Annotated in this window: 83 protein-coding genes and 1 other RNA gene (1 of these 84 running past the window's edge); 32 read left to right on the top strand and 52 right to left on the bottom strand. The window is 36.9% G+C overall.

The features are described 5' to 3' along the window. From D0T08_RS23105 to D0T08_RS23055, 11 genes are all read right to left on the bottom strand, one after another. Positions 1-724, bottom strand: the start of a protein-coding gene (locus D0T08_RS23105; RefSeq protein WP_116985125.1) for a glycoside hydrolase family 44 protein. 1,157 nt of this gene lie to the left of the window's left edge; only the first 724 of its 1,881 coding nucleotides appear in the window; the start codon lies at positions 722-724; its stop codon lies beyond the left edge, outside the window. A gap of 80 nt (positions 725-804) precedes the next feature. Next, the gene (mgrA, locus tag D0T08_RS23100; RefSeq protein ID WP_116985124.1) at positions 805-1,797 is read right to left on the bottom strand and encodes an L-glyceraldehyde 3-phosphate reductase; all 993 of its coding nucleotides are present in this window, start codon (positions 1,795-1,797) and stop codon (positions 805-807) included. A gap of 17 nt (positions 1,798-1,814) precedes the next feature. Next, positions 1,815-3,773: a sialate O-acetylesterase gene (locus D0T08_RS23095; protein WP_116985123.1), complete on the bottom strand. Its 1,959-nt coding sequence runs from the start codon at positions 3,771-3,773 to the stop codon at positions 1,815-1,817. Between the two features lie 65 nt (positions 3,774-3,838). After that, positions 3,839-5,014 carry an AGE family epimerase/isomerase gene (locus D0T08_RS23090; RefSeq protein ID WP_116985122.1) on the bottom strand — a complete coding sequence of 392 codons (1,176 nt, stop codon included), beginning with the start codon at positions 5,012-5,014 and terminating at the stop codon, positions 3,839-3,841. 92 nt (positions 5,015-5,106) lie between these two features. Further along, the gene (locus D0T08_RS23085; protein ID WP_116985121.1) at positions 5,107-6,303 is read right to left on the bottom strand and encodes a glycosidase; all 1,197 of its coding nucleotides are present in this window, start codon (positions 6,301-6,303) and stop codon (positions 5,107-5,109) included. A gap of 55 nt (positions 6,304-6,358) precedes the next feature. Beyond that, complete coding sequence (locus tag D0T08_RS23080) at positions 6,359-8,185, bottom strand: sodium:solute symporter family protein (RefSeq protein WP_116985120.1); 1,827 nt, start codon at positions 8,183-8,185, stop codon at positions 6,359-6,361. Between the two features lie 43 nt (positions 8,186-8,228). After that, the gene (locus tag D0T08_RS23075; protein ID WP_116985119.1) at positions 8,229-9,347 is read right to left on the bottom strand and encodes a glycoside hydrolase family 26 protein; all 1,119 of its coding nucleotides are present in this window, start codon (positions 9,345-9,347) and stop codon (positions 8,229-8,231) included. Between the two features lie 152 nt (positions 9,348-9,499). After that, positions 9,500-10,579: an IPT/TIG domain-containing protein gene (locus D0T08_RS23070; RefSeq protein ID WP_116985118.1), complete on the bottom strand. Its 1,080-nt coding sequence runs from the start codon at positions 10,577-10,579 to the stop codon at positions 9,500-9,502. Positions 10,580-10,597: 18 nt separating this feature from the next. Next, positions 10,598-12,169 carry a RagB/SusD family nutrient uptake outer membrane protein gene (locus D0T08_RS23065; RefSeq protein ID WP_116985117.1) on the bottom strand — a complete coding sequence of 524 codons (1,572 nt, stop codon included), beginning with the start codon at positions 12,167-12,169 and terminating at the stop codon, positions 10,598-10,600. Positions 12,170-12,225: 56 nt separating this feature from the next. Next, complete coding sequence (locus D0T08_RS23060) at positions 12,226-15,360, bottom strand: TonB-dependent receptor (RefSeq protein WP_116985116.1); 3,135 nt, start codon at positions 15,358-15,360, stop codon at positions 12,226-12,228. Between the two features lie 465 nt (positions 15,361-15,825). After that, positions 15,826-16,944: a serine hydrolase gene (locus D0T08_RS23055; protein ID WP_116985115.1), complete on the bottom strand. Its 1,119-nt coding sequence runs from the start codon at positions 16,942-16,944 to the stop codon at positions 15,826-15,828. Positions 16,945-17,110: 166 nt separating this feature from the next. Here D0T08_RS23055 and D0T08_RS23050 point away from each other — a divergent pair, with 166 nt between their 5' ends. Beyond that, complete coding sequence (locus D0T08_RS23050) at positions 17,111-18,130, top strand: S1C family serine protease (RefSeq protein WP_116985114.1); 1,020 nt, start codon at positions 17,111-17,113, stop codon at positions 18,128-18,130. Between the two features lie 151 nt (positions 18,131-18,281). Beyond that, positions 18,282-18,746, top strand: a complete 465-nt coding sequence (locus D0T08_RS23045; protein WP_116985113.1) for an SRPBCC family protein — start codon at positions 18,282-18,284, stop codon at positions 18,744-18,746. Positions 18,747-18,761: 15 nt separating this feature from the next. Here D0T08_RS23045 and D0T08_RS23040 read toward each other — a convergent pair whose 3' ends face one another. From D0T08_RS23040 to D0T08_RS23010, 7 genes are all read right to left on the bottom strand, one after another. After that, positions 18,762-20,114 (bottom strand): serine hydrolase, encoded by a 1,353-nt coding sequence (locus D0T08_RS23040; protein ID WP_116985112.1) that lies wholly within the window; start codon positions 20,112-20,114, stop codon positions 18,762-18,764. Between the two features lie 54 nt (positions 20,115-20,168). Then, positions 20,169-20,876, bottom strand: a complete 708-nt coding sequence (locus D0T08_RS23035; protein ID WP_116985111.1) for a LytTR family DNA-binding domain-containing protein — start codon at positions 20,874-20,876, stop codon at positions 20,169-20,171. 1 nt (position 20,877) lies between these two features. Further along, positions 20,878-22,419, bottom strand: coding sequence for a sensor histidine kinase (locus tag D0T08_RS23030; protein ID WP_229239033.1), 1,542 nt, complete (start codon positions 22,417-22,419; stop codon positions 20,878-20,880). 154 nt (positions 22,420-22,573) lie between these two features. Continuing rightward, positions 22,574-24,556 carry a S9 family peptidase gene (locus tag D0T08_RS23025; RefSeq protein WP_116985110.1) on the bottom strand — a complete coding sequence of 661 codons (1,983 nt, stop codon included), beginning with the start codon at positions 24,554-24,556 and terminating at the stop codon, positions 22,574-22,576. 78 nt (positions 24,557-24,634) lie between these two features. Beyond that, positions 24,635-27,640 carry an ELWxxDGT repeat protein gene (locus tag D0T08_RS23020; protein ID WP_116985109.1) on the bottom strand — a complete coding sequence of 1,002 codons (3,006 nt, stop codon included), beginning with the start codon at positions 27,638-27,640 and terminating at the stop codon, positions 24,635-24,637. 41 nt (positions 27,641-27,681) lie between these two features. Continuing rightward, positions 27,682-30,681: an ELWxxDGT repeat protein gene (locus D0T08_RS23015; protein ID WP_116985108.1), complete on the bottom strand. Its 3,000-nt coding sequence runs from the start codon at positions 30,679-30,681 to the stop codon at positions 27,682-27,684. 68 nt (positions 30,682-30,749) lie between these two features. Beyond that, complete coding sequence (locus D0T08_RS23010; RefSeq protein ID WP_116985107.1) at positions 30,750-31,601, bottom strand: AraC family transcriptional regulator; 852 nt, start codon at positions 31,599-31,601, stop codon at positions 30,750-30,752. A 175-nt stretch (positions 31,602-31,776) separates the two neighbouring features. On the opposite strand from D0T08_RS23010, the gene D0T08_RS23005 reads away from it, so the two are divergent. The 3 genes from D0T08_RS23005 (at position 31,777) to D0T08_RS22995 (ending at position 34,714) form a co-directional block, all read left to right on the top strand. After that, positions 31,777-32,787 carry a phytanoyl-CoA dioxygenase family protein gene (locus tag D0T08_RS23005; protein ID WP_116985106.1) on the top strand — a complete coding sequence of 337 codons (1,011 nt, stop codon included), beginning with the start codon at positions 31,777-31,779 and terminating at the stop codon, positions 32,785-32,787. A gap of 3 nt (positions 32,788-32,790) precedes the next feature. Next, complete coding sequence (locus D0T08_RS23000) at positions 32,791-33,612, top strand: aldo/keto reductase (protein WP_116985105.1); 822 nt, start codon at positions 32,791-32,793, stop codon at positions 33,610-33,612. Positions 33,613-33,841: 229 nt separating this feature from the next. Further along, positions 33,842-34,714, top strand: a complete 873-nt coding sequence (locus D0T08_RS22995) for an AraC family transcriptional regulator (RefSeq protein WP_116985104.1) — start codon at positions 33,842-33,844, stop codon at positions 34,712-34,714. 3 nt (positions 34,715-34,717) lie between these two features. Here the strand turns inward: D0T08_RS22995 and D0T08_RS22990 are convergent, their stop codons facing one another. Then, positions 34,718-35,887, bottom strand: a complete 1,170-nt coding sequence (locus tag D0T08_RS22990; protein WP_116985103.1) for a LacI family DNA-binding transcriptional regulator — start codon at positions 35,885-35,887, stop codon at positions 34,718-34,720. A gap of 659 nt (positions 35,888-36,546) precedes the next feature. Between D0T08_RS22990 and D0T08_RS22985 the strand changes: the two genes are divergently transcribed. From D0T08_RS22985 to D0T08_RS22930, 12 genes are all read left to right on the top strand, one after another. After that, positions 36,547-38,481, top strand: coding sequence for a sialate O-acetylesterase (locus D0T08_RS22985; protein ID WP_116985102.1), 1,935 nt, complete (start codon positions 36,547-36,549; stop codon positions 38,479-38,481). Between the two features lie 31 nt (positions 38,482-38,512). Then, positions 38,513-39,715 carry a mannonate dehydratase gene (uxuA, locus tag D0T08_RS22980; protein ID WP_229239032.1) on the top strand — a complete coding sequence of 401 codons (1,203 nt, stop codon included), beginning with the start codon at positions 38,513-38,515 and terminating at the stop codon, positions 39,713-39,715. A gap of 33 nt (positions 39,716-39,748) precedes the next feature. After that, on the top strand, positions 39,749-41,308 hold the full coding sequence (locus D0T08_RS22975) for a serine hydrolase (protein ID WP_116985100.1): 1,560 nt from the start codon (positions 39,749-39,751) through the stop codon (positions 41,306-41,308). 37 nt (positions 41,309-41,345) lie between these two features. Further along, the gene (locus D0T08_RS22970; protein ID WP_116985099.1) at positions 41,346-43,454 is read left to right on the top strand and encodes an alpha-glucuronidase family glycosyl hydrolase; all 2,109 of its coding nucleotides are present in this window, start codon (positions 41,346-41,348) and stop codon (positions 43,452-43,454) included. Next, on the top strand, positions 43,451-44,254 hold the full coding sequence (locus D0T08_RS22965) for an SDR family NAD(P)-dependent oxidoreductase (RefSeq protein ID WP_199538208.1): 804 nt from the start codon (positions 43,451-43,453) through the stop codon (positions 44,252-44,254). Before D0T08_RS22970 ends, D0T08_RS22965 begins: the two co-directional genes overlap by 4 nt. Positions 44,255-44,592: 338 nt before the next feature. After that, complete coding sequence (locus D0T08_RS22960; protein WP_116985098.1) at positions 44,593-45,642, top strand: glycoside hydrolase family 43 protein; 1,050 nt, start codon at positions 44,593-44,595, stop codon at positions 45,640-45,642. Between the two features lie 9 nt (positions 45,643-45,651). After that, positions 45,652-46,716, top strand: coding sequence for an endo-1,4-beta-xylanase (locus tag D0T08_RS22955; RefSeq protein WP_116985097.1), 1,065 nt, complete (start codon positions 45,652-45,654; stop codon positions 46,714-46,716). A 109-nt stretch (positions 46,717-46,825) separates the two neighbouring features. Further along, complete coding sequence (locus D0T08_RS22950; RefSeq protein WP_116985096.1) at positions 46,826-47,263, top strand: DUF6526 family protein; 438 nt, start codon at positions 46,826-46,828, stop codon at positions 47,261-47,263. Positions 47,264-47,470: 207 nt separating this feature from the next. Then, on the top strand, positions 47,471-50,677 hold the full coding sequence (locus tag D0T08_RS22945; protein ID WP_116985095.1) for a DUF1553 domain-containing protein: 3,207 nt from the start codon (positions 47,471-47,473) through the stop codon (positions 50,675-50,677). Position 50,678: 1 nt separating this feature from the next. Continuing rightward, positions 50,679-52,193, top strand: coding sequence for a DUF1501 domain-containing protein (locus D0T08_RS22940; RefSeq protein WP_116985094.1), 1,515 nt, complete (start codon positions 50,679-50,681; stop codon positions 52,191-52,193). 26 nt (positions 52,194-52,219) lie between these two features. Continuing rightward, positions 52,220-52,639, top strand: coding sequence for a hypothetical protein (locus tag D0T08_RS22935; protein ID WP_147322836.1), 420 nt, complete (start codon positions 52,220-52,222; stop codon positions 52,637-52,639). A 111-nt stretch (positions 52,640-52,750) separates the two neighbouring features. Continuing rightward, complete coding sequence (locus D0T08_RS22930) at positions 52,751-53,614, top strand: ATP-binding protein (RefSeq protein WP_116985092.1); 864 nt, start codon at positions 52,751-52,753, stop codon at positions 53,612-53,614. Positions 53,615-53,712: 98 nt separating this feature from the next. Here the strand turns inward: D0T08_RS22930 and D0T08_RS22925 are convergent, their stop codons facing one another. From D0T08_RS22925 to D0T08_RS22885, 9 genes are all read right to left on the bottom strand, one after another. Then, on the bottom strand, positions 53,713-56,847 hold the full coding sequence (locus D0T08_RS22925; protein WP_116985091.1) for an efflux RND transporter permease subunit: 3,135 nt from the start codon (positions 56,845-56,847) through the stop codon (positions 53,713-53,715). An 8-nt stretch (positions 56,848-56,855) separates the two neighbouring features. After that, positions 56,856-57,917, bottom strand: a complete 1,062-nt coding sequence (locus D0T08_RS22920; protein ID WP_116985090.1) for an efflux RND transporter periplasmic adaptor subunit — start codon at positions 57,915-57,917, stop codon at positions 56,856-56,858. Positions 57,918-57,969: 52 nt separating this feature from the next. Beyond that, a complete protein-coding gene (locus tag D0T08_RS22915; RefSeq protein WP_116985089.1) occupies positions 57,970-59,319 on the bottom strand; it encodes a TolC family protein in 1,350 nt (449 codons plus the stop codon). Between the two features lie 74 nt (positions 59,320-59,393). Next, positions 59,394-59,861: a GbsR/MarR family transcriptional regulator gene (locus D0T08_RS22910; RefSeq protein WP_116985088.1), complete on the bottom strand. Its 468-nt coding sequence runs from the start codon at positions 59,859-59,861 to the stop codon at positions 59,394-59,396. A 296-nt stretch (positions 59,862-60,157) separates the two neighbouring features. Next, positions 60,158-61,033, bottom strand: a complete 876-nt coding sequence (locus tag D0T08_RS22905) for a helix-turn-helix transcriptional regulator (protein ID WP_116985087.1) — start codon at positions 61,031-61,033, stop codon at positions 60,158-60,160. An 11-nt stretch (positions 61,034-61,044) separates the two neighbouring features. Continuing rightward, entirely contained in the window at positions 61,045-61,434 is a 390-nt protein-coding gene (locus tag D0T08_RS22900) for a DUF983 domain-containing protein (protein ID WP_116985086.1), read from the bottom strand. Positions 61,435-62,078: 644 nt separating this feature from the next. Further along, positions 62,079-63,797 (bottom strand): GMC oxidoreductase, encoded by a 1,719-nt coding sequence (locus tag D0T08_RS22895; protein ID WP_116985085.1) that lies wholly within the window; start codon positions 63,795-63,797, stop codon positions 62,079-62,081. Positions 63,798-63,858: 61 nt separating this feature from the next. Next, positions 63,859-64,377, bottom strand: a complete 519-nt coding sequence (locus D0T08_RS22890) for a gluconate 2-dehydrogenase subunit 3 family protein (RefSeq protein WP_116985084.1) — start codon at positions 64,375-64,377, stop codon at positions 63,859-63,861. A gap of 114 nt (positions 64,378-64,491) precedes the next feature. Further along, on the bottom strand, positions 64,492-65,820 hold the full coding sequence (locus D0T08_RS22885; protein ID WP_116985083.1) for a DEAD/DEAH box helicase: 1,329 nt from the start codon (positions 65,818-65,820) through the stop codon (positions 64,492-64,494). A gap of 678 nt (positions 65,821-66,498) precedes the next feature. Between D0T08_RS22885 and D0T08_RS22880 the strand changes: the two genes are divergently transcribed. After that, entirely contained in the window at positions 66,499-66,912 is a 414-nt protein-coding gene (locus D0T08_RS22880; protein ID WP_116985082.1) for an NUDIX domain-containing protein, read from the top strand. Positions 66,913-66,963: 51 nt separating this feature from the next. On the opposite strand, the gene ssrA is transcribed toward D0T08_RS22880, so the two are convergent. Together ssrA and D0T08_RS22870 are read right to left on the bottom strand one after the other, a co-directional pair. After that, positions 66,964-67,338, bottom strand: a transfer-messenger RNA (tmRNA) gene (gene ssrA, locus D0T08_RS22875). A 125-nt stretch (positions 67,339-67,463) separates the two neighbouring features. Beyond that, positions 67,464-69,575, bottom strand: coding sequence for a Tex family protein (locus D0T08_RS22870; protein ID WP_116985081.1), 2,112 nt, complete (start codon positions 69,573-69,575; stop codon positions 67,464-67,466). Positions 69,576-69,649: 74 nt separating this feature from the next. Between D0T08_RS22870 and D0T08_RS22865 the strand changes: the two genes are divergently transcribed. Together D0T08_RS22865 and D0T08_RS22860 are read left to right on the top strand one after the other, a co-directional pair. Beyond that, positions 69,650-70,156 carry a hypothetical protein gene (locus D0T08_RS22865; protein ID WP_147322835.1) on the top strand — a complete coding sequence of 169 codons (507 nt, stop codon included), beginning with the start codon at positions 69,650-69,652 and terminating at the stop codon, positions 70,154-70,156. Between the two features lie 170 nt (positions 70,157-70,326). After that, positions 70,327-71,553, top strand: a complete 1,227-nt coding sequence (locus tag D0T08_RS22860; RefSeq protein ID WP_116985079.1) for an NAD(P)/FAD-dependent oxidoreductase — start codon at positions 70,327-70,329, stop codon at positions 71,551-71,553. On the opposite strand, the gene D0T08_RS22855 is transcribed toward D0T08_RS22860, so the two are convergent. Both D0T08_RS22855 and D0T08_RS22850 read right to left on the bottom strand, forming a co-directional pair. Then, positions 71,545-71,967, bottom strand: coding sequence for a DUF1801 domain-containing protein (locus tag D0T08_RS22855; protein ID WP_116985078.1), 423 nt, complete (start codon positions 71,965-71,967; stop codon positions 71,545-71,547). The two genes, D0T08_RS22860 and D0T08_RS22855, sit on opposite strands and share 9 nt — an antisense overlap. Beyond that, positions 71,945-73,336 (bottom strand): sodium:solute symporter family protein, encoded by a 1,392-nt coding sequence (locus D0T08_RS22850; protein WP_116985077.1) that lies wholly within the window; start codon positions 73,334-73,336, stop codon positions 71,945-71,947. The genes D0T08_RS22855 and D0T08_RS22850 overlap by 23 nt, the downstream gene beginning before the upstream one ends. A gap of 236 nt (positions 73,337-73,572) precedes the next feature. Here D0T08_RS22850 and D0T08_RS22845 point away from each other — a divergent pair, with 236 nt between their 5' ends. Then, positions 73,573-74,409 (top strand): tyrosine-type recombinase/integrase, encoded by an 837-nt coding sequence (locus D0T08_RS22845; RefSeq protein ID WP_116985076.1) that lies wholly within the window; start codon positions 73,573-73,575, stop codon positions 74,407-74,409. Positions 74,410-74,456: 47 nt separating this feature from the next. On the opposite strand, the gene pdxA is transcribed toward D0T08_RS22845, so the two are convergent. Further along, positions 74,457-75,533 carry a 4-hydroxythreonine-4-phosphate dehydrogenase PdxA gene (gene pdxA / locus D0T08_RS22840; protein WP_116985075.1) on the bottom strand — a complete coding sequence of 359 codons (1,077 nt, stop codon included), beginning with the start codon at positions 75,531-75,533 and terminating at the stop codon, positions 74,457-74,459. 168 nt (positions 75,534-75,701) lie between these two features. On the opposite strand from pdxA, the gene D0T08_RS22835 reads away from it, so the two are divergent. Next, complete coding sequence (locus tag D0T08_RS22835; protein ID WP_255413526.1) at positions 75,702-76,658, top strand: NAD(P)-dependent oxidoreductase; 957 nt, start codon at positions 75,702-75,704, stop codon at positions 76,656-76,658. A 62-nt stretch (positions 76,659-76,720) separates the two neighbouring features. Here D0T08_RS22835 and D0T08_RS22830 read toward each other — a convergent pair whose 3' ends face one another. The 4 genes from D0T08_RS22830 to meaB all read right to left on the bottom strand — a co-directional run bounded on the left by D0T08_RS22830 (position 76,721) and on the right by meaB (position 82,016). Continuing rightward, positions 76,721-78,067: a C1 family peptidase gene (locus D0T08_RS22830; RefSeq protein WP_116985074.1), complete on the bottom strand. Its 1,347-nt coding sequence runs from the start codon at positions 78,065-78,067 to the stop codon at positions 76,721-76,723. Positions 78,068-78,138: 71 nt separating this feature from the next. Beyond that, complete coding sequence (gene ybeY, locus D0T08_RS22825) at positions 78,139-78,558, bottom strand: rRNA maturation RNase YbeY (protein ID WP_116985073.1); 420 nt, start codon at positions 78,556-78,558, stop codon at positions 78,139-78,141. Between the two features lie 26 nt (positions 78,559-78,584). Further along, the gene (locus tag D0T08_RS22820; RefSeq protein WP_310586296.1) at positions 78,585-80,849 is read right to left on the bottom strand and encodes an MMPL family transporter; all 2,265 of its coding nucleotides are present in this window, start codon (positions 80,847-80,849) and stop codon (positions 78,585-78,587) included. Positions 80,850-81,026: 177 nt separating this feature from the next. Then, positions 81,027-82,016, bottom strand: a complete 990-nt coding sequence (meaB, locus tag D0T08_RS22815; RefSeq protein ID WP_116985071.1) for a methylmalonyl Co-A mutase-associated GTPase MeaB — start codon at positions 82,014-82,016, stop codon at positions 81,027-81,029. A gap of 170 nt (positions 82,017-82,186) precedes the next feature. Between meaB and gcvH the strand changes: the two genes are divergently transcribed. From gcvH to D0T08_RS22775, 8 genes are all read left to right on the top strand, one after another. Further along, entirely contained in the window at positions 82,187-82,564 is a 378-nt protein-coding gene (gene gcvH / locus D0T08_RS22810) for a glycine cleavage system protein GcvH (protein ID WP_116985070.1), read from the top strand. An 85-nt stretch (positions 82,565-82,649) separates the two neighbouring features. Further along, positions 82,650-83,930, top strand: coding sequence for a dihydroorotase family protein (locus tag D0T08_RS22805; protein WP_116985069.1), 1,281 nt, complete (start codon positions 82,650-82,652; stop codon positions 83,928-83,930). Positions 83,931-83,947: 17 nt separating this feature from the next. Beyond that, positions 83,948-84,478 (top strand): DUF4199 domain-containing protein, encoded by a 531-nt coding sequence (locus D0T08_RS22800; protein ID WP_116985068.1) that lies wholly within the window; start codon positions 83,948-83,950, stop codon positions 84,476-84,478. Positions 84,479-84,529: 51 nt separating this feature from the next. Beyond that, positions 84,530-85,045, top strand: coding sequence for a DUF4199 domain-containing protein (locus tag D0T08_RS22795; RefSeq protein WP_116985067.1), 516 nt, complete (start codon positions 84,530-84,532; stop codon positions 85,043-85,045). Positions 85,046-85,048: 3 nt separating this feature from the next. Beyond that, positions 85,049-85,771: a gliding motility-associated ABC transporter permease subunit GldF gene (gene gldF / locus D0T08_RS22790; protein WP_116985066.1), complete on the top strand. Its 723-nt coding sequence runs from the start codon at positions 85,049-85,051 to the stop codon at positions 85,769-85,771. Positions 85,772-85,795: 24 nt separating this feature from the next. Then, complete coding sequence (locus D0T08_RS22785; RefSeq protein ID WP_116985065.1) at positions 85,796-86,584, top strand: PhzF family phenazine biosynthesis protein; 789 nt, start codon at positions 85,796-85,798, stop codon at positions 86,582-86,584. Between the two features lie 193 nt (positions 86,585-86,777). Further along, entirely contained in the window at positions 86,778-87,830 is a 1,053-nt protein-coding gene (gene queA, locus D0T08_RS22780) for a tRNA preQ1(34) S-adenosylmethionine ribosyltransferase-isomerase QueA (RefSeq protein ID WP_116985064.1), read from the top strand. Positions 87,831-87,918: 88 nt separating this feature from the next. Continuing rightward, the gene (locus tag D0T08_RS22775; protein WP_116985063.1) at positions 87,919-88,614 is read left to right on the top strand and encodes a 2-C-methyl-D-erythritol 4-phosphate cytidylyltransferase; all 696 of its coding nucleotides are present in this window, start codon (positions 87,919-87,921) and stop codon (positions 88,612-88,614) included. On the opposite strand, the gene D0T08_RS22770 is transcribed toward D0T08_RS22775, so the two are convergent. The 8 genes from D0T08_RS22770 to D0T08_RS22735 all read right to left on the bottom strand — a co-directional run bounded on the left by D0T08_RS22770 (position 88,608) and on the right by D0T08_RS22735 (position 101,466). Then, a complete protein-coding gene (locus D0T08_RS22770; RefSeq protein ID WP_147322834.1) occupies positions 88,608-89,408 on the bottom strand; it encodes a hypothetical protein in 801 nt (266 codons plus the stop codon). The two genes, D0T08_RS22775 and D0T08_RS22770, sit on opposite strands and share 7 nt — an antisense overlap. Before the next feature lies 1 nt (position 89,409). Then, positions 89,410-90,042: an SDR family NAD(P)-dependent oxidoreductase gene (locus tag D0T08_RS28275; protein ID WP_147322833.1), complete on the bottom strand. Its 633-nt coding sequence runs from the start codon at positions 90,040-90,042 to the stop codon at positions 89,410-89,412. Between the two features lie 41 nt (positions 90,043-90,083). Beyond that, the gene (gene sprA, locus D0T08_RS22760; protein WP_116985060.1) at positions 90,084-97,394 is read right to left on the bottom strand and encodes a cell surface protein SprA; all 7,311 of its coding nucleotides are present in this window, start codon (positions 97,392-97,394) and stop codon (positions 90,084-90,086) included. 211 nt (positions 97,395-97,605) lie between these two features. Next, the gene (gene ruvA, locus D0T08_RS22755) at positions 97,606-98,199 is read right to left on the bottom strand and encodes a Holliday junction branch migration protein RuvA (RefSeq protein ID WP_116985059.1); all 594 of its coding nucleotides are present in this window, start codon (positions 98,197-98,199) and stop codon (positions 97,606-97,608) included. 116 nt (positions 98,200-98,315) lie between these two features. Next, entirely contained in the window at positions 98,316-98,858 is a 543-nt protein-coding gene (locus D0T08_RS22750) for a hypothetical protein (protein ID WP_116985058.1), read from the bottom strand. A 140-nt stretch (positions 98,859-98,998) separates the two neighbouring features. Further along, on the bottom strand, positions 98,999-99,451 hold the full coding sequence (locus tag D0T08_RS22745; RefSeq protein WP_116985163.1) for a DUF3299 domain-containing protein: 453 nt from the start codon (positions 99,449-99,451) through the stop codon (positions 98,999-99,001). Positions 99,452-99,554: 103 nt separating this feature from the next. Further along, positions 99,555-100,775 (bottom strand): ABC transporter permease, encoded by a 1,221-nt coding sequence (locus D0T08_RS22740; RefSeq protein WP_116985057.1) that lies wholly within the window; start codon positions 100,773-100,775, stop codon positions 99,555-99,557. A 61-nt stretch (positions 100,776-100,836) separates the two neighbouring features. Beyond that, positions 100,837-101,466 (bottom strand): ABC transporter ATP-binding protein, encoded by a 630-nt coding sequence (locus D0T08_RS22735; RefSeq protein WP_116985056.1) that lies wholly within the window; start codon positions 101,464-101,466, stop codon positions 100,837-100,839. 180 nt (positions 101,467-101,646) lie between these two features. On the opposite strand from D0T08_RS22735, the gene D0T08_RS22730 reads away from it, so the two are divergent. Next, on the top strand, positions 101,647-102,948 hold the full coding sequence (locus D0T08_RS22730) for a helix-turn-helix domain-containing protein (RefSeq protein ID WP_147322832.1): 1,302 nt from the start codon (positions 101,647-101,649) through the stop codon (positions 102,946-102,948). 106 nt (positions 102,949-103,054) lie between these two features. Here D0T08_RS22730 and D0T08_RS22725 read toward each other — a convergent pair whose 3' ends face one another. The 5 genes from D0T08_RS22725 to D0T08_RS22705 all read right to left on the bottom strand — a co-directional run bounded on the left by D0T08_RS22725 (position 103,055) and on the right by D0T08_RS22705 (position 113,301). After that, complete coding sequence (locus tag D0T08_RS22725; RefSeq protein ID WP_116985054.1) at positions 103,055-105,439, bottom strand: ABC transporter permease; 2,385 nt, start codon at positions 105,437-105,439, stop codon at positions 103,055-103,057. Positions 105,440-105,529: 90 nt separating this feature from the next. Continuing rightward, positions 105,530-107,905 carry an ABC transporter permease gene (locus tag D0T08_RS22720; RefSeq protein WP_116985053.1) on the bottom strand — a complete coding sequence of 792 codons (2,376 nt, stop codon included), beginning with the start codon at positions 107,903-107,905 and terminating at the stop codon, positions 105,530-105,532. 94 nt (positions 107,906-107,999) lie between these two features. Next, positions 108,000-110,381, bottom strand: coding sequence for an ABC transporter permease (locus tag D0T08_RS22715; protein WP_116985052.1), 2,382 nt, complete (start codon positions 110,379-110,381; stop codon positions 108,000-108,002). Between the two features lie 100 nt (positions 110,382-110,481). Next, positions 110,482-112,878 carry an ABC transporter permease gene (locus D0T08_RS22710; protein ID WP_116985051.1) on the bottom strand — a complete coding sequence of 799 codons (2,397 nt, stop codon included), beginning with the start codon at positions 112,876-112,878 and terminating at the stop codon, positions 110,482-110,484. 84 nt (positions 112,879-112,962) lie between these two features. After that, the gene (locus D0T08_RS22705) at positions 112,963-113,301 is read right to left on the bottom strand and encodes a PadR family transcriptional regulator (protein WP_116985050.1); all 339 of its coding nucleotides are present in this window, start codon (positions 113,299-113,301) and stop codon (positions 112,963-112,965) included. 313 nt (positions 113,302-113,614) lie between these two features. Here D0T08_RS22705 and D0T08_RS22700 point away from each other — a divergent pair, with 313 nt between their 5' ends. Continuing rightward, on the top strand, positions 113,615-113,980 hold the full coding sequence (locus D0T08_RS22700; protein ID WP_116985049.1) for a hypothetical protein: 366 nt from the start codon (positions 113,615-113,617) through the stop codon (positions 113,978-113,980). An 8-nt stretch (positions 113,981-113,988) separates the two neighbouring features. Here the strand turns inward: D0T08_RS22700 and D0T08_RS22695 are convergent, their stop codons facing one another. Together D0T08_RS22695 and D0T08_RS22690 are read right to left on the bottom strand one after the other, a co-directional pair. Further along, positions 113,989-114,918: an NAD-dependent epimerase/dehydratase family protein gene (locus D0T08_RS22695; RefSeq protein WP_116985048.1), complete on the bottom strand. Its 930-nt coding sequence runs from the start codon at positions 114,916-114,918 to the stop codon at positions 113,989-113,991. A 68-nt stretch (positions 114,919-114,986) separates the two neighbouring features. Then, complete coding sequence (locus tag D0T08_RS22690; RefSeq protein WP_229239031.1) at positions 114,987-115,184, bottom strand: hypothetical protein; 198 nt, start codon at positions 115,182-115,184, stop codon at positions 114,987-114,989. Between the last annotated feature and the right edge of the window lie 159 nt (positions 115,185-115,343).

Below are 115,343 nucleotides of genomic sequence, written 5' to 3'. Positions count from 1 at the left end.
TTTTTGCAACAGCAAAATATTTCTGCATAAACTCCTCAGCAGAAATAGGTTTCGGTACAACATCATCGTGCGAACCATTCCAGATTTCTGCTTCATTATCCATATTCCAGAAAATGATTTTACTTTTGTCTAAACCTATACCCTTAGACCCAAACCAATGGTCAAGAATACCTGTAGTTGAATCGGCCGTCCATTTTTCTAAGTATAGGTTTGGATCACCATCAGTTTTTGCTTTTGTTCCTGTGGTATTGAGTACCCCGCCCCCCGCTAAATTCTGATTGACTCCTTCCCACCAGTTTGAACGATTATATTCCCAATCGTTAAAATTATATTGGTTGGTTTTAGCGGCCATCCCTATCAATTGAAACGCCCACATGCCTTGTGCGTTGGGAAAATTCTTCTGTAAATTCCGGGCCACATTATCCCAATCGTTGGTATATACATTATTATACCAGTCCGGATGGCTTGATAATTTCCTACGCCAGTTGTATTTGGTGCTATTGTTGCCACCACTTTCCCGAAAGAATCTTACCCCAGCATCACGCAAACGGGTTAAGTCTTCTGCTGATAATTGTTCATTCGGATTGGTTGAAGAAAAGGAATTGTTTCGCCCGTAGAGAAAAGGTGAAATTTGTTTTACCTCTTTTGTAGGGTCTATTTTGATAGTAACCTGTGCTGCAATGTTCAGGCTTATGCATGTAAGAAGTATGGATAATTTTTTCATGACAATAAAATTTTACAATAATCAAATAAATCATGCTATACAAAACAGTATAGCATGACCGTTTACGAAATTTATTCTTATTAACCGTTTAATATACTTTCTATCTTTTGGAGTTCATTATGGGTGAAATCCAGATTGTGCAGGCATCGCAGTGAATCCTCCAGTTGAGAAACCCTACTTGCACCAATCAATACTGATGTAACTCTATAATCTTTCAATAACCATGATAAAGCCATTTGTGCTAAGGTCTGACTGCGTTCCAGAGCTAAATCATTTAACTGGTGGATTTTAGCAATTACGCTTTCACTTACCTGATTTTCCTGCAAATGTCCATGAGTTTTTGCGGCTCTCGAATCTACCGGAATACCTTTCAGATATTTATCTGTCAATAAGCCCTGTGCCAGAGGAGAGAAAGGTATACAACCCACACCATTTTCGCCCAGAACATCTAATAATCCTCCTTCAACCCAACGCTCAAACATAGAATATTTAGGTTGATGGATTAAACAAGGTGTTCCCAACTGTTTCAGAATTGCAATGGCTTTAGCAGCATCTTCTGCCTGATAATTAGAAATACCTACATATAAAGCCTTACCTTGTCGCACAATTAAATCCAGTGCTGACATAGTTTCTTCTAAAGGTGTATCGGGGTCAGGACGATGGTGATAAAATATATCTACATAATCTAAACCCATGCGTTTAAGGCTTTGGTCAAGACTTGCCACCAGATATTTTTTTGAACCCCACTCACCATAAGGTCCCGGCCACATCAGATAGCCTGCCTTTGAAGAAATAATCAGTTCATCACGATACTGAGTAAAGTCTTTTTTTAGTATCAATCCAAAGTTCTCTTCAGCCGAACCGGGAGGTGGGCCATAATTATTGGCTAAATCAAAATGGGTAATACCATTATCGAAAGCGGTGCGCAGAATAGCCCGGTAGTTTTCGAAAACATCGACACCACCGAAATTATGCCAGAGTCCTAAAGAAATGGCAGGTAACTTAATGCCACTTTTACCACAACGGCGGTATGTCATTTGTTCGTATCGGGTAGGATTTGCTTCGTAGCTCATAGAATCTTTGGTTAAAACTATTCAAACTTCTTTCCAACTGTCAAGCCTTTCCAATCATCCGTGCGAAACGGACTGGCCGGTAAACCATCAGTATTATATAGATTGGCATCATCCGGCGCATCAGCCCAGGCATATCTTACTGCTATAGGTTTTACACCTTTCGGGTGATATACCACAACTTTATCACCTATAACATCAGCTTTAGCATAATAGAAAGCCTTGTCCTCTCCGGCAATTTCAAATCCTTTCAGGTATCCGAATTTATCTTTTACCATTAAGCCTTTGCCAATATATTTGAAAGAGAGTGTCGCTTTACCATCTTCAAACTTTACAGATTCATACATCGGCCCGGATGGTAAGACATCCTGGTTATAGTCAAATTTCAAAGCATTTATAGCCAAACGATGCCCTACATCCTGCTTGTTTGTCGGGTGAATATCTTTAGGGTTACCAACATCCGTTGTTACGGCCATACCCGTTTTAGGCAGACTTAAGGTCATGGTTTGGGCTTCTCTTAACTCACCCCAATTACTCCCTTGATTACTGGTCTGATAATCGCCATAGCTTGACAACTGAACAAAATAGAAAGAGAAATCATCTTTCCATTGCTTGCGCCAATCGTTAATCATTAACGGGAAGCTTGTACGATATTGATAGGCTCTTCCGGCATTACTTTCTCCCTGATACCATAGGGCACCTCTGATGGCAAAAGGCACTAAAGGCGCAATCATTGAATTATAGATAGTTGTTCCCAGATTATTACTTGAATGTACATATTCATGCTTGTCAGCAAATGAGGGCATAATTTTCCAACCATTCGCGAGACTGATTTTGTCCGTACCTGCACTTACATATAAATCGTCAGCACTTCCCATTAAGCCCAGTCCATACCAGGATGGGTTCACCATTCCACCGAATTTTATCATTAACTGATTATTACCTGCTTTCCAGGTATTGGCAGGAATACTGATTTTGCGAATACCTTTTTCAGCACCCTCATATACCAATTTCCCGTTGATAAAAATCTGATTCTGCGCATCCTGAATACCCAAGCCTAAAGTTGTTTCTTTAGAAGCCATATCGGCAGGCATGTCAATAGTGCGAGCCATGAATCCATTTCCGCGGAACATCCAGACTCCTTTCCAATCCCATTGTCCCAACGGATTGCCAGCACTTAGCCATTTTGAGAAATCATAATTGGCCTCAAAGTACTTTTTCTCATCTTCTGCAGATGGATCGATGCTTTCACTACCCAATAAATTCTTTCTCGTTTTTGCGTCATGAATTTTATCTGCATCCGCCCAGTTATCAGGTAAGCTTTGTGCGTAAGATTTTAATTCACTATCTGTCAGCATAGCTTCTTTGCTAATCCAGCCCTCAATCTGCGAGCCTCCCCATGAAGAATGAAGTAAACCCACCGGAATATTCAATTTCTGATATAATTCACGGGCGAAGAAGAAGCCAACGGCCGTAAAATTACCAACCGTTTCAGAGGAACAGACTTTCCATTCTCCTGATTTTAAATCGGCTTGTGGGGTCATCATTACTTCATGATCCACAAAAAAATGTCTGATTTTAGGATAATCTGCGTTTTGCTTTTCCTGAATATAATTATTCGCCTGCGCAACCCGCCACTCCATATTAGACTGACCGGAACATAGCCAGACTTCGCCAACGAGAATATCATTCACAGTCAGATTACCCGACTTTGCAGTGGCATTCAACTGGTAGGGGCCACCAGCTTCCATCGGAGTGAACTTCACCATCCACTTGCCAGATGCATCAGCTTTAGCAGATTGAGATTGGTTGCTTAAGGACACTTTTACATTTTCATTGGGAGCAGCCCAACCCCAGACAGGAATGGGCTTTTGTCGTTGAAGCACGACGTGGTCTGAAAACAGTCGGGCTAATTTTAGTTGTGCGAATGCTGCTGAATGTAAAGCCAATAGCAGCAGAACCGATACGCATCGTTTCATAAAAAGGTCGTTTAAGGGAGGTTGAATAATTTTAGGCTCTAAAATTATTATTTTTTGCGCAAAACTTACGATAATCTTCTGATAACTTCCATACACGCACGCGCATTGTGATAAGGGCATTTCCAGAAACCAGCTTTATCTTGACGTTTCATGGGTTGATTATTGCCATCCAAGCCCCAATACCATTCTCCACTTGGGGTAATCAATGATTTTTTGATAAAATCCCAACTTGCCACAGAATGATCCAAAAATTCTTTTTGTTTAGATATTTCATAGGCATTCAGAAAACCTACCATGGCTTCTGCTTGTACCCACCAGTGTTTCTCTTTATTCAGATGATGAGCATCCTGCTCGTTGAACATTCCACCATCAGTATCCAGACCCTTTTCTGATGCTTTAGCCATTTGTACGGCCAACTTTCTGATTGGCTCTATTAGCTTTTTATCTCCTAAAACTTCTGCCGCTTCAACCAATAACCATGAAGACTCAATATCGTGCCCAAATGAAACAATATCAGACTTTACTGTCCAGTCATCGGCAAAGAATAGGTGTTGTGTATGTGTTTGTTTATCAACAATATGTTCGGTAAAATCTTTGAGCAGGCTTTTGATTTGCTTGGCCAGATGGTCATTTTTCCATGCTCTGTATAAATTAGTGAATGGTTCAATGATATGCAGATGCGTATTCATTGATTTCTTCTGGTCTTCTTTACCTTGGGTTATTACCTTGTCCTGAATGATTTTCCAGTCAGCAGAAGTTACCTCGTAGTAACCACCATGTTTCGGGTCATAGGCCACGTGCTCCAGAATCTGAAAAAGTTCAATAGCTTTGTCCAACGCATGTTTATCATGAAAAGCTCTGTAGTATTCTGAGAAACCATAGAGCATAAATCCCTGTCCGTAAATTTGCTTATGGGTTTCTTTAGGATTGCCCAGATAATCAACCGACCAATAACCGCCACTGTTTTTCTTATCCCAGAAATGTTCCAGAAGATAATCATACGCACACTTTGCCATTTCTTTATAGACAGGCTTGGGTTGATGAATATAAGCAGCTGAAAAAGTCCAGAGAATACGACTATTCAGAACCAGACCTTTATCAGCATCTTTAATAATCTGGTCGCCGGCGGTAATTTTGCCGTAAAATCCACCATGTTCTTTGTCTACCGAATATTTTATCCAGTAGTTCAGAATATTATCTAATTCTTTTTCAACTTCGCTACGAAAGGTTTTCAAATCCATTTCTGAAAAGAGATTTAATAGGTATAGAGCCTGGTAAATGTACAATTGAATGATTGTGTGGGTGAAGAATAAAATCCATTCAGACCCAAAATTTAGGCATTAATCAGTCTTTTTGTGTCTTTATAGCTTAAATTTTTTTCTATAATCGTATTCAGGCTTTCTACTGAAGCGGCCGAGCGGAAACCATCTTCTGGGGTATTGATACAATAGTCGATTAATTTATCAATCGTACTGGTAGCTACATGCATACGGGTATCAGATGAAGCATAATAAATAAATACAGTACCATCATCATCAAGAATCCACCCATTAGAAAAGGTCACATTTGATACATCACCCACACGTTCTGCTCCTTCCGGTGCAATAAAATATCCGGCAGGTTTATGAATCACTTTTGTCAGATCATCCAAGTCAGTTATAAATAGATAAAGGACATAGCGTAATCCGGCAGCGGTGTTGCGCACACCATGCGCTAGATGTAACCAGCCATGCGACGTTTTAAGTGGAGCAGGACCTTGACCATTCTTTACCTCATAAACCGTATGATATCGCTTTTCATCAACAATATATTCTTTCTCTACAATTGCATTCTCCATCGAATCAGTAAAACCTAAACCAATTCCACCGCCAGTTCCAGCTTCGATAAAACCGTCTTGCGGACGAGTATATAAAGCATATTTGCCATTGACAAATTCAGGATGTAATACTACATTGCGTTGCTGAGGTGATGGCGTTTTTAAATCTGGCAGACGTTCCCAATGTTTAAAATCTTTGGTACGTGCAATGCCACATTGCGCTATTGCTGAAGATTCGTCTCCTTTTTTTGCATGATGATCTTTGCGTTCGGTGCAGAATAAGCCATATATCCAACCGTCTTCATGAGCCACCAAACGAATATCATATACGTTACCATCAGGAATATCAGTTTCGGGCATGGTTATAGGGTAGTCCCAGAATTTAAAATTATCAATACCATTCGGGCTTTCGGCAATAGCAAAGAAAGATTTGCGGTCTAAACCTTCAACTCTCACAGCCAAAAGATATTTTCCTTTACATTTAATGGCTCCGGCATTGAAAGTAGCATTTATACCGAATCTTTCCATTAGATATGGATTGGTATCTTGGTTTAAGTCATAGCGCCAGAAGAGAGGTGTATGAGCAGCAGTTAATACCGGATTCTTATAACGATCATAAATTCCATTACCGAGTTCAACTTTTTCATTCGGCTGCTCAATTAATGCTTGATGCGTTTGTTGAAGTAGCGAAAGTCTATTTTCAAAAAAGGTCATTTTATAAAATTAGTTTTGTTTTTGGGTAAGTATAATTATAGGTTGGTACAAAATCTTAATCATTTGGTAGCTTCTGATACCATGTTTTACGCAGTATTAATATACACATCAACAATACTACTGCTGAAACAATGCTTTGTTGTGGTTTTAGCAATACCATAAATACAGGCAATGCTGTGATTGCTGTCTGGGCTATTGTGCCTATTACCACATTGAACATATCTTTACCGAAATCTTTATTCCGCTCAAAAGAAGGGTCTTCTTTTTTCACCTCATCCAATATCGGCTGCCAGAAACCCCATGGACGTACATTCTTGTAAAAACTTTTTAACACGCTTATATCTGTAGATGGCGTCATAAGAGAACCAGATACACAACCAATAACCGACAATAATAGAATGATAGGGAAATAATAGAGTGGGAGAGTGGCAGAGAATATCGTTGGTAATACCATAGCCGAAGCAATCCCTGCGAACATACCCCAGAAAAAGCCATTGCCATTAAATCTCCACCAATGCCATTTCAATACGTTGGCTGCTATATAACCTCCATATAGCGCTCCAACTATCCATTGTAAAATAGTATTTACGTCTTTAGCAAAAATACCAAGCACAATACTAATAGCTACCATAATTACCCCAGAGATATAATTCATCTGACTAATCTCTTTATTGCTGGCTTTGGGCTTAATTGATTTAAGATAAATATCATTTACTATATAGGCTTGTGCAGCATTGAGTGTACCTGCAAATGTGCCCATAAAAGCTGCCATTAATTCTACTAAAAACAAACCCATTAAACCAGCAGGAGCAAATTTGAGTATAGCTGCCGGAAGAATGCGCTCAAAGTCAACACCTGTAGCTGTCTGAATATTCAGGTCTTTATAGTAGAGTAATCCTAATACTGTAAATCCGATTATCATCAGGTAGCGAGTAGGAAGCAGTACAATATTTACAAACATATTCATCATGGCTGCCTCTCTTGGTGATTTGGTTGAGAGAATCTTCTGCATATCATAATTGGGAGCAGGGCCAGCCAAACTTGCCAATATTCCTTTAGCTGTCATTAAAGAGAAGAATACACCAAACGGGTCAAACTTATCTTCTTTTATTTTAGCATTGACTTCCGGTATGATATTACTCCAATCAATACCTAAATTCCATCCGAAAGACAAATCAAACCAACCATTGGGCACAGGTAAAGATTGCCCACCTAACTCTGTCATTGCAATGATAGCGATACTTATTGAACCCAAAGCCATTAAAGAATACTGTACTACGTCTGCCCATACAATGCTTGACATGCCACCCATAATGGAGTATAGTACCGCAAAAAGCGTGAATATAATACCATAGAAATGGGCTGTAAACGAAGCAGGAACGGTAAATGGCAGATAAGATTGAACAGCTTCAATAGGAATAAAGATTTCTATAAATTTCCCTAAACCAATAAATCCATATGCCATAAAACCCAGGCAGCTCAATAAAGCAAAGGCCACAATGATTTTATGCGAACGCATGGCATCCGGCCCTGTTCCAAATCGGGTAAGCATCCATTCTGCTCCCGTAGAAGCGTTCGAACGGCGTAACCAGATTGATAAATAAGCAAACATAAAAACCTGATTAAATACAGGCCATAACCAGGGCAACCAGATGCTTTTTACGCCATAAATAAACATTATAGAAACCATCCATAACGTACCTGAAATATCAAACATCCCTGAGGCATTCGAAATACCCAACATCCACCAGGGTAATTTATTACCACCCAGCATGTATTCATCCTTGTTACGTTTTGCCCGTTCCCTCATTATAAATCCGATGGAAGAAACAATAAGCAGGTAAACAAGTATAACAATGCCGTCTAAGAGGTGTATTTTCATAAAAAGGGTGGTATTCAGGTATCAGTTTGATTCAGCAAATAGATTATTTTCCTTTATATAGATTTTTTTTTGTGGCCCCTTTTTCTAATAAAACCTTACCAGATTGAATCATTTTTAAGAAATCAGGAACGCTTTTCTGTCCTTCGTAAGGGGCGTAATAGTGTCGGTCATATCCATTCCTCCAAACCAGAAAGTAAGAAAGTTTACTGTCTTGAACTACTGGTAATACAATATTTGTCCACCAATCAGCCTCGGTAACCTGTTCCAGCCCCATTTCGGTTACAGCACAAGGCTTGTTGTCTTCTGTTGCAATCTCTTCCAGTGTGCTAACCATTCGTTGAAAATCTTTCTTGAATTTTTCGTTACTGGCAGGGGCATCTCTGTGATAAATGTCAAAACCTATTATATCCACGTAATCATTGCCAGGATAGCGCTCTAAATAATGCTCTTTTGAGTTGAATCTATCAGTAGAATAGCCAATCAATATATTATGCACGTTTTTCTTTTTTACTAAATAATCAATTGTAAAACGCCACATTTTTTTGTATTCCTCGGGTGTACAATGCCCTGCTCCCCACCAGAACCATGACCCTGTATGCTCATGATACGGCCGGAAAATAACAGGTATCAATTCACCTTTCGAGCCTTTAAGACTTTTGATGAAGTTGGCTACATTATCCAGCCATCCTTCATATCTTTTCAGGTTATCTGTATTATCAAAAATATGTTTAATAGTTGAATCTGCTTTATCCCAACTGGTTTTCTTAGGGTCAGTAGGATTATTTAAATGCCAGCTTATGGTATTTACCCCTCCGCGCTCATACGTTTCTTTAATATATTGTCTCATTTTGACAAAAGGTACCTTGTCAAGATCGCGTGTACTATCAAATTCAATTTTTCCTAAATCCCAACCTAAAACAGCCGGATATTCTCCTGAGACTGTTTTAATATCAGAGCGTCCATCTTGTCCAATCCATCTGGTGCCATCAGGATTCAGACCGTAGGCAAGCCCATCCTGGTGTCCTAACATTACTCCCTGCTTCTGAGTGGCTAATAAATTACGATAAAGATTTTTAGTTTCTTTTGTGGCTTTTTTATCTACCTGTCCAAAGCTGAGGAGAGAGACAAGAAATGATAAAAGAAAAGTTGTAGCGGTTTTCATAGGTTTTTTAAAAATAGGGGTAGTGGTTAACTACCCCGGAGTGGTTAGATGTATTGGGATTGAATGATTGCGTGAATGAGTGATTATAAATTTTGATTTCAATTTATATCCGGAAATGAAAACTAATCACTCATTCACTAAATCACTAAATATTACTTCACAAGAATCACGTCATCAAAATAGAATACTTCATCTTGTTTGTCTGGTCCCTGGATTCTGAAACCTAATTGTTGTAGGCTCTTACCTGCCGACCAGAAGTCGATATCAGATAATTTCACTTTAAAGTAGTTCCAAACGCCTGCTTTCACATTCAATTTATTAGCATCTGCAAAATTTCCGAATCCGGCTTTGCTGGCATCGGTAGTGATATATAGCGAATAATCTTCGGATGCACCTTTAATCCAAACCGAAAGATATTTATAGTCGGCTGAATATGGAACAGTTGGCCACCAATTCGTAAAGTTAATCAAGTGCCAGTTACCTTTCTGATAGTTTTTACCTACAGATTTAAGTCCTGTTTTAAATTGTGCTGTTGAAATAGCACCTGCATCTCCCCATGAACCATCTGCAAAACCTTCGCCATAGCCTTCGGTAAATACTTGAAGGGCTTTGTCGAGATTTACAAATTCCTGCGTAGTTTTAAACAAACCCGTACCATTTACGATGTCAAGCGTTGCACTGTTTACGCTGGAAGCTGGCATCTTAACAACCAATTGTTTCTTGGTTTTCGAAACAATTGTGGCCTTATCAGTTGTTCCTGTCAAAGTAACAGAAATTACATCATCTAAATTATTACCGTCAATTGTGATTTCAGAATCCTTTGTAAAGTTGTAGTTTGATATACTAGCTACTGAAGGGAATGCCAATACTTTAAATGGAACACTTAGCTTAGCACCAGCACTATTTGTAAAAATAATGTTTTGCGTACCACCTGCGGCATCTTCTGGTACACGGAAAATAAGCGCTTCACTTGTATTTAAGGTTGGTTGAAAACCTGCAGGAACATTATTTTTTTCAAAAACAATTGAACGCATATCACCTAAGCCAGTACCTGTTAAGGTAAGAACTGTTCCACCTGCCGCGGAGTCCGGTTTAATTCCGGCTGACTTAGGATCGCCAGGGCCAATCTGAGGTCTGCCATCTGTATCCTCTGTACATGAACTTACTGTAAAGCCCAGTAGCAATGCTAAGGATAGAAGAGAAAGTATATTTTTAAATGGATATTTTTTCATTGATATTCTCATTAATAATTATTTGTAATAAGGTACTGCAGGCTTTGCTAATTCTGGGTCCTGGATAATTTCACCTGCCGGAATTGGTACAAACATTCTATTTTCAGTGAATGTAGTAATGTAATTAGGGCCTCCATCAAACGAACCTCTGTTTTGTTTTTCGATAATTGCCTTAGCTTTCGCATACCCTTGACGTTGAATATCATACCAGTAGTCTCCTTCAAAAGCAAATTCCACACGACGCTCATGTAAAATCTGGTCAAGTGTCAGGGAGGTTCTGGCAGGTAGTCCGGCACGTGCTCTTACTGCGTTCAATGCTTGTAAAGCAGAAGCATCAGTAGTTGAGGCATTGGCGCCTAAAGTAGCTTCTGCATAAATCAATAATATATCAGCATAGCGAAGTAATACTACATTGTTACCTGAATTTTGTCCTAAAACAGGTTCACCACCAAAGCTTTTGCCAGGCCCCGCAAAGTATTTAGCAATATTGGCTCTTACAGCATTTTTATTGCCACCATCTTCGGCAGGTTGTAAGGTATCATATTTATATCCATTAGCCATAAATGCATTGTATTTTGGCTGATTGGCACGTTGTGGTTTCCATGTCGGGTTCGTCCAGCCATGTTCCATTACTGACCATTTTCTGCGTAAATCACCAAACTCATATTCTTTCAATAAGTCTAAAGACGGCATATACATTTCCCATGCATCAGCTTCTGCGGTTCTCAGGTTACTTGGGCCACGGTCAGGATTTTTGATATTTCCGGTTCCCCAAGGATCAACCGCAAATTGATGTTGGATTGAGAAAAGACTTTCTGCATTATTATTCATGCTGGCTTTGGTAAACATACCATTGTAGTCGCTAACCAATTGATATTTACCCGAACTGATTACCTCTTGTGCTTTAGCTTTTGCATTGGTATAGTCTTTATTATATAAATACAATTTAGCCAGCATTCCCTTTGCAGAATATTTGGTTAATCTGCCAGGTTCATCAGATTCAGGGAGTTTGGCTTCTGCCATTTGTAATTCTTCCTGAGCAAAGCGAAGTACGTCTTTCTGGAAATATCTCGGAATATTGAAATTACCAGATAGTGCAGTTTCACCCGGGTCTGTAATAATCGGTGCATCTCCCCAGGTTCGGGCAATATAAAAATAGAGGGTACCTCTGATAAAATGACACTCTGCAATGGCAGGGTCAAGATATTCTGCACCACCGCCAGCGGCCTTTTTCTCTTCGAACGTCTTAATCATTACGTTAGAGTAACCGATTATCTTATAGAATGCACCCCAGGCAGCTCCTACACGCTCAGAGGCCGATGATAATGAGAAATTCAGGTATTCAATATCTGTATAAGAAAACATATTACCAGACATTACGTCGCCAATGGCATCCTGCGCTCTACTTTCGTAATTGCGCCAAGGCAAACCACTGTATAAAGTACTTGTCGCTGCACGCACTTCGGCGGCATTGTTATAATAGTTTCCGGTTGTAGTACCAGATAGTGATGGTCTGTCAATAAAATCTTTACTACACGAGGCCGATATTACCAGAGGCAAAACAAGGGCCGATATTTTTAATAGTTTCATTGTAAATTTTTTGATTTAAGAAGCAGCAGGCTTCAATGTTCATAAATGTTTCCCGCTTAGAATTCAACATTTGCACCTACTGTAAAAGTACGTGGGTTAGGGTAGTGACCCGTATCAACATTCATCAACTTAATGCTATTGTTAAAGGCACCAATTTCAGGATCATAACCAGAGTAGTTAGTGAATGTTTTCAAATTCTGGATTGAACCATAAATTCTGAAATTAGAACCTTTGATTTTGTTAAGAACCTTTCTTGGAATACGGTAGCCCAAAGTAATATTCTGGATTCTCATATAAGAAGCATCCTCAACATATCTGTCTGACATCGCAATGTTATTCTTGTTCGTATTGGTAAATCTTGGCAGCGTACCATCAGTATTAGTATCAGTATAACGATCCATTACAGTACGCATTTGGTTAGACCATGGGCTGTTCATTCCTTCTAACTGCCAACGCAAGAAGTTATATGCCTTAGCGCCCTGACTACCTTGTAAGAATAAAGTGAAATCGAAGTTTTTGTAGTTAACGTTGTTTGTTAAACCATAAGTAAAATCAGGAAGGGGACTACCCAGGAAAGTCATATCACCAGCATCAATTTTACCATCACCATTAATATCTTTGAATCTTACGTCTCCCAGATAAGTCTGAGTAGGGTCAACAATATAACCGAATTGCGGAAGACTTGCATCAAGGTCAGCTTGTGTACGGAATAAACCATCTGTTACTAATCCCCAGAATGAACCAACCGGACGGCCTGGAGTAGTGTGCGTAATCAGATAGTTATTATAGTATACTTTACCATCCAAAGCTGATGCAGCACTGGCAGCTTTATCATACGTATTTTTGAATCTGGTAAATACAAGATTGGTTTTCCAGGTTAAATCGTTGTTTTTGATATTTGTGGTTGTGATACCAATGTCAATACCTGTGTTTGTCATTTGTCCTGCATTACCTAGCGGTGCTTTCAAATCGTCCCATTGGTCGCCAACCCCGATAAGGTTTGGTCCGGTAAGGAAGATAATCATATCAGAAGTAACCTTCTTATACACATCGATTGTTGCATCGATTCTGCCATTCAGTAAGCCTAAATCAATACCTGCATTTGTTGTTTTAACTGACTCCCATTTCAGGTTAGGGTTTGGAATACCATTAATCATATTAGAAGTACCAAAACCAACAGGGCCAGAGAAGAATTGTACCGCACCTACATAAGCAGGGTTAGGTGCACCACCCGGGAAGTTCTGATTACCAACCGCACCATAACCAGCTCTCAATTTCAGGTACACGCTGCTCAACTTCTCTTTCATGAATTTTTCATTCGAAATGGTCCAGCCTGCAGATACGCCCGGGAAATAACCCCAGCGATTGTTAGGACCAAAGTTTGAAGAACCATCAGCTCTGAAACTTGCTGAAACTGAGTATTTATCATCGTAAGTATAATTTGCTCTGGCGAAATAAGATTCCATTGCCCATTGCCCTTTACCACCACTTAGTCCCCAGGTTGTCTGGTCTGAGCTACCTGTGCTTAAGTCGAAGATATTAGCTTGCAAGTCAACCTTTGTACCTGAAATGGCCTGCCAGTATGACGATTGTGCCTGGTGGCCCACAGTGGCCTGAATGCCATGCTTATTGAAATACTTATTATAATTTAGATAATTAGTGATTGAATAATAATAGCTATCAGAACGATTATCAATCAATTTGCTTCTAAAAGTATCACCACCTACATTACCTGTCTTCTGGAAGGCAATGTTGTTGTCTTGTCCTAATGAATAAGATAATTCATTTCTCAGAGACAAGTCTTTATATATCTGGAATTCAGCATATAAGCTACCAAAAACATTGTTGGTTGTTTTTGTATTCCCTCTGAACTGGCTATTACCTACTAAGTTGGCATTACTATAGCGCACACCTCCGATAGTCTGACCACCACCCCAGCTCCCGTCAAGATTTTTTACCGGAGTCAAAGGGCTGGTAACGGCACCCCACCAGATAGTACTCTCAGCTGCATCGGCCAGACTCACATTCTGAATACTTCTGGTAACGTTGGCACTAAGACCTATTTTCGCCCAGCTTTTCAATTGATTATCAATGCTGAAACGAGAAGAAAAACGTTTGAAATCAGAGCCTAATAAGATACCCGTGTTATCGTAATAGTTTAATGAAAGATAATAAGTAGTTTTATCCTTACCACCCGAGAAACTCAACTGGTGGTTCTGCACCTGTCCGTGTCTGAACATCGCTTCCTGCCAGTCAGTACCTTTGCCTAATACAGAAAGGTCTTTAAATTCATCAGAAACAGGGTTACCAATAATTGGAAGCACTTCGTTCTGATATTGTGCAAATTCGCGCAGATTCATCAGATCCAGTTTCTTCGATACTTCCGAAACCCCGTAGTACATTTCATAGTTAATTTTTCCCTCACCTTGTTTTCCTTTTTTGGTGGTGATGAGAATCACACCGTTGGCCGCCTGTGAACCATAGATAGCTTGCGCTGAGGCATCTTTCAATACATCAATCGACTCAATATCATTTGGGTTTAGCATCGCCATTACACTATTTCCGGTTTGTCCGTTCGAGCCACCCAAACCATCAAATCCTCTATTGTCCGAAGTATTGCCGCTTACAAACGGTACACCATCAATCACAAATAAAGGGTCATTACTATTGATAGAGGTAACTCCGCGAACTTTTACAGAAACCCCACCACCAGGTTGACCACTATTACTTGTTACAGTTACCCCTGCAGCCTTACCTTGTAGCATCTGGTCGATACCTGCTACCGGCATATCTTTCAGATCTTTCGCTTTTATTGAGGTAATGGAAGAACTGATATCTGCACGCTTGGAAGTACCATAACCTACTACTACTACCTCCTCCAAAGTCTGGTCTTCAGCAGTTAATCTGACATCAATTTTGGTTTGGTTACCAACTGGTATTTCTTTGGTAGTCATACCGACGAATGAAAAAATCAAAGATTGTGCTGTATTGGAAACGGTGATAGAGTAATTGCCATCAGCATTGGTTGCAGTACCTTGATTTACGCCTTTTGCTACTACCGAGACTCCGGGCAAGGCTTCGCCCTTGTCGTCTGTTACTTTACCTGTTATGGTTCGTTGTTGTGCTATGAGCGACATGCTCATCATCGAAATAAAGCCAAACAGAAGTAATCTGATAAAGTTTTGCTTCATAAAAAATTAAGGATAGTTAAAAGAGAAAAATTTGCACAAAGTTGATAAAAATTTGGATATAAAGCATAGTACTATTTTAACTATTTATAACATAAAAAGGATAATTGTACATTTGACAGGTATTTTTACTTGGTTAATATAGTTATAATAAATATTTATATAGTTAAATAAATCTAGGAAATGCCTCAATAATAATTAAAATAATTTAAAAACTAATGAAATTCTGATTGTGATACTATTCTGACTTGTATAGATATCTGTAGAGAACTTTTATCAATATACGTCTTAGTCATAAAATTGCATTTTACTCTTACAATTCTCTGAATTTCAAAGTTTTATAGATATGAATCTGGCTTTTGTCGACAGAATAAGGGAGTGACAGAAACTCAAGAAAAATGGTATGTATGCATAATAAAAATGGAAAGTCATTTGACCTTCCATTTTTTATAATTGCTGAATAATCATCTACTGCTCCAATAACTTCAAAACTTCTTTGGCTATAACAGATAATTGTCCTTGTGTATTCTGGTCTGAAACATTGGTGAGTAGTACTATTCCGTTTTTTTGTTCGGGATGAATAATGAGGTAACTGCTGAAACCCAAAGTACCTCCACTTTGGAAGACGCGTCTGGGCATAGGCGCTTTATCATCCATTTGCCAGTTTAGTCCCATGGCATAGTATTGAATATTACCCCACGTTGGCTGATGCGTAAGTTTAACAACCGGATTAGATTCATCGATATGCCATTGGGCGTATCGAATTAAATCTTCGGTAGTAGAGTAAATACCTGCTGCCGCAGCCTCCTGAGGCAAAACATAGGACATAGTTTTACCGATTCCATTATGGCCAGGCAATTGTTGAGTCTTAGGCATCAGTGAATAAGTCCGATTCATTTTTAATGGAGAAGCTATGTATTTCTGGACCAATTCGTTAAATGGCATTTGGTAAATCCGCTCCAGAATAAAACCTAAAAGTTGTGTAGCAGCATTGGAATAATTCAGATTAACGCCTGGTATGTTTACAAGTTTTATTTGATGCAGGTCAGTGAAGAAATCTTTTGGGGTATAGATTGTCCGTTTTTGCTCAAAAGCAATAGAATCTTGTAAAGTAACAAATTTGCCTGGCTTAACAGGTAAGTTAAAAGGTAAACCCGAACTATGGTTAAGTAAATGGCTTAATCGAATCGGTTGGCCTTCATACTCCAGATTAGGATAATTGGCAGATATATACTTACGAATATCATCATCAAGTCTTACTTTACCATCAATCACCGCTTGTGCCAGTAAAGTGCCGGTGATTGTTTTACTGATTGACCCAATCTCATAAGTTGTCGTTGAGGAGGGTAGCTGTTTTTGCTTATACTTTGTAGTGCCAAAATTATAGAAATACGTTTTACCATTTTGAGTTACTCCAATGGATAATGCTACAAAAGAATACTCCTTTGCAAAAGCTGCGCCTTGCATTTGGATAAATGAATCAACTTTTGCCATTGGGCTATTAGAGGTTTTAATGGTTTGCCCGAAAGTTAAATGTGCAGTAAGAGATAAAAGTAGAACGATGGTTATAGTTTTAGGAAAATGCATAATAATTGGGTTTCAGGCGAGAACTCTGATGAGGTTTATTAGTTACACGATTCTTATCTTAAAACGAATAATTAACATTTTTTAACTAAATCAGCCAATTTGTCAGTAAAAATGCCTTGGCAAACTTCTTGAAGCATCTCTTTCAACTATAAAAAAAGGAGAAAAAATGTTATCGTTTTTATCGTCTTCGACTTCAGAAGACAATTCTATCCAACACTCATCAAATGACGATGAAATCTTAGACGCCTATTCGCAAACTATTACTCAGGTTGTAGAAAAAGCCAGTAATTCTGTGGTACAGATTAAAGTATGGAAAAAGCCTGTTCCGAATCCTAATTCAAATCAGCGTTTACGTCAACCTCAGGAAGCTGGTGGGTCGGGATTTATTATTTCAAGTGATGGTTTTGTGATTACCAATAATCATGTAGTAAGTAATTCGGAAAGGGTAGAAGTAGGGTTAATGGACGGAAGGCTTTTAGATGCAACTGTCGTAGGTACTGACCCTTATACAGATATTGCAGTACTGAAAATCTATGCTGATGCTTTGAAACCATTGCGATTTAGTGATTCTGATAAACTAAAAGTCGGACAAATTGCCATTGCGATTGGTAATCCGCTGGGTTTTCAGTATACAGTAACAGCAGGTGTCGTTAGTGCTTTGGGTAGAACCTTAAGAAGCGAGACCGGGAGAATGATTGATGATGTAATTCAGACTGATGCCTCTTTGAATCCCGGTAATTCCGGAGGGCCATTGGTTAATTCTCGCGGAGAAATCATTGGGGTAAACACGGCAGTGATTGCAGCCGCGCAGGGAATATGTTTTGCCGTATCGGCTAATCTGACTAAATATGTGGCAGGAAAACTGATTTTAGAAGGCAAAGTAAAAAGAGCACAATTAGGTATTGCAGGTCAGGTAGTAAATCTATCTGAAAGAATGATTGGCTATAATAAATTATCAACCCGCACAGGCGTATATATCAGTGACGTAATAGCTGATGCTAATGCGCATAATGCTGAATTAAGAAGAGGAGATATAATTGTTGGTTTAAATGAAAAGCCGGTTTCTTCTGTCGATGATTTGCATAAGATATTGAATGATGAATTGATAAACCAACAAGTGACTGTAAATCTATTACGGGGAGGACTCAAAAAGGATATGAAAGTATTAGCTGGAGAGTTAAAGTAATTACTTTAATAAATTAATCGGTAAAGAGTATGTTAAAGTATTGATTGCCACAATGTACACTATTTGCACAATGTTCCACAATTAATATTAAACAAGCTCTTTACCAAAAACAATCTGCTAAATATGAGAGTTACACAAATAAAACTTTAACATGCACGTATTGCATCGTACCCAAAAACTACCAATACCTATATCTCAGGCATGGGATTTTCTCTCAACTCCTGCCAATCTCAAAATTATTACACCTGCTTATATGGGTTTTGAAATGACTTCTTTGCATCATGGAGATAAAATGTATGCAGGTCAAATAATTACTTATGTGGTTAAGCCCATCTTAGGTATTCCATTAGATTGGTGTACAGAAATCACACATGTGCAACAACCTGATTACTTTGTGGACGAACAACGTTGTGGCCCTTACGCTTTCTGGCATCACCAGCATAAATTAATTTCAATCGAAAATGGCGTTTTGATGGAGGATATTGTACATTATAAACTTCCTCTGGGATTCATTGGCAAATGGGTGAACTCATTCATGGTTCAGCGTCAGCTCGAAGAAATCTTTGAATTCAGAAGAAAGAAAATAATTGAACTATTTGGTGAGTACAAATTCTAGCCTTTATGAGTGATTTTACTGTACCCTAATCCCTGTTCTTTTATTACCACTAAAATCAAGTATTAGCTTATTGTAGTTGCCTGTTTCATCTTTTTCAAAGGATATTTCAATCTGTTCCTGTTCAATATCAAAGAAATGAGATTCATCAGTGGCCGCTAAAATTGATCTTGGCCCTCTGAATGGGTAGGCTACTAATCGATTATCTTCTATTTTGAATTCTATTTTCAATGGTTGTTTAGTCACTTCATAAGTACCAACATAACGTTCAAGTATCTTTTTATCTAAGCTGATGGACTTCTTCTGCGTCGGTAGTTTGTAAGGTTGATTATATAAAACGGCCAGTAGATTATTGGTAATCATGCCTAAACCTGGTATTTCTGTATTATTCAGTAAAATGATACAAACATCATCTTCTACAATTCTCGCAAAATTGCTTCGATAACCTGGTAAACCACCGCTGTGAGAAACGATCCGTTTATGATATAGCGAATCAATAATCCATCCATAGCCATAATTTTTCATAAATGGAGTATAGGCTTTGTCCATCATATTTTTACTAATAATCAGATTATTCTGAAGAGCCTGATGCCATTTATATAAGTCTCCAACAGAAGAGTAGATAGCACCGGCAGCAAATACTACAGATGAGTCTTCTAAAGGTCCTTGTTTATTGTAATCCTTACCTGAATCAGAATAATAGCCTATCGCTTTTTTATCAATAGGTAATCCTACAAAATCAAAACCACTATTATACATTGTTACAGGCGTAAATAGATATTTTCTAATCGCTGAATAATAAGACATCTTAGTTACTTTTTCGATAATATACCCCAATACACTAAAACCCGAGTTACTGTAATTCCAGCCCTTACCAGGAGAAAAATCAAGTGGTTTATTTTTAAATAAAGAAAGTATTTTCTGCTCACTAGCGGGTTTACCAGATTCATTATGCATAAAATTATTATCTTCTGTATAGTTAAATATCCCGGAGGTATGAGTCAATAAGTTTTCTATCGTAATACTATCCCCTTTAGGAAAATCAGGGTAATACTTACTCAGTTTATCTTGCAAAGACAACTGCTTTAATTCAGCCAACTTCAAAATTAAAGTCGCTGTAAAAGTTTTTGTAATAGAAGCGATTGGATAAAGTGTTGCTGAAGTATTATTTAACTTCTTTTCTAAATTCTGATAGCCATATCCTTTCTCTAATAATATTCTGCCTCCTTTTGCAATTAAAACCGTGCCGTTAAACTCTCTGTTTTGCGCATAAGCACTCATCAATTCTTCTAATTTCTGTGGAATATTTTGTGCCGAAATGTTTGAAAATAGCCCTGCCAAAAGGCAAAGCGTTGCCATAATCTTTTTCATAAGATTGAAATTTAATATGAATAAATGTTAGATTTTAAATATTATACTAGCTGATCAGGTTTTGGAGTTTTGGGCAACGTACTGTTCAACTGCGTTACTGTAGAATGAGCCAACAGGCAGTTCTTTCTGAAGAACCCATACGCTTCTTTTATCAATTTTGGTGATTTTCTTTTTCGCTACTATAAAAGAGCGATGAATACGAATAAATGCCGATAGAGGTAACAAAACCTCCACTTCACTCATCGTAAGCCGCGAGACAATGGTTTGGTTTGCCAGGAAAAACTTGACATAATTGCCAGTGCTCTCAGCATATAATAATTCCTCCAGGTCAACTTTAATCTGCTCATAACCACTTTTGATAAAAATAGATGGCAATGCAAGCGAAGAACTCTGATAATTACTCTTGAGCGTAACCTGCTCATGTGCCTTATTACAAGCCTGAAGAAAACGTGTAAATGAAAAAGGTTTCAATAAGTAATCTATGGCATTAAGTTCAAAGCTCTGCACTGCGTGTTCGCTATAGGCTGTGGTAAAAATAATGATAGGGGCTTGTGGTAAAGACTTGACTAATTCCAGGCCTGAAATGCCCGGCATTTTAATGTCCAGAAAAATCGCGTCAACCTTATGTGTTTGCATATAATCCAATGCTTCTATGGCGTTCGTAAAACTGGCACTCAAATCAATAAAGCTTACCTGTGCGGCCATGTTTTTTATAATCTCTAAAGCAATCGGCTCGTCGTCTATGGCAATGGCTTGTAGCATATTAATGATTTGGTTGAAGTTCTAAAGTGGCAATGAATTCCTTTCCATCAGATCCGAAATGGAGTTTGAACCTGTTTGGATAAAACAAATGTAGTCTTTCTCTGACATTTTCAAGACCTATGCCAGAATGCTCTCTTTCAGGGTCATTGTTTTGAACGAGATGCACACTATTACGCACCTCAAACCTGATACTACTTTTATCACATTCCATTTTAATGCGTATCCATGATTTTTTATTCAAATCAATTCCATGTTTAAAAGCATTTTCAACAAATGGAATTAATAACATAGGCGCAATTGCATGGTTACAATTCATTTCATTAATTTCTTCTTTAATATTAATATCAGACGATTGTTGGATTCTCAACTTTTGCAACGAAATATAATTCTTCAAATAGCTGATTTCACTACTCATAGGAATAAAATCCTGATGATTATCATACAACATGAAACGCATCATATCACCCAGTTTTTGTATGCCTTCTGCAGTTCTTTGTGAGCCATCTATCATGGCCGTGCCATATAAGGTATTTAGGGCATTAAATAAAAAATGCGGGTTGATTTGTGACCGTAGGAATTGCAAATCGGCTTTTGATTTCACCAATGCACTTTCTGTACCTCGTAATTGTAATATTTTGTCTTTTCGTTGTTGGTACAATAACCAGGTAATTGGTGTAACTACAAACAACTGCACGGCCCAGATAGCTAGCCATAATGGCATTGAAAACGAATGACGAGGCAGCCAATTAAAGAAAAACGTATATATAAAAGTAAATAAGACTATCATACTGATTGTACGCACGTTAAGCCAGGGTCTGGTATCAGAACCCGGAAAAATCCAATAGGTGTTGGTCAGATAAATGAGCAGGGTAGGCGTAAGGAATAGTACATAAACAGTATAGAAGAAATCATCGGTGATTAATTCAAAAGTAGCGGCAAAAAATGGAATTATGATATAGATAATAAAAATCAAAACTATCTGATTTGCAATTAAACTCAGATAATTTCGTCGGTTGGCATTTTTGATTCTAACTATAATATACTCTCTTAAACATGCATATAGAAAATAAATACTTACGATGGCAAATGCACGTCCAAAACCGAAGAAGACATCTTCCAGCGGATATTCGTTATATCCGAACATTGCCAGAATTTTATAGCCATTGTAGCTAAAATAAGCGGGTCTTGCAAAGTAGGTAGCTGCATTTGCACTCAATGCCAGTAAAAATGTAATAACAAGAATATAAATACTTATCCAGATATTTTGGCTTGTTGTACGTAATTTGCTGATTAATTGTTGAGGGATATTCAATAAATAAATTGATAAATAAAGCAGGTAAATGAAAATTAATGTGCCTAGTTTTGGCGACAGTACATTGGTGAAATAGTTAAAGGAAAGCCCATTTTGAGAAAAAGTATGCACGAATCTTTCCTGAATGTCTTCACTGCTAATGACGAAGCTTTCCAATAAATATCTGGCAAGTGTGATGCCCACCAGTAGCGTAATAAAAGTAAATTCGTAATTTCTGATTCTGATTTCCATAATTTTGTTTTTTCTGACAACATTACGGCAACTATAATTAAGATTCCTTAAAATGTGACAGACCTTAAAAAACTGGGATATAAATACGAAAATAGAAAAAATCAGGGCTTCGAGGAATACCTCAAAGCCCTGAAAACCTGTATTGATAGTAATTTTATTTTTTCAAGTATTTATTAAACCACGCTATGTAGCGTTCGAAACGATCTTTCTGGAAACTTGGATTAGTTATGCCATGAAACTGTCCCGGATAAATAATCAATTCCGTAGGAATACCTAATGATCTGAAAGCCTGATACATCTGCTCGCTACCAACAGATGGAACATTGAAATCACTTTCACCTACCATAAATTGCGTTGGGGTTATAATACGGTCAGCCTTTAAGAAAGGGTAAGAGAGTGCCACATATTTATCGAAGTTTTTCCAGGGAGAACCCAATTCATGCTCATATTGTAAAATGTATTGGTCAACACCATATAATGAAGAAATCATAGCAACACCTGCACCACTGGATGCTGCCTTAAAGCGGGTGTCTGTCGCAATGGTATAATCAGTCAGGATACCACCATAACTCCATCCTCCGATACCCAGTTTTTCAGGATCTGCAATACCATTCTGTACGACATAATCAGCTGCACCCAGAATGTCTATTACTTCTTTATTCCCCCAATCAGCCCAGATAGCCTTGCAGAAATCTAAACCGCGTCCACTTGAACCCCTGTAATTCACAGCCACTACATTATAACCTGCTGCAGCTAACATCTGGCGGGTCATGTCAAAACTAAATTCATCTTGTGCCACAGGGCCACCATGAATCATAAAAATAGTTGGCAACTTCTCTGTTTTGCTTGCATTAGCCGGGCGATACAAAATATTTGAAACCGAAGTACCATCTTTGCTTTTAGAAGTAAAGCCTTCAACTGTAGCCAATGACAATTTAGAAACAAAATCTTCCTGATGCCTGGTTAGTCTTCTTGGCGTATTATTCTCCAGTGCATACAATTCTAAAGGTGTATGTGGTTCACTCATCGAAGTAAGGAAACCACCGGAAGGGTGTCTTTCTAAAGCATTGAATGATTTATTCCCTGTCACTACTTTCGCCATTTTACCATCAACTGCTCCAAATTGTGCAATATATCTGATACGGTCATCAGCTACTATGGCATAAATAGTATTCCCATCTTTCGACCACCTTGGCGCAGTCACTGGTCTGTCCAGCGCTTTGCTTAGCAATTTTGGCTCACCGCCGTCTTTTGAAATAACACATAAGATTGACTGATCATACATAATATAGTTTTCAGAAGAGGTACTTCTCAGATACGCAATTTGCTTCCCGTCCGGACTCCAAACCATCGAGCCGTCTCTACCAGTCCACGAGGTTAATCTTTTCATAGTGGCATTGGCTTTCGCATCAATTACCCAGATATCTGAATTCTCATTTCTATCCGGGTCTTCTGTTCTATTGCTGGTAAAAGCTATCTGGCTTCCATCCGGCGACCATTTAGGGTTGGTTTCATCATAATTACCTCGCGTTAAGGTATCTATTTTCTTGGTAACAATATCATATAAATAAAAATGAATAGGCTTTTTAGTCAGATAGCCCTCCACATCTTGTTTAAACTGAAAGCGGTCTAATACAATTGGTTTAGGTGTCTTGTTTTTTGAAGTATCCGAAGGACTTTGGATAGCCAAGGCAATCTTTTTACCATCGGGAGACCAGGCGTATTCTGTCAAATCTCCTTTTTTTAAGTCGGTCAATTGTTTTGCTTCACCTCCACGTCTGTCCATCAACCATATCTGTCCCCTTGTTAATCCACCTCTTGATGAAACAAATGAGAAATATTTCCCATCTGGGCTCCATCTTCCCTGAGACTCACCATCCGGACTATGGGTTAACTGAATAGATTCTTTTCCATCCCACGAAACCATCCAGATATCGGCATTGCGTTTGTTTTTAACAGAATCAACCGACGAAAGCGTGTAGGATACCCAATTCCCATCAGGCGAAATCTGTGGGTCAGTCAGACTTTGCAATCGGTAAACGTCAGAAGGTTTCAGGCCTCTTTTAGTAGTGGATTGTGCATAGATAAGTGCAGTAGAAAATAGAAAGAAAGCCAGAAATGGCAGGAGTTTTTTCATGTACTCAGGTGATGTTTAGTGAGTTGTAAAGTAAAGCAATAAAAATACAATCTTTTCAACTCACTAAATCTACAAACCTTAATTTTTTTTAGGTAAGAATCCTCTCAAAACGCTTGAACCGATTTTTAGATCCAAAAGATAAATATCTTTTTCTGTAGCAATTTCCCAGGTTATAGGAGCTAACCTAGTACTGACGGCCTGTTGATAAATCTCTTTAATTGATTGATTAGGATAATAATTCAGGAAGTCAATTAGCTGAGGATATATAGCAAAGAACTTTACCTTGACTGCCGGCTCATTTTTAGCAGGAATATTATCTTCGATAGCATTAGATATATTATTAGCGCAGCCAATCAGTTTTGTTTTAAAAACTGTTCCTTTCTGAACTTCAAAACCCGGTTGAAGAATAATGCTGTTTTTCGCGTCATAGGTAATGGTTTTGTTATTACTTATAATATTCTGCCCCCATATATTTTTTCCATAAACAATAGTTGAGTCTTTTATTATATTATCCCGGATTGTATACCCATCAGGGCATTCAAAATCCCATACCCAGAGTTCCTGACCTTTAAGACTATCTACAGCAGTAAAGTATATTTTTTTGTTTAGATATGTAAAAAAATATTCTCCTTCAAATGGAATCGAACCTTTAAGAGAAAAGGCCCTTTTGGTATTTTCAGCATTACCATCCGTAAGGACAAAATGCTGGTAACCTGGTGTAGAGATATAATTCAATAAATATCTATCATCAATTTTTGTAAATCCACTTGGGTAATTAAATCCCTCTTCTGTGAAATCACTGATAGTTGTTAGAAGCTTTAGATTTTCATGTTTATCTATTTCGTAATATTCTATATTATTATTCGAATTATTTCTCCCGACTAAATAAAACTTATCTCGTAATTGTTTTCCATCAAGAAAATCCTTCTCATTAATCTGGAGCGTTCCCTCCTGGGTACCGTTGGTTTTCCATAATCCACCTTTATCTCTAAAATATAACTGATTATTAAAGGTTCCATAACCTGATAGGTAATTATTCGTAGCTAACTGGAAAGTCCCTGCAACAGTGCCATCGCTTCTCCAAAGCTCAGTTCTATTCAGTGAAGTGTTTCTTCTCTCAAAAATTAATAAATTACCTAGGGTCCACGATGAATAGAAAGATGAAGGATTAAAAAAAGGTAATTCGGTTATTTTAAACTCATGAAGTTTTAGTGTGCCACTTTTAGTCCCATTCGTTTTCCAAAGAATAGAACTGGCATCTGAAGTGAAAAATAATGAACTTTCTGTATTATTAAGGATTTGATAACCGATATTCCCGGTTCCATTATTAGTGGAGTCAAGATGGACGGCTTTTTTGGTTCCTGTAGGAGTGCCATTGGTTTTCCAAAGATTATTATCATTTCCCATATAATATAGAGAGTCCTTAAATTCATGAAAATTGGTATTACCATTAGCTTCAAGAAAACTTAAATGATTAATATTTCCATTTGGCAAAATCTGAAAATGCTTATATGATAAACCAATAATATAAGATGACTTGAATTTTTTGTGTCCTCTATAAGAAGATCCTAATACGTGCTCAATTCTATTATCCTGATTTAAGTTTGCATGAAGAGACGTAGAAGTACCATTGCTCTTCCAGAGCTCTACACCATTTGTTTTATCATCTGCCATCAGATACGCATAATTACCTAGGCCAAACAGAACTTTAGGGTAAGAAGAAGCAATCTGGCTATTAATATCTTTTATCATATAAGTTCCTGCTGTGGTACCATCTGTCCGCCACAGTTCATACCCATGTTGAGAATCTGAAGCACTGAAGTAAAAAATATCACCAGCAGCACCAACTGCATTATAATATATGCCTAAGGTGATGTCAGGAACTATATCAGTAAGCTTTACTAAAGTTGAGCCATTGTAAATCCAATAGATTACATCGTCAATAATCTGACCGTTTTCTGTTTTCTGCTGACTGACATAATAATTATTCTCTCCTTTATAAAAGTTATAAATGAAGCTATCATTATATGGCATAGAAAAAATTAATGTATTGGAGGCCAGACTACCATTATTTTCATAAAAGCCGATAGTTGAATAGTCGGTGCTTACACTCGAATAATATAATTTAGAACCATTTATTGTCAGGTTCAACGGACCAAATAATGAATTTGTAATATGATTTACATTCAATGTAACTGTATCAAATTTACTGATTCTGATCTGCCCATTAGTATAGGATATAAAGTGCAAATTATTCTTGAATTTGAATAGGTTACTGACTGAATAAGTAGTGTCTCCATCTATTTCAAAAAGGGCTTTTTGCGAACTGGTACTGTCGCCTGCACATTTCCAGAGTTTAGTTCTATAATTTAAGCCACCAGGGTCGGCCGTATGAAAATAAAAATAATCGGTAAAAGCCTGATAACCATATATGCCAACTCTATTATTTTTATAGGTAGTTGTACCATTGATAGTCCCATCGCTTACAATAAAATTAACAGAGCCATCATTAAATGAGTAGTAATATTTACCCTTAAAATAAAAACCTTCACCAAAATACTGGACTTTCCTGGGTAAAGTAAGCGTTTTTATTAAAACCGTTCCGATTTCGGTGCCATCGGTTTTCCAATACTCAAAACTGTTGTCTAATTCCTTATAAATCAGAAAATATAGTTGATTGTTTATCTGAAAAAAACCTCGGAAAGAAGAGTAATTACCATCGTTTAAATATCTTATTAAACTAACTGAGTCATTCTTTAATTGATAAATGATGCCTCTGCAATATAGGTAGAAACTATTCTTAAATTTATAATTAACAGTAGCCTGCGACCTTTCAGAATAACCGAAAGAGTTCCCTGAAATCTTTTTGGTAGATGCCGAAGTAGAATTGGTTAAATAGTAAGCATATTGTGCATTATTTATATCAGCGGCAGTGAAAAAAAGCGTATCATTTGAAGAAAATGAACTTTCAGAGAATACCCGGGCATTATCGGTGCCTTGGGCTATATCTTTCAAAACTCTTTGAGAAAACACGGGTAGAACAACAGCAATTATTAAAGCTACCAATAGGACAAGTCTTTTCATCAGAACGCTTAATCAAAAAAGTTATAATAATCAGGGCATTACTATTTTTTAGGCAAGAACCCTTTCAAAACAGTTGAGCCAATTTTCAAATCAAGTATGTAAATATCCTTTTCAGTAACTATATCCCAAGTGATAGGAGCTAGTTTGCTTCTCTCAGCCTGCTCATAAATCTCTTTAATTGATTTATTAGGGTAATAATAAAGAAAGTCTATTAACTGAGGATATGTAGAAGCATTGTTTACTTTTATCAAAGGCTCATTTTTAGTAGGCAGATTATCTTCACTAATATTTGCACTATTGTTATTAGTACAGCCGATCAGTTTTGTTTTAAATACTGTTCCTTTCTGCACTTCAAAACCGGGTTGAAGCGTAATACCATTTTTTGCGTCGTAAGTAACAGTTGTATTATTGCTCACAATATTCTGCCCCCATATGTTTTTCCCATAAACTATAGTTGAGTCTTTTGTAATATTATCCCGGATTGTATACCCATCAGGACATTCAAAATCCCATATCCAGAGCTCATTGCCTTTGAGACTATCAATTGCGGTAAAGTATATTTTTTTGTTTAAGTAGGCAAGACTAAATGCATTTGGATTATTACCCATATTCTTTATTGAGAAGACTTTCCTGATATTTTCTTGATTACCATCAGTCAAATAAAAATCATGAAAAGAATCCGTAGTAACAATGTTTAGTAAATACCTATTATCAATTGAATAAAATTCCGTTAAGAAAAAATTATCTATACCAATAGTGTTCAGGTAATTTATGCTGTTGTTTTTATCTATCTCATAATATTCTAATCCACTATTTGCTGCTACGAGAATGTATTTATTATTTAATTCACTGGCAAAACTGAAATTGCGGTCATCTATTTTAACAGTTCCAGCTACGGTTCCGTCACTTACCCATAATTGATTGCTGTTTGTAAAATAGAATTTATTATTAAATATGCCCAAACCTTTAATATATTCATTGATAGGTAGTTGAATAGTACCTGCTATAGTTCCATCACTTCTCCAGATTTCAAATTTATTAGCAGTATTATTAATTCTCTCAAAAAAGAAAAATTGATTATTAGTCCATGATTTGTAAGTATTGAATTTACCGGTACTTGGCAATTGAAATTCGCCGAATTCATGCAATTTTATTGTACCGCTTTTTTTACCATCGGTCTTCCAAATGGCCGAACCATAGTTAGTAGTAAAAAATAGAATCTCATTTATATGGCCTAAAATCTGACTACCAATATTTCCTGTTCCATTATTAGTTGAATCAAGATGTACGGCCTTTTTAGTACCTAAAATGGTTCCATCGGTCTTCCACAAATTTGAATCAGTACCTATATAGTAAAGAGAATCATTAAATTCATATATATTGCTATTGGCAGCAACTGAAATGAAAGGTAAATGTTTAATATTTTCGCCAGAAGAAATCTGAAACTGATTGAAACCTATATTTATCAGGTAAGAAGATTTATATTTTATATGAGAAAGATAATATGAGCCTGCTACATGACCTCCTCCACTACTTTTAGTTACATCAGCATATAAGTTTGTCTCATTTCCATTGGTACGCCATAATTCAGAACCATGTACTATATCATCTGCCAGGAAATACAATTGATCTTTTAATGTAAATAAGATAGAGGGATTCGATGAAGCAATTTCCTTATTAATATCATTTATCATGAATGTACCAGCTGTTGTACCGTCTGTACGCCATAATTCATAACCATGCTGAGAATCTGTTGCGCTGAAGTAAAGAATATTACCAACTACACCTAACAAATTATTCTGTAAACCCAACTTCAGGTTAGAATTTAAATCGGTTATCTTTTTTACTGCAGCTCCATTATAAACCCAGTAAACAACGTCTCCATAAATGCCTCCACTTTCAATCTTTTGTTCTGAAACATAATAATTACCGCTGCCTACATGTAATGTGTAAATTTTTGCCTCATCTACTTCCGATAGTGGTAAAGTAAAAATCAACCTCTCTGAAACAAGACTACCGCTGTTTTCATAGAAATTTACAAAGTAGCCTTCGGTGATACCATAATAAAATTTCTGTTCATGAAGAACAAAGCATTTTCCATCAATAATTTCTCTGGTAACAGGAGTAAAGATTAGCGAATTAGTGTCAAATTTACTAATCCTTTGCTGGTCATTTATATACGTTGAGAGGTAAAGATTATCCTTAAATTTAAAAGGACTGGAAACTGCATAAGTTGTATCTCCATCTACTGAAGAAATTAATTTATGAGTACTTGTAGAATCACCTTTCGACTCCCATAGTTTTGTACGATAATAATACTGCCCGGTACCAGGTTTGGTAAAATATATTTTGCTTCCAAATGATTGCAGACCATCTATCGATATTCTATGGTTTTTTTGGAGGGTAGTCCCATTTGAGGTACCATCTGAGATTAGAAAATTGTTAGTGCTATTCCCAATGGCATGGTAGTACTTTTTATTAAAAAAGAATCCCGATCCCCAAGCGCTGATAGGCGTATCATTATGGATAGATTTATAGAGAATTGTACCTGCTTCTGTTCCATCGGTTTTCCAGAATTCAAAATTTTCTACAGAATTATTATATACTAAAAAATTTATTCGATTATTGATCTCAAATGAATTAATGAAATAAACATCATACTGAGTTGAGGAGAGATATTTTATTAATTGTAAAGAGTCATTTTTTTTAAAATAAAGGGCGTTTTCTACTAGTATAAATAGCTTATTTTTGAATTTGAAATGTCCTATACTAGCATAATTATTAATAAACCCTGAAGAAAGAGAATTGTTCGTAGGTAAAAGTTTAGCTGAAAGTGCCGCTCCGGTGGTTAAATAATAATTGTAAGAGTTATCTCGTGATGAGTTTGCCCTAAAGTAAAGGGTGTCTCCGTAAGAAAAAGAGCTATATGGAAAAACATAAGCATTATCTGTTCCTTGAGCAATGTCTTTAAGAACTCGTTGAGAAAATGAAGGTAATGCAACAGCAATAATTAGGATAATTAGCAGTAAAGGTTTTTTCATGAAACGTTTTTAGTCAGTTTTTGCAAAAATATATAAACCAAACCTTTGAATAAAGTTTTCTTGAATTATTATTTTTCACTCAAAAACTTCTTTTTAAAACTCAAAGGATTTTCACCAGTTACTTTCTTGAAAGTCCGATTAAAGTAGGAGAGACTCTCAAAACCACACTCAAAGCAAGCCTCAGTTACATTCTTATCTAACAACAAAAATTTCTGTGCCTGATTGATTCGGTAATGATTCAGGAATTCAACAAAAGTTAACCTTGTTATTTTTTTGAAGTATCTGCAAAAAGCAGATTTACTAAGGTTTGACATGCTTGCTACTTCTTCTACCTCAATCTTTTGCTGATAATGCGAATCTATAAAATTATAAATGCGTGTCATGCGTTCCTGTTCTTTTTTATTGTGTTGATTTTCAACCGGTTTTGTGTGGAGCAGAACCATTTCATTGCTTTGAGCTAAAATCTGAAAGATGCTGAGAATCTCTAAAAATTGTTCAAAATGCCCTAAGTTCTTTAAGTTTTTAAGTCTTTCCCCTAGCAAAAATTTTGTTTCTTTTCCAAAGGCTATTCCATGTTTCGATTGCTCAAAAAGTCGATAAACGGCTGATAATTCAGGGATATTGGCAAAAGCATTTCCAAGAAAATCCTGCCTTATTTGCACAACCACTTTTTCGCATTCGGTCTTGACACCATAGTCAAAATTAAGGTGTGGGATATACGAGCCAATAAAAACAAGGTCGCTTCCCTCAAATCTGGAAATATGTTCTCCTACATGACGAGTTCCACTGGCACCTTCGATATAAACCAATTCAAACTCAGGATGAAAATGCCAGTAGAAAACATCATTCAGTCTTGGATTAATTATTAACCTGAACGAACTGTCTAAGTCAGGGGTAAGTTCTTCAAATCTTAGCTTCATATTTTGAAGGGTAAAGAGTTGGTTTGGTGGTAATTTGTCTATTATTTTCAATATTCAGATAAATGTAAAAAGAAAATGTCAATATTGTTCAAAAAATGGTAATTATTGGAGTAGAAAATCGATCACTTGTTCTAGTAAATTTGTATCATTATTTCAATTCAAAATATCACAATATATGGAACTTGAACAGCAGACCATGATTCCTACTATGGCTCCAACCATGGCAGTAATACAAGCGAAACAAAACGAAGCACATAAAGATATTCCCGGTAATCCTTCTACTGCCACAAGCAGTGCCATTAAACTCAATGACCGTTCAAATGGTAAACCTTTAAGAGTGTTGAGTGAAGAAGATTGGGATTTCTGGATTCATAATGGGTATATTATCATTAAAAATGCAGTTCCAAGAGAACAAGCTCTTGAAACGGCTAAATTTATTTGGGAGTTTGAAGAGAAAGATGCTAATAATCCCGAAACCTGGTATACGGCTCCAAGAGCAGATATGCAGATGAAGGAACTGATTGGAAGCGGTATGGTAGAGGTATACAATAATCAACATTTGTGGAACAATCGCCAGATGCAAAGAGTATACGATGCCTTTGTTGATATTTGGGGCACAGAAAAACTATGGGTAACGATAGACAGAGCCAATCTGAATTTTCCACTACGTCCACAAGATGAGTTTAAAGGCTTTATCCATTGGGATTATGACCCTGAAACCAAACCGCAAAATGTACAAGGGGTGTTAGCTTTAGCCGATCAGACTGATGAAAACATGGGAGGTTTCCAATGTATACCAGAGCTATTCCGTACTTATGATACGTGGAAATTAACACAACCTGAAGATAGAAACCATTTCAAACCTGATACTACAGGCTTTGAAGACAAGTTGGTAAAAGTGAAATTAGAGGCAGGCGATTTGATGATTTTCAATAGTAGCCAACCACACGGTATCAGACCAAACCGTTCTGCTGATAAGGTGCGCATTGCTCAATACATATCTATGATGCCGGCAGAAGAAGATAACGAAGGCCTTCGTCAATGGCGTATCAATTCATGGAAAAACCGCATAGCACCAGAGGGTTATGCGTTCCCCGGTGACCCACGGAATTGGGAGCAAACAAAATATGAGGTGGCAGAGTTAAATGATTTAGGCGAAAAACTTTTAGGATTGAAAAATTGGTAGAATATGCAAAATCAACAATTGATGACAAGTCTCAACAATGGTGTGCAAATGCCATTGCTGGGACTTGGTGTATATGATATGTACAAACAAGAAGCCGAACAGGCGGTTTTATGGGCTTTGGAAACTGGTTACCGCCTGATTGATACAGCCAGTATGTATCGCAATGAAACTGAAATCGGCAATGCTGTCCTGAAAAGTAATATTGATAGGAAAGACCTTTTCATTACTACAAAAGTCAATAATGGTGACCAGGGCTATGAAAAAACACTGAAAGCCTTTGATGTAAGTTTGCAAAAGCTAAATCTTGATTACGTTGACCTTTATCTGGTACATTGGCCAATTAAATATACCCGAAAATTTACCTGGAAAGCACTCGAAAGATTGTACCATGAGGGTAGGATAAGAGCTATCGGGGTTGCTAACTATCTCATCCCATTTCTGGAGGAATTAAGTCTGGAAGCTACAGAAGTGCCAATGGTAAATCAGGTTGAATTTAGTCCTTATCTTTATCTGGAAGATTTGTTGAAATATTGCCGGGAAAGAAAAATTCAGTTGCAGGCCTATTCTCCTTTAGTAAGAGGGCAGCGTATGGCTGACCCCAAGCTTTTGCGTGTAGCTGAAAAATATCAGAAAACATCTGCCCAGATTATTTTGCGATGGGCTCTGCAATCAGGGGTTTCTACGATTCCTAAATCATCAAATTTAGAAAGGCTTAAAGAGAATTTTGATGTTTTTGATTTTGAAATCAGTGAACAGGATATGGCTTATATCAATAGTTTTAATGAAAACTTCAGAGTAGTAGATGACCCTATGGAATTGCTTTAAAATTTGATAAGATTTGTTGATTTTGTTATGGGTATATGTTAAAGCCATTTTAATACATTGATTGCTTTTATAAAAATGCCTTTACTGATAATAATTAACACGCCAATGTATCTCATCAATCACTAAATAACTATAGTAAATATTAAAATTGAAATAATTTGTATAGATATTCTTATAAAAGAATATTTTTGTGCTTTGCCCAAACCATAACCAAGTCCTATTATTAGAAATGAGTAATATTTATCATGAAATAACTCCGTTGACTGCAAATGATTGTTTCATGGTTTTTGATAGACACAAGAGTAATTTCGATTTCCCAATCCATTTTCATGAAGAGTTTGAACTAAATTTTATAGAAAATGCGAAGGGTGCCAAGCGCATTATCGGAGATAATATCGAAATCATTGATGAATTAGAGTTGGTGTTGGTAGGCTCTAACGTACCGCATAGCTGGTTGAATTACGAATCGAAGAAAAAGGACATTCACGAAATTACCATTCAATTCCATAAAGATTTATTTGATGAAAAATTTCTGAAAAGAAATCAACTGAGTTTTATTCGTTCCTTACTTGAACGCTCGGCAAGAGCTATTTCATTCTCCAGCGAAACCATCCTGCAGATACGCCCACGCCTGATTTCACTGAGCCAGAAAAGTGGTTTTGATTCAGTAATGGAGCTAATCTCTATTCTTCATGAACTCTCTGTTTCAAAAAATACCAGATTACTTACAAGCAGTACTTTTGTTCATGATAATGTCAATTTCAATAGCCGCCGAATCGAAAGAGCTTTTGAGTATATGAGAACTAACTATGATAAAGACATTTCATTAGCCGATATAGCAAAAATTGTAAATATGGCAGAAGTAAGTTTTAGTCGGTTCATTAAAAAGCGCACAGGCAAAACTTTTGTTGATAGCCTGAATGATATCCGTCTGGGGCATGCTTCCCGCTTCCTGATTGATACAACTTATACCATAGCCGAGGTTTCTTTTAAATGTGGTTTCAATAACTTATCTTATTTTAATCGCATCTTCAAGAAAAAGCATGCCTGTACTCCCAAAGAATTCAGAGAGAATTATGCAGGTACCAAGACCTACGTATAAATTTTAACTATTGGTTAGTGTTCGATTTCTCAAAGATGATTTTCTGATAATCAATTCACCTTTTACCACCTTTGTGTGCGGAATAAAAGAATCTTTATTAATGATATTCTCAATCAACAGGGTTGCGGCTGTTTCTCCGATTGTAAAGGGAAACTGGTGAAAAACTGTGAGTGAAGGTTCAATTAGCGAAGCTATCAGTTCATCACCAAAGGCTACGATTCCTATATCCTCAGGAATACTAATATTCCTCTCTTTCAGAGCCATTATCATTTCAATACCATTCGCATAATGTATTGTAAAAATACTGTCAGGTTTTTGTGATAAACTCAGCCAATAATCTAACGCTTTTTCTGCTTCATCTTTACCAAAGTTGCCATGATAGATTAAGTCTTCATCAATAGTAAGTCCATATTTTAAATGAGCTGCCCTATATCCATCAATTCGTGCTTTGCTGATCAATAAATCTGTTGGGCCTGCAAAAACAGCTATTCGTTTATAACCTTGCAGGATTAAGTGTTCAACAAGTGCAAATCCTCCTGAAAAGTCCTCTTGTATTACCTTTGCTGTGTCTACTTCATTGCAAACTCTATCAAAATGGACAATCGGAACGCCTTTTTTTAGTTGAAGTTTTACGTGTTCAAAAGAGTTAGTTTCTTTTGAATGACTAATCAGAAGCCCATCTACCCGGCTTGCCACCAAGGCTTGAACATTCAATGTTTCAGTATGATGTGATTCATTAGATTGACAAATCATTACCCTGTAACCAGCTTCTGTTGCCACCTTTTGTATTCCTGCTACAACTCCGGCAAAAAAAGGTCGTTGAATATCCGGTATAATCACCCCAATGGTATGTGTTTCACCTCTATTGAGGCTTTGAGCCAGAAAATTCGGACGATAATCTAACTCATTTGCCACCCTTAATATCTCCTGCCGGGTATTATCATTGATTTCATTGCTTTTATTCAAGGCTCGTGAAACGGTAGAAGGCGAAATACCCAATGCTTTGGCAATATCAATTATAGTGGTCTGATGCGGTTTTTTATTTGAAGACTCATTCGGAGGGTTGATCGTAAAATAAAGATTACATGCTTTGCAATGCATTCGCTGTTTCCCTCTGATAAAGCCAGAACGAACGATGTTTTCTACGCTTCCGCATTTAATACAAGGAGTCATTAAAATTATACTTTTTTAATATTCAGGGTTTGAGTTTTGGAAATTTTTATTTTCCAGTGATAGTGACTAATTATTAACCAATATCCTAAAAATTTATAAATATTACAAGTTTTAATAAACTATCGCAAACGTTTCCGAAAACGAGACCGATAGATATTGTTCTTTCTATGTTAAAAATAGACAGTAAAATCTTTTTTTAATACAATAAAGTGATGTAATATTCTCGGAGGGTTGAAAGATTGATTAAAGCTTAAAGAAATCTTTAGACGAAGGAAATAGGTTGATGATTGTACTTTTTTAAGGGGTAACTGATTTTAAGCTGATTTTTAATCTCCCTCAAATTCCCGGAACTATGATGTAATTATAACCCGAGTAAACAAAAAAAGTCAGTTGTGCTGCAACACAACTGACTACTACTACTTATCGCGATTGACAAGCAATGTTTTGCTCAGAAAACCAATTCAAACAAAACATTCAAAAGTATGAAAAAAATACATAATACTTGAGAAAAGCAGGAATTATGCGCAAGTATTGTTGAAACATTAACCTAATTTTTTATTAATTTATTTTCATACATTTTGTTTATTTTAAAATGTCGGGTGGTCGTATTAACCACCCTCATTTTTTATAAATTGCATAATTAATATAAAAAATTAGACATGAAATTTATTAAGAAACTTTTTGTTTTAAGTTTAATCCTCACAATTCAACAATCCTTAGCTAAAGTAAAACTTCCACGATTAATCAGTGATGGGATGGTTTTGCAGCAAAATACCCGTGTAAAAGTTTGGGGTTGGGCAAAGGCCGGGGAAGGTATCAGGCTGCAATTCAATAATCAAACATACGAAACTATCACTAATGATGATGGTAAGTGGTTAATTATATTAGCCACCCCGAAAGCTGGAGGACCCTTTGAAATGGGGATTTCGGGTGAAAATCAACTTAAGATAAAGGATATTTTGGTTGGTGAAGTTTGGGTTTGCTCTGGACAGTCTAATATGGTTTTACCAATAGAGCGAGTAAAAGAAAAATATGCGGAGATAATTGCCAAGACTAACAATCCATTAATACGCCATTTCTTTATTCCGACCTTATACAATTTTTACAAACCTTTGGATGATTTACCTGCTGGACGTTGGGAAGCCGCAACGCCTGAAAATATTCTGAAATTTACTGCAACAGGTTTTTTCTTTGCTAAAGACCTATTTGAAAAATATCATGTTCCCATTGGTTTAATTAATGCAAGTGTTGGGGGAACTCCAGTAGAAGCATGGATTAGTGAAGATGGGTTAAAGTCTTTCCCAAAGTATATGTCGATAGTTGAACAAATGAAAGATAGCTCATATATCAGTAAGGTTCGTAAGGTAGAAGCATCAAATACAAATCATTGGTATACAAAGCTCCGGAATAATGATGCGGGTTTGAATGGTCCGAAAAAGTGGTTTGAAACAGATTATGATGCCTCATCGTGGCAGACTATGAACTTGCCTGGGTTTTGGGAACAGGCTGGTCTTAAAAATACAAATGGAGTAGTTTGGTTTAGAAAGGAAATTGATATGCCGCAATCAATGGCAGGTAAAACCGCTAAATTTTTCCTTGGAAGAATTGTTGATAGCGATTCAGTTTATGTAAATGGTAGGTTTGTTGGATCAACGGGTTATCAATACCCACCGAGGCGATATGAAATTGCCAAAGATATTCTAAAGCCAGGCAAGAACATCATTGTAGTCAGGGTAATAAATGTTTCAGGTATTGGTGGTTTCATTCAGGACAAAAATTATGAGATTAGAGTTGGCGATGAATCAATAGATTTAAAAGGAAACTGGCAATATAAACTAGGGGCAGCCGCTGAACCATTGCCTGCTTCGACATTTTTCCAGTATAAACCCGTAGGAATTTATAATAGTATGATAGCTCCTTTAACTAACTATACAATCAAAGGAGTAATATGGTATCAGGGGGAGGCAAATGTGCCAACACCTAAAGATTACCATCAGCTTTTTTCGACGATGATAAGGGATTGGCGTCAGAAATGGAATCAAGGCGATTTCCCATTTCTTTATGTACAATTAGCCAATTACCTCAAACCTAAAACACAACCCTCTGAAAGTCTTTGGGCGGAGCTAAGGGAAGCCCAATTGCAAACATTGAATATGCCTGAAACCGGAATGGCTGTAATAATTGATGCTGGTGAATGGAACGATATTCACCCATTAAATAAAGAGGATGTAGGTAAGAGATTAGCCTTAGCAGCTAAGAAAATAGCTTATCAGGATAAAAATATCGTGTTTTCAGGGCCAATTTATAGTTCAATAGAGATAAAGAAGAATAGGATTATCGTTAAATTCTCAAATGTAGGTAGTGGACTTATCGTTAAAGGTGGATCAGAATTAAAGCAATTTGCTATAGCAGGCCCAGATAAAAAATTTGTGTGGGCAAAAGCTGAAATCAAGGGAGATAAAGTAGAAGTATGGAGCGATGCAGTTGCGAACCCGGTAGCAGTTCGTTATGCATGGGCTGATAATCCTGATACTGCCAATTTATACAATCAGGAAGGCTTACCGGCTTCTCCTTTCCGGACTGACACAAAATAATCAATACAGAGAATTAAGAAAATTAACAGATATGATTCATACAATGCGTTGGTTTGGGCCAAATGACCCCGTTTCATTAATGGATATCAGACAGGCAGGTTGCACAGGCGTTGTAACAGCCCTGCATCAGATTCCTGTGGGAGAGGTTTGGTCGATAGAAGCAATAGAAGAAAGAAAAAACCTGATTGAAGCAGGAAACGACAAATTTGTCCCTTTACATTGGCTGGTAGTAGAAAGTTTACCTGTTCATGAAGCCATAAAAAAAGGACTTCCCGAGAGAGAACAATTGATTGAGAATTATAAAACCTCACTTAGGAATTTAGCAGAATGTGGCATTTTCACAGTTTGCTATAATTTCATGCCTGTCTTAGATTGGTCGAGAACCAATCTGAATTACGAAATGCCTGATGGCGGTAAAGCGTTGAGATTTGTATGGGAAGACTTCGCTATTTTTGATTTATACATTCTCAAGCGACCTGCTGCTAAGAATGACTTTACTAGTGAGGTTCAGATAAAAGCGCTGAATAAGCTGAATCAGATGACAAAGGAAGAAGTATCTACATTAACCAATACAGTTTTGTTGGGACTGCCGGGTTCTGAAGAGGCATTTGATTTGAATACTTTTCAAGGTTTATTAGATAATTACAAAAACATTGGAGATAAAGAATTAAGAGAAAATCTCTATTATTTTATTCAACAAATAGCACCTGTAGCACAAGAGGTCGGAATTAATCTTTGTATTCATCCTGATGACCCTCCTAAACCATTATTAGGATTACCACGAGTCGTAAGCACCGAGAGTGATTTAAAACAGTTAATGGCTGCCTGTGATATTAGAAATAATGGTATAACCTTTTGCACCGGGTCTTTAGGTATAAGGACAGATAATGATTTAACCGGAATGATTGAAAAATTTGGAGAAAGAATTCATTTCCTGCACCTGAGAACCATTAAAAGAGAAGAAAATCCTCTCAATTTCCATGAAGCAGCTCACCTGGTGGGTGATGTAGATATGTATGAAGTTGTGAAAGCTATTGTAGCTGAAACACATAAAAGACAGGGAGAAGGTAGAGCCGACTGGAACATTCCGATGCGACCAGACCACGGACACCAGATTTTAGATGATTTACATAAAAGGACCTATCCCGGCTACTCAGCCATTGGACGCCTGAAGGGTCTGGCAGAATTAAGAGGGCTGGAAATGGCTATTGAGAAGGCAGAAGTTATAATATAATTTATTCAGATATTCAACCAACAATTAACCACTATGAACCCGTCAAGAAGAACATTTATCAAGCAAGCTGGCACTGTCTCGCTTTTGCTTACTGTACCACCCTTCTGGTCTCAGGCTTCAGTGATGACATCCTCATTGCCAAGAAAATCACCTGAATCACAGGGTGTTTCCTCCAAGGGAATTAGAGATTTTCTGGCGGCCATTAAGGAGTCTGGACTGGAATGGCATAGCTTTATGTTACTTCGACATGGGAATGTGGTAGCCGAGGGTTGGTGGAAACCATTTGATGCTAATTATAAGCATACTTTGTATTCTTTGTCAAAAAGTTTTACAAGTACCGCCATCGGTTTCCTGGTTAAAGAAGGTAAAATTACAGTTGAAGATAAAGTTATTTCTTTTTTTCCAGGTGATACTCCTGCTTCGCCAAGTGAAAACCTCAAGGCTATGAAAATCAAACATCTGCTCACGATGAATACAGGGCACGATGTTGATACTATGCCTAAGCTGAGAGAAATGAGCAACCAGTCATGGGTAAAAACATTTTTAGACCAGCCGGTTTTGCATGAACCAAGTACTCATTTTTTGTATAATACCGGAGCGACTTATATGTTAGGGGCTATAGTTCATAAGGTAACAGGGCAAAATCTGGATAAATATTTAGCGCCGAGGCTTTTTGAACCTTTAGGTATTGAAGGCTACGACTGGGAAACTTCACCACAAGGTTTAAATACCGCAGGCTTCGGTTTACGAGTAAAAACCGAAGACATTGCGAAGTTTGGACAATTCTATTTGCAAAAAGGTAAATGGAATGGGAAACAATTATTGCCAGAATCATGGATTGAAGAAGCTACCAAAAAACAAACTACTTCAAACAAAGGAGATAGTGATTGGTCACAAGGGTATGGTTATCAATTCTGGCGATGTAAGCCAGGCTTTTATAGGGGAGATGGCGCTTTCGGTCAGTTCTGCATGGTGATGCCTGAGCAGGATGCCATATTGGTAATGACTTCAGAAAGCTGGGATTTGCAGAAAACAATGAATGTGGCTTATCAGACATTATTACCTGCGATGAGCAATCCTGCATTGCCAGAAAATTCAACTGACTTATCAGCTTTAAGCAATGATATAAAAAGCCTGTCTTTGACAACACCAAAAGGCTCAATAACTTCGCCATTGGCTTCGAATTACATGAATAAGGCTTTTCAAATAGAAGCTAACCCGTATGGTATCAGAGAAATGAATTTCTATTTTGATAAAGATTATTGTATACTAACGTTAACCTCTGCTGTCGGAGTTGATAAGCTGAGGTTTGGCTGGCAAAGCTGGCTTATTAATGAGGGGGCTACACGAAACTTATTTCCTGTTCCGAACCGTACGCACATGCCATCAAAAATAGCAGGAACAGCTACCTGGACAAATGATAATACATTACAGCTCAACGAAAAATTTGTTGAGGCTATTCATGGAGATAAATTGAACTGTGTATTCGATGGAAATAAAGTAACGATTTCTTTTTTAAATAGTGTTTCTGAAAATACAAAGACTAGCCCTGAAAAAAGGGAGAGTTTGGTTGGAGTAGTGAAGAAAGTATAATTAAAAATAAAATTAACAGAAAGCTAATTACAGATTTATGTTTAGAAAACTTATTATATTATTTCTGTTTATCTCCGTCAATACATTTGCCGATGATGGTTCCCGTTTGTGGCTTAAATATGATTTATTGAAAGACGTCAAACAAAGAGAAGTCTATGCCTCTCTGACAAAGCATATTTCATTTAACGAAGACTCTCCAATCGTTATAACAGCCGCCAACGAACTACAAATGGGTTTTGAGGGACTTTTAGGTAAGAAAGTTCTCATCTCAAAAAATATGGGTAGTAAAACAGGAGGTATAATTTTAGAAATAAGCGCTGATGGCCCCAATGTACAGAACTTAATTGAAGACGGTTTTGCTATTCATTCCCAAAAAGGGAACATCGTTATAAGTGCTAAAACACCGTCAGGTGTTTTGTATGGGGCATTTGAACTATTGAGAAATATTCAGACTGGAAAAAGTCTCAATAAACTGACCATTGTAAGTAATCCGAAAGTAAAGATTCGAATGTTAAACCATTGGGATAATGCCAATGGAACAGTAGAGCGTGGCTATGCAGGTTCTTCTATGTGGAAGTGGACGGAATTACCATTCAGAATTGATCCTCGTTATATTCAATATGCGCGAGCCAATGCATCCATTGGTATCAATGCAGCATCTATTAATAATGTAAATGCCAGTTCAAGATTTCTTACACCTGAGTATCTGGAGAAAATCAAAGCCGTAGCAGATGTTTTGCGCCCTTACGGTATAAGAGTATTTATATCGGTTAATTTCAGGTCTCCGCGCACTTTAGGAGGGCTTAAAACATCAGACCCACTTGACCCAGAAGTACGAAAATGGTGGAACGATAAAACGAAAGAGATTCACGAATACATTCCTGATTTTGGTGGATTCCTGGTAAAAGCTAACTCAGAAGGAGAACCTGGCCCGCAAGATTATGGACGTACTCATGCCGATGGCGCAAATATGTTAGCCGAAGCTATGCGTCCATTCAAAGGAATAGTCATCTGGCGGGCTTTTGTATATAATGCAGACCCTAAAGGAGATCGTTTCAAAGAGGCTTATGAGCAATTCAAGCCTTTAGACGGTACTTTTGATCCCAAAGTAATCGTACAGGTAAAAAATGGCCCGATTGATTTCATGCCCCGTGAGCCTTTTCACCCGATGTTTGGTGCTTTCCCGAAGACAAATCTCGGCATGGAGTTTCAGATAACCCAAGAATATCTGGGCCAATCAACACATCTCACTTATTTGGCCCCTATGTTTAAAGAATGCTTGGATAGTGATACTTTTGCAAAAGGCAAAGGCTCAACCGTCGCTAAGGTGATTGATGGTAGCCTGGAATCACATCAAAACTCCTTAATGGCAGGAGTTGCGAATACAGGTTCTGATGTAAACTGGACAGCACATCCATTCAATCAGGCCAATTGGTATGCCTTTGGTCGGTTAGCATGGGACCACAGCCTGACTTCTGAACAAATTGCTTCAGAATGGATTGCCATGACTCTGGCAAAAAACAAAACTGCTCAGGATAAAATCAGGACCATGATGATGCAGTCTTTACCCATTTACATAAGTTATACTTATCCTTTAGGAACGGCCCATATGATGGGCGAGGGGCATCACTATGGCCCGGAACCATGGTTAGCAAAAAGCGGTCGACCGGATTGGACATCGGTTTATTATCATAGAGCAGATTCAGTTGGGTTAGGCTTTGATCGGATTGGAGGCATAAGTAATGCTTTAACTTTATATAAACCGGAAGTGCAAAAGTTATGGGGAAACCCAGAGCAATGCTCTTTAGACTATCTCCTTTGGTTTCATCATGTGGCGTGGACAAAGAAATTAAGCACAGGTCGAACACTTTGGAATGAACTCTGTTTCAGATATTATGACGGGGTTGAACAGGTAAAAAAAATGGAAACCACTTGGGAGAGCCTTAAACCAAAGATTGATAAAGAAACATTTGAAAATGTAAAAGGCCGATTAAAAATACAGGAGAAAGAAGCCTTATGGTGGCGTGATGCTTGTGTTTTGTATTTCATTACCTATACCAAAACGCCAATCCCGGCGCCATTCCTGCATCCAACAAGAACATTAGACGAAGTTAAAAAATTAGTAGAAATATACCATTTAAGATGATTGCAGAACAAAAATTGAACGGTGTAGAATCCGCTCACCTGGAAAAGAACGTGTTTTCATTAGAAGGCAAATTAGCTCTTATAACCGGAGGGGGTAGTGGAATCGGATTTAATATAGCCCAATGCATGATTTCGGCAGGCGCAGAAGTTGTAATTACAGGTCGCCGTGAACATGCCCTCAAGGAATCAGTAGAATCATTAGGTGAATCAGCTCAATATGTGGTAAATGATGTAACTGAGTTAGGCTCTTTAGAAGGTTTGGTTGAACACATTGAAACGCATATAGGACCGGTTGATATTCTGGTAAACAATGCCGGGATTAATATGAAAAAACCTGCTTTAGAGGTTTCAGATGAAGATTTTCAAAGAATTGTACATACTAATCTGAATGCTGCCTTTGCTTTAACCCGCTCATGTGCCAAACGAATGATTGCGCGTCAGAGCGGCTCTATTCTCATGATTTCTTCCATGGCAGCCTATTACGGAATTGACCGGGTGGTAGCCTATGCCGCCTCGAAATCAGGCGTAGAAGGCATGGTAAAAGTATTGGCTTCTGAATTTTCAAAATTCAATGTCCGTGTCAATGCTATTGCTCCGGGTTTTATAGAAACAGCTATGATGCAAACAGCAATGAACAGTGACCCAGACCGAATGAATAAAGCACTTAGCAGAACTCCCATGGGCAAATTCGGTAAACCGGATGACATTGGTTGGGCAGCGGTATTCTTAGCCTCAGAAGCTGCACGCTATATAACAGGAGCATCACTTCCTGTTGATGGAGGAAATTCTGTAGGGTTTTAATAAGTAAACCAGTAGTACATTTAGATAAATTAATTCAAGAAGTTCCGTCTTCAATTGGTTTCACCGACTGAAGTCGATGTCTACGCTAACAAAGGAATAATTAATAAGTAAGCCGGACTTAAGTCCGGCGATGTAATAAAAGACATTTGTTATCTTAGACGGCGACTTCAGTCGCTGATACACTCCAAAGTTTCTATAAGTAAATCCTAAATGCACTAAGGGTTAAGTAATTATTTATAATAAAGTTAAGAAAAATTCATGATCGATATTTAATCAATCAATCTTTCATTCATAGGCTAAATCACTAAATATTTTTTTCACCATAACCTATTAAATAAATGAATTGCTTTACTCAAAAAAAGCTTGCAATAATTGCTTTGTCATTATTAGGAACAGTAACCGGCCTTGCTCAAACAAGAAAACAGCCTGTTTCACAGCCGTTAGTTAGTCATATTTATACGGCCGACCCCTCAGCCCATGTATTCAATGGCAAAATATATATTTATCCTTCGCACGATATTGAATCAGGTGTAAAACAGGATGATAACGGGAGTCATTTTGACATGAAAGATTACCATATCTTTTCAATGGATAGTCCGACCGGAAAAGTAACAGACCATGGCGTCGCGTTAGATATTAAAGACATTCCATGGGCTGGCAGACAATTATGGGCACCTGATGCTGCTTATAAAAATGGTACCTATTACCTGTATTTCCCGGTTAAGGATAAACAGGATATTTTTAAGATTGGAGTAGCCACAAGCAAAAGGCCTGAAGGACCTTTCAAGGCTGAAAAAACTCCTATCGAAAGTAGCTTTAGTATTGATCCTAGTGTCTTTAAAGATACAGACGGCAATTATTATATGTACTTCGGCGGTATTTGGGGAGGGCAATTACAAAGATGGTCAAGCGGGTCATATGATGCAAATGGTAAACTAAGAACCGCCAATGAAGATGCCTTTTTACCTAAGGTAGCCAAAATGAGCAGCAATATGTTAAGCTTTGCTGAAACTCCAAAAGATATAAAGATTATAGATGAATATGGTAAGACATTTTTAGAAAGCAATAACGATAAACGCTTCTTTGAAGCTGCCTGGATGCATAAATATAATGGAAAATATTATTTCTCTTATTCTACAGGTGATACACATAATATTTGCTATGCCATAGGTACAAGCCCGTATGGTCCATTCACCTATAAGGGAGTAGTTTTAAGTCCCGTACAAGGTTGGACCAATCACCATTCAATCGTAGAATTTAAGGGCAAATGGTATCTATTCTACCATGATGTACAACTATCAGGACAAACACATTTACGGAATATTAAAGTAGCAGAGCTGCAATATAATCCTGATGGCACCATTATTACGGTCCATGCCTATAAATAGCTAAAAAAAATGAAAAGATTCTATTCTATCGCCTCCGCTTTTTTGTTTTCAATCTGTCTTGTACAAGCACAGGATAAGGGTTTGAAAGATTATTATAAAGACTATTTTCTGGTAGGGGTTGCTGTTAATCCTAGAATGATGGATGCAGGCCCGGAGTCAGCATTAATATTGCAACATTTTAATAGCATGACTCCTGAAAATACGATGAAGATGGGACCAATTCATCCGGAAGAAAATCAATATAATTGGGCACCAGCCGATAAAATAGTTGATTTTGCTCAAAAGAATGGTCTAAAAATGCGTGGACATACATTGTGTTGGCATAATCAGACCCCTAAATGGTTCTTTACCAAAAACGATCAGCAAGTAGCTAAAGAAGAACTTCTGGCTCGTATGAAACAACATATTACAGCCGTAGTAAGCCGCTATAAAGGTAAACTATATGCCTGGGATGTTGTCAACGAAGCTGTACCGGATAGAGGAGATGAAATTTACAGGAAAACTAAGTTTTATGAAATTATAGGAGAAGAGTATATAGAAAAAGCATTTGAATACGCGCACGCCGCCGACCCAAATGCTTTACTTTTTTATAATGATTATAATACCGAAAGCGCCTCTAAACGTGAGCGGATTTATCAGTTAGTCAAAAAATTAAAGGATAAAGGAGTGCCTATTCATGGAGTAGGTTTACAAGGCCATTGGTCTGTATATGAACCTACTGCAAAAGAACTGGATGAGTCAATCAATAAGTTTGCTTCCTTAGGTTTGCAGGTTCAAATAACAGAACTGGATGTTTCGGTTTATCCTAAGGAACATGAGCGAAGAGAAAAACGACCAACTGATATAACAGCATTTCCACCTGAAATTCAGCAGAAGCAGACCGAACATTATAAGATGTTGTTTGAAGTTTTTCGCAAGCATAAAGGACACCTGACAGGTGTTACTTTCTGGAATTTATCTGATAAGTCAACCTGGTTGGACTCTTTCCCATTTCCGGGAAGAAAAGATTATCCATTATTGTTTGATACCGAATTTAAACCCAAGCCCGCCTATTGGGAAGTAATTAAATTCTAAAAACATTTCATGAAAAGTTGGAGTATTTATTCAAATGATATTTGAGTAAATACTCTTTTTTTTACCTTTGGCATAGAATTTTAGGCATTGATGATATTTTAAATTTATTATGGAAGTACAGAATTATAAAAACCACGTCAGATATTACATTCCACATCACTTTATCTTTTATCCGGTTGTATTCTTTCTTATAGGTCTATGTATCTATTTTAGCACAAAGTATGAAGACCAGCAGGCAATCTGGATTGTAATTAGTATTGTACTTTTTCTGATTGCATGGCTATCATATATGCTCAGACAACATTATGCTTTGATGAATCAGGATAGAATTGTTAGACTGGAATTGCGCTTTCGCTATTATCTATTGACAAAGAAAAGATTAGAACTGATTGAGCCAAGACTCTCCTTAAATCAACTTTTAGCTTTAAGATTTGCCTCTGATGAAGAACTCCCCGAACTAGTCGAAGAAGCTGCAGACATTAATCTTTCACCGAAAGAGATAAAGAAATCCATTAAAAACTGGACACCAGATTATATGAGGGTATAGACCCTTTGCGGAAAGATCCAGGGAATATTTGAGGATATTCCCTTTTTATTTGACTCCTTATTTAAGATCATAACTGAGTTATTTTTTCTCAGAGTTATTTTCAACCGATAAATAAATTTTAGTGAAGCTTCCTAATCCTTTATTAGTTTTCAATAGTGATTTTATAAGCTAAACTTTATATTTGTAGAGTTGAACCCTATCATTATTATGAAAGTACCCTCTATATCGTTGATATTGGTATTTTCGGCAAATCTGCTGTTGTTTTCCTGCAAGCCCGATTTGCCTGAAGAAGTGTCTATAGCCTATGATGAACTACCTGATGAACTTGACTATAATCTTCATGTAAAACCTGTTCTTTCTGATAAATGTTTCGCCTGTCATGGGCCAGATAAAGCCAAGCAAAAAGCTGGTTTAAGACTTGATTTTGCAGAATTTGCCTATGCTGAACTTTCTGAAAACCCAAATAAAGTGGCTATTGATCCTGGTAGTTTAGAAAATAGCGAAGTCTTTCATAGAATCTTATCAACCGATAAGGATTATATGATGCCTACACCTGATTCTCATCTGAAACTAAGTGCAAAGGAAAAAGCCATTTTAGTAAAGTGGATAAATGACGGGGCCGAGTATCAGCAGCATTGGGCATTTATAAAACCCAAAAAAGTTGATTTGCCTGATATTGAAAGTGAAGAGTGGGTAAAAAATCCAATTGATAATTTTATAGTAGCAAAACTCGAAGAAGAAAAATTACAACCATCCAAAGAAGCCGATAAAGAATTATTACTTCGAAGAGTATCGCTTGACTTAACAGGTTTGCCTCCAACTTTAAGTGAAATAGATGCTTTTCTGAAAGATAATAGCCCCAATGCTTACGAAAAACAAGTAGACAGATTATTGGCTTCACCACATTATGGTGAAAAAATGGCTGTTGACTGGTTAGACTTGGCCCGATTTGCTGATTCTCATGGGTATACAGTTGATAGGCTTAGAGATATGTCACCTTATCGTGATTGGGTGATAAATGCTTTTAACAGAAATATGTCTTATGAGCAGTTTATTCATCAGCAATTAGCCGGAGACCTGATGCCTAAACCAACCAAAGACATGATTATTGCTACTGCTTTTAATCGCAATCACCAGCAGAATCTGGAGGGGGGTATTATAGAAGAAGAATTTCAGACTGAATATGTAGTTGACCGTACCAATACTTTTGGCGACTCTTTCTTAGGACTTTCGGTTGGCTGTGCCAAATGTCACGACCATAAATACGACCCGATTTCCCAGAAAAATTATTATGAATTATTCAGTTTCTTTAATAATGTCAAAGAAGCCGGGCAGATTTCATGGGATGGCGCCTTACCAACACCAACCTTGCTATTGCCAACCAAAGAGCAGGAAAAAGTAGTGAATTTTATCAATAATCAGATAAAAAAGCAGGAGCGCGATGTCGAAAAGGCCAAAACTTCGGCAAATACCGATTTTGAGAGCTGGATTAAAAGCGGAGCTTATCAAAAACTCATTAAAGAAAAAATTCCGCAGGCAGATTTGTTGGCCCAATATACTTTTGATGACGGTACATTGAAAAATACGGCCAATCGAAAGCAAGCTGGAAGTATGAAGCGTGAGTCAGGGGCAGATGGAGACAAGGCTGTTTTTGAGAAAAGAGATAAAGGTAAATCGATGTTGATGGATGGAGATAATTATCTTGATTTGAATGGAGTTGGGGTGTTCAGAAAATCAGAGCCATTTACTATTGGTCTTTGGGTTTATATTCCTAAAGATTTGAAGGAGGGGGTGATTATTCACAAAAGTCAGGCTGAGCGTCTATATAATTTCAGAGGATTTCATTTATATCTGAAAAACGACAGGTTAGAAATCAATATGGCCCATACTGCCCCTTCCAATGCTATTACAAGAATCTCAAAGCAGCCTGTTACTCGTGAAGCATGGGTTCAACTAACTATGACTTACGATGGCTCGTCTAAAGCTAATGGGTTCAGACTCTATCAGAATGGAAGAGAATTGTTGATGGAAACAACAATGGATCAACTCACCAAAGATATTCTTCTGAATTCTTCTGTTCAACCGGGCTTGCAAATTGGAGCATGGTGGCGAGGCTTTGGCTTTACACACGGCAAAGTTGACGATATAGTAGTTTATAACAGAGTTTTAACGCCGTTTGAATTAAAAATAATAGCAGATAAAGCCAAATGGGAAAATGTTTTAGAGGTGCCAGATAAAAGCGAATTGAAAGCGTATTATCTATCCGCTATTTCTCCAAACGTTATTAGAGCCCAAACTGACTTAAAGCAGACCAGGACTGCGCTATCCGATTCGATGGAGAAAATTAAGGAATTGATGGTGATGCAGGAAATGCCTAAACGTAATAGAGCTTTTGTTTTGAAGCGGGGAAATTATGATGCTTTAGACGAAGAGGTATTTCCCACTACGCCTGATTTTATTCTGAAATTTCCTGATAATCTTCCTAAAAACCGATATGGTCTGGCACAATGGCTTACGAATGAAGATAACCCTCTGACAGCAAGAGTGGCCGTAAACCGATTCTGGCAAAACTTCTTTGGCGTTGGTTTGGTAAAAACAACAGAGGATTTTGGCAATCAGGGCGAGTTACCGAGCCATCCACAATTATTAGACTGGCTGGCAGTGGAGTTCAGAGAATCCGGATGGGATATGAAGAAACTGAATAAACTGATTGTGATGTCGGCTACTTATCGGCAGGATTCAAAATCAACAAAAGAACAAAGAGAAAAAGACCCGGAAAATCGTCTGCTGGCTCACGGCCCTGTTTTTAGGCTGACAGCCGAAATGATTCGTGATAATGCTTTGATGGCAAGTGGGTTAATCAATAATAAAATAGGAGGGCCTAGTATAATGCCTTATCAACCCGATGGAATCTGGCAAATCAATAGTGCCAATTATAAAGCCGATTCTGGGGAAGCCATTTATAGACGAAGCCTTTACATTGTAGCAAAGAGGTCAGTTCCTAATCCTACATTGTCTACTTTTGACGCTACCTCACGAAGTTTTTGTGTAGTACGCCGACAAAAGACCAATACACCTTTGCAAGCTTTGGTAACACTCAACGACCCAACATTTATGGAAACTGCGAAGGTGATAGGTGAGCAAATGTGCAAAACCACCAACAAACGGGAAGCCATAACTCAGGCATATAGAAAACTAACAGGTAGAAAACCATCAGCCAATGAGGTAAATTTATTGCTACAGCTACAGCAACACGAACAGAATAAATTTAGAAATATACCAGACAAAGCCAGGGGCTGGTTAAATGCTGGACAATATCCTGTTTCAAAAGATTTAGATCAATCTTTACTGGCGGCTAATGCTGTTGTAGCTAGTACCATTTTGAATTCTGATGCAACTTTAACCAAACGATAGAATGTCAGACCACCATAACGAAGAGTTCAGATTAAACACACCTGAGTTTAATCAGCTCAATAAAAAGTTAGACAGACGTACTTTTCTTACCAAAACTTCATTGGGTTTGGGTGCGCTAGCTATGGGCTCGTTGTTGGGTTCTAAGGCAATCTTTGGTCAAAGTGGTAAACGTCTGGTTGAAAATCCTCAGAATTTAGAGGAAGAAATTTTTAAAGCATTACCTCATTTTGCACCCAAGGCTAAGCGTGTAATATATCTCTTTATGAGTGGTGGCCCATCCCAGTTTGAAACCTTTGATTATAAACCAAAACTGGTAGAGATGGCAGGACTGAATTTACCCGATTCTGTCCGAAAAGGGCAACGCCTTACAGGTATGAGCGCAAGCCAGAGCGTACTACCAATGGTACCCTCTATATTTAAATTCAGTCAATATGGTAAAAGCTGCACATGGGTAAGTGACTTATTACCACATACTGCCAGTGTTGTTGACGAGCTCTGTGTCATAAAATCTATTTATTCAGAAGCGATCAATCATGACCCTGCCATTACTTTCTTTCAAACCGGGAATCAGTTACCGGGCCGACCATCCATCGGTTCGTGGGTAAGCTATGGATTAGGTTCTGACAATAATAATTTGCCAACTTTCATAGTGCTGGTATCTAAGAATGCTCCAAGAGATCAGCCTTTATATGCTCGTTTGTGGGGTAATGGATTTCTGCCATCCAAGCATCAGGGCGTGCAATTCCGGTCAGGGAAAGACCCTGTTTTGTTTCTCAACAATCCCGAAGGGTATGATGGAAAAGACAGAAAAGAAATGTTGGATTACCTGGCGAAGCTGAATCAGTTACAGAATCAAGCCTACGGCGACCCGGAAGTAGATAATAGAATTGCGCAATATGAAATGGCTTATCGTATGCAGACTTCTGTGCCTGAGGTAATGGATATTTCAAATGAGACTGATGAGGTTTTTGATTTATACGGCCCTGATAGCAGAGATACAGGTACTTATGCGGCTAATTGCCTTTTAGCCCGTAAATTGATTGAAAAAGATGTGAAATTTGTTCAATTATATCATCAGGGATGGGATCAACACGGAGGATTGCCTAAAAGCATAGCCAATCAATGTAAACAGGTCGATCAGGCAACATCAGCCTTAATACTGGATTTGAAGAGAAGAGGTCTTCTGGAAGAAACATTGGTTATATGGGGCGGTGAGTTTGGCCGCACAGTTTATTCACAGGGTAAATTGACGAAAGATGATTATGGACGAGACCATCATCCAAGATGCTTTACGATGTGGATGGCAGGAGCAGGGGTAAAAGCAGGATTTAATTATGGAGAGACAGATGATTTTAGCTATAATATTATTAAAGATCCGGTTCATGTACATGACTTTCAGGCTACCTTAATGCACTTGATGGGGGTAGACCATGAAAAATTGAGTTTTAAATTTCAGGGAAGAAGATTCCGTTTGACTGATGTTCATGGAAAAGTGGTAAGGGATATTTTAGCTTGATGAAAATTTTATTACAGAAACATATTATGAAAAAACTACTATTAATTGTAATTCTCCCGTTATCATTCATAAATCTACAAGCGCAAACCAAAGCCCCCGAAATGCTCAAAGGCAGTTTCATGGATGATTATAAAATTACCTACACCATCACAGATACTCTTTGGGTACAAAAGCCAAACGCCAAATATCATATCATTAAATGGAATGAAAAAGAACAATATTTCATTGCCAGAAATGATAAAAATAACCCGGCAGATGGCGGGCTTTATACCCGAATAGATTATATGACTTTTGAAAGCATGCAGCCATTTTTATGGGGTTTTTGTCTAAGTGCTTATAATTCTGCTACAGAAATTGCGGCCGAAGCTGTGAAAATTGCGGATAGAGCGAACCCAAGGAAAGGTTGTAATGGGTTTCCTTTTTCCAGGATGAAGAGGGTTGATTAAATTAAAAGATTTGTCAAGGATTAAACCCCTAAACTTTTATAATCAATGTCTTTAATTAGTGGTATTTCTTTGAAATAAAATTTATATTCGGGCAATCAATAATAGAATTAAATGATATTTGAGGTCATAAAATTAATATTTTCTAAAGATTTTAGAGAAACTGTATCTGATTTGTATAAACTCAGAAAGACCAACGACTGGAAAAAAGATATACAAATATATAAAGGTAAGTTCCGAGAGGAATTAAAGGAAGAAGCGAAACTGTTAATAGATGACTGTGTTAAAATACTAGTTGAAAAAAAGTGGATGGAGAAAGATATTCAGAATATTAGATTTGTTTTTTGGGAATTAGTAAATAATGCATTTACATATGGAAGCAAGGTAGTGTCTGTAAAATTGATTTTTTCTCAATCTTTCATTAGATTTGAAGTAAGTGATTCAGGAAAAGGGTTTAATTTAAATGAAGTACTGAAAAAGCAAGGAGCACTTGAAAATTCATCATATAAGAGTGTAAGAGGTTTAGGGATGATTTGCCGTATAACCCCTGCTATTTCGAACGAAAAAAAATGGAATTTGCATACACTAAAAGTATTGTTGCTAAAAGGTGAAGGAAGTATAGAAGTGAAAAGTTACATGGGCATTACTATATTTATTGTAAATGGTATGACTTATGATAATGAAATTTTTTGGAGAGAATTAGAAAATAGGTTGAATGATTTACCAGAAAATTCGAAAGTATTAATTAGTTTTTTGACTATTTCCACGAATGAGGTGATGCAAAATGTCGAATTGAAACCAAATCGTTCAACAGCTGCAATCCATATTATGTTGAAACTTCTACAAGAAAAAAGGGATTCTTTCAAAATTGCAATGTATGGTTTAAATAGTATTAGTTATGAGATAGGCAAATATATTAAATTTCACTTCAATTCATTTGATAATTTTGATGAGGCTGTCAAATTTCTTAATGAATAAATGGCAGTACATCACTAATGAGAAATAAATTTAACCATAAAAAATAAAAGCGTGTGAAACTCACACGCTTTATTCATTCAACTATTATTTGACATCATTTAAACCGTTTCAACCTCAATTTTGGCTTTGGCTTTTTTCTTGCCGCCTATATTGAACAACTTGTTCACTTTCACTCTCCATCCTTCAATCACCATATATACAGCAGGAACAAGAATTAAGGTTAATATCATTGAACTCGTCAGACCACCGATAATTACCCAGGCCATTCCGTTTTTAGTTTCAGCTCCTGCGCCAGATGCCAAAGCAATAGGCAACATACCGAATATCATGGCCAACGTAGTCATCAGAATTGGACGCAAACGTTCTTTACCCGCTTCTATCAAAGCCTCTTTAACAGACATCCCTTCGCTTTTTAAGTGATTAGTAAAGTCTACAATCAGAATCGCATTCTTACACACCAACCCCAAGAGCATAATCAAACCCAGAATAGCAAAGATTGTGAACGAGTTCATGGTCAGTGCCAGCGCCAGAATTGCTCCAATCATCGCTACAGGTATCGAGAAAAGTACCACAAAAGGATAAACCACACTTTCATAAAGGGCAATCATAATCAGGTATACTAATAAGATACCGATACCCATTGCCAGACCTAAACTCCCGAAGGCATCTCCCTGATTTTTGGCATCACCTAAGTAGTCAATAATCACTCCCTCAGGTAATTTTGTTTTTGCCAGTTCTTTCTTAATATCTTCTACAATCGTGCCCGATGGGCGACCTACAGCTGCAGAGTTAATCTTGATTGAACTCAAACGGTCTGTTCTTTCTAAGATTGACTGTCCTACAATTTCACTGATACTCGCAAAGTCAGTCAGTTTAACAATCGCTCCACGGCTATTTCTGATAGTCAGGTTTCTCACGTTTTCAATATTTTGCTTATCCGATTTATCGAAAATGATATTGATACCGTATTCCTCACCTTTATCTTTATACTTTGTATTATTATTTCCTTGAAAAGCTATCTGCACTGCCGAACCCACATCTGGAATACCCACACCTAGTTTAGACATTTTGTCTCTATCCAGATTAATGGCAACCTCTGTTTTAGGGTTCTTCGTACTATATTTTACATAATCAGTACCAGGAGTTTTTATGACTATCTGTTTCACAATGGCTGCCGCTTTCACTACATCATCCATCACTGTTCCTTTTACTGCAATCGTAATCGGCGCTTGTGCATTACCTGTAGCCGAAATCGGTTGGATATTCACACTCAAACCAGGGATTCTTGAAATCGTATCCCGCATAATCTGACCAAATTCATCAGTCGAAATCTTACGATCATGTTTATCAACCAGAGTAACGGTAATCTCAGCTAAATTACTATTCGATGAATTACCGATAACTGAAGCCTGTGTACCCACGTTCGAGAAAACATTCGTTACTTCCGGTCTTTCCATCAGCATTTTCTCAACTTTCGCAACTGCCTGGTTAGTTTGTACCAAAGGTGTTTCAGGTGCTAAGTCTAATTGAATCGATAACTCGCCACGGTCGGCATTACCAATAAATGAAGCCCCTACAAAACCTTTTGAAAGCAAAGTGAAAGTAGCTACAAACAATAGAATGATACCGATAAACACATAACGCTTGTTGCCTAAAGACCATTTCAGAACGCCGATATAAGTATCTCTGATTCTATCTATAATACTCTCAAAACCTAAATTTAGTTTCCCCCAAAGCGTGTTTTTCTTCAAAATCTCTAACTTACCCCATCTTGACGCTAAAAGCGGTGTTAAGGTAAATGACACGAACAAACTCATCAGGGTTGAGAATACGATTACCAATGAGAATTCTTTCAGGATATTCCCAATCAGACCACCGGCTAAGGCTAATGGTAAGAATACCACAACGTCCACAAGGGTAATCGCCATCGCTGTAAATCCAATTTCATTTCTACCTTCCAAAGCTGCCTCACGCTTATTTTTACCCATTTCCAGGTGTCGGTAAATATTCTCTAATACCACTATACTATCATCTACCAGAATACCTACCACTAACGATAAGGCCATCAATGTCATCAGGTTTAGCGAGAATCCAAAGACCCACATCAGAATAAAGGTCGGTATCATGGCAGATGGAATGGCCACCAAAACGAATAGCGAACTTCTGATACTGTGCAAGAAAAGCACCATCACCACACCCACAATGATAATCGCTAGGTACAAGTCATGCATTACCGCATCGGCAGACGCTAGTGTATATACCGATTGGTCAGAAGCAATTTCATAATTGAAATCTTTCGATGGATAGCTCGATTTAATTTTAGCTAAAGCCGCTTTCGCACCTGCACTTACCTCTACTGCATTGGCATCGGTTTGTTTCATAATCTGAATACCGATGGCTGGTTTACCGTTAATACGGTTCAATGTACTTGCTTCTGTTTGAGAATCAGTTACAGTAGCTAAATCTTTCAATAAAATACGACTTCCACCTACATTCTCACGGATAATCAAGTTTCTGATATCTTCAACCTTTTTCAATTTGGCATCTAAACGCAAAGAGAAGCGCGATTGGTCAGTTTTAATGCTACCAGCCGGATACGACACCCCACTGCTGGCAATGATCTGGTTGACCATTGCCGACGAAATATTATAGGTTTGGAGTTTGTCATTATCTAAATACACCTCAATCTCACGCTCATTACCACCAATAATATTTACCTGCGCTACACCTGCTACGTTGGTCAACAAGGGTTTTACCTGCAAATCAATAAAGTCATATAATTCTGTTTGAGGTATTTTTGAGGTAGCACTCACTTTCAGAATCGGTAAGTCGTCAAGACTTAATCTTGATACTACCGGGTCATCAATATCGTCCGGAAGTCTCGATTTAATCTGGTTTACTTTACGTTCAGCATCCTGTTGGGCATTGATTACATTAAAACCTGATTTCAAAGTCACTGTAATCAAAGAAAGACCTTCTTGCGAAGAAGAAGAAATCATATCAACCCCTTCAATAGACGATACTGCTTCTTCCAATGGTTTGGTTACACTGCTTTCTACTTCGTCAGAGGCCGCACCTCTATAAGTAGTCTGCACCATAATCACGTTCGTTTCAAATTTCGGTAATAAGTTATAATTCAATGTTTTATAACTTATAAAACCGAAGAGTATAAGGGTAACGAAAATTACTGTAATCAGTAATGGTCGTTTAATTGATAATTCTGTTATTGACATGGCTCTGATTATTTAATAGGTGCGATTTGAATACTACTACCATCTACAATGTTGATGATACCCTCAGTAATGATTTGTTCTCCTTCGTTCAAACCACTCAAAACCTCTACGTTTTCGCCAACTTCGCGGCCTAATACAATTTTACGTAGTACCGCTTTGCCACCTTCTGCTACAAATACATAAGGGTTTTTCATACCGTCACCTAAAGCCTTTTTAGGAATCTGCAGAGCATTCGCATTTTTGTTCAGGTTAAATTCAACTTTTACATAAGTCCCTGCTTTCAAAGCTGCGTTGCCATTGGCTAATAAAATATCTACTTTATAATTGTGATTATCGTCACCTTGTGGGCTGATATAAATGATACGTCCGCTGAAAGTCTTAGTTGGGTATACATCAGTTGTAATACTTGCCGATTGTCCTAATTTCAACTCATATACATCTTTTTCATTTACATATACCACCGTTTTCAACTGATTCACGTCAACAATAGAGGCAATAGGAGTTCCTATATTGGCATATTCACCGGCAGTTAATTTTTTGTCAGTTATCACACCACTAATAGGCGAAATAATTTTACCGTCAGCAATTTGTTGTTTCAATTGCTCGGCCTGAATCTTATTATTTTCATAATTGAATTTGGCATCAGTTACGGCTGTTTCGTTAATCGCATTTCCGGCTAATAACTCTTTATTACGCTCATAATCAGTTTTAGCTTTGTTAATGGTCAGCTCTGTTGATTGTAGGCTGATTTGCTTTACTTTTGTATCAACAGTACCGATAACCTGGCCTTTGGCTACTCGTGTGCCTAATTCAATATTCAATGTCTCAATTCTTCCTTGGGTACTAGCTGTTAAAACTGCTTTTTCTTTAGGCTCTAAAACCGCAGGTAAGTTCAGGTTACCGCTAATAGGAAGCAAGGCTACCTTCGTAGTAGACACATAAATGGCTACCTGACTACGGTCAATTACTTTTTTACTCTCGTCGATTTTCTTTTTGTTAGCTACCAGTTTAAAAGATATGGCACCAATTACGCCGATAATAATAGCTATTGTGATGATTCTTGTTTTCATTTTTTTGTATAGTATAAAGCTTTGCAGCTTCTGATTTAAATGATGTAATTACTTATTTTAATTGATTAACATAAGTTGACAGATTCCCTTGTGATTTTTCTAAGTCAACTCTTGCCGTTAGGAAATTTAATAATGATGAAATGTAATTGCTTTGCGCTTCTTTGTATGAGTAATCTGAGTTAAGGAAATCAGTCAACGAAGCCGTTCCTTTCTGATATTGTAAGCTTGTATTTTTCAATATATCCGCTGCCAGGTCCAGGTTTTGCTTGTTATCGTTCATACTGGTATAAGAGCGGAACAAAGCGGTGTTAGCATTCTGAAACTGTAATTCGTAATTTCTTTCGTTTAACTTCAAGTTCTCCTGTGCATTCAATAAACTTAATTTGCTTTGCGATAACTGACTTTTCTTTCTATTCCCATCAAAAATTGGAATATTCAGTTTTATACCTATTGAGGAGTAATCAAACCAGTTGCTAAATGATTTGCCAAACTCATTACCAAACGATTGTCCACCATAACGAGCATAAGCACCTAGGGTAGGGTAGAAGGCAAATTTCTTACGTTCTACATCTAATTGCTGTAAGGCTATATTGTTAGATTGAATCTTGAAATCAAGCAGATTTTTTGTGTCTAATTGATTAGCAACCGGCATACTCACCTGCATTGAATAATCTAATGAGTCATTGATGGCAATATTATGAGATAATTCCATACCCATCGCATATTTCAATTTATTTAAGGCTAATTCTCTATTAGTTTTCAGAAGCGATAATTGCGACTTGATATTATTCTGGCTTACTTTCATGCGGTCATAGTCAATCTTTTTGGCTACCCCTTTTTCATATTGTAATTGTAAGATTCTTAACAATTCTTCATATTTTTTTTCGTTTTCAACCAGTAATTTCTCTTGCTCATTATAAGTAAGTATCTGGTAATAAGCCGTAATTGTATTGTATACAATGTTCTCATTGTTTTGCAATAATTTTAAGTCGGCTATCAATGTATTTACTCTGTTCGCCTCTTTTGCCACTGAAACAGTTCTATCAAATAGAACCTGGTCTACTTGTGCTACTAAGTTCGTATTGTACTGATTTCCGAACTGAACTCTGATTTCTTCTGGACTAAATGCACCTGCAGGTAATACCGTTACCTGGCGTTTCAGATTGTCATCAAAAGTGGCTGTACCGTTTACTTGTGGTAAATAACCTGCTAAGGCTTCAGTCTTTTTCTCTTTCGCAATCAAAACCTCATTTTTATAGATAGTACTGCTCGGATTGTTTTTTAAACTATAAGCGATACTCTCTTTTAAGCTAAATAAGATAGGTTTTGATTCTTGTGCTTGTGTGATAACCGATATCATCGTCAGGAGTATTGCTATCGGTAATGCTTTTACTTTTTTCATTATTTTGTACTATATTGAGATTTAATTTAATTTTTTTAGTTCTGAATTAAAAGAACCAACAAATGCAAAAAAAATTACTTTTTAGATAGTTCCCATTTCTTGAACAGAACCGGAATTTCTCTGTTCATAAACTCCATAAAGTTGATAAACTCTTCAAGCCCCTGATTAAAGTCTTTGGTTGAGTGTGGTCTCTGGTCAAGCACTTCACGCATGGTTTTATGTACTTTATCAAATTCCAGGAATTTAGTCTTCATGTTTTCTTTCCAATCTGATAAATTACTTTTAAAATAACGTTTTCTATCGCCTGGCTTAGTAATATACTCGATTCGTTCCATTGAAAGCAGTAAATTCAAGGCATTGCTGGTAGCACTTTTACTTAAATTCAATAGCTCACGGATTTCATCGAAGGTCAATTCTAATTTATCTGATACTAACAATAAAGCTGCTATTCTCGCTGAAGCCGGTTGTAAACCGTTTTCGAAAATCAAACCAAGTTTCTCGATCAGGGCTAATTGTTTGTCGCTTAATTTTATACTGTCCATTGTTGTCATTTAATAACGATGCAAATGTAGATAGTTTTTTTGGTTCTGCAAATAAAGAACCAAGCATTTTCAAAAATAGTTTATTTTATCAGAGAATTTCTGGTAATAGTACAATTTTCTGTAATGAGTGGAGGGAAGAGAGGATAAAAGGCGATTAAAATTGAAGAATACGAGTGTATTTATCTGGATAAAATTGAATCAATAGGGTAATTAGAGGCGAATAACCTTAGTGGCTTTAGCCAAATGCCTAACATGAAACAATAATAAAGATTTTAGGCAATTTTTTTAGAATCCTACTAAATACTCCTTTTACGGAAATCTTCCGGAGTAATATGCTCATATTTCTTGAAGAACTTGGTGAAATAAGAGTTATCACTAAAGTTCAGATCATAAGAAATTTCAGAAATGCTGAGATTCTGATTCACTAACATTCTTTTCGCTTCCAGTAAAACCCGGTTGCGGATTACTTCACCTGCCGTAATGCCCAGATGGTCTTTACATAAGGCATTCAAATGATTGGGAGTGATATAGAGCAATTCAGCATAATCCATCGGTCTTTTCAGGCTGATATAATGCTTCTCAACCAGTTTCTGAAAGTTTTTGAGTAAGGTATAATTAAAGAAAGGAATAGTAGAGGGCTTGTTGGTATGCGTATGTTTATCAATTTCTAAAAAAGCCTGAAGAAGCAGTACCCTTACAATATCCCAGCGGAAAGTATTGTTTTGGATAGAGTGTTGCATAATCTCTTCAAAAATCCGGGTAATCTGCCCTTGTAATTCTTCCGGTAGATTGATAACTCCATTATCGGCTATGCCATTAAAGAATGAGAAAGTTTCGAGATAATCAGGTCTTAGCAGAAAAGATTGAAAAAAGGAAGTGGAGAAGTTTACTACATATCCATCAACTTCTCCATCAAAATCCCAGCTATGTACTTGTCCGGGCACCATAAAATAGATTTGGTAAGGCTGTACCGGAAAACTACTGAAATCGATGGTATGGCTTCCACCTCCCTTAGTAAATAAGAGTAAATGATAAAAAGTATGTCTATGAGCCTTGCGTAGATTCTGGTGTACTTTCAGGTATTCAGCAAAACCACTTACCAATATATCCTCATCTCTGAAATCCGTCAGATTGCTTATATCAACTATAGGAATATGATTTGCAGGACTCATAGGCAATTACATTAATGAACGGCATGTTCATGTTTATATTCAGGTTTATAGTCATTAAAAAACTGTAACCATAATGACCTTGAGAAACGGAAAAATACAGGAAACAAGATAACTGTCAGTAATAAATAGCCTCCTAAATATATTCTCCAATCAATCAGATTTTCGAAGTAGAGATAGAAGGTAACAGTGGCTATTGCAAAAAGTGCCACATTGAATGCATAGCTAATAAACATAGAGCCATAGAAAAAACCTACTTCTTTTTCATATTTTAAATGACATTCGGGGCAATGTTTATGCATCGCGGTCATTTTACCCAATACAAAAGGATTTTTGGTTTCGAATATATCACCCTCCTGACAACGAGGGCATTTCATTTTTATAGCGGCTTCAACTTTGTTCATGATTGTATTTGTTTAATGATACAAAGGTATAGCCCGGCGCCTTTAAACTCTGGTAGCAAATATAGAATCTATGGTACTAATTACTGATTAGGATATTTCTAAGAGTAGAGTCTATTATAATATATTTATCGTTCCAACGAATGCTTTGCAGCTGAGAGGTTTAATTAATGGATACCTAAAATAAGAAAGGCAGCCATATATTATATTTGTATATCTTTAATAAGCTATACTGACAAGGTTGTTACAAAAAAATGCAGCCACCTATGGTAAGAATTAGTACAAAACAATTAAATATAACAACTGAAAATTGTAACCTTAAAACATCATTTCATGTTTGAGTACGATTAAAAATCGAGAAGTAAACTATGCGAAGTGAGTAGTCTTTTGGATTTTTAATTGTACGAGTTTAAATGATGGCTGCTTTTTGGTTACTTTTTGCAGCAACAAAAAGTAACAACCCGGTACTATGAAAACAAAATAATATAAGACGTACGTTTTAATTTGCATTATTATTGAAAGCAAAAATTACTTAGTTCGCGCTGCAATTAACAGTATAGTAATGATTCGTTTATTATATGTCAAAGAAACAAGAAAGCCTGATGATATTATTAGAACATCAGGCTTTCAGAATAAAATTATTCAAATTACAAATTACCTTTCTTAAACTCTTTCACTGCATAATCTGCAGCGCGAGCTGTAATCGCCATAAAAGTAAGAGATGGGTTTTGTGTTGAATTTGATGTCATACAAGCACCATCAGTCACGAATACATTTTTGCAATGGTGCATGGCGTTCCATTTATTGAGCAATGATGTTTTAGGGTCATTGCCCATACGAACACCGCCCATTTCATGAATATCCAGACCCGGAGCCTTTTTAGGATTATCATGTGTCTGAATGTTTTTGAAACCAGACAATGTCAGCATTTCAGTCATTTGTTCATGGAAATCCTTAATCATTTTTTCATCGTTATCATCATAAGCAACTGATGTTCTGATTAATGGAATTCCCCAGGCATCTTTCTGGTCTTTATCTAAAGTAACAAAATTACTTTCCTTCGGAATCGTTTCACCCATCATGTGTGAGCCCACACGCCAGTTGCCATATTTTCTATCAAAAAGGCTGTTTTTCAATTCCTCTCCAATGCCGTTGTTATCCGTATAATTCATGCGGCTTCCACTGAAACCGGCTGCATAACCACGTAAGAAATCAGTTTCCTGTTTAGCCAAATTACGGAAACGAGGAATATAACTGCCATTCGGACGAATACCTTCAGTTTTACTATCCAATAACCCTTCATATTCTGCCGATATAGTGGTTCGGAAGTTATGGAAAGCAATATATTTACCTAATAAACCGCTATCATTGCCTAATCCATTCGGGAAGCGGCTAGAGATTGAGTTTAAAAGAATAAGGTTCGTATTAATAGTTGCCGCATTTACAAAAATGACTCTTGCATAATATTCAGTCATTTGCTTGGTATGCGCATCAATCACTCTCACCCCAGTTGCTTTGTTTTTCTTCTCATCAAAGATGATAGAATGAACAACCGAGTCAGGTTTCAAGGTCAATTTGCCGGTTTTAGCTGCCCAGGGTAGGGTTGAGGAGTTACTACTGAAATATCCACCATAAGGACAACCTCTCTGGCAAAGTGAGCGGTTCTGACATTGTCCACGTCCCTGTTGTGTATGAATTGGCTGAGGTTTAGTCAAATGCGCACAACGGCCAATAATTACCGGACGTGCACCTTTATAATGCTTTGCCATCTCGCCAGTAAAATGTTTTTCAACGCATGATTGCTCATGTGGTGGTAAAAATTCACCATCTGGCAATTGTGCTAAACCATCTTTATTACCCGAGATTCCGGCGAATTTTTCAACATAGCTATACCATGGAGCAATATCTGCATAGCGAATAGGCCAATCAATAGCAAATCCATCACGGGCAGGGCCAGTAAAATCATAATCAGACCAGCGCTGAGTACCTCTGGCCCACATCAACGATTTTCCACCTACCTGATATCCACGTATCCAGTCGAATGGTTTATCTTGTATATAAGGGTGTTCGTTATCTTTTACGAAAAAGTGCGCAGCGTCTTCGTTGAATGCATAACAACGGCTGGCGATTGGATTGGCATCTCTTAATGCTTTCGGGATTTGACCTAGATGCTCAAATTCCCATGGTTGCATCATGGTAGTTGGGTAGTCAGTTACATGGCGTACGTCACGACCACGTTCTAAAACCAGGGTACGCAATCCTTTTCCGGTTAATTCTTTGGCTGACCAGCCACCGCTGATACCAGAGCCAATCACAATTGCGTCAAAGGTACGTTCTTTGACAGAATCTATATTTAAAAATGACATAATAGCTTTAAATAGAGTATTGTAATTAAATAGATGAGTGTTTCCGAAGTCGGAATCGGAATTAAGCTTTTACAGGCACGCAACCATGATAAAAACCGGGAGCCATATTAAACTTCAAGACATTAGTCATGTAAAATTCAGAGTTGGTGTAACCCTGAATCGTCAAGCGTTTAATCATGTTGGCAAATTGCTTTGAAGTACCGTCAGAAGAATCGAGCATTTTGTTAATCACGTCTTTCTTTTGAGTAGCATCTAAGGCTACAAAAGATTTCTGATAAGTTTGTTGTGCCAGTTCTTCCGTCTTTTTGAGTCCGTCTTTGAAAGTTTTTTGTTGAGCTTCGCCATAGCAATCATTAATCATTCGCATGGCAAATTTATGAACTTTCAAAGATTTTGCTCCCGGGGTAGCATTTTCCGGAATGATGGTTTCGACGATTTCGCCTAATAGTTCTTCATCATTGTAGGATAGGTTGGAGGTTTTACCTAGAGATTCAGGTGTCCAGTTTGTCGCCCATGAAGGTAATACTACCAAACTCCCGAATGCTACAGATAAATTTTTAATTGCATTGCGCCTTTGCATAATTATTTTAATATTTATTTGTCGTAAATCCATACAAACTTAAATATTAAAACTTAAAATGCCCATGTTTTAGTATGAGAAAATTTAAGTAAATCAGTGCTAAGTCAAAAAAGCTTAATTTCTTGAACGTTTTTCATAAGATTTTCCATACTTCTTTTTCTTCTCGGCCTCGTAGTCTCGTCTTACATTTACTTTCTTGTTTTTCTCCGATTTTTCATGAAAGGCAGGTCCTACTTCTTCTTTTTTTGGTCTTTTTAGGAGAGGTTCTTTCATATTTACCTTAGGCATTTCGTCTTCAGTCAATTCGTCAGATATTTCAAGCTGTTCAGGCAAAGGCAATACTGGTATCTGATAATTCATTAATTGCTCAATTGCTTCTTTCGCTTCAGCATCTTTCCCGGTAAAGAAACTAATGGCAATCCCTTTTTTATCTTGCCGACCCGTTCTACCAATACGATGGATATAATTTTCTGGTACTTCCGGCACATCAAAATTAATCACATGCGAAACCTCTGAAATATCTAATCCTCTGGCCACTATATCAGTAGCGATCAGGATTCTATACGTACCATTCTGAAAATTTTTAACGGTATCGAAACGATTATTCTGCGATTTATTGGAATGAATGACACCTAACTGAGAAGAAAATTCCATTTCTAATTCATCATATAACTGGTCTGCCAATTGTTTGGTAGCTGTAAAAACCAGAACCTTGCTTGTTTCAGCAGGTTTAGCCAATAATAATTCTAAAAGATTAACTTTTGTATAAAAGTTAGGTACCTCATAAGCTGTCTGTGAAATATTATCAAGTGGGGTTCCCACAGGAGCTGCTTCAATTTTGACGGGCTGATTAAAGTAATCTTTAATAATGTGTTCTACTTCTTCAGTCAAAGTAGCCGAAAACAAGAGGTTTTGTCTCTTAACAGGCAACAAATCAAGGATATTTACCAATTGCGGACGAAAACCCAGATTCAACATTTCATCTACCTCATCAATCACCAGTTTTTTTATTGATTTGGTTTTTACCACATTTGTAGCAAGCAAATCTATCAATCGACCAGGCGTACCTACCAATATATCGCAACCATTGTTTAACTCAAGAACTTGCTGTTTAATATTTACACCACCATATACACCCACTACCTGCAGACTCAAATATTTGCTTAGAAGTTTAACTGATTCCACTACCTGAGCCACCAACTCTCTGGTTGGAACAATAATTAATAATTGTGGATTTTTTTCTTTCGAGAATTGATATTGTCTTAAGCTCGGTAGGAGGTAGGCAAAGGTTTTCCCTGTTCCTGTCTGTGCTATCCCACAAACATCCTGCCCTGACATGACAACAGAAAAAGCTTTTTTCTGGATAGTAGTTGGAGTGGTATAGCCTAAATCATCTAAGGCATTGAGTAATTGTTTATTCAGATTTAATTCTTCGAAAGTCATTGCTTGGTAAATTATACTTGTATTGGCTGATTTGTATCTTAAATGTTAGAAGTATTAAAGTATTCTAACATGCTTGAGCTATAAGAAGTTTCAAAATGTAAAGATTGATCCTGATAGAAGATTATTAAGGAAATGTTATTTGTAGATGCCATTTAGAAGAAATGCAAGCTTACTTAGAAAATGCTTTTCACATTGCAATTAACATGTTAATTTGAAGAGGAATAAAGTTAAGTCATAAAATATTTAATAGACGTACTATTCTAGGAATTAAATTATTTACAGAATAGTCAGTCTATTAAATATTGAAAAACTCAAATTTCATTTTAGTTTGGACTAATAAATTCGAAAAGATTAATTTGCGGGGGACTTTGAACGATTTGATTAGGAGTTTCTCTATAATAAACCATAATCGAAATCCCGATAATTATACCTAAACTGAATGATAAAAAACAGAAGAAAAAAAATACTAACACAAAATTTAAAAAATTAAGTAAATAATAGGTTTGACTCCTCGAATTTAAGATAATTTTATATAATATTTCAAATCTGGATTCCCAAAATTTACTAATTATCTGTTTTTTTAATCTCTATTAAAATTTCATTAAAATTATTAAGGGGCTTTCCGATACAATTCTTTATTTTGACTAATTCTTTTTATTTTAATTATTGTTTTCGAAAATGTTTTTTGTTTCCACCTGTTTATTATTTGATAAAAATGACAAGCTTCTCATATACCTTAGAGATGATAAACCAACTATTTCTTATCCAAATCACTGGGATTTATTTGGTGGGATAATAGAAGACGGTGAAACTCCCGAACAAGCTTTATTACGTGAAATTAAAGAGGAGATTGGGGTTGATTTACACACTTATTCCAAGTTTAAGGAATACATTGGAGATAATGAAAGTAAGCCTAATAAGAAATACGTCTTTTATTCCAGGATTAATTATCTGCCTGAAGAACTGATTCTAAATGAAGGGCAAAGATTGACAAGTATTGGCTTAAATGATAGATCTAACTATAAATTTGCCAATATTCTAGGGAGAATAATTGACGATTTCGCTAATTCTGAATTTGTATATTCAAAATGAAATAGTAAATAAAAAAGCGTAACATCTTTATTGTCAGATTGTTACGCTCATTTGTGGAGACGCAGAGAGTCGAACTCTGGTCCGAACATGGCACTTGTCGAGCCTTCTACATGTTTATTCGGTCTTAATTTTCGGGAAAAGCTAGGTGTCCGACATACCGAAACTTTTCCTTAGAAACCTAAATACTAATTAAGCACAAGTTCCCCGCACTTAATCGCCTCTCCGGGTCGACACTCCGAACTCCCCAGCAGCAGAGGTTAACCAGGGCGGAATGTGGCTAAAAGGTTAATTCACTCCGGAATTAAGCAGCCATGGCATACGAAGTATTGCCAGTTATTTTTCGGAAGAATTTTTAACAGGAGGTTCTACCAGCTCCCGACATGCTTTTACTCGCAACCACTCACGCCGTCAAAACCGGTCGTCCCCATGATTGTTTGTCATCATATGACAAAAATCGTTTGTGAAAAGTTCGCGACAATTAAAAAATATTTAGGACTCCTAATCACTAATTCACTAACTCAGCAACCGTTACCCGCTCAGTCACTCAATTCCTAAACCTTCATACTCAATGCAATACGTTTTCTGGGAATATCTATTTCAGTAACTTTTACCTGAACTTTCTGATGCACTTTCACTACCTCATTCGGATCTTTAATGAAACGATTCGCCATTTGAGAAACATGCACCAGTCCATCCTGATGGACACCTACATCAACAAAACAACCAAAGGCAGTAATATTGGTAACGATTCCGGGCAAAACCATACCTTCTCTCAAATCTTCTATTTTGTGCACATCAGAAGCGAATTCAAATTCTTCTAGTGCTTCCCTAGGATCACGACCAGGCTTTTGTAATTCAGAGAGAATATCATTTAATGTAGGTAAGCCAACATTTGCAGTTACATAATTATTCAGATTGATTTTTGATTTAATCTGAGCATTATTTATCAGGTCGGTTACTTTTAGTCCAATATCCTTTGCCATTTTTTCAACAATGCCATAAGTCTCCGGGTGTACCGCTGAATTATCTAAAGGATTTTTTGCTCCATTGATACGTAAGAAGCCTGCACTTTGTTCAAAAGCTTTTGCCCCTAAACGAGGGACTTTTTTCAATTCGTCTCTTGACCTGAATGCACCATTTTTAGCTCTATAATCTACAATATTCTGCGCTAATGACGGTCCTAAGCCTGAAACATAGCTTAATAAGTTTTTACTGGCCGTATTTAATTCTACACCCACTAAGTTTACACAGCTTTCCACTACCGAATCAAGGCTTTCTTTCAGCATCTTTTGCTCTACATCGTGCTGGTATTGACCCACACCAATAGATTTCGGGTCAATTTTTACCAGTTCAGCCAAAGGGTCCATTAATCTACGACCGATAGAAATGGCGCCACGTACAGTTACATCCTTTTTCGGAAACTCTTCTCTGGCAATTTCAGAAGCAGAATAAATGGATGCGCCCTGCTCTGAAACCACGTACACTTGTATCTTATCCAGTTTCAAAGATTTTACAAAACTTTCTGTTTCCCGGCTGGCAGTACCATTTCCAATAGCAATGGCTTGTATTTTATAATCATAAATTAGCTTTTTGATCACCCCTTCGGCTTCCATCTTCCTATCCATTGGATAAATGACAGTATCGTATAATAGATCTCCTTGTTCATTCAGACATACGGTTTTACAACCCGTTCTGAAACCTGGATCAACAGCCAATACTCTTTTTTGGCCTAGTGGAGATGCCAGTAATAATTGACGAAGATTAGCAGCAAAAATTTTGATGGCTTCAGTATCTGCCTTTTGTTTTGATAGATTTGAGAATTCAGTCTCAATACTTGGCTTTAGCAAACGATTATAAGAATCCGTAATAGCGTCTGCAACCTGGTCTTTTGCTTCAGGCAATCCTTTCAGATAAATACGATCCAGAGCATCGGTTCCTCTCTCAGCCTCGATTGATATATCTACTGAAAGAATGCCTTCTTCTTCACCCCTACGAATAGCCAGTAAACGATGTGAGGGTATTCTTGATAAGGGTTCTGAAAATTCAAAATAATCCTGATATTTAGCACCTTCTTCTTTTTTACCCTTTTTTACTTTAGCCGTCACAATTGATTCTCTTTCAAAAATTTTTCTAACGGCATTTCTTGCCTGAATGTCTTCATTGATCCATTCAGCCATAATATCTCTTGCTCCTTGTAGAGCATCTTCCACTCTTCCCACTTTATCATTAAGGTATTTCTCTGCAATGGCTTCAATGTTTCTATCCTTTTGTGCGAAAATAATTTTTGCTAATGGTTCAAGCCCTTTTTCAATAGCAATTGTTGCACGCGTTTTGCGCTTTTGTTTATAAGGTAGATATAAGTCTTCCAGCTCACTTAAATACAAGGCGTTTTGTAACTTACTCAGCAACTCAGGTGTCATTTTGCCCTGTTCCTCTATTGATTTGATGATGGCTTCTCTGCGTTTATCGGCCTCTAAAAACTTGCTGTGCTGGTCTTTGACAGAGGCAATCTGCACCTCGTCCATACTGCCTGTCATTTCTTTTCTGTATCGGGCAATAAATGGTATAGTTGCACCTTCTTCTAATAAAGTTATGGTATTCTTAACGTGTTTTTCTGTCGCACCTACAGCCTGGACTATAATTTGTATTTGTTTTGTGGTCATGTTTCCAACCTTTTTAATCTGAAAGGAATCCTAATTGTAAAATGAATATTCAAACACAAAAATCTATTATTAAAATGAAAATTCAATTGTTTGTAGCAATCATTCTTTCCACATTTTCTTTTATGGCTTGTGAACAGGATTCACAGATACCTGATGATCAGCAAAAATTAACGACTTTAGATGGTATTGTAATTAAATACGGCACAAGTTTCGGCATGTGTCTCGGGCCTTGTAGGAAAGAAATGGCATTAGTAAATGACGAAGCTGCATTTACGGTATACCAGAACGGTGGAAGAGGAACTGAAGGCGGTGATCCTAAAACTTATACAGAGAAATTAACAGATGAGTATGTAACAGCGGTTTCAAAAAGTGTTGATTTCGATACTTTTAAAAAATTACCGGAAACAATAGGATGTCCGGATTGTGCTGATGGTGGTGCTGAATGGGTAGAGATTACAAAAAACGATTCAAAGCATAAAGTAACTTTTGAGTTTGGTCATGATGTGCAAGAAATTGCCCCATTATTGAAGTTACTTCGTGAAAAGAGAATTTATTTCGAAGAAAAATATGTAAAACCTTAAGAGTCATTGGTGGGGATGTCTATAAATCCTAAATGACTTAAAATATGCTCTCAGTATTTTGAATTCTGCTGTTGATGCACTTGTTTTGTAAAAGCAATTTCACCTTGGATAGAAGCATGGCTAATTATCTAAGGTGATTTTTTTGCGTATTAAAGCAAATAATTCTTAATATGTACGATTTAATAATCATTGGTGGAGGTGCAGCAGGCTTTTTTACGGCTATCAATACAGCCGAAAGAAACAGAAATTTAAGGATAGCAATTCTGGATAGAGGAAGAGATGTTCTTCAAAAAGTGAAAGTATCGGGTGGAGGTAGGTGTAATGTTACTCATGCCTGTTTTGACCCGGCAACACTCATTAATTATTATCCACGTGGCAATCAGGAATTGTTGCAACCTTTTCAGCGATTTAATCCTACCCATACGATTGAATGGTTTGAAAGCAGAGGAGTAAAAATCAAAAAGGAAACTGATGGAAGAATGTTTCCGATTAGCAATTCTTCACAAAGTATTATTGATTGTTTTATAGAAGCCTGCTATAAAAACCGAATAGAAATCATTAAAAATACCAGAGTAGAAAGCATTGAAAGTTCAGGAGAAGAATGGTTAGTGAATGCGATGGGTGAGAGACAGTTACAAACCAAAAAATTAATGATTGCTACCGGAAGCGACACTGCGGTATGGAAACTATTAGAAACCCTTGGGGTAAATATCGTTTCGCCAGTACCCTCTCTGTTTACTTTCAATATTAAAGACGAACGTATTCAGGATTTAATGGGAATCAGTGCCGAAAATGTAGTTTGTCAGCTTCAGAATGGTAAGGACAAAGCATTGAATACTTTCTCTTCTGATGGCCCTATTCTTATTACGCACTGGGGACTATCTGGCCCTGCTATTCTGAAATTATCTGCCTGGGCTGCCAGAGAACTGAACGAGTTAAATTATGAGTTTGATGTTGTAGTCAATTGGCTAGGTAAAACTGACCTTGAGAAAGTAAGGCGACATTTGCATCAACAAATCTCTAATCAGCCCAAAAAGAATGTACTGTCTAATCCTGAATTTGGCGTATCTATTCGCCTTTGGAAAAGTCTTTGTATTGCTGCAGGGATAGGAGAGTACCAGAAATGGGCAGAGACCGGCAAAAAGCATATTATTAAATTAGTGGAACAACTAACAGCCAGTAAGTTCAAAGTAAATGGCAAAAGTACCTTTAAAGAAGAGTTTGTTACAGCCGGAGGAGTTGACCTATTAGAAATAGATTTTGAAAAGTTCAGCCTGAAAAAATACCCAAACCTGTATTTGGCGGGAGAAGTATTAAATATTGACGCCATAACAGGAGGCTTCAACTTTCAGGCTGCATGGACAGGAGGATGGATTGCTGCCCAAAGCCTAGGTTGATTTCTTTTTCCTTGCGGCCTGAAGCATTTCTGTGAAAACAGACTTTTCATTAATTTCATCTAAAATCAAGGCTTCATTTAATACTTCCAGAAAAGCTGTCTCCTTGTTTTTGAGGTCATTTATATCAGTAAGGGTAATTCCATGTATGTATCTCCTGCCTTTGGCATCTAATAGCCCTTGTTCATTGGAAAGTTGAAAGCCTCTCAAAAAACAAAGCTCAAGCCCTTTTGTCGGATGTACTTTACCAAAATAACAAACATCCTGCTTTACCTTAAACATGGGCGTATTGATTTCAAGATGCTCTCGTATCCTGGGATGGGCATTCAGAATCAGGATTCTCAGCCTTTGCATAAGGTGTTGTAAATGAGGTATTTGATGGTCTATAAAATCATCAACTGATATGTACTTTATCATCTTTCTTAATTAATGAGCCTACTATCATACCTGTGATACTTGCCAATAAACCCCAAATCATGCCTGGAATCTCAGTTGGGTAAAACTCCAGATATAGCCAAACGCTTGTTCCTCCAACCATCGAACAAACCGCCCCCAGGGCTGTTGCTCTTTTCCAATACAGACCAGCCACCAAAGGAGTAAACAATGCCACTAAGCTTAAAGACGAAGACTCACCCACTAATTCATAAATTTCTGATTTATAAAGAGATAGCCCAACGCTAATAATTGTAATGCCTATCACTGATAAGCGCATGATTTGCAACAATCGCTTATCAGAAATCTTTTCGCCATATAAGGGTCTTAAAAGGTTTTCTCCGACAACTGTGGCAGGTGCGAGAATCGCACCACTGCAAGTACTTAAAATAGCAGAGAGTAAGGCACCAAAGAATAAAATCTGCATTCCCAAACCTGAATGATGGAGCACTAAAAACGGAATGGTCATTTGTGTATCACCGACTTTAATATCAGGATATAATAGAGAACCACAAAGTGCAATGACCAGTGGCATGCAGGCAATAGATAAATACATAAACGCAGACCAATAGGCACCTCTGACAGCTACTTTTTCAGATTTGGCTGATAATACCCGTTGAAACACATCCTGCTGTGGAATTGAACCCCAGCCAATGGTTATCCATGCACCAAAATAGGTTACCCAGCTTGTCACTGAATGTTCTTTAGGAATAAATCGGAAAAAATCCGGTGGAGTTCTGGCCACCATCTGCCCCCAACCTCCAATTTCTGTTACCAATTCTACCATCAGAATAAGCATGCCCACGATAATGATAGCAGTCTGAACGGTATCAGTAACAGCCACTGACCACATGCCGCCCACATAAGTATAAAAAACTACGACCGATGCACATATCAGAATTCCATATATAAAAGGGATACCTGCCACTGCTTGCAGAACAATGGCTAATGCTACTAGTTGCGCCGCAATCCAGCTAAAATAGGAGGGAATGAGAAATAGTGCTGAAATCCATTCTACATTTTTATTGTATCTGATACTGAAGTAATCACTAAAAGTTAGTATATTTAATTTGTATAGAGGACGGGCGAAGAAAAGACCAATTAATAATAAACATAAGGAAGCACCAAAAGGGTCTTCAATAACACCAATTAATCCGTTTTCCATAAATTCAGATGAGGCACCCATTACTGTTTCTGAGCCAAACCAGGTAGCAAAAAGGCCGGACGCCACTACATAAGTTGGCATTTTTCTTCCGGCAATAGCAAAATCATCAGCTGTTTTTACAAATCTGGATGCAAACCATCCTATGAACACAGTACCTAATAAATACAGAACAATAAACGTTAAAAGCATACTAAGGTTTTGGTAATTGAATTACTGGATTTGAAGTTTTGAAAATAGTAATTTTTCTTCTTTGATTCTCTCTAAATTGTAATTTTTATAAGATTTTCTTTACGCTTAATAAATTTTATTCCTAATCGGAAAGTAAATACGTTTTTTAATATAAAATTTGTGACTTTATTTTTTAATTTCAGTCCAAATTACCAAACATTCGTTAAATCCTATTTTTAATTAAATAATGCGCAAGTGTGACCCATCTTATTGAGCGATTTACAGAGATTTTAAAAAAAGGGAAATATAACTCCCAGACTATTGCTGCTTACCGTAATGCCATTTTTGTTTTTTATAACCATTTCCGTGATTTACCCCAGAGTAAAATTACAGATGAACTGGTTTCGAATTACCTCTTAGAATTAAGTGAAAAAAAAGGCGGATCTACGGACGCTGCTAAACAAGCGGGGAAGGCAATAAAACTTTTTTATGAGGTGATTTTCAAGCGTAAGCTTGGTATTAAAGCCTCCGGAGAAATGAAAGAGGATACATTACCTGAGGTTCTTTCAGAAAATGAGGTAGAAAGTATCATTAGCGTGCTTGATAATCCTAAACATAAGGCCTTAATGGCCACTATTTATGCGATGGGTTTAAAATTGAGTGATATTCTGGTTATGAAAGTTGAAGATTTGGATATGGAATCAAAACATGTGATGGTTCCACCTTCTAAAACTGATAAGGGACGAAAGTTGAGAATGCCTAAGAAACTGATTCCCATTTTAATTGCCTACTTTGATAAGCATAATCCGAAAGAGTTATTGTTTGTGGGAGAAAAAGGGAAGCCGTATAGTCCCCGAAGTGTACAATTGGTATTTCAGCAAGCTTTAGCAAAGGCTAAAATAGAAAAAAATGCAACGGTTCATACCCTAAGACATAGTTATGCGGTGCATTGCCTGGAAAGAGGCATGGATATCCATTTATTAAAAGAAATTCTGGGGCATAAATATCTTCAAACCACTTCAATGTATTACCAGATTGCTCAGATTGATCTGGCTAATATCAGGAGCCCTTTTGAAGACCTGGAGTTATCATAAAACAAAGACCGTAAAATAGTTAAGTTTTACGGTCTTTATTTTATAGCTTAGTCTTCCATACTTGCTTCTTTCAATACTATACTCTTCTTTTTCAGCGAGTTTAATTCTAATTCACCTAGTTCAGTTCTGTTTTTGGCTACATCAATAGCTGTATATATGGCATGAATCATTGATAATTCATCCGCCTCATTTTTACCAGCTATATCATAGGCAGTTCCATGATCTGGAGAAGTTCGAACTTTAGGTAGCCCAGCGGTAAAATTTACGCCATTCTCGAATGCTAACATTTTAAATGGCATCAACCCTTGGTCATGATACATAGCAAGTACAGCATCATATTGTTTCCATGAAGCTGTTCCAAAGAAACCGTCAGCCGGAAACGGCCCGAAAACCAAAGTGCCTTTCTTTTTGATTTCAATTAAGGCAGGATGGATGATTTCTTTTTCTTCATTGCCTAATAGTCCATTTTCTCCTGCATGAGGATTGAGTCCTAAAACTGCAATGCGAGGTTTCTGAATACTAAAGTCTCTTTTAAGTGAAGTATGTACCTGTTCAATTTTCTTAATAATCAGTTCTTTGGTGATGCGATTTTTTACCTGATCAATTGGTATATGGCCTGTTACTACACCTACTTTTAATTGCTCACTTACCATAAACATCAAGACATCCTCCATCTCAAACTCCTTGGCTAAATATTCGGTATGTCCGGGAAATTTGAATTCTTCGCTCTGAATATTATGCTTGTTGATAGGGGCCGTTACTAAAGCATCAATCTTTCCAGCCTTCAGGTCAGCAACTGCTCTTTTTAAAGCCTCGAAAGCAACTTTACCAGCTTCCGGTGTTATTTTTCCAGGTTGAACTTCTAAGTTCTGATCATTCACACAATTCAGCACATTTACCTGTTTATGATTAACCTGTTCAATTTTCTGAATTGTAAAAAACTGCCAGTCTTTCAGTTCTAATTGTTGACGATAACGATTAATGACTTTACCGGAACCATAAATAACAGGAGTACAAATTTTATTTAAACGATTTCCTCCAACTGCTTTTAGTATTACTTCTGGTCCTATACCATTAAAATCACCAATACTAATGCCTATGACAGGTTTATGTTGTTCGCTCACTTGTCTATTGATTTTATTATTTCAATTCTTGTTTTAATTATATAGCATAAACGGTATTGATAGAATTACCTCTCCCTTAACGTTTATTCTTAAAAATATGTTTGACAATTTTACCTGTAAACGTAATTTTGCCGCAATTTACTGACAAACATACGAAAAAAAAATACAGTGGATACAATTAAGCCCGATAATCAAAGTTCTGTTTTAATAGTTGACGAAATGCACGTGAGCCTGATACCTATGTTAGAAAAAATAGGTTTTACCCCTGATTATCAGCCAAAAATTAAAAGACAGGAAATTATAGATATTCTCGGTAATTATGAAGGGTTGCTTATCAGGAGTAAAACCAAAGTTGATGAGGAACTATTGAAGAATGCCCACCAACTAAAGTTCATTGGTAGAGCAGGAGCTGGCATAGATTTAATAGATGAGGTGGTTGCAGCAGAAAAAGGTATTACTGTTTTTGCTGCGAACGAAGGAAACCGTGTGGCAGTAGCGGAACATGTAATTGGGATGCTTCTTGTTTTATTTAATAATCTGCAGATAGCTGACAGACAAGTGAGAGAAGGCAAATGGTTGAGAGAAGAAAATAGGGGCTATGAGCTATTAGGCAAAACAGTAGGAATTATTGGCTATGGAAATAATGGTTCAGAAACCGCCAAACGATTAGCTGCTTTTGGCTGTAAAGTTCTGGCCTATGATAAATACAAAGTAGGTTTTTCAGATGAATGTGCCACTGAATCAACCATGCAGGATATTTTTGATCAAGCTGATATTTTAAGTTTACATATACCACTTACCAAAGAAACCTTTCAGTTAGTCACTCCGGAATTTTTAAATTCATTCGCTAACGATATCTACTTTGTGAATGCCTCTCGTGGAGAGGTAGCCGTTTTAGATGCTGTTTTAGAAGGCTTAAATTCAGGTAAAATAAAGGGTGCTTGTCTTGATGTATTGGAGAATGAAAAGCTGAGTCAATTAACCCCTGTTCAGAAAGATATTTTTGAGCAATTAATCAAGTCTGATAAAGTAATTTTTAGTCCGCATATTGCAGGATGGACACATGAATCTTATGTTAGAATTAATGAAGTATTGATAGAGAAAATTCAGAAGCTATTTATTTGATACTCACACAAAAAATAAACACCGATAAAGCCATCGGTGTTTATTTTATTGAAAGAATGCTATCAGCGTTTCTTTTTCTTAGGAGTTTCTTCTTCCTCCTCCTCTTCTTCATATTCTTCCTCGTCTTCTTCGCTTTCTTCCTCTTCTTCATCGTATTCCTCCTCATCTTCTTCACTTTCTTCCTCTTCTTCATCGTATTCCTCCTCATCTTCTTCGCTTTCTTCCTCTTCTTCATATTCCTCTTCTTCCTCCTCACTTTCTTCTTCTTCGTATTCTGCACCTACCTCTTCCTCCTCTTGTTCTTCGCCTTCCTCTTCAGGCTCATCGCCATAAGTAAAGCTATAATCTTCATCAATGGCGTTTTTAGTACAAAGTTTATCGAGTTCTTCTACAAAACCATCCGGGTCTTCTGTCAGTATTTCAAAATTAGTAATATAGGTATACTCAATCTCACTTTCTTCATCGAGTTCTGAATAATAATCGAAATAGAAATCTTCTTCGCTTTCAGCATACTTCAGGCACAATTTCTCAAGCTTGGTCGCAAATTTTTCTGTATCTTCTACATTAATCCAAAATTCGTTAATATACATCATGCCATCCACAGCAAAGTTTGAATCATCACTCTCATCCCAAACGCCATCGCTGAAATCAAGATTTTCTACTGATTTTATTATCCAGGAATCGTTGCCATTGTATTCATTATGAATAATATAGTCGTAAGGAATATAGCAATAACCTTTATCTCCCCAGTTTTTACCCCAGGAATTACGGATGATAAACATCTTGTCAGGGTCTGAATATCCAACACAAAGCATTGCATGCCAGCCATGGGTTTCTCTCACATTGTCCGATTTACGAGGCATGGGTACGCGGCCTTTGTTTTTATTGGCATCGTCAAATGATTGGAATGTATTCAGACAAAAAGCAATCGGATAGCCCTCTGCTAAGGTATTTTTCCAAAGATTAAGATCTAATTCGATGTATTCAGCATCAACAATTTTGAAATTAGCCCCGTGATCATAAGCAGATTGTTCGGGTTCATACAAAATCATGGTTTTATCATTAGGCCATAATTCTTCAGAGCAGGCACCATATTCTTTCAACCCTTCAATCGCATTGTACATAATTGAACCGCAATCCTGATCTTGTGAATCATCCAGATAGCGGGCATTATAATAAATGTACAAGCGACTCACATCACTTGCTTCACCCAAAGTTCTTTTGGCAAGGTATTCATAGGCTCCGGCAAAAGCATTGGCTACGCAGCTATTACCAACCTGCATTTCCACCTCTGTCAGGTGGTCTCTTAAATCAACTTTTGAGGGCAGTTTATCAAATTTACCTGCTTGTTTTCTTTTTACATCCGCGGGGATTGCTCCGGCACGATAGCCGCCGATTCTGTTTTCCATTTTGTTTAGGGAGTGGTTAATTTAATTAATAATAGGTATTGAAAATTCTACAAAAATACTGAATTGTCATATTATTGGGCAAATAACTGCAAATAGTTATTTTCTTTTGAACGCATGAGTTTTTCCTCCTCATCGGTTTTATCCAAATAGCCACATAGGTGCAAGACACCGTGTACTAATACACGTTTCAATTCGTATTCAAAACTAACCTCAAATGTCTTTGCATTATCTTTTACCCGATCAATACTGATAAAAATATCTCCCTCAATCAACTCTTCTTCTTCCGAATTATCAAATGTAATAATATCAGTCAGATAGTCATGGTCAAGGTATTCAATGTTAACTTTCAATAGATAGTCATCTGAACAGAACACATAATTAATATCACCTAATTTAAATCCCTCGCTCTCAATGACACTTTTCAACCAGCTTTTTAACTTGACTTTCTGTTGAATCTTAATATCAATATCTTCTAAATGAAAATTTATCATCCCCTAGTAATTTTAGCTTTGTTATATTAACTCTTTAGCAATGGTTTTCGTTTGTCTAAGGTCATCAAAAACGCTGGTAGTAGTACCAAGTTTGAAATCATACCCATTAGCAAGGTAATTGAAACCAGCGTGCCGAGGAATACTGTTCCTTTAAAGTTTGAAGCTACGAAAATACCAAAGCCAAAGAACAGAATAATACCCGTATAAAACATGCTAATACCTGTATACATGATAGTTTCAGTAATAGCCTGAGAAACAGTCATACCTCTGTTAACAATTTCGTCTTTATATTTTGTGAGGAAGTAAATCGTGCCATCGGAGGATATTCCAAAAGCTATACTGAAAACCAGTGTAGTAGTAGGTTTTAACGGGATACCCAGGTAACCCATTACTCCGGCAGTAATAATCAATGGGATAATACTAGGCAGAGTGGATATTAATATCATACGCACATCAAAAAACTGTGTGGCCATTACTACACATACAAGCACAATCGCTAAAGCTGTACTTTCAACCAGGTTTTTTAACAGGTAATTATTCCCTTTCATAAATACCACTCCATTTCCTGTTACTTTAGCTTCCACTTGTGCTTCTTTAGATAACCATTGTCTGGCATCCTTGTCGTAGTTAAAGATGGTGTCTATTTTAGGTTGGAGCGCATCAGCCAATTCTTTGATTCTGACGGTTCCTGCATCTGCACATTGAAAACTGATACGTGTATATTGTTTAGTGCTATCAATAAACGAAGCAAAAAGATTTTCTTTGCCTTTCACACTTCCTGCGTAGTTGGCTAATTTTTGTAATTCCAGAGCTCCTGGTAACTGATAGTATTTTTCATCACCACCTCTATAACCCTGATATACAAACTTGATGGCTTCTACTACAGAAATCGGATTGGTAAACTCTTTATATTTGGCAAACTCTCTTTGCATCACTTTAATTTTATTTAGAATCTGCGGATTCAGAACGCCATTTTCTTTTTTGGTATCTATCACTACTTCAAAAGGCACAACTCCATGAAAATGCTTCTCAATAAATTTCAGGTCTGCATAAATAGGATCGTTCTGAGGTAAATCATCTACTATGTAGCCTATAGCTCTTAATTTAGCCATACCAAAGACTGAAATCACAACCAACACGCCAATAAACGTATACAAAGCCGTTCGACGCGTATGTACCAATGTATTGACGAATGTCAAGAATGAAGTGATATATTTGTTTTCTAAATGGCGAACATTTTTAGCACTTGGTGGCGCGCTATAACTCAACAAGATGGAAATTAATATGAGGGATACAGCCCATGTGGCCATGATACAAATGGCTGATACCAAACCAAATTCTAATAATAAAGGGCTACCTGTAAAGTAAAAGACAAAAAAACCGATAGAGGTAGTAACGTTAGCAAGGAAAGTTGTTTTTGCAATTTTCTCTACGGCTACTGACAACGCGCGCATCTTATCTCCATGTTTCTGAAATTCCTCCTGATACTTATTTACAAGGAAAATAGTATTAGGTATACCAATTACGATAATAAGTGGAGGAATCAGGCCCAGAAGTATGGTGATTTTATAACCTAACAATACTATTATTCCCACTGACCATACCACAGATATCATTACTAGTAAAGCAGTAAATAAAGCTGTGCGAATAGAGCGGAAGAAAAGAAAAAGAATACCAATAGTAACCAGAAATGCCAGAAACATGAACTTAATCATTTCTGCAGTTACTTTAGAAATAAAATTGGTTCGGATAAATGGCATACCGGAAAAATGCATCTCAATACCATTTTTCTGCCCGAATGCTCTTGCTTCTGCTTCAATTTCTCTGGTTATAGTAATCCTTCCTTTACTATTCAATTTGGCCTGATCGAACGTAATAGCCATGAGATGTGCATTACCTTCTGTACTATATACGAAACCTCTGTAAAAGGGGAATGTCTCAATTTTCTTTCTGATAGAATCAACCTCCGCTTGAGTAGATGGTCTTTGAGCTATGATTGGCTTAAAGTCAAAACGCATTAAGCTATCATTTCTTACTATTTCGAAAAGATTGGCATTTGATACCACATTCTTAATACCCTCAATACTTTTAACTGATTTGGTTAAGTCATACCATTGGTTAAAAACGGGTAATTGATAGATTTTATCTGATTCGATGGCAATCACCATTACATTCCCATCCTCTCCGAAACGTTTCTTGAAATCTTCGTATAATTTGAAATTATCATCAGTTTGAGGGAGAATTCTTGCCAGCTCATAAGACATCTGAATTTGCGATGCTTTGTAAGCCATCAAGCCAGTAATAAGGGTTAAAAATACAAGCCAGCTTCGACGATTCTTTAAAATAATTTTCGAAATATTATACCAGAACATATTTTAGGTTTAGCCTTTAGTAGGAATGAAGCTTCAAAATTAACTTTTTTTAATGAAAAGGCGTGAAGAAATGTATAGTTATGCCGAATGAGTAGATTAATTCGCATCTTTTGACCGCTCTAAAAGCTCTTTCGCTCCCTGAATTGGAAGCATTTTTCCTGATAGAATGCTTTCTTTGATACCTGAAAACTTATCTTTAACAACTGGATTATTATAAAAATCTTCCTCTAATGTTTGGCGTATAAAAGTATACAACCACTCGACATTCTGTTTCTTCCGATTCTGTTCCCAGAAGCCGCTCAACTGCATTTTTTGAACATAATTCTCGATTGTTTCCCATATTTCAATTATTCCTATATTATTCAGTGCGGAACATGTTAAAACCGGTGTCTGCCAATTATTATGAGATGCAGGATAGAGGTGGAGTGCATTCAAATACTCGAGCCTTGCATTTTTTGAAGATTGCAAATTATCTCCATCAGCTTTCGTGATGACTATGGCATCAGCCATTTCAATGATGCCCCGTTTAATGCCCTGCAGTTCATCGCCTGCACCTGCCAGCATCAATAGTAAAAAGAAATCCACCATTTCTTTTACAACCGTTTCTGATTGGCCTACGCCAACGGTCTCAATAATGATGATTTGATAACCTGCAGCTTCACAAAGCAAAATAGTTTCCCTGGTTTTATTGGCAACTCCACCCAAAGTACTTCCGGCAGGGGAGGGACGGATATATGCCAAAGGGTCATGAGCTAACTCCTCCATGCGGGTTTTATCTCCCATAATACTCCCCTTGGTAATCTGACTTGTCGGGTCAATAGCTAAAACGGCAATCTTCTTATTTTGAGCAGTAATACTTTTGCCAAAAACTTCAATAAAAGTACTTTTACCTACACCTGGCACACCTGTAATGCCTATCCTTATTGATTGACCAGTATGCGGTAAAAGTTGTTCCAATAAATCCTGGGCTAAGGCTTTATCTTGTGGTAACCGGCTTTCAATGAGTGTAATAGCACGGCTAAGGATAACACGATTCCCCGATAGTATTCCGTCTATATACTCCTGTAATAAAAGCCTTTTTTGCATATTTCTCTTTTTTAGGTTTAAAGATAATAGCGTTTATTCGGATAAATCAACAAGATGATACTACAATTTATCTACCTTAATCTGATATTTTATTTTTTCACAAGGAATTTTTAAAGTTTCCAACAAATCTACTAACTTGCGGTCGAAATAATAAACCCCTTCACAAACAAATGAATTTTCCTTCAGATTTACGCTACACCAACGAACATGAGTGGATCAGATTAGAAAGTGGCAATATAGCAGTGGTTGGTATTACTGATTTTGCGCAAGGCGAGCTGGGTGACATTGTTTTTGTTGAAATAGAAACAGCAGGACAAGAACTTGGTGCAAATGATATTTTCGGAACGATTGAAGCTGTAAAAACAGTTTCGGATTTATTTTTACCAGTTGCTGGAAAAGTAATCGAAGTTAATTCTGCTTTAAATAATAACCCTGAATTATTAAATTCAGACCCATATGGTGAGGGTTGGTTGATAAAATTAGAAGTATCAAATCCAAGTGATATAGAGACCTTATTAGATTCGTCAGCCTATCAAAATATTATCTAACAAATAAGATCATGATAATCGAATCAAAGATTTTTTAAATGGAGATGCCCTGCTAAGGGCATTTTTTTTGAATTTTTATAGGAAAATGAAAACTTTGCTTAAATCTGTAAAGATAATTGACAAGAAATCTGACTTTAATGGTCAGATAAAAGATATGTTAATAGAGGAGGGGAAAATCAGTAAAATTGCTGATAAAATAGAAGAGAAAGTTGATAAATTGATTGAGGGTGAAAATCTGCATGTATCAACCGGTTGGATTGATATGCGGGTATCACCTAAAGACCCAGGTTATGAGTCTAAAGAAGATTTAATCTCTTTATGTAAGGCGGCGGCAGCAGGAGGTTTTACAAGAATTGTTACATTGCCTAATACTAAGCCAACAGTTCAGACCAAGGAATCAATTGCTTATTATAAAGGATTCTCAAAAACACAGTTAGTCGATATCCTTCCGGCTGTAGCAGTTACCAAATATTGTGAAGGTAAAGATTTTACCGAAATGCTGGATCTGCACAATGCCGGAGCAGTGGCTTTTACAGACGGTGAACACCCACTATGGAATGCAGATATTTTATTGAAAACTTTGCAGTATCTCTACCCGATTAATGGCTTCTTAATGAATCGTCCTGAAGAAACTACTCTTACACTATTCGGACAAATGCACGAAGGTATTGAAAGCACTCTATTGGGTATGAAAGGCATTCCATCAACAGCCGAAGAAATAATAGTGATGCGAGATTTAAAGTTGTTGGAATATGCTTTTAGTCAGGTTTCAGAAAAAAGAGCGCATTCAGCTTTACATTTTTCTACAATCTCTACCAAAAGAGCGGTTGAGTTAATCAGAGATGCAAAAGCTAAAGGATTGCCAGTAAGTTGCGATATTGCTGCCCACCAACTAGCGTTTACTGATACTGATTTAAAAGAATTTGATACAAATCTGAAAGTTAATCCACCTTTCAGAAGCAAAGCAGATATTGAAGCCTTACAAGCCGGACTAGCTGATGGAACGATTGATGTAATTGTATCTGACCACAATCCTCAAGATGAAGAATCTAAGAATTTAGAGTTTGATATGGCAGATTTCGGAATTATAGGTTTAGAAACAGCCTTCGCGGTTGCAAATACTCACAGTAATATACCAATTGAAACACTTGTTGAGAAATTGACAACTAATGCATCTCATTTACTACGTTTGCCAGAGGAAAAAATTCAGGAAGGTGGAGTTGCTAATCTGACCATATTTAATCCTGATCTAAAATGGACTTTTACAGAAAAAGATATTCGTTCAAAATCTAAAAATACACCGTTTGTTGGTCATGTGTTGAAAGGCAAAGTAGTAGGAGTAATAAACAAAAACCAAGTTGCTTAGTTAAGAGTATAATCTATATGTTAAAAAATAGAATTGTCAGACATTCGCTTTATTACGGAGGCATCGCTGCTGTTATTTGCATAGTAGTAGCTTTAATTCAGTTTTATGGCATTCATAAAAGCCCGTTCGGGCGTTATAAGTTACCCGCATTTGGTATCAATGTATTATTTATCTTAATTGCTATCTGGACGTATCGTGCTACTAACAGAGGCACCTTAACCTTTACAGAGGGATTTTCAGTTGGATTTCTCACCAATTTTTTTGCTGCACTTATTACCGCAACTTTTTACTATTGCTTTGTGAAATTCACAGGCAATGAATCTATTTTACTTTGGGTTAAAGAAAATGTTGAGGCAATTATGAAAATCAAAGAAAGCCATATAAAAAACTTTGGTTTGGAAGATTTCTCAACCTTACTAAAACAGGCTAAACAAGTACCAACAGCAGGATATGTTTTCTTAGATGAACTGGGTAAAAAACAGATTTGTATCATAGCCGTAACTATTATTTCTCTGATTTTCAGAAGACATACGTATACGGTTTCATAAAACTTTGATATATTTATTTTCCTTTTTTATCACCTTAATCTTATCAACATTATGGAAAAACCGTCAACAGCTCGCATTGCACTTAAATGGGGAATCATCTCCGCCGTTATTATCATAATCTTCAGTGTTGCCTCATTTATGACAGGCTTATTCAAAAATACAATCAGCTCTTATATCCCATTCTTGTTTCTATTAGCAGGAATTATATTTGCTATAAGAGAATATAAGACATTGAATAATAATTTCCTTGGTTTTGGAGAAGGACTTGGTATTGGAACCCTGACAAGTGCAGTAACCGGCTTAGTGGCATCAATTTTCTCTTTTGCCTATATCATGTTTATAGATACTACTATTATGCAACAAATTGCAGATATGCAACGTGAGCAACTGGAATCAAGAGGTATGACTGCAGAACAAGTAGAGCAAGCCATGGAAATGGCAAGTAAATTTTCAAGTCCCGGAATATTATTTATCGTAGGTATATTAGGGTATATATTTTTTGGCTTCATTTGGTCGTTAATAGTTTCAGCAATTTTCAAGAAAGATAAACCTGAAATGAATTTTTAATACATGCTTACAATTTTTAGAAAAGAACTCAATAGTTTTCTCAATTCATTAGTGGCCTACATTGTCATTGGAGTTTTTCTGGTACTAGCAGGCTTGTTTACATGGGTATTTGAAGGCAATGTATTAGATTATGGCTATGCTGATCTAAATAGCTTTTTTCAATTAGCACCCTATATTTTTATTTTTCTGATTCCATCAATTACGATGCGCCTTTTTTCGGAAGAATTCAAAACCGGAACTATTGAGTTACTTTTTACAAAGCCATTGACCGACTGGCAGATCATTTTAGGTAAATTTCTTGCTGCTTTTATTTTAATTGTTGTAGCACTCTTACCAACTTTCTTATATTATTATTCTGTCTACGAATTAGGAAACCCGAAAGGGAATGTAGATACATCTGCCATTGTAGGTTCTTATGTAGGACTCTTCTTTTTAGGTGGTGTTTTTGCGGCTATTGGTTTATGGGCTTCATCTCTCACAGATAACCAAGTTGTGGCATTTATTATCGGTGCTTTGGCTTGTTTCCTTTTATATGATGGACTACATCAATTGGCACAATTGTTCAACGGTTCAACTCAATACTTGATTGATTATACAGGTCTTAGCTATCATTATGAATCAATCGGACGAGGGTCGATAGATTCTCGTACTTTGGTCTATTTTCTTAGCGTCACAATATTAATGCTGTATCTGACTAAAGTTCAGGTATCAACAAAGAAAAGTTAGTCCTGACTCATACTCCTAATTATTATGCAATTACCTATTTATCAGGTTGATGCTTTCACAAATAAGCTTTTTGGCGGTAATCCTGCCGCTATTATTCCTTTAAAAGAATGGTTGCCTGACTCTTTGATGCAAAAAATTGCCTTAGAAAATAATCTCTCCGAAACTGCTTTCTTTGTTCCGACAGATAAAGGGTTCCATATCCGCTGGTTTACGCCAACAATTGAAGTAGCCCTATGTGGCCATGCTACTCTTGCTACTGCGTATGTAGTTTTTAATCTGATGAAATATCCTTCTGATACGATTATTTTTGATTCGCAAAGTGGTATTCTGAAAGTGAGGAAAGATGGTAAACTATTAGAATTAGATTTCCCTGTACAAAATGTAGCCCCAATAGAGCCTCCCGTTGGTTTAATTGATGGAATAGGGAAGAGACCTGAAGAAATTTATCAGGCTGGAGAAGATTACCTGTTAGTTTATAATTCTCAAAGCGATATTGAAAACATATCACCCGATTTTGGTGTTTTAAAGTCAGTAAAGGCACGTGGGGTGATTGTCACATCAAAAGCCAGATCTAAGAAATTAGACTTTGTTTGTCGTTTTTTTGCGCCAGCTGCAGGTATCGACGAAGACCCGGTTACTGGCTCAGCTTATACAAAGTTAGTACCTTATTGGGTTGAAAAACTGGGTAAAACAGCATTTGAGGCCGAACAGATCTCTGCAAGAAAAGGTAGTTTACATTGTGTATTGGCAGGAAACAGAGTTTTAATTGCAGGGCAAGGCAAATTGTATCTTAAGGGCAAAATTACTATTTAAGCCCTTTTTTAAACATTTCTTCTAAAACACTTGACACCCCCTATACGGATTTATTACCTTTGCGACCTAAAAAATTTAGGTAAATAATACTTTTTGTACCTATATTTCTTCATGCCGGAAAAAACCATATCCCCAAACATGAAGAAAATCAACAAAAAATTTCCGCTTTGAGTGGAATTGGGGAGTCTATAAAATGAAACTTTCAGAATTTAAATTTGATTTACCGCATAGTCTAGTGGCCATGTACCCTCCTGATCAACGTGATGGAGCACGTATGATGGTAGTAAACAGGAAAACTAAGAAAATTGAACACAAAATGTTTAAAGATATCGTCGACTATTTTGGTGAGAACGATACTTTAGTAGTAAATGATACCAAGGTTTTTCCGGCACGTTTGTACGGTTCTAAAGAAAAAACAGGTGCGAAAATAGAAGTATTTTTGTTGCGTGAGCTTAACCGTGAAATGCGTTTATGGGACGTTTTGGTTGATCCGGCAAGAAAAATCAGAGTAGGTAATAAATTATATTTTGGTGATAGTGATTTAGTAGCAGAGGTGATTGATAATACCACTTCCCGTGGCCGTACCATCCGTTTCTTATTTGATGGTTCTCACGAGGAAATGATGAAAACTATTCATGAATTAGGAGAAACACCACTTCCGATTGATGTAATAAAAAGAAAAGTTACCGATCAGGATCGTGAGAGATACCAAACAATCTTTGCAGAGAAAGAAGGAGCAGTAGCTGCACCCACTGCAGGTATGCACTTTACAAGAAATGTACAACGCCGTATGGAGATCAACGGAGTTAATTTTTGCCCGGTTACTTTGCATATTGGTATTGGAACATTCCGTCAGGTAGATGTAGAAGATTTAACTAAACACAAGACAGATTCTGAGAATTTCTTTATTCCTGAAAAGACCTGTGATATTGTAAATGGATCAATTGATAAAGAAGGAAAGATTTGTGCCATTGGAACAACGGTTTTGAAAGCCTTAGAATCTTCGGTATCAGCAAGTAATCATTTAAAACCTATTGATAATGGCTGGACAGACAAGTTTATCTTCCCACCTTACGATTTCAAAATTACAAATGCACTATTGACCAACTTCCATTTGCCTGAGTCAATCCTGATTATGATGGCTTGTGCTTTTGGTGGATACGAGTTAATTATGAATGCGTATCAGGAAGCTATCAAAGAAAAATATAAATTCTTTACCTATGGTGATGTAATGTTAATTCTTTAAGATTCGATACAAGATTTATTTTGAAACCGGGAAATGAATATGTTTTCATTTCTCGGTTTTGTTTATAACCTAATCATTAGTTAATATTATGGAAAAGCAAAAATATGCAGTCTTAGTAGCAGGTGGAAGTGGAAGCCGCATGGGTGGCGAGATACCTAAGCAATTTCTAGCTTTAGCCGGAAAACCTATTTTATTGCATACCATTGAACAATTCCTGAAAATTAGTGATATAAATATTATCCTGGTATTACCTGAAAAAGATATTGAATATTGGCATCGAGTGGTGGCCCAACAATCTTTAAATACTACCGCGCTTCAAGCAATCAAAATTGTAGTAGGAGGGAAGAGTCGTTTTCAGTCAGTAAAAAATGGTTTGGCGCATGTTGAAGCCAATAGTTTAGTTGCTGTACACGATGGCGTGAGGCCTTTAATCAGCACAGAAATAATAGAACAATCATTCAAAACTGCTGATGAATTGGGTAATGCGGTGACAAGTGTTCAGCTAAAAGATTCTATTCGTGAAGTTAGAGAAAATAATCAAAATAAGGCAGTAGAAAGAGCAAAGTTTCGATTGATGCAAACCCCACAAACCTTCCAGTCTGACATTATCAAAAAAGCTTTTCAGGTTAAAGAGCAAAGCTTTTTCACCGATTGCGCCAGTGTATTAGAATTTGCCGGATACCCGATAAATCTGATAGATGGCTCTTACGAAAATATCAAAATTACAACTCCAGAAGACTTAGTTGTTGCCGAAGCTCTATTAAAAAGCCGCTCGACTTATTGACATTTGTAAGCGAATGTAGAAATATTCGAAATTGTGCTTGATAAGTCTTGCCGAATAATTTTAACAGATTCCGGAAATCCTTTATTATTATACGTTAGCTCCCTTTTTGTACTTTGATTGGTCGATTCTTTAAATTGAGTTCCGTCTAAAAGATAGACCTTAGTTGACACAATATTATGGTCTCCATAAGGTAGAAATGTATTGAGAGGGCGAACAATCCAGTAAAATTTTATTTCTGGAATACCTGAAAAGAAGTTTCGTTTATCATCGAAAGTATGTTCTGCTATGGTAGGGGTGGTAGCAATATCTGCCCTGAAAATATTGTAGGGATTTCCGGCATTGTCATATTCAATACTTCTGTTAATGCCTAATAAATATCGGCTGCTAATTGAAATTGGTCTGTTTTTAGAATCATACTCTATTTCAATCTCATCTTCGATATTTCCGTTTGTGCTCTGTATAATCTTTGTCGCATTTCCCTTACTATCAAGAGTTGCATCATATCTTTTAATGCTTTTGGGTTTAGCTTCGTCTCTTACTGCCTTTACCTGACCCTTAGCATTATATTCAAAAAACACAACGGCCTTGTTAATAGTATCTTTATTGGCATTAATATCGTAGCTAAAGAACTTTTCAATCCGCCCGTCTTTTAAGGTAATATAATCATAATGAAATGATTTATTAAGAGGGTTCTCCTGAACAAATCTCTCTAAACGACATGTATCTAAATCCTCATTTTTACTGCATGAGATGAGTAAACCCAAAAGTATAAAGAATAGAATACTGCTTTTCATATCAGAAAATTTTGGCATATAGCCATTCAGGGAATAGTTTTATCAAAATTGCTAATAAAAAATACCTTTTCGTAATATAGGCTACATTTTTTTTCGATTCAATGGCATCTGCAATTTGCCTAGCCGCCTTTTCAGGTGTAGCTACCCAAAACATTCCTTTATTTTGCTTAGTCATAGGTGTATCTATAAATCCAGGACGAATATCAGTTATCGTTATATGATGTTTGTATTTGACCGACCTTAGACGTAATCCCTGCATATAACTCGAAACAAAAGCCTTTGATGCATGGTACTCAGGTGCATAAGGGCTACTACGCAAAGCAGCTAAAGAAGAAACGCCAATAATATGCCCACCTCCTTTGGTTTTGAAATAGTTATAAGCCCAATGCGCAATTGCAACAAATCCTGTCACATTGGTATCTATGGTTTTTATTTCTTCCTCAAAACCAGCTTTGCCAAAACCTACACCGGCATTAATTATAATCTTATCAAAACCACCATTTTTAACGGCCAGCAGCTGCGTAGTCATCCGGGCATTATGTATATCTGTAACATCTATGGTACCTATATGTATTTTCTTATTTGGATAAGTGTTTTGTATTTCTTCCAATAATGCAGTTCGCCGCCCGGTGATANCTGGTGCAATAACCCTCTAATATAAGCAGAATTTGAATCTTATTGGTCTGATAGACTGAATCTTACGTTGATACCACCGGTTGTAGTTTTTCTTGGATACGAGAAGTTGGTTACAAAAGGTCTGTTATTCATGTGCTCAACGTAGAAATTCAGGAGCACTCTCTTATTTACCTGATAAGTAATTCTTGGCCCCCATTGTAGGTTATAGTTACCCTGTGTTGGTTGTGGGTCTCCATCAAGTCTTCTCTGAATAGCTTTTACATCACGAATGGTAAAAGCAAACTGAAGATTCAGGTCATTTTTCAAAGTAATTACTTTACCGTCTCTTCCTCTTAACGGTAGTTTCACACCATTCTTTTTAAAGCCGAAATTGAATACAAAATCAGAACTGCTATACTCGGCTACTTGCGAATTAGAAAGATTTAAAGCCGCTCTTCGTTCCCTGTTCCAGTCAAATCTACCGGTAATTTTACTCTTAGTTGTAAACTGAACTCCAATGAATGGTTGGAATTTCTCTTCAAGCGTAACAGTACTCATGACAAATACCGGAACAAATTGTTTTTGTTTTACGTATTGATCATTTATTAGCACATCTACAGTAGTAGTTTTTGAGGCATTGGAATATGGATAATCCATTATCATAAAATTAACTACTGCTGCACCATAATCAAGTGAAGAAGTGAAGTTACCTACACTATAAGTTGAGCTATAACTATGGCTAATCGAAATGGAACTGAACATTTTATTGAATGGGGCCAGATTAGCTAAACCACTATAATCAATTCGCCAGTTAGGCATCGGGAATCTGAAACCTTTCGAGAATGGAAATTTATTAAGGTCTAGTTTAGTGCCTTTACCACTATAAGCAGCAATAAATGCAGGAACCAGAACATCCTGAGAGTTTTTATCATAAATCCCTTCTTTATTAGGATTTAAGGCAGTCAGCTTTTCAGCAAAAAACTGACGGTAACTACGCATATTTTCAAAGATTTCATAATGGTAATTATTCTTAATATCTTTTTCTGTCATGCGAGCAAAAAAAGTATTAAAAGACCAGAATGAAGTACTGAAGTTACCATTTCGAACCGGACTTGTACTGCTGTATCTTCCTAAAGAGTCTACTATATAATATTCCTGATAGCTGTCTCCGCGACTGAAATTACCACTAATCTGCATTCTGAAGTCTTTGAATGGCTCAATAGTAGTACGATATGAGAATTTCTTCTGTTTAGTCTGCACAAATGGCTGTGTTTGTGTTTTGGTTTTTGATAACCAGCCTTTAGAAGCTGCAAACTCCTGAAAATTACCATTTGCACGTTTGAAATCTCCCTCAGTAGTATATTGATTCCCCAACACAAAACCTAAACCTGGGGCACCGTCTGGGCTCAATCCAAAAAACTTGGGCGATGGCATAAAGCCGGGCAATATAGTTGTTTCTACAATAGAATAATCATAATCAATTCCTCTCACCGCCATCAATAATCTGGTAAATGCTTTGGCAACATTACTTGGCGGAATCTCAATGTTTTCATCATCGCCCGGATTACGGGTAAATCTCTTCCTTTCAGGATTTGGACTATTGGCAAATTTTAGATACTTAACTTTATTATAAAGCTTAATAAAGTCGATCTTTCCTCTGATACCTCTGTCTCTTCCATTGCGAATAGTATTTCCAAATGGTATCGAGTCTTCGTCCATAATATTCAGAGCTATCGCCTGATAACCAAAATTATTATTGTATTTAGCATCCGCAGTTACCCAGTCAAGCAAGAAAAACTTGTCTAATGGGAGGCGATAAGTAAAGCGCATTTCCTGATAAAAGTTCTTTGCACGCCCAAAACCAAGAATACTTTGGCGCAATTGCTGCGCTTTTTGTTCTGTGTTTATGTCTCCATATGGCTCATCTACAATGGCATTCATAGTAGCTGTATAGTTGAACAGAATACTCTTGGTAAGGTTCCATTGCAAATCATAAAAACGATTCATTAAGAAATACTTCTCAAAATAAGGTTGCACGCCGTCAGTAGTTAAGTCTGAATTTCTCAATAATGTTCTGGCAAAACTCTTATCAAAATCTGTTCTGAATGCCATAACTGTTGGCAAAGGAGAGAGGTTGAAATCTTTCAGCCAATATAAGAATGGACGTTCAAGGCTTTTATTATTCTTGAATGGCTCCCAGTTAATTGGCTTTGGTTGATATTGATAGGTAAAACCTCCTTTATATTGATTAAGTGAATAATCATCAATCAATATATTTCTACGGTTTACATTATTCTGTGCGTAAGTAAATGAGAAGTTCTCTACATCATAAAAATGTGGTAGCGCCCCTTCTTTAGTTTTTATTTTTCGTACATTAGAAAAGTTAAAACCCTTTCTGGTATTATTATCAACCACCATTCTTCTATAGGCTTCGCGCTTGATTGGGTCATCAATATTAGCTAGCGCATTTTCTAATGGCATATCTGGGTCAAGCGGATTGAAATGTGGTGTAACTGTTTGCTGATCAAAATTCACAAAGAATGGAATCTTCAATCCCCAGTTTTCAGGGAAAAACTTATCTACTTCAACATTTGAAGCAATTCCGATGCCTTTACCTGTCTCCCTTGCTCTTTCCGAAATTTTATCTTGTACTCCGCCAAAACCAAAGGTTTTCAAGTTGGCATTAATAGAAACAGTAGCCAAATCTGCTAATTTAATATTGGCTGCTAGAAGCCCTGCATCACCTGATGTCTGGTCAAATCCGTAAGCGCGTAACTCATCCAGCCAAACTGTATAAGTAGCAGGCTGTTCATCTGCAGATTTTGGATTTCTTAAGCCTATCATAACCGTCATCACCGCACTTAGATCCGGGTTACCTAATACTGTTATCTTATAGTTATTGCCTTCGGTTCCATCTTCTATTGTCCCAGTTGTAGTGCTAGAATATGGTACAGTAATATTTTGTGCTTTACGGTTGCGTTCACCTTTGAGGGCCACTAAGTCTTGAAGAGCAACATCAATAAAGTTTTCCTTAGGCCAGATTACATTCTCATCAATCGAGCCATTTGGTGTAATTTTTAATTGTGGGATTTCAATTTCATAATAATGTTGGCTTAAATCAGTACCAATTCTTATAAAAGCACCACCAATCGTTTTTTCATCATTAGCTTCGTTTTCAGCATGAATAAATAGTCTCAATCTTTTATAATTAAGCATATCTATTCTTGTATTGCGGAATACTCCTCTTGAATCACCATCTCTTAGGTTCGTAACTGCCAAAGACATTGACTGCTCATTGAACTTTACGTTAAACTGTTGTTGCGTAATATCCTGGTCTCTTATGAACCCAGGCGGTACCTTATAGGGAGTTTTGCCTTCTTTAATGTTACAGTTCTGCCCATCATCGGCACAACCATTCTCTTCTATACTCACAACACCCATTTTGAATTTAGCGTCGTATGGCTCAGGAACCTCTGTCAAACCAGTTTGGGTCAAACTTTTATCATAAATACGATATTGGTTAGATTCTAATTGAAGAGATGCAAAACGTAATACTACAGGCTGTTGGAAGTCAGTCAGCATCATGCGCATAAAGCGAATTGATTTGAAACCATTAATATCGCCAAATTTACGAGTAAATTGCTTAACCGGAATACGGAACAAATACCAGGTTGCCTGAGTATTGGGTACTGTAACCTGGTCAACAATAAAACCTGTCCCTGCACTCATTCTACTTGGCGATAAATCTATTTCATATTCATAAAAATTCTCAACGTCATTGATGGTATTATCAGCATTTATATCTTCTTTATCTGGTGTTACTGAATTAGCTAATGTTGGACTTGTAGTTGAATTGGCATTGCTTTGAGGTGAGTTGTTTTCAACTCCTAAATAGTTTTTGAAACGCTCAATTAATGATTGCTGTGGGGTGAAAGTAGGGTCTGTAAAGAATTTAAAGTCATCAGCAGAGGGATCTTCTTCTATTTTTGCCTTAGCAGCCGGATTGATGTTGAGATTATTCAAGTATGTCGAAATATTTCCGAATGTCCTTTCCTGAGCATTACTTAGCCCATCTAAACCTACGTCTTGCTTTTCTCTCGAACCTGGTTGATTATCGAACGCATCAGTCATAAACTGTACTTTCGGCACAAATCCCCAAGGGGTCTGATCCGGTTTTGACTGATCTGATACCGATTCGTTGGCTGGAAGGCCATTCTCAAAGCTATTTCTGCCATCAGGAATAAAATCTTCCGATATATCGCCTAAATGAAATTTCAATTTACCTCCGGTAGTATTACTTTTATTTCCATTCGGAGAGCCATCTCTGATTACATCTTTAAATGGATCCAGCATCCAGAAAGTAATATACTCTGTATTAGCATTATCAAAGTCATTATCAGCAGTGATTCCTCTCATAATTGAGCCGAAATTCTGCCTTGGATTTTGTAAATACCCATCAGCTGTCAGACTTGGGTTATAATTATACATACCTCTTTCTGCCGGGAAATAAGATACGTCTAATACACTAACAGGAACCCCTTCGCTGAAAGTGGGAATTGAGCGACCCGGGAAAATTTGCTGTGGGGTAAATGCTCTCTCGTATAAATTGCCGTTAGCTGCCTCTTGTACTTCCGGAGGTAAAACATTCCCTGCTCCACCACCAAAACCTCCATCTAGATAGGTAGTTTGGTCAATTGTATAAACTGAAATTTTACCTCTTTTGTAATTGTAATCAAAACCTGTATCACTTCCTCTATAAGCTTCAGGCGCGCTACCCGGACGCCATCTGGTCGGTTGGCGAGTCAGGTCATTGATATTACGGGTTGCCTCAAAATCATCAATCATGGCATTTCCATTAATGCGCTTATTATTCACAGATGGAAATAATTTAGCATATTCAGCCGTAAACTGGATAGAAGACATTTCTTTGGTTTGAATCAAAGGAAGCGCATCTAATAACCGGGTCAGGAATCTGGCATCTTTGCGATAATTAATATCCAGCCCAACAATCGTATTATTCACAGGTTCCTGACCGATGGCAATGCGAGTCATAAAGGCAGGTGTACTTTCACGGAGGGTCATAGCAGTTGCTCCTATATGAATGTCTTTGCTGAGGTTATAATCTAACCTTGTACCCAACATCATTCTGATTTGCGTATTAAACAAATCCGGACGTTCCCACTCGATTCTAATCTGGCGTGAAGAATTAAGCACACTTTGGTTAAGAATTTTAATTCTGCCTAGCTGTGGCTCAATCGTATAATCAGCCCCCTCTTGTAATTGTACACCACCTGCAAAGATTCTTACTGATTGGCCAGATGCTCCTAAAGGTAGCATAATATCAGAGTTACTGCTAGCCTGTAAACTACCTCTGATAAAGAATTTGTTTTTAGTAGTTACCTGCTGAGCATCAGCTAAAGTGGTTCGATATAACTCATTGAAAACATACTTGTCCTTCAATATTTGCTCATCTATAGCAAATTTTGATGCCAGGTGTGAGCCAAAAGGTTCCAGAACAGGGAAAATCAGTTTCCCCATTTTAGAGTCAATCGTTATATCTTCAATAAAGTCAAAGTTACCATCTCCACCCGGTTGAGGATCATTATTAGGGTTCAGATTATCAAGGTTCATTACCCTTACCAAAGGAACATCTTTCAGAGTCTTTCCTTCCTGTAAGTTTGGATTATCGATTCCTGTACGGTCATCTTTGTAAATAAGCCTTAATTGGAAACCTTGTTTACCTACACCTGGAACACCCAATGAATAAATGTTTTTCATCATCAAGTCCCACATCGGCGAACCGGTACGGTTACGAATTGTAGAGGATTTCAACAGCTTCAACATGATTGCTTCGTTCTCTGGACGAATAGAGTAATCTTCGGTTAGTTCACCGACTTTATAATTCTGTCCGTTGTAAGTATACTCAAAAGCAACAGCCAGAATTTCATCATTACGAAGAGGAGTAACCAAAGATAAATATCCTAACTCCGGATTGAATTTATATTCACGTTCTGTCAGGCGTTTAGCTCCTCTTAGAATTTCGTAATCTATACCTTTATTTAAATTTAAGCCTTTTAACGCTGCAGAGGAGGTTGTAGAGTCAATGCGTCTGAAACCAGGGTTATTACTAAGGTTACTGTAAAGAGTAGTGGCTTCGTTTCTTACAGGAGCATAAGTGGTTCCGGTTTTTACATCACCTAAATCAGTAAAAGCTATGAGGTTTCTCATTGACTCTACAGTATTGGTACGGTTGGTTACATAGACCTCTAAACGAGTAATCTTTACCCCTGATAACACTAATGGTAAATTACGAAGTGCTCTTTCATAATTACTTCTGAAAAACTGTGCCAGAAAGAAATGTCGGTTTTCTTCATAATTATCAGCTCTGATTTCAAAAGTACGGCTTTGTGTTCCTCCATTCAATACAATTGATTCGGTTTTTGAACGTTGCTGAGCTACAACTTGTGTAATATCTAATTTGCCGAATTTAAACCCGGCTTTTACCCCAAATAGGTTTTGGACGCCGGGTATCAGCTGACTTTTTACTGGCATTGTAATATTACCAGCTTCTACTTTTTGGAGAATATCTTCAGGTTGGTTTTTGAAATTCAGTTTTAACTGGTTCTCGAAATTGAAAGCAGCTTTTGTATCCAGATTCGTCAACATTCCCAGCTTCTCACCAATCTGTCCGTTGAAGTTAATATTTATTTGCTCGTCGAAATTAAAGAGTGTCTGACGACGCTGAATAATGGGTAGGAGGGGGTTATCAATAAATTGATGAATCAATTTAAAATCAAGCGTAACAAACCCGTTTGGCTTGAGCTTGTCAATCATGTTCCCTCCAAAAATTCGATCAACTATCGGGTTTTTCTGTAATAGAGGCCTTAGACCTCTATCAGTAGTTGCACTTTTCCCATCTGCTAATTCTTCATATTCTCTTAGAATGCTTTTCCTTACATACGCATTCTGAATGCTCGAATATTCGTTAAAAGTTAAAGACTGTGGAATCTTATAGTCAATACCTTTTCCTGCTTTTTCGGTGATAGATATATCATTGGAATTAGGTGAAACGCTAAAATCGTTATTAATAGTACCGGGGTCTTTTAAATAAAACGGAGATTGCGGAACGGCCTGCGCATAACGATTAAGGTAACGGTCTTGCCAGCGATAAGCGGGTTGTCGGCCTGTACGAACGATAATAGTATCTTTTTCCGGAACTGCTAAAGAATCGGTACGAGTAGTATCAGCTTTAGTTGTAGAATTCCTTTTTCTGCCTAATAATTGAGCGTCTGCACTCTCACTTATCAATCCAAAGCTGAAAATTAAAATAAAAAAGAAAGTATAATTCTTTACGAATAGCTGTCCGAACATAAAATTTTAGGGAGTATCAATAGGTACTTTAACACTAAACGACTAAAATCTTGCCAATAGTCTGTTAGAAATACGAAAAATTGTATGCTTTTTATTTAATGGTTTTATATGTGCACAAGATTCATTATCTAATGTTTTTCAATCAAAGCAAATCTTTGTTTTTTGCAATTAAATTCGGGTAAATCGCGTATGTATCTTTATTAATTGCAATTTATCTCAACGCCAACTTTATCAGCTGCTCCAGGCTGATTTCATTACCTTCACGCTTCAATATAGTATCTATACTTTTTTCTGCTGCTGCTCTTGCTATACCCAAAGTAACCAAGGCTGTTAGAGCCTCATTACGCAAGGCAGAGTTGGCGGGAGCAAAGATATTTGGTGTAACACCACCTAACAACGAATCCTTTTTTAACTTATCTTTTAACTCAATGATGGCTCTTTGTGCGGTCTTTAATCCTATGCCTTTAATGCTCTGAATAGTTTTTACATCTTCTGATATAATCGCATGTTTGATTTCACCTGATGATAAGGACGATAGCATCACAATAGCCGTACTCGGCCCGATACCCGATACACTGATTAAATCCTCAAACAATTCTTTTTCAGCACTATCTGAAAACCCAAAAAGTGTGTGGGAGTCTTCTCTCACAATCATTAAAGTGTGCAATTTACACCTTTCACCCGTGTTGTGAATAGCTGCATAAGTCTGTAGAGAGATTTTTACCTGATAACCTACGCCTGAGACATCAATAATTACATAGGTTGGGTCTTTGTAAGCTAATTTACCGTCAAGATAAGCAATCATATAGTTTTACAGATTTTGAGTATCTGTAATAAGTTTTAAAGGTTAGTGAAACGTTTGCTCACGTAAAGAAAGAAAAAATACCCGACTTTTTATCAATTTTTAGCGTTAAAGCCTTATTATTTTACAAGATTGACCCTTATCCCACCACTTACTTGTCCATTCAGGAAGAAAGGCGATGGTAGAGCTTCGAGATAAACACCTCCATCGATAAAGAAGGCCAGATTATTGGGCAGTCTGAATTCAATACCTGCTGTTCCGGTAGGCCCTAGAGAAATTTTACTAACCGATTTTATACTTTCGTTTCTCCAGGCATCCGGAAAATGTTTTCTAGAATTAACCTGGCCACCAAAACCATAGTAAGCATGCCCCCATTCTTTGCCAAAAAGTGCTGTATGGTACAAATAAATTCCCTGAATCATCAATCCTGCTGTTTTATACTCACCATTATTATACCTGCGGTCGTTGCCATATAGCAATCCGTAAGTACCGATATTGATGTCAAAAGCCCTATCACCATTCTGAAAATATTTTCTAAGATTAAACCCTAAAGGTTCGCCTACACGAAAACCTACCGCCCAATTGTAATCATATTGAGCTTGTGCTGTATTGATAGATGACAGGATAAGCACAGTAATAACCAAAAACAGTAATTTTTTCATGATTTGAATTTTATGTGATTGGGAAAGGATACCGAAACAAATATAACGACAATTTAACGTATAAAGCCCCTCATTTATTCAATAAAAAAGCGCCTGAATTTCATTTCAGACGCAAAAAAAAGAATTTTGTAACAAAAAAACTATTGAACTAAATCAGCATTAGACAAAATATAGTTTAGTTCGTTAATATCGTCAGCGTTAAGCTTTAAAGTGCCTTTTACTGTTATTCTGTCGTCGGTATTAAATCTCTTGGTTGTTTTCTTGAATTTCACCTGTACTACAGATTCGGGGCCTGCTTGCCCGCAGAAAAAACAAGAACTATACGGGTTTGCAGAAAGTACATACATATTAGCATCTACATCGACCGGAATCATATATCCTGTCAGAACAACATCTTTTCCCTGTAATCCGGCGACTTTCGGGCCAAAAGTAGGATAGAGGATGAACATAGATTCTTCTGCACTCCATTTCTTTTTAAAAGTAACATCCCTTAATGTTTCCCATGTAATTTTAGTCGGTTCTTCTACAAAACCGAAAGAAATGGCACCTAAAAAAGCAAGATTAATGATAAAATATTTTGATAGATTTTTCATATTTTTCATACCCTTTTCTGAGAAAAGGAACGTTTAGTTTATAGTTATTTCCCTCGTATAAACCGGGAAGTGATGAAATTATTGTTTAAAATTACAAGATAAATTATTCTTCAGCAAGTGTTCTCGAAATATTCAGTCTATAAATATTAATCGACGGCAAGGCTGCGGCTAAGATGCCAATGGCTAAAGCACCAACAAAAAGGTAGATTTCACCGGTTTGCAAGTTCATCTGATTCACATCAAAATGAAACTTTTTATTTAACTGATTTGAAATCAGAACAATGCCTACTCTGCTCAAAACTACACCTGCAACAAAGCCAAACAAAGCTAATAGTACTCCTTCTAATAACAGCATTAAAAACAAACGAGTTCGGCTCGCGCCCATAGATAGCATCAAAGCCATTTCATATTTCCTTTCTTTTAGTGAATTATAGAGCGAAACAAAAACACTGATACCTGATATAAGGATGATAACTGCCGCTAATATTTGCAAGCCATCGATACCAATTCCTAATAACTCAAACAAACGATTTACCTCAATAGAAGGTAAAGCCGCTTGTAGTTTGGAGTTCTGATTGATATTACGAGGCATGCTCATTAATCCCATTGGCGAACGAAACTTTATCAAAGCACTTGTTATTTCACGTTTTGGCATATCCGCTTCTTCGGCTTCATGCGCTTTGTGTTCTTCCTCAGTATGTTCAGCTTCTTTATGCTCATGAATGTTCCATACGCTATTCAGGCTTGTCAACACAAGATTATCAATTACCGAATTATTAAATTCTAATACCCCGGCTACTTTATATTTAGTTTCGCCATGTACTTCGCCTTCTGCATCTAATCCATGAGAACTTGAAAAAGTATCACCTACTTTTAAACCTGTATTTAACGCTACCTGTGCACCTAACACCGCTTCTAAGTCCTGTTTGAACATCACTCCTGTAGCAAATTGAGCTTTAAAATGTTCAAAATACTTTTTATTAGTTCCTACAATACGGTAGCTTTGGTAATTATCTCCCATAGAAAGAGGGATCATTTCTTTCACTAAAGGATTCTGCGCAATCTCTTGTACATCGCTCAGAAATACGTTTCCTGTTGGATTGTCAATCTGATAGACACTCGATAAAATTAATTGCAATGGACTGCCTTTTGCACCCACAACCATATCAATACCACTGATATTTTTAGCGAATTTATCTTGTAATTGCTTACCGAGAAGTAGAAGTAATGAAATGATGGCAATGCCCAAGGTCATGAGCAGAACGCATAAGAAACTATTGAGTTTTTTATTCAGTATATTTTTCCAACTGATTTTTAGAAGCATTTTTTCTGTAATTTCAGTAATTAGTATGGGGTTTTATAAAAGCAATTTGTGGACTATCGGGTCAGTTCAAAATAATTTTATTGCTGAATTTATCTTTCAATCGTTGATCGTGTGTAACTATTACCAGTGAAGCACCTATGTTTTTTGATTGATTTTCCAGAAGATTAATCACTTTTTCACAGTTTTCATCGTCAAGATTAGATGTTGGTTCATCTGCCAGAATCACCTCCGGGTTATTCATTAATGCGCGGGCAATACTTACTCTCTGTTGCTCGCCGCCGCTTAACAGTGTGGTCTTTTTATCCAATAACTCATAAAAACCTAAGCTCTTAGCCAATTTAATAGCTTGTTCCTTAGATTGGTTTTTATCTGCTAAATAATTGGCCAATAATAGGTTATCTAAAACGCTTAATGAGCTTACAAAGTGAGACTTCTGATAAATAATGCCTAAATGTATAGCCCGCATTTTAGTAGCTTCTCTTGGACTTAAATGAGCAAATTCCTGGTTATTTATTTGAATAGAACCACTTTCTGGTTGAAGCAATAAAGCTAAAAGATGTAAGAAAGTAGTTTTTCCAGTGCCGGAATTTCCAAGTATCAATAGGGTCTCTCGTTCAGCACAAGAAAAAGATGGAAAACTGAATTTCTTTTGATTATTATAGGAAAATGTGAGGTCAGAGACTGTGAGCATTTAGGGTATTTTTGTTCAAAGATAAATATTTGCAACCGTATTGCAAAAATGTTTCTTGTTATGGTAATATAATTTTAGTTCAAAACTACAAAGTGAGAGCGTTTTCAGAAAAAATTAGAGGGATTTTCTCAAAAATTAATTTACTTGCTTTATATTTTATTTAGCCTAATATTCCTCCCATTGTTAAAGAAAACATTATTCATTTCGTTCTTTTTATTACAGCTTGTTTCTTTTGGGCAGGCTCAGATTTCTATTCACTATTTAAATAGTACCCCTGCAATTGATGGCTTCGCAGATGACTGGGATTTAAAAAACGTCAATACCTTCAATTCAAAAGCGAGAAACGTTTTTTCTGTTAATCAGGCAAAATATGCTTTAGGCTATGATAAACAAAATTTGTACGGCTTATTCCAGATTTCAGATAAACATCTTACGGATTTAGCATTAGATAAAAGTGGCAGTCCCAGACTGACTTTCAATGATGCTATTGAATTGTACATTGATGCCAAAAATAATAGTCAGAGACGAATGGATGTATCTGATTTTCAGATTATTATTGATTTAAACGGCAATGTAACTGTATTCAGGGGAGGGGATAGATTTTTGATGCAAGTGGTTAAAGCCTTAGTACCTAAAGATACCATTACAACTAATTTTGTAATTGAAGCCAAAACAACAAAAGAGGGAAGCTTGAATGACGGAAAAGATACTGATAATCAATACACGATTGAGTTTCGACTACCCTGGGCTTCATTAGGTATAGATCCTAAGGAGGGAGAGCACTTTAAAATGGATTTATGTTTCAATGATGCAGATGAATTTCTTAATATTAAACCTCTGCCCGAAAGTGATCCGATTCCTCACTATAGTTATGAAAGTATTACTGGAAATACTGATTTTGGTTATCCTGATAAATGGACTACAACAATATTAGTTGGCCATGCCTCATGGTGGAAAAAACTTAACGAAACTTATGGACATTATTGGTGGATACTATCTCTGATAATCGTATTGATCTTGATGCCTGCAATAGTTTATTTATCTATATCTAATAGTAAACTGCGTCAAATTCAGCCTAAATCTGTTGAGATTGACGAGAAGTTAACTTTAATTTTTTCTGAGCCTGTCAAACGAAAAGTAGCAGAAATTAATTCTGAAAAAGTCTTTGTTAAGAATGCAAAAGCCTTTATTATTAGTCAATTAGATAATGATATTACCCCAGCAGAATTAGCTAAGGAATTAGGAGTTAGTTTGCGGCAGTTGCAAAGGATTTTCAAAGACGAATTAGATATTACACCCAATAACTTCATAATAACGCTTAAAATGGAAGAGGCTGCTAAAATGCTAAAAATAGAAGATAAAAATATCTCAGAAATCGCATATGCCATTGGCTACTCCGAACCAGCGTATTTTACTAAAGTTTTTAAAAAATATTTTGGACAAAGTCCAAAAGAATATGTGAAAAAGCCCCCATCCCCCTAAATGGGAGCTTCCAAACGCTTTTGGTTCCAAATCCCAACACCAAATTCCTTTGGAAGGGTTGTTGAGAAGAATGAGTGTTTTTCATTCACCTTTAAAGGTAGATGACTTACTCTGTTTTCAAACTCTTGACCGGATTTGCAGTTGCTGCCCTGATAGCCTGAAAGCTAACAGTTAAGAGTGTAATAAACAGAGCTCCGGCCACTGAAGCTACAAAAACCCACCACGAAATATCTGCGCGATATTCATAGCGTTGTAGCCAACTATTCAAATAGAAATAAGCAATCGGAATAGCGATAAAGCAGGATATAAGCACTAAGACTACAAAGTCTTTAGATAGCAATTGCCAGAGATTCAATACGGATGCACCTAAGACTTTTCTTACGCCAATCTCTTTGGTACGTTGCTCAGCTACAAAAGAAGCCAAACCAAAGAGACCTAAGCAAGAAATGAAAATAGCCAGAATGGCAAAAAAAGTTGCCAGTTTGCCAATACGTTCTTCATCTCCGAATTTCCTCTCGTATTCTTCGTCCACAAATTTATACTCAAATGGTGCGGCTGGGTTATGTTTTTTGAAAACTTCTTCAATTTTAGCCAATGCTTCTCTTGAACTCTTATCAGGATTCAGTTTGAGAATCATTAAACTTTCAGAGTCTTTAGAGATATGAAACAATGAACCTCTAGTAGGCGCATAAGGCGATTCTACCACCATATCTTTAATAACTCCGATAATAGTATATGGCTTTCCATTCCATTTAAGGATTTTACCAATTGGATTTTTAAAGCCCAGAAACTTAACGGCAGATTCATTAATTACAAAAGCTGCTGAATCTGTTGCAAAATCCTTTGAAAAATCTCTCCCTTGTTTAAATTGCCAACCTACTGTTTTACCATAGCCGTGTGTAACACCATTATTAGGGAAATCTACAGCTAAGCCGGGGTCTTTGCCTTCCCAGTCAAAACCTCCGTTAGTATTCCAGACAGCAGTAGTTGGGCTACCAGATTCTGTCATTTCCAGAATAGCACCAGAGCTGATTAATTCATTTCTAACTGCCTCAAAATGATTATGAATATCGGAAGTCATCATAAAAATATTAATCAAACCATCTCTGTTGTAACCAATAGGCCGATTTTTGGCATGCTGAATCTGGCGAAACACAATGATAGTACCAATAATTAAAGTAACAGAAACCGTAAATTGTAATACAACTAATACCTTACGAGGAATTGAAGCAAAACGTCCAACTCTGAAAGTCCCTTTTAATACTTTAACAGGTTGAAATGATGAAAGATAAAGTGCCGGATAACTTCCGGCTATCAAACCTGTAAGAATGCTGAAAATGATACCTATCAACCAGAATATTGGATTTGTCCAAAGAATCGTCATCTTCTTGTCGGCCAATTCATTGAAAAACGGTAAACCAAAGTATACAAGTGCCAGAGAAAGTGCAAAAGCAAACGCCACAACCAACAAAGATTCGCTAAAAAACTGAACAATCAACTGACTACGCACTGACCCGATTGATTTTCTGATTCCAACTTCTTTGGCTCTCTTCTCACTTCGGGCAGTACTCAGATTCATGAAATTAATGCAAGCCAAAAGCAATACAAATATGCCTATAATGCCAAAAAGCCATACAAATTCAATTCGTCCACCAATATTCCTCCCATCTTTAAATTCAGGATATAAATGCCATTTAGATAATGGGTGCAAGAATAATAACGGTTTGTAGCGTCTGTCTTCCTTGCTTACTTTATTTAATTTAACATTCACGATTTTTTTTGAGACAGTCGCCATATCCGTATTATCAGCAATTTGTGCAAATGCCTGAGTAAAATTGCTACTCCATGGATCATCCATTGTTTTAATCCAGGGATTGGTACTCAGGTATAAATCCCAGGGCATGACATAATACATATCTCTGAAACTGGAGTTGTAGGGGAGGTCTTCATAAATGCCTGTTACCTTTACATCTGTTTTATTATCCAATTTCATCAGTTTATCCATGGGGTCGGTATCACCAAAAAAGGATTTTGCATACGACTCAGATAATATGATTGAATTAGGCTCTTTCAATGCCGCTTTTGTACCTTTAAGCATTTTCAGCGAGAGCATATCAATTACCTGTGGTTCGAAGAAATTACCGCTCTTTGAGAATTTCTTTTCACCATAGGTTAAAATATGGCTGGAAGTCCATGAAGATTGTAATACATATTTGAAATCACTTCCATAAGTATTACGGATTTCCTGTGCCATTTGATGTGGCATGGAAGTATGCGTAGCTATTTGCCCGTTGTAATTCTGATTTTGCATCACTTGTGCAATACGGTCATAGTTCTGATGGTATTTATCATACGATAATTCATCGTAAATCCAGAGACCAATCAGAATAGCAACAGACATACCTGTAGCTAATCCAAAAATGTTAATGAACGAATACCCTTTGTATTTCAAAAGGTTTCGGAATGCGATTTTAAAGTAATTGCTTATCATAATAAATGCCCCTAGCCCCTAAAGGGGAATTTTAGTTGGTAAATAGTGATAGTTGTTTCCCTCAACTCCCCTTTAGGGGCTGGGGGATTTTTATTCCGTTTTTAAAGATTTTACCGGATTCATCAAAGCTGCTTTGATGCTTTGATAACCAACCGTCAGGAAGGCTATTAATACTGCCATTCCTCCAGCAGCAGCAAATACCCACCATTCAATATCTATGCGATAGACGAATCCTTGGAGCCATTGAGTCATGAAATAATAAGCGATGGGAGCCGCTATGATAATTCCAATTACAACTAATTTTAAGAAATCTTTGGATAGCAAACCTGTAATACCAATAACTGAAGCCCCTAAAACTTTTCTGATTCCGATTTCTTTAGTTCGACGTTCTGCGGTGAAAGTAGCAAGACCAAATAGTCCCAGGCAACAAATAAAGATTGCTATAAAGCTGAAGACGCTAATCATTTCCAAAGCCCGCTTCTCACGCCAGAATTTCGACTCTAATTCATAATCAGCGAATTTGATATTAAGAGTAGCTTCCGGGTCAAAGCTTTTAAGTATTTTCTCAATTCGGCCCACTGCATCATTTACTGAATAATGCTGAGCCAATTTCAGCGTAATAAAAGGTGCGTTGGCTAAACGCATGAAAAATACAGTTGGCTTGGCATTATCATAAGGAGAATCAAAAATAATGTCTTCGGCCACGCCGATGATAGTATAGTGGTTTCCACTGTAATCAATATACTCCTTGAGTGGATTCCTGAAGCCAATCAGCTTAGCAGCTGATTTATTGAGAATGACAGCCGCCGTATCAGTTTTAAACTTTCGACTAAAATCACGGCCTTCTATTATTTTCCAGTTTACGGTTTTACCAAATTCAGGTGTTACTATTACCTCACCAAAACTTTCTGAACTATTTTCAGGTTTGCCACGCCAGCTGATACCAGACTGATTGTGCCAGTTTTCTGCCAATGGCGTATTCATTTCTGCCATTTCTTCAACTGCTCCTGAGGCTAACAATTGTTCGCGCATAGCCCAGAAATGCCCCCTCAAACCGGGTGTACTTTTCTGAATTTGTATCAGTCGGTTTTTATCATAACCCATCGGGCGATTCATACCATGCTTAAGTTGCTGACTTATGACCATCATAGAAACAAGCATAATTACCGAAATCGTAAATTGAAAAACTACCAGCGATTTTCTTAATAAAACTTCTTTGCCTGAGCCTATTCGTAAACCTTTTAATATCTTTATTGGACTAAAAGAAGATAAATATAGTGCAGGATAAATACCTGATAATAAGGTAATAATTATAAGCCCAGAGAAAAACCTCAATATAAAAGTTATATCTTTAAGGTTAAATTCAATTTTTATAGCAGTCAAAATATTGAACCAGCCTACAAACAATTGTGCGAGCAATAAACCTAAAATTCCTGCAATAAATACCATTACTGCAACCTCTGTATAAACCATTTGCAAAATGCCTTTACGACTTGAGCCAATGGCTTTTCTTACTCCAATTTCTTTGGCTTTTATACTTGCCCTGGCTGTTACTAAATTTATAAAATTAATCATAGCCAACAAGAGAATCAGAATGCCAATACCGGCGAAAATCAATATATTATTAAGCCCTGAGCCTACTGCCTTGCCATTTTCAAAGGCCGGATAAAGTCTCCATTTTGCCATTGGATGAATAAATACTTCCGGCTGAGATTTATCATTTGTATGTGGCAGCAAAACTTTTGCAATTTTTTTTGAAACTACATCGAAATTAGCATTAGGCGCCAGTTTTACGTAAATGGGAAATGAACTTTCTTGCCATAAGGTTTTCGAATTTCTTACCCATTCTTCCATAGTATCAAAGGCTTCAAAGTCGGCATAGAAGTCCACGTTCCGGAATGTAGAATTTATCGGGAAGTTTTTATAAACTCCAGCAACTTTCAAATTGATTTTAGAACTAAAGTTAACGATTTTGTTGATTGGGTTTTCAGTGCCAAATAGGGCAGAGGCTGTCTTTTCGCTAATTAGTACTGAAGTTGGGTCAAGTGGAAAGTTTGGTGCGCCCTTAATTAATTGTAAATCGAGTATTTTGTCTCCCCCTTTCTCCATGAAATAGCCCCTTTTTATGGTTGATTCTTCCTTATATTTTAAAGATTGTTCACCTCCAAATGACGATACTACAACTTCGTCAAAATATTGACCATATTCATTACGAAGTGCTGCCCCAAGTAGAATCGGATTTGATTCAGTAGTATTTATACCTCCATTATATATCAGGTTTTTTTGCACTAATCCTACTTGATCATAATTTCGATTATAGGTATTAAACCCCAGCTCACTTATTAACCAAAGGCTGATAATCAGCGCAGCAGCAAGGCCGACGCCTAATCCTGATACATTAAGGATACTATACAGTCTGTTTTTTACAAGACTTCTGAATGCGATTTTAAAATAATTTTGAATCATATTTTTTTGTTAAAGGAAAATGCAGAATGGAACATGGAAATAATTAATTTAAAGTAAAAGTGACTTTTTCCTTTCTCCCTGTTCCATTCTCCTTTTATTCTGATTTTAATGACTTCACAGGATTCATTAATGCTGCTTTTATTGCCTGAAAACTAACGGTTAATAGTGTAATAAGTAAGGCGCCAAAACTTGCTGCAACAAAAATCCACCATGAAATATCGGTTCTATAAGTATACTTCTCTATCCACTGGTTCATAAAATAGTAGGCAACAGGCGAGGCAATGAAAAGAGAAATGAAAACCAATACCACAAAATCTTTCGATAATAATTGCCATAAATTAAAGATTGTGGCACCCAAAACTTTTCTTACGCCAATCTCTTTAGTACGTTGTTCAGCCACAAAAGATGCTAATCCGAATAGACCTAAACAGCTGATGAAAATAGCCAATACAGCGAAGAAAGAGGCTAATTTGCCAATACGTTCTTCATTGGCAAATTTTCTATTATAGGCCTCATCAACAAATTGGTATTCGAACGGTTGTGTTGGATTATATTTTTTAAATGTAGCTTCCAATTTATCAATTGCATCTTTGGCAGTGCTTGATGGATTAAGTTTGGCAAGAACAACCGGACCAGGTTCATTTAATGCATAATAAACCACTGGTTTCACAGGTTCATACGGCGATTGCATAACTACATTTTTAGCCACCCCAATTACTTTATAGGTTTTATCAAACCATTTGATTGTTTCACCTACAGGATTTTGCAACTCCATAAATTTTACTGCAGCCTCGTTAAGTACTAATCCAGATGAGTCAGAAGCAAAATCTCTTGAAAAATTTCGACCCTCTTTAAACTGCCAACCGATTGTTTTTGCATAATCATAACATATACCCGACATGGCAATATCAACGGGCATATTAGGGTCTTTGCCTTTCCATTCAAAACCGCTGGAGGTACCCCAGACATCTGTGGTTGGATTACTTGCTTCTGCCATTTCAGTAATTACACCAGATTCTTTTAAGTCTCTTTTTACAGCCTCAAAATGTTTATGGATTTCTCCGGTTCCAACAAAGAAAGAAACAAGACCACTGGTTTCATAACCAACAGGACGGTTTTTGGCAAACTGAATTTGTTTAAATATTACTATGGTTCCAATTACTAAAGTCACCGAAACAGAAAACTGCATTACTACCAATACTTTTCGGGGAATAGACGCAAAACGGCCCACACTGAAAGTGCCTTTTAAAACCTTAATTGGTTGGAACGAAGATAAATAAAAAGCGGGATAAGACCCTGCAATAAAACCCGTGAGCAGGCAAAAAGTTAAACTGAGAAGCCAGAATGGTAAGCTTGTCCATAAGATGCTTATCTTCTTATCTGCAATTTCATTAAATACAGGTAAATTCAATTGTACAAATATCAGTGCTAATAAAAATGCCAGAGTAACAACTAATAGAGATTCACTAAAGAATTGAGCAATTAACTGAATCCTGACTGAACCGATGGCTTTTCTAATGCCTACTTCTTTGGCACGTTTTTCACTGCGGGCTGTGCTCAGATTCATAAAGTTGATGCATGCCAGTAATAATACAAAAACGCTTATAATGCCAAATAACCACACATATTGGATACGTCCTCCCGAATTTATCCCGTTTTTATATTCTGAATATAAATGCCAGCGACTCATAGGCAATAAGAATAGTTCCGGTTTCTTTTTCGCCAGAGTAGGGTTTACTTTTTTCAGTTTAGCGTCTTTTATTTTAAAGGACACCTTGTCAATATTGGCATTTTCATTCAATTGGGTATAAATCTCAAAGGCATTGGGTCTCCATGGGTCGGTTATAGATTTTAATCCTGCATTCAGATAAAGTAATTCCCAAGGAGCCATGAAAGTAACTTCACTAAAAGAAGTATTCTTTGGTAAATCTTCATAAACAGCAGTTACCTTTACATTCATATCATTATCAATCTTTATAATCTGGTCAATAGGATCAGACTCTCCAAAAAATACCTTTGATAATGATTCTGATAGAATTACAGAGTTAGGCTCTTTCAATCCGTTTTTCGAACCTTTTAGAATATTCAAACTTAGCAGGTCAATAATCTCTGGTTCAAAGAAAGTACCGGTTTTGTTAACTATTTTTTCACCCTTGGTCAGTGTATGAGAACCGTTCTGAGAGGAAAGTATAATATGTTTAAAATCAGATCCGTAGTTTTTGCGAAGTTCATCACCTAATGGATAAGGCACCATCGTCTGTGTACTTATTCCTCCGTTATTTGTCAGGTGCTGCATTACACGAGCAATACGATTATAGTTTTTATGATGCTTATCAAACGACAATTCATCATAAACCCAAAGCCCGATAAGCATGGCTACGGCCATTCCTGAAGCTAAGCCAAGAATGTTGATAAAGGAATAACCTTTATGTTTCAAAAGGTTTCTGAATGCGATTTTGAAATAGTTAAGAATCATAATTTTGGGAAGAAAGGAAAATGCAGAAAGGAACAAGGAATGCTATTTTAAGGCGAGAAGAGTTTTCTTCTTTTTCCATTCTCCTTGTTCCGTTCTCCAATTATTCTACTTTTAAAGATTTCACCGGATTTGTTAAAGCTGCTTTGATAGATTGATATCCTACCGTTGCAATGGCCACTGCTATAATTAGTAAACCAATAATGGCATAGAACCACCATTCGATATTGATATGATAAGCAAAGTCTTGCAGCCATTTATGCATGAAATAATAGGAAAGAGGGCATGCTACAATAAATGCAATACCCACCAGTTTCAGGAAGTCGATTGAAAGGAGCATGGTTATACTGGTTATTGATGCTCCTAAAACTTTGCGGATTCCAATTTCTTTAGTTCGTTGCTCTGCGGCAAAAGCTGCCAAACCAAAAAGACCTAAGCAAGAAACAAAAATGGCTACAATAGCAAATGCATTAAATAGCGTAGCAATACGTTGTTCGTTGCTGTATAGTCTTTCAAAAGTCTCATTCAAAAAATGATATTCTAATGGCCTTGTTGGTATAAATTCAGCCCATAGTTTTTCAGATGCCTTGATAGCATCTTGTTCTTTGCCTTTTACAGGCTTCACAAACACGTTGCCACGCCAGTTAGAAGAATTGAACAATACAAGTGGGCCGATTTGTTCATGTACACTTTTGAAATGAAAGTCTCTTACCACGCCTACGATTATGCCCTTATTGCTATGAAAATGAAACCGTTTACCTACAGGATCCTTTATCCTGAATTTTTTGACTGCTGTTTCGTTCAGTACCACATTTTCTTTGTCAGTTCCACTCTTTTCTTCAAACCAACGCCCGCTAGCCATTTTCAGACCGAAAACTTTCTGGTAATTGTGCTCTACTGCCATTTGCGAAACTGTAGGCTGAAAATCTTCAGGGCGACCATCCCAATCTAAGCTTCCACTATGAGAACTTTTAATATCTACAATGTTTCCACTTGCTGTAGTAATATCCTCGATACTCGATTCTGCTAATAGTCGCGTTTTTACAATATTTATATCAATCTTGGAACTCATATTCCATGGGATTGAGAATTCATACATATTGGCTTTTTCATATCCCAGCTTCATATCTCTTACGAATTTTATTTGCTGAAAAACTACCAGAGTAGCTATCAGAAAGACCGAAGAAACCACAAACTGCACAATTACAAGCGTTTTGCGGAAGGAGCTATTATTTGATTTTAATACATTGAAACCTCTTAAAGTGCGAATCGGTTGGAAAGAAGAAAGCAAAATAGCTGGATAAATTCCAGTTAGAAGAATAGCTGATAATGTAGTACCTAAAAGCACTGTCCAGAGGGTTAGGTCAGTTAAATTAAGTGTAAATTGTTTGTCAGCTAATTTATTGAATACAGGCAATAACGCATAAACCATGCATAAAGCAATCCCCAAAGCTAGTACGCACATCAAAACCGACTCAACCATAAACTGAGCAAATAGTTGAGAGTATTCTGCGCCGATAATCTTTTTTACACTTACTTCTTTGGCTCGTAGACTTGCTCTTGCCGTTGCTAAATTTACATAATTGATACAAGCAGTAAAAAGAATAATAAATGCAAGAGCAAGGAAAATATATGTAGTTTTAGCATCACCTTTTGCAGTATCACGGAAACGTTCTATCCCATCCATATGGATAGCGGCAATAGGTTCGGTTTCAAGCGTAATCTTATTGTCGAGTTTACCCGTTTTCTCATCTTTCCTGGCTATCTGTAAAACTCTGGTTACTTTTTGGTCTAATTTTGAAAGATTTGCGTTGGGTTTCACCAATATAAAGGTCTCATAGTTAAAATTCCCCCAATTGCTGTCGTTTTCAAATGTTTTAGGATTAGATAAATGAGCAGCCATTGGCAACAGGAAATCAAACTGAAAACTTGAATTGGTAGGGTTGTCTTTATACACTGCCCTTACCATATAATCTAAGGTATCAATTCTGATTACCTTCCCACTTACTTTAGTAACTCCGAATAATTGAAGCGCCTTAGACTCGGTCAATGCAATGCTTCTTGGGTTTTTGGTAAACTCACTAAAACTGCCATCCACCAAAGGATAGTCGAATACCTCAAACCAATTGTTATCTACACAAGATACCTTTTTTTCAATAGACAAATTTTCTCCGACTTTCATAGATGCGCCATTCCAGAACGGACTGGTTGTGCGGGTAACGGTTTCCACTTCCGGTAATTGTTTCAACTGCTCGGCCAGTAACATTGGGGTAGAAGACCAATGCCAGGTTTCTTCTTTATTTACCTTATTATGAGTAATTATCTGTCGGATTCTATCTGACTTTTCATGAAAAGTATCAAAACTTAATTCGTTCTGAACCCAAATTAACATCAAGACAGCCACGGCCATGCCTACAGCAAGACCTCCCACGTTAATAATAGAAGAAACCCTGTTTTTAAATAGGTTTCTAAAGGCGATTGTCAGGTAATTGCTTATCATAATTTTGATAGGGAAAAAGGACTTAGTCTGGGTTATATAGGTAATGTTTAGGAAAAATAGGTGCTTAAGGCAAATTCATAGGCGTTAAATGCTGATAATTGCTAAACTTGGTGGCGGAATTGAATCCCACATACGATTGCGTAATAAACGAATCTCATCCAATGTGTGATTTCCCTGAGCCGTTACAGAAAATAATCTTTTACGGCGTCCGCCTCGCTCTGCTGTAGCATCACCCATATGTGAACTCAGCATATTCTTCTCTTCTAAACGGTGTAAAGCTGCATGAACAGCACTGATCGTTACTGAGCGACCTGTTTGCTGTTCTATTTCTTCTGTAATAGCTACTCCATACGCACCATCGCCTAAAATGGCAACTGTTAGTAAAACAATTTCTTCAAATTCCCCTAAATAGGTTCTTCGCATAATATTTTCTAATGAATCAGGTTTAAATGAAATTAACAGACGAAATTAAGCTATGTGGTGGGAAAGAAACAAATTTAAACAGGATTCATGTCCTGATAGTTTGGACAAATGATATGCCAAGCCAAAAAAGGCTTAGAAAAGGGGTGATTTTAATGCCTTTTTGCTTTTCCTGTGTCCGAAATCGTACAGTGAACTTGTCCGAAAGCGTACAAAATTTTGTGTCTGAACTTTGTAATTCGGATTAGAAATAGTAAGATTGTGAGAACTGTTTTAAATCATGAAATTTAATCTTACCCCCTAAACACTTACATTGATGATTCCACAAAGAGATGTCCGTTTTCTTCAACAGCGAGCCTTTCAAATTTATGTGAATGGCGGTGGACAGAATGAAGTTAAAAGTATGCTTATTGAGGCTGGAGGAAATAACCAGGAGGCTGAAGAATATGCACAAAAGTTTAAAGAGGATTTTGCTTTTTTCAATGCAGAAAGCGTAAGAAAAGAAAAAAAAGATGCCCCTCTGGGTTTAATCGTTGGGGCAATTATGCTGTTTGGCGGAATTTTAATGGCCGCAATATCTTACGTATTTACTGAAGGAATTGTAGTTATCCTGTACGGATTTATTCTGGCAGGTGCTATAATATTTTTCAGAGCTTTAATAGCACAGAACAGAAAGGTTTAACCGAAGACTTATCTGTGCGTATAATCACTTAATATTTCCTTCACACCTTGCTGATAACTGGTAGGTTTAAAATTAAAATACTTTTCAAACTTACTACTATCAAAAAAGTATTCTCTGTCATATTGATAGCGCATTTCATAAATTTCTTTTAAAAAAGGAACAAAGAATCCTACTAGTTTTACCAGGAAAGCAGGAAATAATTGATAGTTATCGCTTTTGCCCATTTCTTTGGCAAATAATTGAATCCATTCTTCGCCAGTCAGAGAATTGCGGTCAGTTGGCAGATTCCAGATTTGATTGTATGCCGCAGGAGTATTACCAAGCATGGCTGTAGCTAATCCTGCATCTGGCGTATAGGTAAAGGAGTGTTTTACTTTGGCATTGAAAAACCATTGGGCTTTTTTGTCTGCTGCCAGATTTTTGTGAACCAATTCCATCAATACACTCACATCTTTTACTGCTCCATAAAAATCTGCTGCCCGTGCAATAATGGCCTGCAATTTTCTCACTTTAATTGCACCTAGTATCATTTTATCCAATGCCGCCCTGATTTCTCCTTTTTTACTCGTTGGGCTAAAAGGAGATTCTTCCGTAATATGTTTTACATTATCGCCACCAATCATATATACATTATCGAAGAAGACCAGCTTACTATTATTTTCTATGCAGGCATCAATTACGTTTTGCATTAAGGCAGGCCATTGCTTTTGCCATACACTTAATTTATATTCAAACCCAATAGTCAGATATACGATTTCTGATCCTTTAATGGCTTTGAAGACTTCTTCTCTATTTGTTAAATCTGCAGATAAAAGTGTATATGAATCATTTACTTTCTTTGGATTTCTACTAACTAAACGAATTTCTTTTGTATAATTTTTTAAGGCTTTTGCGAGTTCAGTTCCTATGGCATCGTTTGCTCCTAATATGGTTTGCATGATTGTCTGTTGTTTGTTTTTGATGGGACAAAGTTCTGCAACAAACGCTTTCATGCTCTTGATAAATATCAAGAAATCGCCTTTCGTCTTATTCTACTAAATGTTTCAGGAGTCATACCTAGCATAGATGCAATGTATTGCAGAGGTACCTGATTGAATAATTCCTTATTGTTTTGAAAGAAGAAATTATACCTTTCTTCGGCTGTCATGGATAAATGGCTGAAAATGCGGTCTTCCAGCATAGTAAAGCATTTGGCAATAAACAATTTTTCAAGCAAATGCCATTTATGAATTCTACTACCTAACTTAAGTTGCTACCTTAAATTCGGAAGAATTTGCAGATAGCAAAAGAGACAATAAAAGCAAAAACTTTAAATTGGAACCCGTTAAGTGTAACTGCATGAATTTTCTTAGCAAATTGAGCG

Origin of the sequence: Emticicia sp. C21, assembly GCF_003418935.1 — a bacterium.
GTDB lineage: Bacteria > Bacteroidota > Bacteroidia > Cytophagales > Spirosomataceae > Emticicia.
The sequence above is the reverse complement of the archived record's forward strand: the minus strand, read 5'-3'. Positions and strand labels throughout refer to the sequence as shown.

What these genes read in the sequence shown, in the direction of transcription:
- mgrA (WP_116985124.1), bottom strand. Translation starts at nt 1,797, where the DNA reads ATGAGCTACGAAGCAAATCCTACCCGATACGAACAAATGACATACCGC.
- D0T08_RS23095 (WP_116985123.1), bottom strand. Translation starts at nt 3,773, where the DNA reads ATGAAACGATGCGTATCGGTTCTGCTGCTATTGGCTTTACATTCAGCA.
- D0T08_RS23090 (WP_116985122.1), bottom strand. Translation starts at nt 5,014, where the DNA reads ATGGATTTGAAAACCTTTCGTAGCGAAGTTGAAAAAGAATTAGATAAT.
- D0T08_RS23085 (WP_116985121.1), bottom strand. Translation starts at nt 6,303, where the DNA reads ATGACCTTTTTTGAAAATAGACTTTCGCTACTTCAACAAACGCATCAA.
- D0T08_RS23080 (WP_116985120.1), bottom strand. Translation starts at nt 8,185, where the DNA reads ATGAAAATACACCTCTTAGACGGCATTGTTATACTTGTTTACCTGCTT.
- D0T08_RS23075 (WP_116985119.1), bottom strand. Translation starts at nt 9,347, where the DNA reads ATGAAAACCGCTACAACTTTTCTTTTATCATTTCTTGTCTCTCTCCTC.
- D0T08_RS23070 (WP_116985118.1), bottom strand. Translation starts at nt 10,579, where the DNA reads ATGAAAAAATATCCATTTAAAAATATACTTTCTCTTCTATCCTTAGCA.
- D0T08_RS23065 (WP_116985117.1), bottom strand. Translation starts at nt 12,169, where the DNA reads ATGAAACTATTAAAAATATCGGCCCTTGTTTTGCCTCTGGTAATATCG.
- D0T08_RS23060 (WP_116985116.1), bottom strand. Translation starts at nt 15,360, where the DNA reads ATGAAGCAAAACTTTATCAGATTACTTCTGTTTGGCTTTATTTCGATG.
- D0T08_RS23055 (WP_116985115.1), bottom strand. Translation starts at nt 16,944, where the DNA reads ATGCATTTTCCTAAAACTATAACCATCGTTCTACTTTTATCTCTTACT.
- D0T08_RS23050 (WP_116985114.1), top strand. Translation starts at nt 17,111, where the DNA reads ATGTTATCGTTTTTATCGTCTTCGACTTCAGAAGACAATTCTATCCAA.
- D0T08_RS23045 (WP_116985113.1), top strand. Translation starts at nt 18,282, where the DNA reads ATGCACGTATTGCATCGTACCCAAAAACTACCAATACCTATATCTCAG.
- D0T08_RS23040 (WP_116985112.1), bottom strand. Translation starts at nt 20,114, where the DNA reads ATGAAAAAGATTATGGCAACGCTTTGCCTTTTGGCAGGGCTATTTTCA.
- D0T08_RS23035 (WP_116985111.1), bottom strand. Translation starts at nt 20,876, where the DNA reads ATGCTACAAGCCATTGCCATAGACGACGAGCCGATTGCTTTAGAGATT.
- D0T08_RS23030 (WP_229239033.1), bottom strand. Translation starts at nt 22,419, where the DNA reads ATGGAAATCAGAATCAGAAATTACGAATTTACTTTTATTACGCTACTG.
- D0T08_RS23025 (WP_116985110.1), bottom strand. Translation starts at nt 24,556, where the DNA reads ATGAAAAAACTCCTGCCATTTCTGGCTTTCTTTCTATTTTCTACTGCA.
- D0T08_RS23020 (WP_116985109.1), bottom strand. Translation starts at nt 27,640, where the DNA reads ATGAAAAGACTTGTCCTATTGGTAGCTTTAATAATTGCTGTTGTTCTA.
- D0T08_RS23015 (WP_116985108.1), bottom strand. Translation starts at nt 30,681, where the DNA reads ATGAAAAAACCTTTACTGCTAATTATCCTAATTATTGCTGTTGCATTA.
- D0T08_RS23010 (WP_116985107.1), bottom strand. Translation starts at nt 31,601, where the DNA reads ATGAAGCTAAGATTTGAAGAACTTACCCCTGACTTAGACAGTTCGTTC.
- D0T08_RS23005 (WP_116985106.1), top strand. Translation starts at nt 31,777, where the DNA reads ATGGAACTTGAACAGCAGACCATGATTCCTACTATGGCTCCAACCATG.
- D0T08_RS23000 (WP_116985105.1), top strand. Translation starts at nt 32,791, where the DNA reads ATGCAAAATCAACAATTGATGACAAGTCTCAACAATGGTGTGCAAATG.
- D0T08_RS22995 (WP_116985104.1), top strand. Translation starts at nt 33,842, where the DNA reads ATGAGTAATATTTATCATGAAATAACTCCGTTGACTGCAAATGATTGT.
- D0T08_RS22990 (WP_116985103.1), bottom strand. Translation starts at nt 35,887, where the DNA reads ATGACTCCTTGTATTAAATGCGGAAGCGTAGAAAACATCGTTCGTTCT.
- D0T08_RS22985 (WP_116985102.1), top strand. Translation starts at nt 36,547, where the DNA reads ATGAAATTTATTAAGAAACTTTTTGTTTTAAGTTTAATCCTCACAATT.
- uxuA (WP_229239032.1), top strand. Translation starts at nt 38,513, where the DNA reads ATGATTCATACAATGCGTTGGTTTGGGCCAAATGACCCCGTTTCATTA.
- D0T08_RS22975 (WP_116985100.1), top strand. Translation starts at nt 39,749, where the DNA reads ATGAACCCGTCAAGAAGAACATTTATCAAGCAAGCTGGCACTGTCTCG.
- D0T08_RS22970 (WP_116985099.1), top strand. Translation starts at nt 41,346, where the DNA reads ATGTTTAGAAAACTTATTATATTATTTCTGTTTATCTCCGTCAATACA.
- D0T08_RS22965 (WP_199538208.1), top strand. Translation starts at nt 43,451, where the DNA reads ATGATTGCAGAACAAAAATTGAACGGTGTAGAATCCGCTCACCTGGAA.
- D0T08_RS22960 (WP_116985098.1), top strand. Translation starts at nt 44,593, where the DNA reads ATGAATTGCTTTACTCAAAAAAAGCTTGCAATAATTGCTTTGTCATTA.
- D0T08_RS22955 (WP_116985097.1), top strand. Translation starts at nt 45,652, where the DNA reads ATGAAAAGATTCTATTCTATCGCCTCCGCTTTTTTGTTTTCAATCTGT.
- D0T08_RS22950 (WP_116985096.1), top strand. Translation starts at nt 46,826, where the DNA reads ATGGAAGTACAGAATTATAAAAACCACGTCAGATATTACATTCCACAT.
- D0T08_RS22945 (WP_116985095.1), top strand. Translation starts at nt 47,471, where the DNA reads ATGAAAGTACCCTCTATATCGTTGATATTGGTATTTTCGGCAAATCTG.
- D0T08_RS22940 (WP_116985094.1), top strand. Translation starts at nt 50,679, where the DNA reads ATGTCAGACCACCATAACGAAGAGTTCAGATTAAACACACCTGAGTTT.
- D0T08_RS22935 (WP_147322836.1), top strand. Translation starts at nt 52,220, where the DNA reads ATGAAAAAACTACTATTAATTGTAATTCTCCCGTTATCATTCATAAAT.
- D0T08_RS22930 (WP_116985092.1), top strand. Translation starts at nt 52,751, where the DNA reads ATGATATTTGAGGTCATAAAATTAATATTTTCTAAAGATTTTAGAGAA.
- D0T08_RS22925 (WP_116985091.1), bottom strand. Translation starts at nt 56,847, where the DNA reads ATGTCAATAACAGAATTATCAATTAAACGACCATTACTGATTACAGTA.
- D0T08_RS22920 (WP_116985090.1), bottom strand. Translation starts at nt 57,917, where the DNA reads ATGAAAACAAGAATCATCACAATAGCTATTATTATCGGCGTAATTGGT.
- D0T08_RS22915 (WP_116985089.1), bottom strand. Translation starts at nt 59,319, where the DNA reads ATGAAAAAAGTAAAAGCATTACCGATAGCAATACTCCTGACGATGATA.
- D0T08_RS22910 (WP_116985088.1), bottom strand. Translation starts at nt 59,861, where the DNA reads ATGGACAGTATAAAATTAAGCGACAAACAATTAGCCCTGATCGAGAAA.
- D0T08_RS22905 (WP_116985087.1), bottom strand. Translation starts at nt 61,033, where the DNA reads ATGAGTCCTGCAAATCATATTCCTATAGTTGATATAAGCAATCTGACG.
- D0T08_RS22900 (WP_116985086.1), bottom strand. Translation starts at nt 61,434, where the DNA reads ATGAACAAAGTTGAAGCCGCTATAAAAATGAAATGCCCTCGTTGTCAG.
- D0T08_RS22895 (WP_116985085.1), bottom strand. Translation starts at nt 63,797, where the DNA reads ATGTCATTTTTAAATATAGATTCTGTCAAAGAACGTACCTTTGACGCA.
- D0T08_RS22890 (WP_116985084.1), bottom strand. Translation starts at nt 64,377, where the DNA reads ATGCAAAGGCGCAATGCAATTAAAAATTTATCTGTAGCATTCGGGAGT.
- D0T08_RS22885 (WP_116985083.1), bottom strand. Translation starts at nt 65,820, where the DNA reads ATGACTTTCGAAGAATTAAATCTGAATAAACAATTACTCAATGCCTTA.
- D0T08_RS22880 (WP_116985082.1), top strand. Translation starts at nt 66,499, where the DNA reads ATGTTTTTTGTTTCCACCTGTTTATTATTTGATAAAAATGACAAGCTT.
- D0T08_RS22870 (WP_116985081.1), bottom strand. Translation starts at nt 69,575, where the DNA reads ATGACCACAAAACAAATACAAATTATAGTCCAGGCTGTAGGTGCGACA.
- D0T08_RS22865 (WP_147322835.1), top strand. Translation starts at nt 69,650, where the DNA reads ATGAAAATTCAATTGTTTGTAGCAATCATTCTTTCCACATTTTCTTTT.
- D0T08_RS22860 (WP_116985079.1), top strand. Translation starts at nt 70,327, where the DNA reads ATGTACGATTTAATAATCATTGGTGGAGGTGCAGCAGGCTTTTTTACG.
- D0T08_RS22855 (WP_116985078.1), bottom strand. Translation starts at nt 71,967, where the DNA reads ATGATAAAGTACATATCAGTTGATGATTTTATAGACCATCAAATACCT.
- D0T08_RS22850 (WP_116985077.1), bottom strand. Translation starts at nt 73,336, where the DNA reads ATGCTTTTAACGTTTATTGTTCTGTATTTATTAGGTACTGTGTTCATA.
- D0T08_RS22830 (WP_116985074.1), bottom strand. Translation starts at nt 78,067, where the DNA reads ATGGAAAACAGAATCGGCGGCTATCGTGCCGGAGCAATCCCCGCGGAT.
- ybeY (WP_116985073.1), bottom strand. Translation starts at nt 78,558, where the DNA reads ATGATAAATTTTCATTTAGAAGATATTGATATTAAGATTCAACAGAAA.
- D0T08_RS22820 (WP_310586296.1), bottom strand. Translation starts at nt 80,849, where the DNA reads ATGGCTTACAAAGCATCGCAAATTCAGATGTCTTATGAGCTGGCAAGA.
- meaB (WP_116985071.1), bottom strand. Translation starts at nt 82,016, where the DNA reads ATGCAAAAAAGGCTTTTATTACAGGAGTATATAGACGGAATACTATCG.
- gcvH (WP_116985070.1), top strand. Translation starts at nt 82,187, where the DNA reads ATGAATTTTCCTTCAGATTTACGCTACACCAACGAACATGAGTGGATC.
- D0T08_RS22805 (WP_116985069.1), top strand. Translation starts at nt 82,650, where the DNA reads ATGAAAACTTTGCTTAAATCTGTAAAGATAATTGACAAGAAATCTGAC.
- D0T08_RS22800 (WP_116985068.1), top strand. Translation starts at nt 83,948, where the DNA reads ATGTTAAAAAATAGAATTGTCAGACATTCGCTTTATTACGGAGGCATC.
- D0T08_RS22795 (WP_116985067.1), top strand. Translation starts at nt 84,530, where the DNA reads ATGGAAAAACCGTCAACAGCTCGCATTGCACTTAAATGGGGAATCATC.
- gldF (WP_116985066.1), top strand. Translation starts at nt 85,049, where the DNA reads ATGCTTACAATTTTTAGAAAAGAACTCAATAGTTTTCTCAATTCATTA.
- D0T08_RS22785 (WP_116985065.1), top strand. Translation starts at nt 85,796, where the DNA reads ATGCAATTACCTATTTATCAGGTTGATGCTTTCACAAATAAGCTTTTT.
- queA (WP_116985064.1), top strand. Translation starts at nt 86,778, where the DNA reads ATGAAACTTTCAGAATTTAAATTTGATTTACCGCATAGTCTAGTGGCC.
- D0T08_RS22775 (WP_116985063.1), top strand. Translation starts at nt 87,919, where the DNA reads ATGGAAAAGCAAAAATATGCAGTCTTAGTAGCAGGTGGAAGTGGAAGC.
- D0T08_RS22770 (WP_147322834.1), bottom strand. Translation starts at nt 89,408, where the DNA reads ATGAAAAGCAGTATTCTATTCTTTATACTTTTGGGTTTACTCATCTCA.
- sprA (WP_116985060.1), bottom strand. Translation starts at nt 97,394, where the DNA reads ATGTTCGGACAGCTATTCGTAAAGAATTATACTTTCTTTTTTATTTTA.
- ruvA (WP_116985059.1), bottom strand. Translation starts at nt 98,199, where the DNA reads ATGATTGCTTATCTTGACGGTAAATTAGCTTACAAAGACCCAACCTAT.
- D0T08_RS22750 (WP_116985058.1), bottom strand. Translation starts at nt 98,858, where the DNA reads ATGAAAAAATTACTGTTTTTGGTTATTACTGTGCTTATCCTGTCATCT.
- D0T08_RS22745 (WP_116985163.1), bottom strand. Translation starts at nt 99,451, where the DNA reads ATGAAAAATCTATCAAAATATTTTATCATTAATCTTGCTTTTTTAGGT.
- D0T08_RS22740 (WP_116985057.1), bottom strand. Translation starts at nt 100,775, where the DNA reads ATGCTTCTAAAAATCAGTTGGAAAAATATACTGAATAAAAAACTCAAT.
- D0T08_RS22735 (WP_116985056.1), bottom strand. Translation starts at nt 101,466, where the DNA reads ATGCTCACAGTCTCTGACCTCACATTTTCCTATAATAATCAAAAGAAA.
- D0T08_RS22725 (WP_116985054.1), bottom strand. Translation starts at nt 105,439, where the DNA reads ATGATAAGCAATTACTTTAAAATCGCATTCCGAAACCTTTTGAAATAC.
- D0T08_RS22720 (WP_116985053.1), bottom strand. Translation starts at nt 107,905, where the DNA reads ATGATTCAAAATTATTTTAAAATCGCATTCAGAAGTCTTGTAAAAAAC.
- D0T08_RS22715 (WP_116985052.1), bottom strand. Translation starts at nt 110,381, where the DNA reads ATGATTCTTAACTATTTCAAAATCGCATTCAGAAACCTTTTGAAACAT.
- D0T08_RS22710 (WP_116985051.1), bottom strand. Translation starts at nt 112,878, where the DNA reads ATGATAAGCAATTACCTGACAATCGCCTTTAGAAACCTATTTAAAAAC.
- D0T08_RS22705 (WP_116985050.1), bottom strand. Translation starts at nt 113,301, where the DNA reads ATGCGAAGAACCTATTTAGGGGAATTTGAAGAAATTGTTTTACTAACA.
- D0T08_RS22700 (WP_116985049.1), top strand. Translation starts at nt 113,615, where the DNA reads ATGATTCCACAAAGAGATGTCCGTTTTCTTCAACAGCGAGCCTTTCAA.
- D0T08_RS22695 (WP_116985048.1), bottom strand. Translation starts at nt 114,918, where the DNA reads ATGCAAACCATATTAGGAGCAAACGATGCCATAGGAACTGAACTCGCA.